The sequence below is a fragment of the Kribbella sp. NPDC048837 genome (genome assembly GCF_055586945.1).
In genome coordinates this window covers 237,737-349,275 of record NZ_JBVJHF010000002.1, presented here as the reverse complement: position 1 = coordinate 349,275, position 111,539 = coordinate 237,737, and the positions used below count along the sequence as shown (strand labels likewise).

Sequence of the window (111,539 nt, the reverse complement as noted above, 5' to 3'; positions counted from 1 at the left end):
GCTGCTCGAGCACCGCCTCGACGTTGCGGCACCGCAACGGTGGAAGCCGCACCCGGACGCCTATCGGTACGCCGCCGAGGTGTGCGGCGTGGACGTGGAACGGATGGGACTCGCCGCCGCGCACCCCTGGGACATCGACGGCGCTCGCCGGGCCGGGCTGCGGGGCTTCTACATCGACCGGCGGCGTACGCCGTACCCGAAGGCGTTCCTGCCACCGGATCTCGCGGTCGCGGATTTCCAGACGCTGGCCTCGGAGCTCGGCGCGTAGGATCATCGCAGGGTGTGCCGGGAAGTCTGGTCGGCATGTGTCCGACCGACCCCGAAGCGAAGGGCCGATCATGAGCCAGCACCCGCGGATCAGGCAGAAGAAGCGGGCGTTCCCCCGGATCCTCGGGCGCGAACGCGCGTTCCTCGCCGACACGTTGCGGGCCGAGACAACCGGTGGGCTGCTGCTGCTCGGCGCGGCCGTGGTCGCGCTGGCCTGGGCGAACTCTCCGTGGCAGGACGCTTACCACCACCTGCGCGACACCCAGCTCGGGCCGCTCACGCTCGAGGGCTGGGCCTCGGACGGCGCACTGACGTTGTTCTTCTACCTGGCCGGGGTCGAGCTGAAGCGTGAGCTCGTGGTCGGCACGTTGTCGAAGCTGACCGAGGCGGTCGTGCCGGTGGTCGCGGCGATCGCGGGAATGGTGCTCCCGGCAATCATCTACCTGGTGGTGAACCTGACCGCGGAGCACGGACGGCCGCACGGGTGGGCGGTGCCGACCGCGACCGACATCGCGTTCGCGCTCGCCGTCCTCGCGATCGTCGGGTCGTCGCTGCCGAGCGCGCTGCGGGCGTTCCTGCTCACGCTGGCCGTGGTCGACGACTTCGGTGCCATCCTGGTGATCGCGGTGTTCTTCTCGCACGGCTTCCACCCGCTCGCACTGCTCGCCGCGGCGGCCCTGATCGCGGTCTGGTACCTCCTGCAGCACCGCCGGATCCGTACGCCGTTCCTGTACGTCCCGGTAGCCATCGGCGCGTGGTGGTTCATGCACGAGTCGGGGATCCACCCGACGATCGCGGGTGTCGCGCTCGGCCTGGTGACCCGGGTGGTCCCGGATCCCGGTGAGGAGCACGCGCCGGCCGAGCGGATCGAGCACCGGCTCCGGCCGTGGTCCGCGGGTGTCGCCGTACCGCTGTTCGCGTTGTTCGCGGCGGGCGTGACGCTGAGCGGGAGCACCGTACGGACGATGCTGACCGACCCGGTCGCGATCGGCGTGGTCGCCGGGCTGCTGCTCGGCAAGTCGATCGGGGTCTTCGGCGGGTCGTGGCTGACCGCGCGCTTCACCCGGGCCGAGCTGAACTCCGACCTCGCCTGGCGCGATGTCGGCGCGGTGTCGGTGCTGGCCGGGATCGGATTCACGGTCGCGCTGCTGATCGCCCAGCTCGCGTTCGAGGGCGACGTCCCACAGGTGGAACGCGCGAAGGCCGCCGTCCTGATCGCCTCGGTGCTGGCCGCGCTGATCGCCACGGGACTGCTGGCCCGCCGGAACCGCGCGTACGCCGATTAACCGGAGGCATGGCGGTAGTGTCGGGGAGACGGACCTGTGGAAGGAGTGCCATGTCGATGGGGCAGAACGGGGACGGGCCCACGGTCGGCCAGCTCGTCGCGAACGCGAGCAAGGACCTGTCCAACCTGGTCCGCAGTGAGATCGAGCTGGCGAAGACCGAGCTCAAGAAGACGGCCGTGAAGGCCGGGACCGGCGCCGGCATGTTCGCCGCGGCCGCCTTCCTGGTCCTGCTGGTGATCGTCCTGCTGTCCATCGCCGCGGCGTACGGACTCACCGCGGCCGGGCTGCACCCGGCCGTCGCCTTCCTGATCGTTTCCGGGGTCTACCTGCTGATCGCGGCGGTGCTGGTGTTCATCGGGATGCGGACGCTGCGCAGCGCGAAGGGACCGCAGCGCGCGATCGAGACCTCGAAGGAGTCCGTCGAGGCGCTCAAGGCGATCGGCAAGGGCGACCAGGAGGACGCCATCGACGCCGGGCCCGCGTCGGGCGTACGGCGCTGAGCCCGGCAGGTGTCGTCGACCTGCTGGTCGACGGGCCCTGGTCACACTCGTTGGTCGCGGCCAACGGGGCACGCTTCCATGTCGCCGAGTGCGGCGCCGCGGACGATCCGCTGGTCCTCTTCCTGCACGGCTTCCCCGAGTTCTGGTGGGCCTGGCGTCATCAACTGCCGGTGGTCGCGGCGGCCGGCTACCGCGCCGTGGCGATGGACCTGCGCGGGTACGGCGCCAGCGACAAGACCCCGCGTGGGTACGACCCCTACACCGCGGCCGCTGATGTCTCTGGAGTGATCCGATCGCTGGGGGCCGCGGATGCGGTCGTGGTCGGGCACGGCTGGGGCGGCTTCATCGGCTGGTCGGCCGCCGTACTCGCGCCCCGGCAGATCCGCGGACTGGCGGCTGTCTCGGCGCCGCACCCGCTCCTGCTGGCGCGGTCCGGTCAGACCAAGGCACTGACCCGCACGGCGTGGTTCCAGCTGCCGATCCTCCCGGAGCGCCGGCTCCTCGCCCACGACGGGATCCACATCGAGGGTCTCCTCCGCGCGTGGTCTGCCCCGGGCGGCACGTTCCCGGACGCGGAGGCCTCTCGTCGCTACCGGGCGGCGCTCCAGGTGTGGCCGGCTCCGCACTGCGCACTCGAGTACCACCGCTGGTTCGCCCGCTCCCGACTCCGTCCCGACGGTCGCAAGTACTCGGCCAAGATGCGTACGCCGATCGCCGTACCCGTGCTGCAGATCCACGGCGCCCAGGACTCCGCCGTCTCCCCCACCGCGACCACCCCGCCGCACCTGGTCACGGCGCCGCTGCGCCACGAACTCATCACCCCGGCCGGCCACTTCCCCCACGAGGAGGCGCCGGATCTGTTCAACAACCTGGTGGTGGACTGGCTGAAGTCAGTCGGATCGTAGAACACTCGGCGCCGGCGCGGGACTCCGGCGCTTTGTTGCTGGAGGCAACTCGTCGACCAGGTTCTCCTTGCCCGCAAAGGTCTCCCGGACCTGCTGCATCACGTGCAGGACTGGGTGGAAACCTCTTGGGTGGCGGTGGTGCCGTCCCGGGCGTCGTCGGAGACCTGATCGGCGGTGAGGACGTAGCCGGTGCGGTTGTCCTCGACCGAGGCGGCGAAGACCACGCCGTACACGGTGCCCTTGGACGACAGCAGCGGGCCGCCGGAGTTGCCGGGGCGGACCGAGGCCCAGATCGAGAAGGCCTCCCGGGTGACCGTGCGGTCGCCGTAGATGTCCGGGCCGCGGAGACGTTCCTCGGACCGGATCCGGGCCGGCTCGGAGTCGAACGGGCCGTTCTCCGGGTAGCCGAGGACGACGGCCGGGTCGTCCGCCTTGCCGGTGAAGTCGAAGTCCAGCGGCTTCTCGGTCAGCTTCGGCACGTAGAGCACGGCGATGTCGACCTCGGGGTCGAAGAGGACGACGGTCGCGTCGTACTTCTTGCCGTTCACCTCGACCTGCGGCGAGCTCACGCCCGCGACCACGTGCGCGTTCGTCATCACCCGCTGCGGCGCGTAGACGAACCCGCTGCCCTCGAGACCGCGCGAGCAACTGGCCACCCCGGTGACCTTCGCGATCCGGGTGTACGCCGAGCGGACCAGCGGCTGCCGTGCGATCGCGCTGTCCGGCGGCTGCGTCTCGCGGATCCGCTCCGGCACGAACGGGTCGAGGAAGCGCGGGAACAGGTCGGTGTTGACCACGTCGTTGAACGACTGCAGCGCCCGGTCGGCGCTGCTCGGCAGCACCTCGTCGACCTTCGCCAGCACCTGCGAACCGCGCACCGCCGACGTCACGCTCGGGATCCGCGCGCCGCTCACCGCGACGCCGAGCACCCAGGACACGATGAGCACCGAGACCGCCGCCAGCGCGGCACCACCGAGGGCGTCGAGGAACTTCACCGGCCGCCAGGACAGCTTGTTCCGGACTCTGGACCCGACGACGGCGCCCAGCGTCCGGCCTATCGAGGCCAGCAGCACCACCAGCACCAGCGCGGCGAACGACACCGACACGCTCGGCGAGAAGTTGTCCAGCACCCGCGGCACGCCCCAGACGCCGATGGCGGCACCGCCGAGCAGACCGAGAGTGGCACAGGCGCCCAGTACGAACCCCTCGATGTACCCCGAGATCGCCACCAGCGCGGTGACGATCAGGAGCGCCCAGTCGAGCTTGCTCACTCCACACCTTCCGAACGTCCCAGGTCGTGCTCGATGGCGGTCAGCCTGCGCACGTCCTCCGGCCGCCGTCCCTCACTCCGCCAGGCCGCCTCGACCAGCCGGTCGGGCAACGGTACGACGACCGAGGGGTCCCAGTCGCGCGCCCACCCGCCGAGCAGGAGCAATTTGTCCAGCAGGCCCGCGGTGAAACCCCAGATGTAGAGGTTGCCGATGGTGAAGGCCGGCCCGGTGAATCCGGACGGGTGCAGGCAGCTGATCCGGTTCGCCGGGTCGGCCAGGGCGCGCACGGACACGGTGTGCACCGACGCGACCTCGGCCGGGTCGACCACCGCGACCGGTGACGGCTCCCGCCACCAGGCCAGCACCGGCGACACGCCGAAGTTGCTGACCGGCACCCACAGCGCGGGCCAGACCGCGAACGGTACGACGCCGGACGGAACCAGCCCGGTCTCCTCCTCGGCCTCGCGCAACGCGGTCCGCACCATGCCCTCGTCGCCGGTGCCGTCCTCCGGGTCGACGCCACCGCCGGGGAACGCCATCTGCCCGGCGTGCTTGCGCAACGTCCAGGCCCGCTCGGTCAGCAGCACCTCCGGGCCATCGTTGCCATCAGCAAGCAAAATCAGGACGGCGGACTTCCGCACGGACGGATCGTCGGGCGGCAGGAACCGCGACAGCTGGTTCGGGTCGACCTCCTCGGATGCCTTCGCCAGCTGCTTCAGCCACTCCGGGATCTCCACTCCGTCGAACGTCACAGGGTGACCCCCAGCTTGTCCTTCACCAGTTGGTCGAGCTGCGCCTGCGAGGTCAGCACACCGCGGTGCACGAAGACGGCACCGTCGGCGTCCACGAACGCCGTCAACGGCGGCCCTCCCACCTTCAACGGCCCCTGGATCGCCTTGTCCTGATCGACCAGGTGCGGGTAGGCGAGACCTTCGTCGGTCGCGAACCGCACCGCGAGCTCCGGCCGCGGGTCGGCGTAGTCGATGCCGAGCATCTTGACCTTGCCCGACTTCGCCAGCTTCGCCAGGTACGGCGCTTCGTCGCGGCAGGGCCCGCACCACTGGGCCCACACGTTGATCACGAGCGGACCACGCAGGTCAGCGAGCCGGATGTCCGGGCCGTTGCCCAGACAGGGCAGGCTGACATCGGGCAGGCCGTTGGTGACCGGCGGCTTCGACGGGGTCGACGGGCAGGCGGCCAGCTTGTCCGCCCCGGCCACCGTCGTCCCGGCGGTCGCGGTGGTCGCGCCGGGCTGTTCGGATCCACACGACGCCAGGACCAGTCCGGCGACGAGCCAGCTGATCGTGCACAGCGCCGTACGGAAGCTCACGCCGGGACCTTCACCAGCTTCGCCGCGGCCTCGGGGTCGGTCGGACCGGTGCCGAACGACGGGCACCACTGGGCCACCGGGCACGCGCCACACGCCGGCTTCTTGGCGTGGCAGCGGCGGCGGCCGTGGAAGATCAGCCGGTGCGACAGCATCGTCCAGTCCTTCTTCGGGAACAGGGCGCCGATGATGTGCTCGACCTTGACCGGGTCCTCCTCGGTGGTCCAGCCGAACCGGCGGACCAGCCGGCCGAAGTGCGTGTCGACCGTGATGCCGGGGACTCCGAAGGCGTTGCCGAGGACGACGTTCGCGGTCTTGCGGCCGGTGCCGGGGAGCTTGACCAGCTCCTCCAGCTTGCCGGGCACGACCCCGTCGTACTCGTCGACGAGGGCCTGGCCGAGCTTGATCACGCTGTTGGTCTTGGCCCGGAAGAAACCGGTCGGCTTGAGGATCGCCTCCATCTCCTCCCGGTCGGCCTCGGCGTACGCCTGGGCGGTCGGATACCTGGCGAACAGGGTCGGGGTCACCTTGTTCACCGTCACGTCGGTGGTCTGGGCCGAGAGGATGGTGGCCACCAGCAACTCGAGCGGGGTGGTGAAGTCCAGCTCGCAGTGAGCGTCCGGATACGCCTCGGTGAGCACCTTGTGCATCTTCCGGGCCCGGCGGACCAGCTGGGTGGGCGTCTCGTCGACGAAGACCGGGGCCTTGCGGGGCAGCTTCAGGGGCACCGTCAGGACGGGGCCGGGGAGAGGCCCTGAGGCGGGCCCGGAGGCGGGCACCGCGACACGCTGGGATGGCATGGAGGCAAGCCTACGTGGCGGCGCCGACACCGGAGGGGCTACGGTTTTGGGGCAACCGGGTGTGAACGACCCGGTGCCGGACGGGGTCGATCCCCCGCCCGCAGTCGTGGTCGAAGGTCCTAGGAGGCCCAAAGTGGATGCCGCAGTGCTCCGACAGGCACCGCTGTTCAGTCAGCTCGACGACGAGGCGGCCGACGCCCTGGCCGCGTCGATGACCGAGAGCCGGCTGCGCCGCGGTCAGGTGCTGTTCCACGAGGGCGATTCCGGTGATCGGCTGTTCATCGTGGTCGAGGGCAAGGTCAAACTCGGCCGGACCTCCGCCGACGGGCGGGAGAACCTGATCGCCGTGCTCGGCCCGGGACAGATGTTCGGCGAACTGTCGCTGTTCGACCCGGGACCGCGGTCCGCGACCGTCACCGCCGTCACCGACGCCTCGCTGATGTCGCTGACCCACGACGAGCTGCTCCGTTGGCTCGACGGCCGCCCCGCGGTGGCCCGTGGCCTGCTGCTCCAGCTGGCCTCCCGGCTGCGCAAGGTCTCCGACGTGGTCGCCGACCTGGTCTTCTCCGACGTGCCGGGCCGGGTCGCGAAGGCCCTGCTCGACCTGGCCAGCCGCTTCGGCCGGACCGCCGACGACGGTGTCCACGTCCACCACGACCTCACCCAGGAGGAGCTGGCCCAGCTGGTCGGCGCCTCCCGCGAGACCGTCAACAAGGCCCTGGCCGACTTCGCCTCCCGCGGCTGGGTCCGCCTCGAGCCCCGCTCCGTCGTCCTCCTCGACGTAGACCGCCTCCAGCGCCGCGCCCGCTAGGGCGTGTCTCCCGATCCCGCGCCGTAGCGAGCAGGTGCTCGGTGCGGTGCATCGGCGCGCTGGAGCGAAGGTCTCGATGCGGAGCATCGTGGCCTTTGCGCCAGTGCGGCGAGGTGCCGTGCCGAGTGCCGCGCAGTAGGCGCGGGATCGGGAGACACGCCCTAACTGTTCAGGTAGGCGAGTTGGGCCCGCACCGAGCGTTCGGCGGCGGGCCAGAGGGTGCGGTCGACGTCGGCGTAGACGTGTTCGACGACGGCCTGTGGGGTGGTGTGGCCGGCGGCTACCGCGGCGCGGACCTGGGCCAGGCGTTCCTGGCGGTGCTCGATGTAGAAGGTCAGGACGTCGGCGGGGTCCTCGATGACGGGGCCGTGGCCGGGGAGGAGTCGCTCGACCCCGGCGGGTGAGTTGGCGAAGGCCAGGAGGCGGTCGAGGGACTCCAGATAGGGGCCCAGGGCACCGTCCGGGTGGGCCACCACGGACGTCCCGCGGCCGAGGACCGTGTCGCCCGTGAGGAGCGAGCCGTCCTGCGGGAGCCAGAAGCAGACGGAGTCCAGGGTGTGGCCGGGGGTGGGCAGGACCTCGATGCGGAGGCCGCCCGCGGTGATCACGTCGCCTTCGGACAGGCCGTGGGCGTGGTCGGTGGGGATGCGGAACGCGGGATCGACCGCGCGTACCCCGCAGCCGGCCTGGTTGGCGAACCAGGCGGCGCCTTCGGAATGATCCGGGTGCTTGTGAGTGAGCAGGACGACGGCGACCTGGCCGGCCGCGGCGAGCACCTCGCGGAGGTGATCTTCGAGCATCGGGCCCGGGTCGACGACCACGGACTGCTCCGCGTCCGGGGCGCGGAGGATCCAGGTGTTGGTGCCCTCCAGAGTCATCGGGCCGGGGTTGTTCGCGAGCACGCGGCTCACGTAGTCGGTGACTCTCATGTGGTCTCCAGATAGGCCTGGTCGCCGTCGACCCGCACGGTCGGCAGGATGGTCCGGATCTCCCGTTCGCCGGCGGCGCCGAGGATCGCGGCCACGTCGTCGTACTGCGCGAGCTCGCGGCAGCACACGTACGTCGGGGGCAACATCAGCACCTCGCCTGCGTCGACAGCGGCCACCGCGTCCGCCGGGCGGATCCAGGTGACCTGGTCGGACTCGCTCGTCACGTCCCGGGTGATCTGCCCGGCCGGGAGCGCGGCGACGAAGAACGCGGTGTCGTATCGCTTGGGCTCGAACTCCGGCGTGATCCAGTGCGCCCACGCCCCCAGCAGGTCCGCCCGGAGCAGCAGGCCCCGGCGCCGCAGGAAGTCGGCGAACCGCAGCTCACCGGCTTCCATGGCAACCCGATCCGCCTCCCAGTCCGCGCCGGTCGTGTCCCCGACCACCGTGTCGGTGGACGGACCGGCAAGCAGTACGCCGGACTCCTCGAACGTCTCGCGGACCGCGGCGGCGACATAGGCGGCGGCCAGCTCCGCCGAGCACCCGAGCCGGGCGGCGAAGTCCGCCGGCGGCGGACCGGACCAGGAGCCGGCGATCGCCGAGTCGGCCGGGTCGACCCGGCCGCCCGGGAACACCGTCATCCCGGCGGCGAAGGCCATCGTCCGCTGCCGCCGGAGCAGATAGACCTCTGGTCCGGTGGCGGCGTCACGCAGCAGGATGACCGTCGACGCCGGCCGCGGCTCGACCGGCGTACGACGTCCGCGGGCGAACTCCAGCGCTGTCTCGGCCATCCGGCCGGTCATCAGCTCCGACGTCAGATCCCGCACGAGCGCGTCAGCCGACCTCGACGATCAACTCGACCTCGACTGGCGCGTCCAGCGGAAGCACCGGTACCCCGACCGCACTACGGGCGTGCTGGCCCGCCTCGCCGAAGACCTGGCCGAACAGCTCGGAGGCGCCGTTCGCCACCTGCGGCTGACCGGTGAAGTCGGGCGTGGACGCGATGAACGCGACCGCCTTGACGATCCGCGTGACCTTCGCCAGGTCGCCGATCTCGGACTTGACCGCGGCCAGCGCGTTCAGCGCGCACTGCTGGGCGCACTGGCTGGCGACCTCGGCGCTGACTGCGTCGCCGACCTTGCCGGTGGCGATCAGGGTGCCGTCCCGCAGCGGCAGCTGACCGGACGTGTAGACGAGGTTCCCGGTCCGGACGACCGGGATGTAGGCGGCGACCGGCTTGGCCACGTCGGGCAGCTTCAGGCCGAGCTCGGCCAGCTTCTCCTCGGGGTGGCTCATTTGTCCTCGATCTCCCGCTTGAAGTAGGCGACCAGGTTCTCCGGGTTCAGCCCCGGGACGACCTGGACGAGCTCCCAGCCGTCCTGGCCGAAGTTGTCCAGGATCTCCTTGGTCGAGTGGACCAGCAGCGGTGCGGTGAAGTACTCGAACTTCTTCATGAAGGGGACTCTAACGGGCTCGCAGACGGTGTGCTGTGGGCCACGTCCTACCCTTGACCGTATGGCGCGACTGCACGTGGTCACCGGTAAGGGGGGCACCGGGAAGACGACCGTTGCGGCTGCCATGGCACTCGCACTGGCCGAGCAGGGCCAACGCGTCCTGCTCGTCGAGGTCGAAGGACGGCAGGGGCTCGCCCAGCTCTTCGACGTACCGCCGCTGCCGTACGTCGAACGCCGGATCGCGCAGGGACCCGGTGGCGGCGAGGTGTTCGCGCTGGCCGTCGACGCCGAGGCCGCCCTGCTGGAGTACCTCGACATGTACTACCACCTCGGCCGGGCCGGGAAGGCGCTCGAGAAGGTCGGCGCGATCGACTTCGTCACCACGATCGCTCCGGGGCTGCGCGACGTACTGCTGACCGGCAAGGTCTACGAGGCGACGCGACGCAAGTCACACGGACGGCTCGCGTACGACGCTGTCGTGCTGGACGCACCGCCGACCGGGCGGATCGCCCCGTTCCTGAACGTGAACTCCGAGGTCGCCGGGCTGGCCAAGGTCGGGCCGGTCCGCAACCAGGCGGACGCGATCATGGGCATGCTGCGGTCGGACGTGACCCGGATCCACCTGGTCACGCTGCTCGAGGAGATGCCGGTCCAGGAGACGCTGGACGCGGTCGCCCACCTCGAGGCGCTCGATCTGCGGATCGGGTCGATCGTGGTGAACATGGTCCGCAACAGCCCGCTCGACGACGACGCGCTCGCCCTGGCGGTGAAGGAGAAACTGCCGGTCACCGAGCTCACCAAGGGTCTGCGGGCGGCCGGTCTGACGGCCGGCGCCGAGCTGGTGAGGACGCTGGCGACCGAGGCGCGCGACCACGCCATCCGGGTCGGGCTGGAACGCGAGAACCGCGACCGGATAGATGCCTTGGGCAAGAAGGTGACCGAGCTGGCGCTGCAGCCCGAAGGGATCGACCACGGCGCCCTGGTCGACCTGGCCGAGGAGTTCCGAGCGTGACCGATCTCGATCTCGACGCGCTGATCGACGATCCGTCGACGCGGATCGTCGTCACCTGTGGTGCGGGTGGCGTCGGCAAGACGACGACCGCGGCGGCGCTGGGGCTGCGCGCGGCCGAGCGCGGGCGGAAGGTCGTCGTACTGACCATCGACCCGGCCCGGCGGCTGGCGCAGTCGCTCGGGCTGACCGAGCTGGACAACACCCCGCGGGCGGTGGCCGAGGTCGACACCGCGAACGGCGGCCGGCTGGACGCGATGATGCTGGACATGAAGCGCACCTTCGACGACGTCGTCCTCGCGCATGCGACGCCGGAGAAGGCCGAGCAGATCCTGGCGAACCCGTTCTACGTCGCGCTGTCGTCGTCGTTCGCGGGGACGCAGGAGTACATGGCGATGGAGAAGCTCGGCCAGTTGCACAGGCAGGCCGAGCGGACCGGCGACTGGGACCTGATCGTGGTCGACACCCCGCCGTCGCGGTCGGCGCTGGACTTCCTGGACGCGCCGGAGCGGCTGGCGTCCTTGCTGGAGGGGCGGTTCCTCCGCCTGCTGCTGGCGCCGGCTCGCGGGCCGTTCAAGTTGATGTCCGCCGGCGTGAACATGGCGATGTCCGTGCTCAACAAGGTCCTCGGCGCTCAGGTGCTGACCGACGTCCAGACCTTCGTCGCGGCGTTCGACACGTTGTTCGGCGGCTTCCGGGCGCGGGCCGAGCAGACGGTGGCGCTGCTGCGTGAGCCGCACACGGCGTTCCTCATCGTGGCCGCGCCGCAGAACGACGCGTTGCGGGAGGCGTCGTACTTCGCCGAGCGGTTGCGGGCCGAGGGCATGCCGCTGGCCGGCGTCGTCCTGAACCGGGTCATGAACACGGACGTGCCGGACCTGTCGGCGGAGCGCTCACTGGGTGCGGCGGAGCGGCTGGAGGAGGCGGACAAGTCGCCGCTGACGGCCGCCGTCCTGCGGTTGCACGCGGACAAGATGCAGCAGGTCGTCGGCGACCACAAACGGGCCGACCGGTTCCGCCGGGGCCACCGGACGACGCCGACCGTCGAGGTGCCGGCCCTCGCCGACGACGTGCACGACCTCACCGGTCTGCGCCAGATCGGCGACCTGCTGACCGCCTAAGTGGTCAATTTCACCCACAGCGAACGCCGGGAATGACCTGGTGGGGTGCGTGGTTGAGCCTGTCAGACTCAATCTTGAAAAGGGTGTGACAGCGTGACCGATACGTTGAATCTTCCTGTTCTTCCGCTGGACGACGTGGTGGTCCTGCCGGGGATGGTCGTGCCGGTCCGACTGGCCGACCCCGAGGCCCGCGCGGCGATCGACGCCGCGCAGGCCTCCGGCCAGGACCAGGTGCTGCTCGTGCCGCGGCTGGACGGGAAATATGCCAAGGCCGGGACGCTCGGTGAGATCGAGCAGATCGGCCGGCTGCCGGGCGGAGCCCAGGCGGCCGTGATCCGCGGGACCTCACGGGTCCTGATCGGCGCCGGGACCACCGGTCCGGGTGCCGCGCTCTGGGTCAGCGCGACCCAGTTGCACGAGATCACCGACTCGCGGTCAGCCGAGCTGGCCCGGGAGTACAAGAGCCTCACGACCTCGGTGCTCGAGCGTCGTGGTGCCTGGCAGGTCATCGACTCCGTGAAGCAGGTGAACGACCCCGCGGAGCTGTCCGACCTGGCCGGCTACGCGTCGTACCTGAGCAACGAGCAGAAGTCCGAGCTGCTGGAGAACGCGAACGTCAGCGAGCGGCTGGAGAAGCTGGTCGGCTGGGTGAAGGACCACCTGGCCGAGCTCGAGGTCTCCGAGACGATCCAGAAGGACGTCCAGGAGGGCATGGAGAAGCAGCAGCGGGAGTTCCTGCTGCGCCAGCAGATGGCCGCGATCCGCAAGGAACTGGCCGAGCTGGACGGTAAGGCCGAGTCCGAGGAAGAGGACTACCGGGCCCGCGTCGAGGCGGCCGACCTGCCCGAGCACGTCAAGAAGGCGGCGCTCGCCGAGGTCGACAAGCTGGAGCGGACCTCCGAGCAGTCCCCCGAGGTCGGCTGGATCCGGACCTGGCTGGACACCGTCCTCGAGCTGCCGTGGAACGAGCGCAGCGAGGACAGCTACGACATCCGTGAGGCGAGGGCCGTGCTGGACGCGGACCACGCCGGACTGGATGACGTGAAGGAGCGCATCACCGAGTACCTGGCCGTACGGCGCCGCCGCGCGGACCGTGGTCTGGGTGTGGTCGGTGGACGCCGCAGTGGCGCCGTACTGGCCCTGGTCGGTCCGCCTGGTGTGGGTAAGACCTCGCTGGGTGAGTCCGTGGCGCGGGCGATGGGACGGAAGTTCGTCCGGGTCGCACTGGGCGGTGTGCGGGACGAGGCCGAGATCCGCGGTCACCGGCGGACGTACGTCGGTGCGCTGCCGGGCCGGATCGTCCGGGCGATCACCGAGGCCGGGTCGATGAACCCGGTGGTGCTGCTGGACGAGATCGACAAGGTCGGTGCGGACTACCGGGGTGACCCGACGGCCGCGCTGCTCGAGGTGCTCGACCCGGCCCAGAACCACACCTTCCGGGACCACTACCTGGAGGTCGAGCTGGACCTGTCCGACGTGGTCTTCCTGGCCACGGCGAACGTGCTGGACTCCATCCCGGCGCCTCTGCTGGACCGGATGGAACTGGTGCAACTGGACGGGTACACCGAGGACGAGAAGGTCGTCATCGCCCGTGACCACCTGCTCCCGCGTCAGCTGGAGCGGGCGGGCCTGACTGCGGACGAGGTGACCGTCGACGACTCGGCGCTGCGCCTGCTGGCGGGCGAGTACACGCGGGAGGCCGGCGTACGGCAGCTGGAGCGGTCGATCGCTCGGGTCCTGCGGAAGGTGACGGCGAAGCTCGCGCTTGGCGAGGACGTCGGCAACCTGACCGTCGGTGCGGATCAGCTGAAGGGCTACCTGGGCTCACCGAAGTTCACGCCGGAGTCGGCCGAGCGTACGGCGCTCCCCGGCGTGGCGACCGGGCTCGCGGTGACCGGTGCGGGTGGTGACGTGCTCTTCGTGGAGGCGTCGCTGGCCGACAAGGAGACCGGCCCGACCGGAGTCACGCTGACCGGGCAGTTGGGTGACGTGATGAAGGAGTCGGCGCAGATCGCCCTGTCGTACCTGCGCTCGCACGGCGCGGAGCTGGGGCTGCCGGTCGGCGATCTGGCCGAGCGGAACGCCCACATCCACGTGCCGGCCGGCGCGGTCCCGAAGGACGGACCATCGGCGGGTGTGACGATGACCACGGCGCTCGCGTCGCTGCTGTCCGGGCGGCCGGTCCGCTCGGAGGTCGCGATGACCGGTGAGGTGTCGCTGACCGGACGGGTCCTCCCGATCGGTGGGGTGAAGCAGAAGCTGCTCGCCGCACACCGGGCGGGGCTGACCACGATCCTGATCCCGAAGCGCAACGAGCCGGACCTGGAAGACGTGCCGGCGTCGGTGCTGAAGGAGCTGACCGTGCACCCGGTCAGCGATGTCCGCGAGGTGCTGGATCTGGCGCTCGTCCCGGCCCAGGTCGAGGCACACCAGTACGCCGCCTGACGCCGTACGAACCGGAGGGCCCGAGCAGCTTGCTCGGGCCCTCATCCTTTTGGATGAACTTTGTCCAGACAGGGTGACCGAACTCACATTCCCAGCGGTAACCCAAAGAAGCCGTCCCGTAGTCTCTATAACCATGCGCGTACGGGAGAAGGACGACCGGGGAGTCGTCCAATCGGTGGTTCTGTTCCTCGGGGTGAGCGTGCTGTCGGGGGCTCTGGCCGCCGGTCTCGCCATCCCGTTCGCCGGTCTCGCCGGCTTCACCACCGAGAAGACTTCCGACACTCTGCAGGACCTGCCGCAGCAGTTCGACGAGGTCCCGCTGAAGCAGAAGAGCACCATCCTGGCCGCCGACGGCACGGTGATCGCCACCCTGGCCGAGCAGAATCGGGTGCCGATCACGCTCAGCCAGGTCGCGCCGATCATGCAGAAGGCGATCGTCGCGATCGAGGACGACCGGTTCTACGAGCACGGCGCGCTGGACCTGAAGGGCACGCTGCGCGCGCTGGTGCAGAACAAGTCCTCGGGCGGGATCCAGCAGGGCGGCTCGAGCATCACCCAGCAGTACGTGAAGATCAGCCTGGTCGAGAAGGCGAAGACGCCCGAAGAGGTCGCCGACGCCACCGCCGACACGTACCAGCGCAAGGTCGCCGAGCTGCGGTACGCGATCGCGGTCGAGAAGGAGTACTCGAAGAACGAGATCCTGGAGAAGTACCTCAACCTGGCGAACTTCGGCGACGGCGCCTGGGGCATCCAGGCCGCCGCGCAGCACTACTTCTCGGTGAACGCCTCCCAGCTCAGCCTGCCGCAGGCCGCACTGCTGGCCGGCCTGGTGAAGAACCCGACCGGCTACGACCCGACCAACGACATGAAGCGCGCCAAGGACCGCCGCGACGTGGTCATCAAGCGGATGCTCGAGCTCAAGGTCATCTCGGTCGCCCAGGCCAACTCGGCCCTCAAGACCCCGGTCATCGACCCGGCCAAGGTCCGCCCGAACAAACTCGGCTGCGCCAACGGCCCGTACCCGTTCTACTGCGAGTACGTCGTCTCCCAGCTCGAGGCGAACCCGGCCTTCGGCAGGACCAAGGCCGAGCGCGAGAACTTCCTCAAGACCGCCGGCCTCACGGTCCGGACCTCGCTCGACCCGAAGATCCAGAAGGCCGCGCAGCACTCGATCGACGTCCACTCCAAGCCCACCGACTCCTCGATCGCCGCGATCACGATCGTCGAGCCCGGGACGGGCCTGGTGAAGGCGATGGTGCAGAGCAAGCCGTACGGCGGCAAGAAGAACCAGACGTCGTACAACTACAACGTCGAGAAGTCGTACCCCGGTGGGTACGGCGGCTTCCAGAACGGCTCGACGATGAAGGCCTTCACGATCGCGGCCGCGATCCAGAAGGGGTTCCCGCTCAACTACAAGATCAACGCGCCCAACCAGATCGACCTCAGCGGCAAGAAGTTCAGCACCTGCACCGGGACGACCTCCGACCCGGACTACACACCGAGCAACTCCACGCAGAACGTGCCCGAGCCGACGATGATCCAGGCCGCGCAGAAGTCGACCAACACCTACTTCCTGCTGCTGTCCCAGCAGACCGGCCTCTGCCCGATCGCCAAGATCGCCGCGTCGCTGGGGATGTACGACGCCCAGACCGGCGACGCCCAGACCGCCAAGCCGCTCGACCAGGTCGTGTCGATGACTCTCGGCGTCGGCTACGTGACCCCGCTGCAGCTGTCCAGCGCGTACGCCGCGTTCGCCGCCCGGGGCATGTACTGCACGCCGTGGCTGGTCACCTCGATCAAGAACGCCGCCGGCAAGTCGATCGCCACCCGGGGCGCCGACTGCAAGCAGGCGCTCGCCCCGGAGGTCGCCGACGGCGTGAACGCCGTCCTGCACCAGGTCATGCAGAAGGGCGGCACCGGCGCGAAGCTGAACTTCGGCAAGAGCGACCTGGCCGGCAAGACCGGAACGATCACCGAGAACAAGGCCGTGTGGTACGCCGGCTACTCCACCAAGCTCGCCGCCGCGTCGGTGGTGGCCGACGCCTCGCTGCCGTACCGGAACCTGATCGGTCAGACGCTCGGCGGCAAGAAGATGTACGACGCGTCCGGCTCCGGCACGGCCGGGCCGCTGTGGATGACCGCGATGCAGGGCGCCCTGCAGGGCTACCCGACCACGCGCTTCACCGCGCCGTCGGACACCATCTCCCGGGGCAACGTGAAGGACCTGCCGTTCGTGAACGGGATGAACCCCGACGACGCCGCCAACAAGCTCCGGCAGGCCGGCTTCGACGTCGAGATCGCCCCCGGCACGGTGAACTCCGAGGAGACCGCCGGCACGGTCGCCTACACCAGCCCGCGCCAGCGCGACGGTGCTCCCGAGGGCTCGAAGGTCACCATCTTCATCTCCAACGGCAGCCAGCAGAACCAGCCCAACCAGCCGACCAACACCACCAAGCCGCCGAACACCACCAAACCCAACCCCAACTGCCCACCGTGGAACCCGAAGTACCCGAACTGCGGCGGCGGCGGGCGCGGGCGTTAGACGCCGAGCTGGCGCTTGACCTCGGCGGAGACGACCGCGCCGTCGGCTTTGCCTTTGACCTTGGGCTGGAGGGCGCCCATGACCTTGCCGATGCCGCGGGGGCCGAGGTCGGCGGCACCGGTGGCGGCGATGGTCTCGGTGACCAGGGCGACGATCTCGTCCTCGGTCAGCTGCTCGGGGAGGTACTCGGCGAGGATGTCCGCCTCGGCCTGTTCCTTGTCGGCGAGCTCGGCGCGGCCGGCGTCGCGGTAGGCGACGACGGACTCGCGGCGCTTCTTCGCCTCCGAGCTGAGCACGTCGACGATCTCGGCGTCGCTGAGCTCGCGGGCCTCCTTACCGGCCACCTCCGCCTTGGTGACCGCGGTGAGCGCCATCCGCAGGGTCGACTTGCGGATCTCGTCGCGCGCCTTCAGGGCGGCGGTCATGTCGTCGTGCAGGCGCTGCTTCATTCCGGAGTTGGACATGACCATGATTGTGGCAGGCTGGTGAAATGACGTTGAGCGGGCTGGTCACCACCACTCTGAAGACCACGGCGGTCGTCGGTGCCGTGGGTGCCGCCTGTGTCGCGTACGCGGCGGCCGTCGAGGTGCGCTGGTTCACACTGCGCAGAGTGACGGTCCCGGTGCTGCCGGAAGGCTCCGACCCGCTCCGGGTGCTGCACCTGTCCGACCTGCATCTGATGCCGACCCAGGAGCGCAAGATCGGCTGGGTGAACGACCTGGCCGCGCTCCAGCCCGACCTGATCGTGAACACCGGCGACAACATCTCCCACGAGCGCGCTGTCCAGCCGCTGCTCCGCGCGTACGGCGATCTGCTCGACGTGCCGGGGGTGTTCGTGTTCGGCTCCAACGACTACTGGAAGCCGCACTTCAAGAACCCGGGCAAGTACCTGCTCCCCGCGCACAAGCAGCGGCACAAGCCGCACGGGCCGGACCTGCCGTACGAGGAGATGCGCCGCGCCTTCACCGCCGCCGGCTGGACCGACCTGAACAACGCCAAGGCGACCCTCAAGGTCAACCGCCTGCGCCTGGACTTCGCCGGCACCGACGACCCGCACATCAAGCGCGACCGGTACGACGAGGTCGCGGGCGAGGCGGACCCGTCGGCCGACCTGTCCATCGGCGTCACGCACGCCCCGTACCAACGGATCCTGAACGGCTTCGTCGGCGACGGGTACCCGCTCGTCCTGGCCGGCCACACCCACGGCGGCCAGCTGGCCGTGCCGTTCTACGGCGCCCTGGTGACCAACTGCGACCTGGACACCTCCCGGGTGAAGGGCCTGTCGACGTGGGGCCACAACGGGCGCCAGGCGGCTCTGCACGTGTCGGCCGGCCTCGGCACTTCGCCGTACGCACCGGTGCGTTTCGCGTGCCGGCCGGAGGCGACGCTGCTCACCCTGGTCCCCCGGATTAACCCGATTTCGTCCCTACGGTCGTCGCATGTAAGCTAACGGCGACTTCGGGCTGTGGCGCAGCTTGGTAGCGCGCTTCGTTCGGGACGAAGAGGTCGCAGGTTCAAATCCTGTCAGCCCGACCAACGACGAGAGGTCCCTCACTCGAGGGGCCTCTTTCGTTTTCAGTCCTCCATCGCCTCGGCGATCGAGTGGGGTGGGCGGACCTTGCCGAACTGCAGGTTGCCGGCCGGCATCATCCACGTCATCACCTCCGCCGCGAGGCGACCGGCCACCACGGCCGGGTCGGCTTCGACGTACGTCCGGGCGGTCTCCTGGTCCACCGACCAGACGGAGAATCCGCGGTAGCGCTCGTCGTCCTGCTCGGTCAGCGGTCCGCGCGCGAGGACCAGCCCGCGCTCCTGCAGGGCGGCGCCGTGCGCCAGGTGCCGGTCCTGCAGCTCGGCCGCCTCGTCGTCCGTCATCACGGGCGCGTCCGGGCGCAGCGTCAGCAGGACCACGGTGTAGCGATCGAAGCGCATGGTACGAAACGTACGCTGAATGGCATGCAGCGCGTGGATCTGGGCGAGGTCGAGTACGAGGTCGCGGCCAAGGAGATGGTCGACTGGGTCGAGGAGCGAGTGGCCGGGGAGGCCGAGGACCGGCTGTTCCTGCTGAGCCATCCGCCGGTGATCACCTACGGGCCGCGGACCGTGCTCGACGAGTTGCCGGGCGAGACCGCGGGGATCCCGACCGTGGCGGTCGACCGCGGCGGGTTCGCGACGTACCACGGACCGGGGCAACTGGTCGGCTACCTGGTGATCGACCTGAAGCAGCGCGGACCGGTGGACATCGTGCGGTTCGTCGAGAACGGTCTGATCGATGCCCTCGGCACGCTCGGGTTCCCGCTCGTCCGGCGGGACACGCCGAAGGGCGCGAGCAGCCTGGTCGGGGTGTGGACCGAGGACGGCCGCAAGCTGTGCTCGATCGGGATGCGGATCCGGCGCGGCGTGACCAGCCACGGCTTCTCGGTGAACGTCGCGCCCGACATGACGGTGTTTCACACGTTCACGAGTTGCGGGCTGCACGACGTCACGATGGTCTCGCTGGCCGAACTCGCGGCCGAGCGTGGCATCGCGGCACCGACCGACACTGAGGTGCGGGATGCGATCGCGTACTCCCTGGGGGCCGCGTAATCCCGATAGCCTGCGGCAATGAGCCAGGAGGATGCGGACGAAGGACGGTACGACGCACCCCCGTTGCCACCGGCCTTGATCCTCGCCGTGGTCGGCTTGTTGTGCGGGTTCGCGACCATCGCACTGGTGTGGCTGAGTGAGCGCAGCTGCGAGCGGTTCCGTGACACCACGAACTGCGGCGCCCTCGGGCTGCCGCTGCTGGTGGTGATCGTCGCCGTGACGATGGTGCTCGGCGGACTCGCGCTCAGCCGGCTCGCAATGCCGAGCCCCCGGCTGATCGCCTTCCTCGGGGTGGCCTTCATGCTGGCCGTCGTCCTCGCGTTCCTGACCGGACAGCTGGACTCCCCGTGGATCCTGGCCGTCGTACCGGCCCTGACCGCGATCACCTTCCTGCTCGCCAATCTCGTCGCCCGACTGCTGGAGCGTGCCGATGCCTGACCTGCCCGTCTACGAGTGCCCGCGGACCCCGGCCACGCCGAACCTCGACGGCACCCTGACCGATCCGGCCTGGGAGGTGGCCCCCTGGACCACCGACTTCGTCCCGATCCACGACGGTCCGGCACCGCGGTTCCGGACCCGGGCGAAGCTGATGTACGACGACCAGTACCTGTACGTCGGCGGTGAGCTCGAGGAACCGCACGTCTGGTCGACGATGACCGAGAAGAACAGCAAGCTCTTCCACGAGAACAACTTCGAGGTGTTCCTCGACCCGGACGGCGACGGGCAGAACTACTACGAGTTCGAGATCAACCCGCTCGGCACGATCTGGGAGCTCACGCTGCCCAAGCCGTACGTCGACGGCGGCGTACCGATCGACCCGACCAACCTGCCCGGCCTGCGGACCGCGCTGCACGTCGACGGGACGGTCAACGACCCGTCCGACACCGACACCAAGTGGACCGTCGAGCTCGCCGTACCGTGGGCCGACCTGGCGTCGTACAACCAGGGCCGGGCGACCCCGCCGAACCCGGGCGACGAGTGGCGGATGAACCTGATGCGGTGCGAGTGGCCGCACGAGGTGGTCGACGGCGAGTACGTGAAGGGTGAGGGCATCGAGTTCTGGGTGTGGTCCCCGCAGTACATCGAGGACATGCACCGGCCGGACCGATGGGGTGTGCTCCGTTTCTGACCCGGTGACATGACGTTCCCATGACCGAGTAACAATGAGTTACGTGGACTTAGGGGGCTCAGGCGATCTGCACAGCCTGGAGGGGGATCAGGTCGTCAGCGCGATCGAGCGTGCGTGCGAGAGCGACCTGCGGACCGCTCTCCGGCTGGTCGCGCGCTACTCGGCGTACTGGTGGTCCCACGGACTCCAGGACGAGGCGGCGGCCGCGGCGGAGCGGGTGCTCAGCATGCTGGGCCGGACCGTCCCGGTCGGGCTGGACGAGGAGTACCTGCTGGCCGTGATCCACGGCGCCGCGTCGGCCGAGCAGGAGCAACTGGAGCTGGCCCAGCAGATCGTACTGACGTCGACCGGCCCGTTCCGGTACTCCGTGACCGTGCTGCTGTGGTCACTGGTGTTCGGACCGTTCGAGTCGGCCGGTGCGGTCGAGGAGGTACTGGAGCGGAACGAGACCGGTGACGCGTGGGCCCGTGCGGCCGTCGAGCTATGCCGAGGCTATCCAGGGCTGACGACGGTGCCGCCGGGAGAGGCCGCGCAGGCGCTGCGTACGGCGCTGGGCCGCTTCCGCATGCTCGAGGACCCGTGGGGCACGTTCCTGGCACTCAACGCGCTCAGACAGACCGTGGACGAGCCCCTGGACCTCACCACGGAGGCGCTGGCCTTGGCCGAGCAACTCGGGTTGGACGAGGAGGCCGGCGTACTGCTCTGCCAGCGTGGCGACCTCTACCGTGCCCTGGGCAAGCTCGAGGACGCCCGCGAGGACTACAGCCAGGCGCTGGACGTGAGTGAGCGTGCCGACCTTCCGGAGACGGCTGCCGCCGCACGCATCGGACTGGCCCGGACCGCGCGGCACTGCGGCAATCTCCCGGCGGCCCGCGCGCACCTCTCGGCCGTGCTGGCGTTCCCTGAGCTCGAAGACGCCCACTTCGAGGCTGTGCACGAGCTGGCCGCGCTGAACGCGTCGGAAGCCTCGGCATAGCACCTGACCACATAGCGCGGTGGTACGCCGCCACACGTGTGGTCGTGGCCACATCGCGGGAGTCGCACCTGGCTGGTTAGAGTCGGGACCTAACCGGCACAGAGACTGCAACGGAGCAGCTGATGGACAAGACGTACGACTCGCCGCGGGCCGCGGTCGACGACATCGGCGACGGCGCGAGCCTCGCGGTCGGCGGCTTCGGGCTGTGCGGCAATCCGATGGAGCTGATCACCGCCCTGCACGAGAAGGGGGTGAGCGGGCTCAGCGTGGTGTCGAACAACTGCGGCGTCGACGACTGGGGCCTGGGCATCCTGCTCGCGGACAAGCGGATCGCCAAGATGACCTCGTCGTACGTCGGGGAGAACAAGGAGTTCGCCCGCCAGTTCCTGTCCGGTGAGCTGGAGGTCGAGCTGACCCCGCAGGGCACGCTGGCCGAGAAGCTGCGGGCCGGCGGCTGCGGGATCGCCGCGTTCTACACGCTGGCCGGGGTCGGCACCCAGGTCGCGGACGGCGGGCTGCCGCAGAAGTACAACACCGACGGCACCGTCGCGAAGGCCTCGGCGCCGAAGGAGACCCGGGAGATCAACGGCACGACGTACGTGCTGGAGGAGTCGATCACCACCGACTTCGGCCTGGTGCACGCGCTCAAGGGCGACACCCACGGGAACCTGGTGTTCGACCGGAGCGCGCGGAACTTCAACCCGCTGGCCGCGATGGCCGGCCGGGTCACGATCGCGACCGTCGAGGAGCTGGTCCAGCCCGGTGAGCTGGACCCGGACGAGATCCACCTGCCCGGCGTCTACGTCCAGCGAGTGGTTGCTGTTGGCAAGGACATCGAGAAGCGGATCGAGAAGCGCACCGTCCAGAAGCAGGAGGCCTGAGATGCCACTCACCCGTGAGCAGATGGCCGCCCGGGCCGCCGCCGAGCTGGACGACGGCTCGTACGTGAACCTCGGCATCGGCCTGCCGACCCTGGTCCCGAACTACATCCCCGACGGCGTCACGGTCGTCCTGCAGAGCGAGAACGGCATCCTCGGCGTCGGCCCGTACCCGGTCGAGGGCGAGGAGGACCCGGACCTGATCAACGCCGGCAAGGAGACCGTCACGACCCTGCCGGGGGCCTCGTTCTTCGACTCCGCGCTGTCCTTCGGGATGATCCGCGGCGGCGCCATCGACGCGGCCATCCTCGGCGCCATGCAGGTGTCGGCCACCGGCGACCTGTCCAACTGGATGATCCCCGGCAAGATGGTCAAGGGCATGGGCGGCGCGATGGACCTCGTGCACGGCGCCAAGAAGGTGATCGTGCTGATGGAGCACGTCGCCAAGGACGGCTCGCACAAGATCCTCGAGGAGTGCGACCTGCCCTACACCGGCCGCGGTGTGGTGAACCGCATCATCACCGACCTGGCCGTGCTCGACGTCACCGCGGACGGCCTGCAGCTGGTCGAGCTCGCCGACGGCGTCAGCTTCGACGAACTACAGCAGAAGACCGGCGCCCCGATCAAGCAGTAGGCCGTCCGGTTTGGCACAGGTTGCGTTCAGCTCCCGGAAGAAACCTGTCATCCCCGCCGAAAGTCGGGTATGACGGGACGGGTGGAGCTGGATGTGCTGGTGATCGGTGGAGTGGGGATCGACACGATCGTGCGGGTGCCGAGCCTGCCGCTGAAGGACGTCGACACGATCGGCGTGGGCCCGATCGAGTCGTACCTGGGCCACACCGGGCACGGCGTCACGCTCGGCTGCCACCTGCTCGGGCTGCGCGCCGGCCTGGTGGACGTGATCGGCGAGGACGCCGAGGGCGACCGGATCCGCTGGACGTACGACGAGCTCCGGCTCCCGCTGCACGTCGCCCTCCACCCCAGCGGCACCCGCCGGTCGGTCAACCTGGTCGCCCCGGACGGCCGGCGGCTCTCCTTGTACGACGGGCGGCACCCGGCCGGCCTCCGCGTCGACCCGGATCTCTGGCGGGCGAACGTCGTACACGCCCAGCATGTGCACGTCTCGATCATGGATTTCGCCCGGTACGCGCTCGGTGACGCGATCGCGGCCGGCTGCACGGTCTCGACCGACCTGCACGACTGGGACGGGCGGAACGACTTCCACAAGGACTTCGCGACCGCGGCCGACATCGTCTTCGTCTCCACCAGCGCGCTGCCGCTCGACGCGGTGGACTGGATCTTCGCGAACGGGCGCGCCGAGGTCGTCGTCGCGATGTCGGGCGCCCAGGGCAGCTACCTGCACGTCCGCAACCAGCCCGCGCGCCACCTCCCGGCGGTCCACCTCCCCGACCGCCCGGTCGTCGACACGAACGGCGCCGGCGACGCCTATGTCGCCGCCTTCCTGGCTCGCTACCTCGACGGCGTCGACTGGTACGACGCCGCCCTGGCCGGCTCGATCGCCGGCGCCTGGGCCTGCGGCTCCCCCGGCACCCATACCGACCTGATCACCGCCGAGAACCTCGCCCTGCGGACCAGGCAGCAGCTCTGAGGTCAGCCCCGGGTCATCGGGGGGTGCAGCGTGGTGGCGGTGCCGCGGCGGAAGAGCTGGGCCGGGCGACCGCCGTCGCGGGTGGTCGTGGTGCCGACCGGTTCGACGAAGCCGGGGGTCTTGGTGACCTTGCGATGGAAGTTGCGGGGGTCGAGAGGCGTGCCCCAGACGGCCTCGTAGACCCCGCGCAGCTCGGAGATGGTGAACTCGGGCGGGCAGAAGGCCGCGGCGAGGGGTGAGTACTCGAGCTTGGCCCGGGCCCGCTCGACCCCGTCGGTCAGGATCCGGTGATGGTCGAACGCGAGCCGCGCTGGGTCGTCCAGCACCTCCGCCACATCGACCCAGCCCGCCGACGCCGCGTCCGACCCCGCGACCGGCGCGGGCAGGTCCGGGACCAGGGCCAGGTAGGCGACGCTGACCACCCGTCCCCGCGGGTCCCGATCGGGAGCGCCGTACGTCGCCACCTGCTCGAGATGGATGCGGTCCGAGGACAGGCCGGTCTCCTCCGCGAGCTCGCGGCGCGCGGTCGACTCCAGATCCTCGTCCGGCCGGACGAACCCACCCGGCAGCGCCCGGCGGCCCCGGTACGGCGCGATGCCGCGGCGGATCAGCAGCACCTGGAGCCGGCCGTCGCGGACGGTCAGGATGACCAGATCGGTGGCCAGGCCGAGCGGCTCGAAGTCCATGGACCCACTCTAATCGTCATCTTGACGAGAAGTCACTCGACCCTTATCGTCAAAGTGACGACAAAGAGGAGAACGATCGATGGCAGACATCACCCGGTTCCGCTTCATCAGCCACCTGCGGGCCAATCCGACCACCCACGTGCGGCACCTGCGCAACGGCAAGGTCGCCCACGACGGCGCCGGCCAGGCGTTCTGGTTCCGCGCGCTGAACTCGTCGCTCAGCGAGATCCCGATCGACGACCGCGAGCAGCCGCTGCTGTTCCACGGCCGGACGCAGGACTTCCAGGACGTGGCCGTGCAGGCGACCGTGACCTACCGCGTCACCGACCCGGCGCTGGCCTCGAGCCGGCTCGACTTCGGGATCGACCCGGAGACCGGGCTCTGGCGCGCCACTCCGCTGGAGCAGCTCGGCGGCCTGCTGACCGAGCTGGCGCAGCAGACGGCGCTGGACCTGCTGGCCCGGATGTCGCTGACCGAGGCGCTGTCGGAGGGTATGACCGCGCTGCGGCAGGCGGTCGGCACCGGCCTGCGGACGGATCAGCGGCTGACCGGTCTGGGGATCGGGGTCGAGGACGTTCGCGTGGTCGCCGTACGGGCCGAGCGGGATGTCGAGAAGGCGTTGCAGACCCCGACCCGGGAGATGGTGCAGCAGGCCGCGGACAAGGCGACGTACGAGCGGCGCGCGATGGCGGTCGAGCGGGAGCGGTCGATCGCGGAGAACGAGCTGCAGAACCAGATCGAGCTGGCCCGGCGCGAGGAGCAGCTGGTCAACCAGCGCGGTCAGAACGAGCGGCTCCGCGCCACGGAGGCCGCTGCCGCCGGGCAGATCGAGACCGCCGCGGCTGCGGGTCGGCAACGCGCGATGGCCGAGGCGGAGGCCGACGCCAAGCGGGTCATCGGCTCCGCCGCGGCCGCGGCCGAGAAGGCGATGCTCGACGCGTACGCCGAGCTCGACCAGGCGACCATCCTGGCGATGGCGATCAAGGAAGGCGCGTTGCCGGAGATCGGCACGCTGAACCTGACGCCGGATCTCATCACCCCGCTGCTGGCCAAGCTGACGGCCGGGCAGCCGGCATGAGCCTCCCACCGCGGGCGGTGATCGTGCATCGGGCGACAGAGCTGACCGAGCTGGTCGCCCGGCACGGGACCCGGCAGCAGGCCGGCTTCTTCCTGGCCGGGCGCGGGCGGGACCTGGCCGAGCTCGACGCGCGGCACCAGGCCCAGCAGGACGCGCTCGCCACCGTCTCGGCCGCGATCCCGCTGGACTGGCGCCGGGCGGTTGCCGAGCGCAACGATCTGGACCGGTTCGGGTTCGGGCCGGAGGACGTGGTGATCGCGGTCGGGCAGGACGGGCTGGTCGCCAACGTGGCCAAGTACCTGGACGGGCAGCCGGTGATCGGGATCAATCCCGAGCCGTCCCGGAATCCCGGCGTACTGGTGCCGCACGAACCGGGCGCGATCACCGAGCTGCTGGCCGTTCCGCGGGTGGTGTCCCGCACGATGGTTGCCGCGAGTACCGATGACGGGCAGCAGCTGATCGCGCTGAACGAGGTCTACATCGGCCACCATTCGCACCAGTCCGCGCGCTACCGGCTCAGCTCGCCGGACGGGTTGCCGGAACGGCAGTCGTCGTCGGGGATCCTGGTCGGCACCGGCACCGGGTCGACGGGCTGGTGCCGGTCGGCGTGGCAGGAACGGCGTAGTCCGCTGGCTCTGCCGACACCGACCGACCCGGCCCTGTGCTGGTTCGTCCGCGAGGCCTGGCCGTCACCGGCGACCGGGACCGACAACACCGAGGGACTGCTGAAATCCCCGGATACGTTGACGATCACGGCCGAATCCGACCTGGTCGTCTTCGGCGACGGGATGGAGTCCGACACCCTGACGGTCAGTTGGGGCCAGCGCGTCGAGATCGGCGTCGCGCCGATCACGCTGCAACTCGTGGTCTAGAGCTCCCGCGACGGCTGGATGAGCAGGGTGGGCAGGTTGACCTCACGTGGTCGGCTGACGACGTACGCGATCAGGTCGGCGACCTCGGCGGCCGGTACCGCGGGGAGAGTGGTGCGGAGGTCGTCGACCATCGACTGGAGCTCGGGCGGGAAGTCGTCGGCGAGTTCGGTCCCGTCGACCATGCCCGGCTCGAGGTTGGTGACCCGGATGCCTTCCCCGGCGAGCTCGGTCCGCAGGGCGCGCGTGAGGTGGCTGACTCCGGCCTTCGAGGCGCCGTACGCCGCCATCCCCGGCTGGAACCGGTCCGCGGCGATCGACGAAACGTTGATCAGGTCGGTCGTCCTGGTGGTCGCCGACCGCTTCAACGCCGGCAGGAACGCGTGGGTGACGGTGATGACGCCGGACAGATTGACGTCGACCGTACGCCGCCAGTCCGCGGCCGGCGCGTCCCCGAACGGGACCACCTTCATCAGGCCGGCGTTGTTGACCAGGAGATCCAGGTCGCCGAAGCGTTCCTGTACCTCCGCGGCGGCCCGAGCCACCGAGCCCTCGTCGGTGACATCGGCCGGTACGACGAGCGCCGTACCGCCGGACTCGGCGATCTGGCCGGCGACCTTCTCCAGGCGGTCGCGACGGCGGGCCAGGAGGGCGACCGAGGCGCCGTCCGCGGCGAGACGAGTGGCGATGGCGGCGCCGATTCCGCTGGCGGCGCCGGTGACAAGTGCGATGCGATTCATGCCTCCACGGTCCGGCGGACGGGCGGCCCGGAGAAGATCCGCTTCCACCGTAGGTCTGGCAGTACCACCCAGGTCATTGAAGGGCTGGGGATACTGGTCGGGTGAGTGCGCTGGGATCGTTCCTCCAGACTCGCCGGGCCCAGGTGCGTCCGCAGGACGTCGGGCTGCAGCCCGGTCGCGATCGGCGTGTCTCGGGGCTGCGCCGGGAAGAGGTCGCGCTGCTGGCCAATGTCAGCGTCGACTACTACATCCGGCTCGAACAGGGCCGCGCCGGGAACCCGTCTGTCGCGGTGCTGACCGCGGTCGCCGATGCGCTCCGGATGGACCAGGCCGAGCGGGACCACCTTCGTTCGTTGGCTTGCGCGGCTCCACCGGCCGTTCCGCCGCGAGCCGCCGTACGCCCGGAGTTGAAGGCGATGATCGACGCGATGCGCGACATCCCGGCGATCGTGGTCGACCGGCTGAGCAACGTTCTGGCCTGGAACCATGCCGCTCTCCAGGTCATCGCCGACTTCTCGGATCCGGAGAACCGGAACCTCGCCCGCCACTACTTCCTGGATCCCGCGGCCCGTGAGTTCTACGCCGACTGGGAGACAGTCGCCCAGGACGCCGTCGCCCTCCTCCACCGCGCCTCAGCCGAGTACGCCGACGACGCGGAGCTGGCGGCGCTCGTCAACGACCTCCGCACCGCCAGCCCCGACTTCGACCGCTTCTGGACCACCCAGAACGTCCAGAACCGCACCCACTGCCCGAAGCACCTCAACCACCCGGCAGCCGGCCGCCTGACCTTCACCCTCGAGTCCCTCCAACTCCCAGACCCCGGCCACCACGTCATCACCTACACCCCAGCCGACCCAGCAACGCAGGCCGCCCTGGAAGCCCTGCTGGCGATCAGTCACCGTTGAGAATGTCGGACTGGGCAGGCGGTGCCCAGCGGAAGTAGACCGGGTCCGCGAAGGTGCCGGTGACCTTGCCGAGCCCTTTGATCACCGTCGCCGGGCCGTTCGCGTGCCCGACGGCGTACAGGTAGCCGGCCTTCGTGTCCCGGTCGATGCCCAGCAGGAGAGTGCTGTACTGGCCGCACTTCGCAGTGACCAGGCTCTCGAAGACCTGCCAGGTCGCCGAACGGAGCCTCGTCATGACGGGCTTCGCCTGCACTGCAACGGGAACGCGGATGGTGTACAGCGCGCCACCGCGGGTGTTGGCCAGGAACGTGTCGTACGTCGGGGTCTTGCTGATCAGAGCCATCGACTTGACCGCTGAGAACCCGGGGTACGAGCCGGACACCCGCCAAACCAGGTCTCCGCTGTTCCAGCGGAAGAGCACGCCGTCGTTGCGGAGGGCGAAGGTGGTGATCCTCTGCACACCACCCTGGTAGTAGTTGGCGGTCTCCAGGATCGTGAACGGCGACCACCCGCCACCGATGGGATGGAGCAGTTCCCTCGGGTGGGTGAGGTCGATCTCGCCGGTCGCCGTGGTGTCGTAGTAGGTCACGTACAGGACGTTCCCAGCGACCACCGTGCCGGCGAATCGATACAGGCCACCGCCGACGATCGACTGGACCGCGAAGCGGCTGCTGAGACGCACCTGCCCAGGGCTGTACACACCCGGCGTCGTCAGTGGTGCCTGAACCGACGGTGGCGCGGTGGCCACCACTTTGCTCGACGTGTGAGCGCCCGCGGCGTTCACCGATCCGAGCCAGACCTCACACGCGGCGGTGGCACCTGTCCCGGTTGCCCGGGTCGCCTCCGCGGTGGGACTCAGCATCGCCAGAGCCAGGACGACCCCAGATCCTGCGCTGATTGTTCGTCGCCACATGTCTCGCTCCCCTCACTTGGCCGGCGTTGCGCGTCAGTCGATCCCCCACTCAGTTCGATGCCTGAGCGGAGGCGAGAGTTGCGCAACGCCGGCCAGTGGGAGAGTCAGGCGCCGGTGAGGGGATCGAAGGCTGGGGCGAAGCGGAAGTAGTAGAACTCGCCGGCGGGGAGTGGGACCCGGCCGAGGTTCTTGATGACTATGCTCGTGCCGTTGGCGTGGCCTACGGCGTAGAGGTAGTGGTTGCCGGTGTCCCGGTCCAGGGCGAGGACGAGGGAGCCGGTCCTGCCGCAGGGGGCGGCGATGAGCTGCTCGAAGATCTGCCAGCTCGAGGTGCGGACGGGCGTGATGATCGGCTTGAGCGGGACACTCGTCGGGATCTTGACCGTGTAGAGCCCGCCGGCTCGGTTGTTGGCCAGGAAGGTGTCGTACGTCGGGGTCGTGGCGATCAGCGCGAACGACTTCATCGTGCTCATCCCGGTGACGTGGCCGGTGTTGCGGAAGCCCTGGCCGACATCGGTCCACCGCCCGAACAGGCCGTACATGTCCTGGGAGTACAGCGTCGTCCGGGTCGGCGCGCTGGTGGCGGAGGCGCGGTACTGCGACTGGACGAGGAAGCGCCCGCCCCAGCCGCTGCCGTACTTCTTCAGCGTCGACGAGCCGGACACGAGCGAGCCGTCGGACCGGACGATGTACGAGCTGTCGTACAGGTACCCGTTGATCGAGACCTTGCCGACCCGGTTCGTCCGGCCGCCCGTCATCGGGATGGCCGCGAACGTGGTGGGGGTGTTCACGCTGACCGGCGGTTTGTAGACGTTGGACGTGCGCAGCGCCGGCCCGACGGTCGGAGGTGAGGTGGCGGTGATGACCCGGCTGGTGTGACCCCAGTCCTGGTTGAACGAGCCGAGACCGAGGGCACAGGCCGCGGTCGCCGCCGCGGGCTCTGCCTGGGCCGGCTGAAGGGCTGGGCCGAGCGTCAGCGCCAGTCCGGCGGCGCCGGTCAGGCCGATGGCCTTACGGAGCATCAGCTGATCCTTTCAGTCGCCGTTGGCGACGTCGTAGACGGGAATCGTGACCCAGCGGAAGTCGACCGGGTCGTCGAACGTGCCCGGGACCTCGCCGCGGGACTGGATCACCGTGGACAGGCCGTTCGCGTGGCCGACGGCGTACAGGTAGCCCTTCTTGGTGTCCTTGTCGATGCCGAGCAGCAGTGAGCCGTACTGGCCGCAGCCCATCGCCGACAGCGTCTCGAAGCCCTGCCAGGTGCGGGTGCGGACCTGCTTGACGATCGGCTTCAACGGCGACGTCAGCGGGATCCTGATCGTGTAGAGCGCACCGCCGCGGGTGTTCGCCAGGAACGTGTCATAGGTCCTGGTCTTCGCGATCAGCGTCATCGTCTTCACTGCCGCGAACCCGGCGTACGAGCCGGTGGCCTTCCAGCCGGCACCGTCCAGGTTCCAGCGGAACAGCACGCCGTCGTTGCGCAGGGCGTAGGAGTTGGAGTGGTAGACCTTCGGCTTCTGGCCGTCCGGGCTCTCGTAGTACGAGGTCTCCAGGAAGGTGAACTTGCTCCAGCCACCGCCGACCCGGGTCAGCGCGGGCGGGTTCGACGGGTCGATGTCGCCGACCCCGTCGACCGAGTAGCTGCTGTAGTACAGGCTGTCCCCGGCCACGACGTACCCGTAGCGGTCGGTGCCGGCGATGTTCGGCTCGATCGTGGTCCGTGCGCTGAGCCGGATCTGGCCGGGCGGGAACACGCCGTCCGTCGCCCACTGGTTCGGCATCGTCGGCGGCGTGGTCGCGGTCGGGTCCGCGAAGCCGTGCTGCCCGGTGGCCGTCACCGAGCCCTGCCAGACGAAGCACGCCGCGGCCGCCGCGGCGGTGATCTTCTTGTTCGTCCCCGGCACCGTGGCCCCCGGGCCCGTCGGGTTCGGTCCTTGTGCGTACGCCGCCGTCGGCGCCAGCGCTGCCACCGCCAGCACCGCGCTCCCGGCCCAGGCCGCCATCCGTAGGTTCATATCCCCAGTCCCCTCCGAGTCGTGGTCGTCTCCACAGAACTCGATACGGGCCGGACACAGAAAGTTGCGGACGGGTCGGCGTCAACCAGTGAGCTCGGAGTAGGCGGCCACCAGGGTGGCGGAATCCCTTTCCCAGTTGAGGTCTGCGGCTGCCGCGCGGACGCCGTCGGCGTAGACGGTGTAGTTCTCGATCAAGGAACGGACGGCTGCGGTGAGGGACCGGGGGTTGCCGGGCTCGTACAGCGTGCCGAGTTTGTGCTGGGTGACTACCGCGCGCATCTCGGGGAGGTCGGCGGCGACCACCGGGACCCCGGCGCGGACGGCGTGGAAGAGCTTGTTGGGGAGCGCCAGGCGGTGGTTCTCGCAGGTGTTCGTCAGCGTGACGAGCGAGATGCCGTACGAGCGGAGTGTGTCGTCGACCTCGTCGATCGAGCGTTCGGCGACGGTCTCGACCGGGCCCAGGTCCAGCCGGTAGTTCGGGTCCACCGAGCCCATCAGCACTGTGCGGAACGGTGCCAACTGACGGGCGGCCTCGACCACGGTCGGCAGGTCCCGGCCGGCGCCCACGCGACCGGCGTACAGGAGACCTTCCGGCCGATCCGGCGCAGGCGGTACGGCGGTAGGCCGCGGGAACGTGTTGCGTACGACGCGCACGTCCGGCAACCCCCGTGACCGCAACCGGGCCGCGATCCCGTCAGACACCGTGATCACGAACCGCGCCTTCGACGCCAGCGACACCTCGAACCGACGCCCGCGCACCCGCCACAACGGCGTCGGCCGCCCCGGCAGCGCACGGTCGAACCACAGCTCATGGGTGTCGTACACCAGGGCCGCCGACCACTTCCCGGCGTACTCCGCGGCGAGCTCCAACGTGTTGAAGTCATGCGCGTGCACGACGTCGAACGGCCCCGCGGCGGCCACCCGGGGCGCCGCCGCGATCCGCCACAGCTTCTCGGTCCGGTTGCGGTGCTCCGGCAGCAGCAGCCACCGGCCGAACCGCTGGACCAGCACCTTCGGCCCGTTCCGGCCGTGCCCGACCGCGAGTCCACCGTTGCCCGTCCGCAGCCCGGCCGAGCGGGAGACCGACTCGACCGTGACGCCCGGACCGACCTCGAAGCCGTCCGGGACGTCCCGGCCGATCACGTGAATCGTGTGACCGGCCGCGGTCAGAGCCGTCGCCTCCCGCAGGATCCGCGAGTCCCCGGCGATCGGGGACTGCGCGATCATCAGAATCCGCACTACCTGCCGCCGAGCTCGTTGTTGATAAAGGGAACCAGCACCTCGACCGACCGGCGCCCGTCATGCAGGTCCCGGACGTACGACGGTCCCGCGTCGGCGATCTTGCGGGCCGTGTCGCGCTCGGCGACCAGCCGCTCGATCACCTCGGACAGGTCGTCCGGCGTCGCCTCCGCGATCGGCAGGTCGGTCGGGAGCAGGTCGCGGACCGGGTCCGCGATGTGCCCGACGGTGACCCGGCCGGCCGCCATCGCCTCGCAGGCGAAGACGCCGTACGAGCCGAGCAGCAGCTGGTCGACCACGATGTCCGCGCTCTTCACCATCTCGGCGAGCTCGGAGTGCGGGACGCCCTGGACCCGCTGGTACTCGATCAGGCCCCGCGCGTCCAGGTCCGTCAGCACGGGATCGACGTACGCCGAACCCTTCAGAGCGCTCGCCGACGGTGCGTGCAGCACCACCGGGATCTCCCGCTCGAGCACCGGCTGGGTCGACCCGAACTCCGCGACGTCCACGGTCAGCGGCAGCCAGATGCCGTTGTCGACGAACTCCAGCAGATCCGGCGTGGTGACGAAGATCGGGCCTTCGTAGTCCTCCAGGTGCTTGCGCATCAGGTCGTTCGCGGACTGCAGCCGGGACGTCAGCTCGTCGTCCTGGTTGCGGAACGGCGACCACTGGTACCGCGCCCGGTGCACCGCCGGGTCGCGGATCTCCGAACCGTGGAAGACCAGGCCGTGCCTGATCCCCGCCGAGTCCAGCATCGGTACGTCGTTGGTCCACATCTGCCCGCGCTGCTGGCCGAACATCGGCCGGCCGGCCTCGAACAGCACATGGGTGACCTCGCGCAACGCGTACGCCGTCAGCTCCAGCTGCCAGCGCAGGTCCGACCGGTACTGCCGGTAGGTCCCGGTGCGGTGCACGCGGAAGTCGAACGCACCGCTGCCCGTGGTCAGCGACTCGGCCTTGAGATCCGGGACCTCACGCTCGAGCGCGGTCGCCCACAGCCAGGCCTGGCCGGCGCTGTTGACCGGACCGAGCAGCAACCGGCGCTGCTTCTTGATCGCGCGGCCACCTGGCTGGACGATCTCGAGCTGCCGGCCGACCAGTTCGCCGTACAGGCCGCGAAGCTTCTCGGCCTGGCCGGACCAGGACACTTCCTGCTGGTACCCGGGGTCCGCGACCCGCTCGCGATAGGTGTCGAGGTCACCGAGGACCGTGCGCACCTTCGACGCGAGGTCGTGCGCGTCCGCGGCGACGAACACCTCGCCGATCCGGGTCCGGTCGACGAACTCCTTCATGCTCGGCATGTCGGAGACCACCACCGGCAGCCCGGCGAACGCGTACTCGAACAGCTTGTTGGGCAGGGACATCTCGTGGCTCGGGTACCGCAGGATCGGGATCAGCCCGACGTCCGCGGTCCGCAGGAACGCGACCACCTCGTTCGGCTTCACCGGGTCCAGGCAGTGCAACCGGTCCTGCACCTCGAGCGCCGAGGCCTGCTCCTGCAGCTCCCGGACGGCGTCCGTACCGATTCCCGGCACGCACACGACGGCCAGGTGCGCGTCCGGCAGGTCGACCAGCGCCTGCACGGCGGTGTGGATGCCACGCGCCCGCGTCACACCACCGCTGTAGACCAGCAGCGGTACGCCGGCGGCCAGGCGGAGCCGGCTGCGGATGTCGGCCACCTCGACCGACACGTCCGCCGGGTTCGGCGTGTTCATGATCACGACGGGCTCGTGGTCGAGCTTGTGCTCGCGCCGCAGCCGCTGCGCGATCGCCGGGCTGACGGTGATCACCCGGTCCGCGTCATTGATGTACTCGGCCTCGTGGTTGGCCCAGGCCGCGATCGAGCGCCGGGTGCGCGCGCCGTACCGGGACAGGCCGGCGACGTACTCGTGCGCGTCGTACACGACCTTGAGGTCCTTGCCGCGCAGCTTCGCCCGGCCGGCGGCGCGGGTGGCGACGCCGATCACGTGCATGTCGTGCGCGTGCACGACATCGGGCTCGAGGCGGTCGATCAGGTCGCCGAAGGCGATCTCGAGGTCCAGCGCCTCCGGGTGCAGCTTGCGCCACGGGGCCGGCCAGCCCAGCCGGTGGATCACCCCGTCGTACGCGCGCCAGCCGAACTTGAACGGTCCGTCGGCCTTGTTGCCGACGCCCTTGCGCACCCAGGTCGCCTTCTTCGCGGCCTGCCAGCGCGACCGGCGCAGCAGCCGGGTGGCGACGCCGAGCTTGAACTTGAGCGGATTGCCCTGGCCGGCCTTGGCGCGCACGATGGCGTGCCCGGAGTCGGCCTTCAGCTCCTTGAGCTCGGCCTGGATCCGCTGGCTGCGGGCGACGTACGTGGACCTGTGCTTGAACCCCACCAACGGCGGCCGCCAGTCCCGGCGGGCCGTGCGGCTGCGCTTCCGCTCCTCCCGGAGGGCGAACGGCACCGCCACCCTCACGATCAGCGCACCGTCGAGCATCTCCCTCGACGGCAGGCCGCTGGCCGAGACCCCGAGCACAGTGACCTCTGCTCCGGTCTCGGCCAGTGCGGCGGCCTCTTTGCGGACCCTACTGTCGTTGGTGACGTCGTTCGCGACCATCATCACGACCCGCAGGTCGGCATGTGTCACTGGCTGACCGACCTTCCGATCACAATCCGGCGCACGCCCGCCCAGCGAGCCGGGTCGGTGCGGTCACGGCCGTCGACGAGCACCTGCACACCCGGCAGCTCGGCCGGGCTCAGCTGCGCGTACTCCGGGTGGTCCGCCTGCAGCACGGCCGCGTCCACCGGCGTGCCCAGCGCGTACGGCGTGAAGCCGAGCTGCTGGAGCTCCTCGTCGGTGTACAGCGGGTCGTGCACGGACACCTCCGCACCACGGGCCTTCAGCGCCTCCACGGCCGGGAAGACCCCGGAGAACGCCGTCTCCTTGACGCCACCACGGTACGCCGCGCCGAGCACGACCACCTTGGCTCCGGTCAGCTCGCCGTACGCGCCCTCGAGCAGGCCGACGGTGTAGTCCGGCATGCCCAGGTTCGCCTCGCGGGCGGCCCGGACGACGGTGGCCTCCGGGTCGGTCCACAGGTAGAGCCGCGGGTAGACCGGGATGCAGTGCCCGCCGACCGCGATACCGGGCCGGTGGATGTGGCTGTAGGGCTGCGAGTTCGAGGCCTCGATGACCTGGTGGACGTCGATGCCGTTCTGGCCGGCGAACCGGGCGAACTGGTTCGCCAGGCCGATGTTGACGTCGCGGTAGGTGGTCTCGGCAAGCTTCGCCAGCTCGGCCGCCTCGGCCGAGCCCAGGTCCCAGACGCCGTTGCCGCGCTCCAGGTCCGGGCGCTCGTCGAAGTCGAGCACGGCCTCGTAGAACGCGGTGGCGCGCTTGGCGCCCTCCTCGGACAGACCGCCGACCAGCTTCGGGTACTTGCGCAGGTCCGCGAAGACGCGGCCGGTGAGCACCCGCTCCGGCGAGAACACCAGGTGGAAGTCCTGGCCCTCGGTCAGCCCGGAGATCTCCTCGATCATCGGCTTCCACCGGTTCCGGGTGGTGCCGACCGGCAGGGTGGTCTCGTAGCTGACCAGGGTGCCGGGGCTGAGGTGCTCGGCCAGCGAACGGGTCGCGTTCTCCATCCAGCCGAACTCGGGCTCGCCGGTCGTCTCGTCGACGAACAGCGGCACGACCACGACGACCGCGTCGCTGCCGGGGATGGCGTCGGCGTAGTCCGTGGTCGCCCGCAGCCGGCCGTCGCCGACGGTCTCGGCGAGCAGCTCGCCCAGGTGGGCCTCACCCGGGAACGGCTCCTGGCCGGCGTTGACCAGCTCGACGAACTTCTCGTTGATGTCGACACCGACGACCTGATGACCCTTGGCCGCGAACTGGACCGCCAACGGCAGTCCGATCTTGCCTAAGGCAACAACACTGACACGCACAGGAACTCCACTAGGTAGTGATTCTTCATCGGGGGCCTCGGAGCTTCCGTTCCAGCGGGTGCTCGACGAACTTGTAGAGCAGCCACGAGGCGAAGATCGAGATGAGCAGGACACCGGCGTACCAGGTCAGGTTGGACCAGCCGATCGGCCCGGCCACACCGTGGTACTCCTTGATCGCATACAGGATGGTCGCGTGGATCAGGTAGAACGCGTACGACCACTGGCCGAGGGCGACCAACGGCTTGCTGCGCAGCAGCGAGCGGCCGCCGCGGGTGTCGCGGGCCGCGACCGCCAGGATCAGGAAGCCGTACAGCAGCGTGAGGACTTCCTTCTGGCACAGGCCCATGGTGATCGCGAACGGCACCTTGGCCGGGTGCGCGCCGGAGTACCACAGCAGCAGCAGACCGCCGATGGTGACCAGGAACGCGAACGACACCGGGATCCGCGGCTTCCAGCCGGTCCGCAGCGCGATCGCCAGGCCGATCCCGAACAGGAACGCGACCGAGTGCAGGATCGGTTGTGGTAGCACCGGCACGACGTCCTTGTAATGGAACAAGGCCAGTCGATAAGCCGAGCCGAGCACGATCACCGCGACACACAGGATCAGGCCACCGGCCGTCTTCAGCCTCCGCGTGGCCCGCCAGACGAACGGGAAGTACGCGTAGAAGAACGCTTCCACCGACAGCGTCCAGCCCGCCGGGTTGCCGCCGTACAGAACGGTCGGGTTGTTCGACCAGCCGTGCAGCAGGAACAGCGACAGCACCAGCACGGTGACCGAGATCGGCTTGATCCAGGACATCCCGGCCGGCGGGTCGACCCGGTAGAAGACGAAGAACGCCGCGACCAGGGTCAGGAAGTACAGCGGGAAGATCCGGGCGAACCGGCGCCGGTAGAAGGTGCGGATCTTGGTCCCCGGCTGCGCCGACCAGGTCAGCACGAACCCGGACAGCACGAAGAAGAACGTCACCCCGGAGGTGCCGTACTTCAGGAAGTCGTAGATCGGCAGCGGCGCCAGGTTGGTCATGTGGTGGCAGAACACGAAGAAGGCCGCCCACCAGCGCAGGCCGGTGAGCGACTCCACCCGAGGCAGCCGCTTGCGCGAGTCCGCCGGTGGCGGCCCCGAATTGCCCGGGAACGCACTGACCGGCGCGCCTGGCGGCGGAGTGTCCGTCGCCGTCGGCGCGGCGACCGCCGACCCAGGGGCTTCCTGGGTCGGCGGCTGCGTCTGGTCTTCTTCGGCGGCCTTCGTCATGTGGTTACTCCGCTAGGGCGGCGACGACGCGGCCGGCGGCCTGGCCATCGCCATAGGGCATCGGGCGGTCCCCCGCGGGAGCCGGCCGGGCGGCCAGCTCGGGCAGCTTGCTCACATCGGACGTGAGGACGTTCCAGCCGTCCTCCAGCGTCTCCACCCACTCGGTCTCGGTGCGCAGCGTCGTGCACACCCGGCCGAGCAGGAAGGCTTCCTTCTGCAGACCACCGGAGTCGGTCACCACACCGGCCGAGCCGAGCACGGCCGCGACCATCTCCGGGTAGGCCAGCGGCTCGCGAACGTGCAGCGAACCGTCCGGACGCTCCAGCTTGATGCCGTGCTGGGCGCACTTGGCGACCAGTCGCGGGTGCGCCAGCAGCAGGACCGGCGAACCGGCCGCGGCCAGCCCTTCGACGATTCCGGCCAGCCGCTCCGGGTCGTCGGTGTTCTCTGCCCGGTGGATCGTCGAGACGACGTACTCACCCTGCTTGAACGGGAGGTCCAGCGGCTTGTCCTCGACCGCGTCGCGGACCCGGAAGCAGACGTCGGTCATGACGTCGCCGACCAGCCGGGACTTGTCCGTCAGGCCCTCGTTGGCCAGGTGGTCCATCGCCACCTGGGTGGGGGCCAGCAGCAGGTCGGCCGCGTGGTCGGTCAGGACCCGGTTGTGCTCCTCCGGCATCCGCCGGTTGAACGACCGCAGCCCGGCCTCCAGGTGCGCCACCGGCAGGTGCATCTTCACCGCCGACAGCGTCCCGGCCAGCGTCGAGTTGGTGTCGCCGTACACGAGCACCCAGTCTGGCTGGTGCTCGTCCAGGACGGCGTCCATCGCGGCCAGCATCGCGCCGGTCTGGACCCCGTGGCTGCCGGACCCGACGCCCAGGTGGACGTCCGGGTCCGGGATGCGCAGGTCGGCGAAGAACACGTCGGACATGTTCTTGTCGTAGTGCTGGCCGGTGTGCACGATCACGTGCTGGTGCTCGGTGGCGGCGAACGCCTCCGCCACCGGCGCCAGCTTCACGAACTGCGGACGTGCCCCGACGACACTCAGGACCTTCATGACTGCGCGGACTCCCCGCTCGCGACCTTGATGGTGCGATCCTCGGCCGCCGACTGGATCACGGCCTCGGCCACCGCGACGGTGGTCAGGCCCTGCTGCAGCGTGACGATGTCGGCTTCCTTGCCCAGCACGGCGTCACGGAACGCCTCGTGCTCGGTGCGGAGCGGCTCCGGCTTGCTGATCGCGTACCGGATCATGTCACCCTCGCTGACGCCGCGGAAGTGCGCGACGTCGTCCCAGGCGGTGGCGACCGTGCCATTGGCGTGGAAGGACAGGTCGGCCGTCAGCGTGTCGGCGATGAAGGCGCCCTTCTCACCGGTGACGACGGTGAGCCGCTCCTTCATCGGGGACAGCCAGTTGACCAGGTGGCTGGTCACGGTGCCGTCGGCCAGCTTGCCGGTGACGGCGATCAGGTCCTCGTACTGGCGACCGGACTTGTGCGCGCTCTGCGCGGAGACCGAGACGAACGGCGACTGGGTCACCCAGGCGGTCAGGTCGATGTCGTGGGTGGCCAGGTCGAGCACCACGCCGACGTCGGCGATCCGGGCCGGGAACGGGCCCTGGCGACGCGTGGTGATCTGGTAGATGTCGCCCAGCTCGCCGGCCTCGAGGCGCACCCGCAGCGCCTGCAGCGCCGGGTTGTACCGCTCGATGTGACCGACCGCGCCGACCAGCCCGGCCGCCTCGAACGCCTTGGCGATCTCGGTCGCCTCGGACGAGGAACCGGCCAGCGGCTTCTCGATCATCGCGTGGACGCCGGCCTCGGCCAGCGTCTTCGCGATCTCGGCGTGGTACTGGGTCGGGACCGCGACCATGCAGTAGTCGATGCCCTCGGCGATCAGCTGCTCGATGGTCTCGTGCACCGGGCGACCGCCGGCCACACCGAACTTGTCACCGCCCGGGTCGGCGACGGCGACCAGGTCGACGCCGTCGAGGGAGGCCAGCACGCGGGCGTGGTGACGGCCCATCATGCCGAGGCCGATCAGGCCCGCCTTCAGGTTCGCCATCTCACGCACCAGCCTTCGCCACGGTGTTCACCGCGGCCACGATCCGGTTCAGGTCGTCCTCGGACAGCGAGGGGTGGACCGGCAGCGAGAGCACCTCGGCCGCGGCCTTCTCGGTCTCCGGCAGGTCCAGCTCGCGCTGGAACGAGGGCAGCCGGTGGTTCGGGATCGGGTAGTACACGCCGCAGCCGACGCCGTACTCGGTCCGCAGCGCGTTCGCGAAGCCGTCGCGGTCGTCGGTCACGCGGATCGTGTACTGGTGGTACACGTGGGTCGCCTCGGCGGCCACCGCCGGGACTCCGACACCCTGCAGGTTCGCGTCCAGGAAGGCCGCGTTCTCCTGCCGCTGCTTGGTCCAGCCGCCGACCTTGGTCAGCTGCACCCGGCCGATGGCGGCGTGCAGGTCGGTCATCCGGTTGTTCAGGCCGACGACCTCGTTCTCGTACTGCTTGAGCATGCCCTGGTTGCGGAACAGCCGCATCCGGCGCTCGAGGTCGGCGTTGGCGACCGAGTTCATGCCGCCCTCGCCGGACGTCATGTTCTTGGTCGGGTAGAGGCTGAACATGGCGAAGTCGCCGAAGGTGCCGACCGGGGCGCCGTTCCAGGTCGCGCCGTGCGCCTGGGCCGCGTCCTCGTAGATCGCGATGCCGTGCTTGTCGGCGATCGCCTGCAGGGCGGTCATGTTGGCCGGGTGACCGAACAGGTGCACCGGCATGACGGCCTTGGTCTTCTCGGTGATCGCGGCCTCGACCGCGGCCGGGTCCAGGCAGAAGTACGTCGGCTCGATGTCGGCGAACACCGGGGTGGCGCCGGTCAGCGCGACGCTGTTGGCGGTCGCGGCGAAGGTGAAGGACGGGACGATGACCTCGTCACCCGGTCCGACGCCCGCGGCCAGCAGGCCGAGGTGGAGACCCGACGTGCCCGAGTTCGTCGCGACGCACGCCCGGCCGGAGACCAGCGCTGCGCCGAACTCCTGCTCGAACGCCGCCACCTCGGGGCCCTGGGCCAGCATCCCGGACTGCATCACCCGGTCGACGGCCTCGCGCTCCTCCTTCCCGATGATCGGCTTCGCGGCCGGAATCGGCTGCACCATCAGTTCTCCTCCATGTCTTCACCGGCCGGCCGCAGCCGTCCGTCGGTTTCGATGTACGTCTCGCCCGTGTTCGGGCACTTCCACTCGCCGTTCCCGACGTCGAGCAACGGGACTCCGGCCTTGCCGACCCACTTGAGCCGACGAGCCGGGACCCCGGCGACCAGCGCGAAGTCTGGCACGTCCTTGGTCACCACGGCACCCGCGGCGACGGTGGCCCAGCGGCCGATGGTGACCGGTGCCACGCAGACGCTGCGCGCACCCAGCGAGCAGCCTTCCTTCATGGTCACCCCGACCGGTTCCCAGTCGTGGCCGCTCTTCGGCGTCCCGTCCGGGTTGACCGCGCGGGGGAAGTAGTCGTTGGTGAGCACCACGGCCGGGCCGATGAACACGCCGTCCTCGAGCGACGCGGGCTCGTAGACCAGCGCGTAGTTCTGGATCTTGCAGTTGTTGCCCATCCGGACCCCGGTCCCGACATAGGCGCCGCGACCGACGATGCAGTTCTCGCCGAGGACCGCGTTCTCGCGGATCTGGGCCAGGTGCCAGACCGACGAACCGTCGCCGATCTGGGCGCTGTCGTCGACGTCGGCGGAGGGCGCGATGCGGGCCGTCACAAGATCTCCTTCGAAATGAGCCAGCTGGTGAGTGCTTCGGCCGAGCGGCGTCCGTCGTGCAGCTCCGCCACGTAGCCGGGGCCGGCGGCCGCCCGCTCGGCGGCGGCGTCACGATCGGCGATCAGGCCGGTGACGACATCACCCAGGGTGTCGGGATCCGCCTCCACGATCGGCACCTCTCGCCCCGTCAGACTACGCACCCGGTGGCGCACGCCGTCACCGACGTATGAAACGACGATCCGCCCGGCGGCCAGTGCTTCGGCCGCCGCCACGCCGTACAGGCCGATCCGGAGTTGGTCGACAACGATGTCGGCGTCCCCGATCACCCTCGGCATCTGGTGATTGGGTACGCCGGTGATCCGCCGGTACTCGATCTCGCCACTCTGGTGCAGACCGGTCAGGACGACGTCGATCTCCTCCGTGCCCTTGAGTTTCGCGTTCGACGGGACATGCGCGACGACGGGCTTCTCGCCGGCGAACAGCGGACGCGCGGCCTGCTGCCAGGGGGCCGGGTCGATCGCGACCGGCAGCCACTGTGCGTTCGGTACGTCGTCCAGCAGATCGACCGTGGACACGAAGACCGGCAGGCCGAGGCTGTCGACCAGCTCGGCGTGCCGGCGGGCCTGCTTCTCCAGGCGCTCGGTCAGCTCGTCACCCGGGGTGAACGGCGACCAGCGCTCGCGCTTCGCGTGCCGGCTGGGCAGGCGGATGTCGGAACCGTGGAAGAGCAGCGACACGTTGATGCCGGCATCGCGCAGGGTGGCGATGTCGGCCTCGGCGTCGGGGTAGCCGCGGGCGCCGAACAGCGGGCGCAGCGACTCGACCATCACGTGGGAGTACGAGCCCAGGACGTACTGCTCCTGGGCGCGCTGCCAGCGGGGCTGGCCGAACCAGGCCAGGTCGACGCCGTAGTCGTCGGTGAACTGGAACTGGCCCTTGCGGTGCAGGGCGAACGAGACGGCGCTGACCCCGTCGATCGTGCGGGCCGCCCGGGACCAGGCGTGGCCCTGACCGGCGGAGTTGGTCGGGCCGACCAGCATCCGCACCGGGGTCGTCGCTGCCGGCGGGAACGCCGGCAGTTGCGCGTACGAGTACCGCAAGCCGCGCAGACGCCGCCGGACCGCTCCCGCGGTCCGGGCCAACGGCGCCGGCAGGTGCTCGCGGATCGAACGCGTCACCGTCATCGTGTCACCCATTACCTGCCGGGACCTTCAGCATGTCCAGCTCCCGGCGGGCCGCCGGAATCCCCAGCACGACGGGCGTACTCGCCTTGCGCTGCCCCAGGTTCCACCCGGCCCAGATCGCGCCGGCGTCCAGCGCCACCACGACATCGGCCTGCTCGATCGTGCTCATCACGTCCCGACGGCTGAGAACCCGGCCCCAGTACGTCTTCCCCAGGTCCTTGCTGGCCCGGTTCCCCCGCAGGAACTTCACCGGCGCGGAGGTCTTAATTGCCTTAGGCAACATCCGCCCGGCGATCTTCCGCCCCTTCCGGTACCGCCAAGCCACCGCCTTCCGCACCCGGTTGATCCCGGTAGCCCGCGGCTTCGCCGCGGGAGGTGGGGTGGTGGTAGAAGCACCTGCGGGCTTCTCCTCGGCGGGAGCGGCGGTGGTGGAAGCGGCCTCGTCCGCCGCATCGGCGGGGACCTCAGCCGCAGCGGGTGCGACTTCAGCTGAACCGACGACGGACTCGGGCTCGGCGACAGCTTCCGGGGCGATGACCGCGTCCGGAGAGTCGTCGGTCGGATCGGCGACCGGCTCCGGGGCGGGTGCTACCGGCATGCGGCCGGGGCCGATGAGGGTGAAGGTGTGGACCTTGTCGGCGACGGGGCCGGCGGGGGCTACCCAGCCGACGACGTCCAGCGTGACGTCCGGGTCGCCGAGGTCCTCGCGGACGGTGTCGAAGTACGCGGGCGGAAGCCGGCGCGTGCTCAGCAGGACGACGTTGGTCATGCCGCCACCCCCTTCACGGCCGCGGCCAGTGACTCGATCCGCGGATCCAGCTGCAGATCCCGCCGGTACGACGCACCGAACTCGCGCGCCTTCGCCCGGATCCCCTCGTCCGCGGTCCGGGCGGCGTGCGCGGCCTCGGTCAGCGCGGCCGCGATCGCCTCCGGTGTCACGTCGGCGACGGGGAACCACAACGGATGCCCCCGCAGTACGTCGGACGCCGCGTTCTCCGGGTCGTGCACGGACACGATCGGCAACCCGGTCGCCAGGTACTCGAACACCTTGCCGCTGGTCACGTACCGCCCCTTGCCGAGCATCAGCAGCTGGACGTCGAACTCGTCGTACGCCTTGGCGATCTCCGCCTTGCCGACCGGTCCCTCGTACGAGACGCCGTCCTCGGAGGCGTTGTTGATCGTCGCGAGCATGTCCGCCCGCGGCTGCGCGTAGTACCCGAGGTAGCCGTGGATCTTGGCCTTCGCGCCGGCCAGCTCCTCCGACGACGACCGGGCGAGCTTCCAGCCCTCGACGAACTCGGCCAGCGGCACCTTCGGCGACACGGTGCCGACGTAGCCGAAGACCAGCGGGCGGTCGGTGACCGGCCCGCGGTCGTGGGTGTCCGGCACCAGGTCCGCGTCGAACCCGTTGGCGACGGTGTGCATCCTGCCGGCCTGGGCCGGGTAGAGCTTCTCGTGCCACTCCTTGATCGGGTCGTTCACGAACCAGACCTCGTGAGCGGACTCGACCAGCTTCTTCTCCCACTTGGCAGCCCGGCTGTTCGGCTCGTGCAGCCGGTCACCGGTGAACACATCCAGCAGCCAGGCGTCGCGGTAGTCCATCACGTACCGCACGCCGAACTTCTTGTGCAGGTGGTACGCCGCGGTGAACGCGACGTGCGGGTTGGCGGTGGCGACCGTGAGGTCGACCTTGTGCGCCTGGTGGATCTTCTCGGCGGCCTTCTCGATCACCGAGCGCCACGGCCCGTACCCGGTCTCCGGGAACGGGATCTGGTCCTGCTTGGTGCGCCACTTGCTCCACAGCTTCGGGTTGGACGCCCGGCGCTTGGACCACTTGCGCAGATCGGCTTCGAGAATCGGCCACTCGAAGGGGACCCGGACGACCTCGACGGACGGGTCGACCCGTTCCTCCAGGGTCAGGTCGGCACCGGTGAACCGGTGGAAGGTCTCGCGGTCGGCCGTCAGCACGGTCACCTTCCAGCCGAGCGCGGCGAACCGGTTGGCCGTGGCCAGGGCCCGGTAGACACCGCCACCTCGGCAGGGCGGGAAGCCCCAGGCGACGTACAGCATGTGTGGGCGGTCGGTCATGCACGTCCTCTTAGTAAGTCGATGATCGCGTCGGCCAGGTCGTCGTACGGCGTGGTCGCGGACAGGTGGTCCGCGGCCCACTCAAGCGCGTGGTCGCGCAGTTTCTCCAGCTCGCCGGGATCCGCGGACCAGCGCCGCAGGGTCTCCGACGCCTCCGCCACCGAATCCACCAGGACTCCGCCACCGGACTCCTCGATCACCCTGGTCTGCCGGGGCAGGCGGGTGGAGAGCACGGGAAGACCGCTGGCGAGGTACTCGTAGATCTTGGACGGCATCGCTTCCACGAACGCCGGTGTCGGCTGGAGCATGGCGAGGCTCGCCCAGGCACCCTGGGCGATCCGCCAGGACTCGGCGGGTGGCTGGCGCCCGTGCAGCCGGACGCGGCCGGCCAGGTCGGGCTCCTCGATCCGTGCCTCGAGCCGGTCCCGGTCCGACGGTGCGACCGGGCCGACCAGGTCGAGGGACCACTCCGGCGCCGCGGCGACGGTCTCGACCATGTCGAACAGACCACGGCTCGTCCGCAGGTCCCCGACGTACACCGCGCGGGGTGCGCCGGCCGGCGGGGACGGGGCGAGGAAGCCGTGGTCGGGAAGGTTCTGCACCACCAGGCGGCGCTTGGCGTGGTGCGGTGCCAGGTGCGAGTCGGCGACCACGGTGAGATCGGCACCCGCGGCGAGCTTCGACCCGGCGCGCACGATCAGCCGCGCGGGCAGGCCGGCGGCTCCTTTGGCCCACGCCCGGTCGGCCAGCAACCGCTCGTAGTCCTCGTGGACGTCGACCACCAGCTTGCGACGCCGGACGGTGGTGACGAACCAGGTGACCGGGATCATGTCCGGGTCGACCGTCATCACCACCTTCGCGTTGGTCCGCCACGGCAGCACGGCGGTCCGCGCCAGCCGCTGGACCAGGTTGCCGCGCGGGCCGGCGTGCACAGTCGCCCCCGCGGGCCCGCCGTCGGGCTCACCGAGACCCCAGAGCTCGACGCTCAGATCTCGGTGCCGCAGCGCCGCGGTGATCTTGTGCAGGCGTGCGTCAGCGACGTCGTGACCGGTCGTGATGATCCCCACGTCCGGCGCCGCGCTACGTGCCATGGGTCAGAGATCCTCGAGAGAAACGGCTTCTGCCTCGCCGACCTGCAGGAACTTCGTGTAGGCCTGGATCACCTCGTCCGGCTCGCCCCGCATCATCAGCTTGCCCTTGTGCAACCAGATGCAGTCGTTGCACATCTCGCGGACACTGCTCATCGCGTGGCTGACCAGGAACATGGTCCGGCTGTTCGTGACCAGCTCGGACATCTTGGCCGCGGCCTTGGTCTTGAACGACGCGTCACCGGCGGACAGCGCCTCGTCGATCAGCAGGATGTCCGGGTCCATGTGCACGGCGACGGAGAACGCGAGCCGGCTGAACATGCCGGACGAGTACGTCCGCATCGGCATCTCCATGAAGTCGCCGAGCTCGGCGAACTCGGCGATCTCCTCGTACCGGGCCTCGATCTCCTTGCGGCTCAGACCGGCCGCGAGTCCACCCAGGACGACGTTCTCCTTGCCGGACAGCGCCGCGTTGAAACCGACGCCCAGTGACAGCAGGGTGGAGACCCGGCCGTGCACCTCGATCCGGCCCGACGTCGGCGGCAGGATGCCGGCGACCGCGCGCATCAGCGTCGACTTGCCGGCGCCGTTGGCGCCGATGATGCCGATCGTGGTGCCGTGGTTGACGTCGAAGGAGACGTTCTGGACGGCCTTGACCTCGCGGACCGCGCGCTCGCCACGGCCGAACCGGACGATCGCGCTCTTGAACGTCGGCACCCGCTCGAACGTGGTCCGGTAGGTGATGGACACGTCCTGCACCTTGACGGCCGGGACGTCCGACGGAGTCTTCTGCATCGGCTTCTTCTCGGTCTCAGAGACGGACAACGAACTCACGCTCCCTCGACATGAAGAACAACGAGCCGATCACGAAGGCCGCGACCGCGAAGAACGCGGCGCCGGCCCACATCTGCCACTCCGGGATGTGGCCCTTGACCAGCAGATCGGTCCAGCCGCCGAGCAGCGAGTACAGCGGGTTGTACTGGATGAAGCCCTTGAACTTGGCCGGGGCCTGCTCGGCGAACCACAACACCGGGGACATGTAGAGCCAGATCCGGACGAAGTACGGCAGGAAGCTGGTGGTGTCGCGGAAGTACACCTGCAGGGCGGCGAAGATCATCCCCATGCCGGCGGCGAAGACCGTCAGCATGATCAGGAACGCCGGGGCCAGCAGCATCGGCCAGCGCAGCGGCTGACGCATCACCAGGTGGATACCGAAGTACACGACCAGGGTCGGCAGGAAGCGGTGGAACGCCGTCCGCACCGCGGACAGCGGCAGCAGCATCCGCGGGAACGACTGGTTCATCAGCAGCTTGCCGCCGCCGACCACGCTGGCCGCACCCGCGGTCATCGCACCGGAGAAGTAATAGAAGGCGAACAGGCCGCCACACATGTGGGCGAACCGCTCCGCCGCACCGACCTTCGAGCTACCGCCCGCGATGATGTCGGTCAGCAGGTAGTAGACCAGGGCCAGCAGCAGCGGGTTCAGGACCAGCCACACCTGTCCGAAGAAGGTGTTGGTGTTGGCCGCCCGGATGTTCGTCCGGGACATCTCCGCCGCGAACTCCCGGCGCTGCCACAGTGCCTTGAAGTAGGGACGCAGCGCCGGCAGGCCGACCTTGTGCGGTTCGTACACATGCACCGACGGGTTGAACTCCTCGTCGACGCTAGTCGCGTTCATTCAGGCGACGCCTCTCTCTGCCGGAAGTCGTGTCCATGTGGCCGATCACCTGGGTTTCGGCGGTAGCCGCCCGGACGACGGCGGGCCACGCAGACCGGGAAGCAGAGTAGCGGATCGGCATCAGGGCCGACGACACAGTGGTCCTCCATAGTGAGCAACGACGTACAGACGGCTACCAAACGTCGCACCCGACTGTGTCAGCAACACCAGAGTCGTCCTTCGCCGATCGTTACCCGGAATATACATTTGACAGCCAGCGACGACCAAAACGCCTTACGGCGCACGAAAAGCGTGCTAACAGGTCGCGGGCGGCGCAGAGACCATGCTCACTGCACGTTCGGGTGAACAACAGTGGACAAGATCAAATCGCGGTCAATTCATCAGTACGACGCTCACCGCGGCGGCGAAGTTCGCCGAGCCGGCGTGATGTGTCCCACCGGCCTTGTGGCTGCGGTGGACGGTGCGAGGCGTGCGTACCGGTGTTACCGGTGGGGCCCCAGGAGGTGCTTCCTGGCCGGGGCGAGCCGGGCGGCGGACATCCTGTCCGCGCTCCCCATGGACAGCCTCACCATCCACGGAGCGCCGCTCAGCACCTCCCGGGGCCTCACTCGCGATCCGGACGGCCGGCCACGCTGGGCGGAGACGGGCCGGGCACAGGCCGGATCAGCCGGCACGATGACCAGGGCGGCGGTCATCGCGCCACGGGCCAGGGCGGCTCTCCCGGTCCCCTGCCGTCGCGAGCAGGTGCTCGGCGGAGTGCCTCGGTGTGCTGGAGCGGAGGGCTCGATGCGGATCCATCGTGCCCTTCGCTCCAGTGCAGCGAGGTGCCCGCCGAGTGCCGCGCAGCAGGCAGGGGACCGGGAGAGCCGCCCTCGTCCCCAGACGTGCTGCGATCGCCGGCAGGTGCGCGCAGCAGATGTGGGGACGGGCCCGAGGCCGGTGGGAGGCAGCGCGACCCGGGATCCCTGCAAAGATGCCCGGGCGGCCCGGATTCCCTGCGAAAATGCCGGGAGCGGTGCGCTGGGGACGGCAGTACCGAAGCGAACCACGGAACAGGGCGGAACCGGTCGCATCGGACTCTCCTCCTCATCGGCCTCACGATGGAGATGCACAGTTTGTACACCCTCCGGCACAGCCGGTGATGGCACGGGAGTGCGAGGGCACCGATGCGCCGGGATCGAGACCCAACCGAAACGGGCTCCGCTGACGTGGCAGCGAACTCGGGCCAGAATTGGAACAGCAGCCCGGCGGCGCTCAGGTGGTCCGTCGCCGGGCTGCTGGACCTCAATTCTCGCTCACACCTGCGCGGAAATGGTGGCCAGATGGTGACACGGCACAAGAATGCTGACAGGACAACAAATATCGCTAGGCGCATTCACGGCGACACGGACAGTGCGATCGGCGCTGGATCGGCCGTCTTATTCTGGAGGGACGGTAGCGGACGGTGACAGCACTCGGAAGGGAGGGGAGAGTTGTGAGCACAACGGACACGGAGCGTGCCGACCATCTCAAGGTGCTCGGACTCAGTGACGACGAGATCAAGGTCTACCAGCACCTGCTGCGGACCGGTCCGTCGTCGATCACCGAACTGGACGAGGCGGTCCCCGACCGGGCGGCCAGCATCGACTCGACACTCGGTGGGCTGGTCCAGGCGGGCCTGGCCCGGCGGTCCGGATCGGACCACTCCCGATACCTCCCGGTGCCCCCGGACGCCGGCCTGGAGGCGATGACGCTGCGCCGCGAGTCCGAGCTGAAACAGGCCCGGATCGAGGTCCTGAACGCGTACGACGAGTTCCGCCGGACCGTGCACAACGAGTCGACCACGCACCTGATCGAGGTGGTCACCGGGAGCGCGATCATCGAGCGGATCCACCAGATCAAGGGTGGAGCGCAGCGGGAGATCCTCGCCATCGACTCCCCGCCGTACTACATCGGCGGCCCGAACCAGGAGGAGATCGAGCATCTCAAGCGCGGCGTCTCGTACCGGGTGGTCTACTCGCCCGAGTCCGTCGAGGTGCCCGGCTACCTGACCGAGAACATCCTCCCGTGCGTGGAGGCCGGTGAGCAGGCCCGGGTGCTGCCCGACGTACCGGCGAAGCTGACGATCATCGACGGCTCGATCGCGTTCGTGTCGATGTCGGTGCGCGACACCGATGTGAACCGATCGCTGCTGATCATCCGGCCGAGCAGTCTGCTCACCGCCCTGATCGGGATGTTCGAGCTCTGCTGGCGCAACGCGCTGCCGCTGCACGCCTCGGTCGGCACGGAGGACGACCGGCTCGAGCCGATCGAGCGCCGGCTGCTCGCCCTGCTCGCGACCGGCGCCGCCGACGACACCATCGCCCGCACGCTCGGCATCAGCCGCCGGACGTTCTTCCGCTACCTCGAGCGCCTGATGAACCGCACCGGCGCCAGCACCCGCTTCCAGCTCGCCCTGCACGCGGCGCGGGAGAACTGGCTGTAAAGGTTGCCTTGAACAACAAAGGGCTCCCGGTGTCCGGGAGCCCTTTGTTCGTTGGGGATTCAGGCCTTGGCGGCGGCGAACTCCTTCGCGACGACCTCGGCGATCTGCGCGGTGTTCAGCGCGGCGCCCTTGCGCAGGTTGTCGCCGCAGACGAACAGCTCGAGCGCGTTCGGGTCGTCCAGCGACTTGCGGACCCGGCCGACCCAGGTCGGGTCGGTGCCGACCACGTCGGCCGGCGTCGGGAACTCACCCTCGGCCGGGTTGTCGAACAGCAGCACGCCGGGCGCGTCCCGCAGTACCTCGCGGGCGCCGTCGGCGTCGACCTCCTGGACGAACCGCGCGTGCACCGACAACGAGTGCGTGGTGACGACCGGGACGCGGACACAGGTCGCGGACACCTTGAGGCCGGGCAGCCCGAGGATCTTGCGCGACTCGTTGCGAACCTTGAGCTCCTCCGACGACCAGCCGTCGTCCTTCAGCGAGCCGGCCCACGGCACGACGTTCAGCGCCAGCGGGGCCGGGAACGGGCCGAGCCCGTTGCCGATCACCCGCCGTACGTCGCCCGGCGTGGTGCCCAGCTCGCGGTTGCCGGCCACCTTGGTGAGCTGGTCGTACAGCGCGTCGATACCCTCCTGCCCGGCGCCCGAAGCCGCCTGGTACGACGCGACGACGAGCTGCTCGAGCTCGTAGCGGTGGTGCAGCGCACCCATCGCGACGATCATCGACAGCGTCGTGCAGTTGGGGTTGGAGATGATGCCCTTCGGCCGGTTCCGGGCCGCCTCGGCGTTCACCTCCGGCACCACCAGCGGGACGTCCGGGTCCATCCGGAACGCGCCGGAGTTGTCCACCACGACGGCACCCTTGGCGGCCGCGATCGGCGCCCAGTGCGCGGACACCTCGTCCGGTACGTCGAACATCGCCACGTCGATGCCGTCGAAGGCGCCCTCGCTGATCGCGACGACCTCGACCTCCTCGCCACGGACCTTCAGACGCTTACCCGCGGAGCGCTCGGACGCGATCAGCCGGATCTCTCCCCAGACGTTCTCCCGGGTCGAGAGCAGGGCCAGCATCACCGACCCGACGGCGCCGGTCGCACCGACCACCGCCAGCGAGGGCAGGCCCGTCCGGTCTTCGGTCTCGTTGTCCAATGCGCTCACAGGGGTCACCGTCCAGTTCCTCCGTACACGACAGCCTGGGTGTGCTCGTCGTCCAGGTCGAATGCGGTGTGCGCCGCGGTCACGGCGGCATCCACCAGGTTCTCGTCCACGACCACCGAGATCCGGATCTCCGAGGTGGAGATCATCTCGATGTTCACGCCGGCATCGGCGAGCGCGGAGAAGAATTTCGCGGACACGCCCGGGTGCGAGCGCATTCCGACACCGACCACCGACACTTTGCCGATCTGGTCGTCGTACAGCAACTGCTCGTAGCCCACTTCGTCCTTCGTCCGGGCCAGCGCGGACATCGCCCGGGCGCCGTCGGCGCGGGGCAGCGTGAAGGAGATGTCGGTGCGGTTGGTGGCGACCGCGGAGACGTTCTGCACGATCATGTCGATGTTGGTCTCGGCGCCGGCGACCGTCTCGAAGATCCGGGCCGCCTCGCCCGGCTTGTCCGGCACGCCGACCACGGTGATCTTGGCCTCGCCGCGATCGTGGGCCACGCCGGAGATGATCGCCTGTTCCATCTGATCCAGTTCCTTCGCATCGACGACCCAGGTGCCTTCCTTCTGCGAGAAGGAGGAGCGCACATGGACAGGGACGTTGTAGCGCCGCGCGTACTCGACGCAACGCAGGTGCAGCACCTTGGCGCCGCAGGCAGCCATCTCGAGCATCTCCTCGTAGGAGATCTTCGGGATCTGCTTCGCGGCCGGCACGATCCGCGGGTCCGCGGTGAAGATGCCGTCCACGTCGGTGTAGATCTCGCAGTAGTCCGCCTCCAGCGCCGCGGCCAGTGCGACCGCGGTGGTGTCGGACGCGCCGCGGCCCATCGTGGTGATGTCCTTGGTGTCCTGGGCGACGCCCTGGAAACCGGCGACGATCGCGATGTGGCCCTCGCCGAGGGCCCCCTCGATCCGGCCCGGCGTGATGTCGATGATGCGCGCGTTGCCGTGTGCGGACGTGGTGATGACGCCGGCCTGCGAGCCGGTGAAGCTGCGCGCCTCGTAGCCCAGGTTGGCGATCGCCATCGCCAGCAGCGCGGCGGAGATCCGCTCACCCGAGGTGAGCAGCATGTCCAGCTCGCGCGGCGGGGGCAGCGGGGAGACCTGCTGGGCCAGGTCCATCAATTCGTCGGTGGTGTCGCCCATGGCGGAAATGACCACCACGACGTCGTTCCCGGCCTTCTTTGTCGCGACGATCCGTTGGGCCACGCGCTTGATGCAATCGGCGTCGGCGACCGAAGAACCGCCGTACTTGTGTACGACGCGTCCCACAGCTGTGTCTCCTCAAACCACTGGTTGCGGTACGCCGTGCGGCGTTGCACCAGGCGTAGTCGTTTCGGGGTCATTCTAGCCGTGACCCGCTCGTTGCCTACCGGCTGACCAGCACCTGGGCGGCTCGTCCGGCCGATCCCGACCCGGCCGGAAGGTTCCACGGCCGGGGTCGCGGCACACCGGAAGGCCTCCCGCCGGACAAGACCCTTGTTCATATAAGTCATCACTGAAATACTGGCGTCGTGCACGCGTTCGACATTCTCGGCGACCCGGTCCGGCGCCGGATCCTGGAGCTGCTCGCCGACGGCGAGCTGCCGGCCGGCAGCATCGCCGCCTCGATCGGCGCCGAGTTCGGGATCAGCCAGCCGGCCGTCTCCCAGCATCTGCGGGTGCTGCGCGACAACGGGTTCGCGACCGTCACCGTCGACGGCACCCGGCGGCTGTACGCCGTGGAGCCCGGACCACTGCGCGAGATCGACAGCTGGCTCGATCGGTACCGCAAGTTCTGGATCAATCGCTTGGATGCGCTCGAGACCGAGATCCACCGCGGCCGCCGGCAGACGCCCTGAAAACCTTCTGCGGGTGCGGTGCATCTGGGTAAGTAGTAGACCCAGAGGAGTTCGTCGCATGCGCACCATCGTCGCCAGACTCTGTATGTCGGAAGACGGCATCGTCGGCAAGCCGGACCAGTGGCTTCCCGCTACCGGTCCCGCCCTGGACCAACTGCTGACCGGCACCGAGACGGTCGTGCTCGGCCGGAAGACGTTCGAGCGGTACGCCGGTTCCGTCACCGGACTGGACCAGGCCCGCAAGCTCGTGATCGCCTCCCGCCCGGTGAGCGCCCGCCCGGACACCGAAGTACTGCAGGGTGATGCGCGGCGGGTGCTGACGGCCCTGAAGGAGGTGCCGGGTGCGGACCTGCACGTCTTCGGGAGCCTGACGTTGATCCGGTCGATGCTGCGGTGGCGGTTGATCGACGAGGTGTCGCTGCTCATCCATCCGGTCGCCGCGGGACGTGGCACGTTGCTGGATCGCCGTACCTTGCGGCTGATCTCGATGTGCGCGCGCGACGGCGGCGTACTGGAGGCGAGCTACCGCGTGCTCTACGCGACGACCGCGGCATCTTCGAGGTCGATGGATTCGGCCGGCCGGTGGGGCGGCACCCTCAGCAAGGACAGCGTCGCGAGGATGCCGAGACCGGCCGTCAGGACCCACGCGTAGCGGACGCCGAACGCCTCGACCACCGCGCCGGCCACAGCGGAGCCGGCCGCGGATCCGATCATCGCGCCGCTCTGCATCCAGCCGAAGATCTCGGTGTGCGCCGGGGTGGGCGTCAGCGTGCCCACCCGCTCGTAGAGGGCCGCGATCGTCGGAGCGATCAGGCAGCCCGCCGCGAACATCATCACCGCCAGCCCGACCACCGACGAGGTCACGAAGACACACCCCACGACCAGGACGGTCAGGGCGAGCATCCGTCGCCACGCGTAGGAGTTGCGCCGGCCCGGCAACGCTCCGCCGACCAGACCACCGGTCACGCTGCCGATCGCGGCCACCATCTCCAGCACACCGGCGATCAGCCGGTTGCCGTGCTCGTCGGCGACGGCGACCATGCCGAGCGACATCGCCGCGAAGCCCACCGCCAGGCAGAACCAGGACAGCATGATTGCGAGCCGGTACCGGTGCAGCAGCAACTGCCGTACGGTCGGCCTCGGTCCGGTGGACTCGTCGTGCGGGATCGGTGGCTGCTGCTTCAGACCGAACCACCAGATGGCCGCGGCCGCCGTGACGGCGCACACCAGCAGACCGACTCGCGGACTGGCGAAGCTGACCATCAGCGCGCCGGTCATGGGACCGATGACGAAGAGCAACTCCTGCGCTGTCGCGTCGAGTGAGTAGATCGCGCGCAACCGCGACCCCTGCACGAGCCGCGGCCAGTTGGCACGCAGGGCCGAGGTGACCGGCGCGACGAAGATGCCCGCCACCGCGGCGGCGATCGGCAGCAGCCGGAACCAGCTGTACGGCAGCAGTGCGACCACGGCCATCGACGCACCCCAGGCCATCCCGGTGCCGATCACGACCTTGCGCGCACCCCGGCGATCCGCCAGCCGCGACCACACCACGCTGGCGACCGCCGTACCGACGGAGTAGGCGCCCGCGACGACGCCGGCCCAGCCGAAGTTGCCCGCGGCATCCTTGGCCAGGAACGCCAGCGGGACCATCGTCGCCATCACCGGCATCCGCGCGACCAGAGCCGAGGCCAGCAGCGCCACCACACCGTGGGTCTTCCAGAGATCGCGGTACGCCGTCAGGTCCATGGGCTGCATTCTGTCCTGACAAACCCGGCGACCGCGTCGGGAATTCTCCCTATCTCAATTGTCGGCGGCGTATGCGAACATGTGTTCGTGTCGGATTCCCGCGCGGCGAACATCCTGCATGCCGACCTGGACGCGTTCTACGCGTCGGTCGAGCAGCGGGACGACCCACGCCTGCGCGGCCGCCCGGTGATCGTCGGCGCCGGCGTCGTCCTGGCCTGCAGCTACGAGGCCAAGGCGTACGGCGTCCGGACGGCGATGAACGGTGGACAGGCGTTGCGCCGCTGCCCCGGCGCGATCGTGGTCGACCCGCGGATGTCGGCGTACTCGGAGGCCAGCAAGGCGGTGTTCAAGGTGTTCGAGGACACCACGCCGCTGGTCGAAGGGCTGTCGATCGACGAGGCGTTCCTGGACGTGGGTGGGTTGCGGAAGATCCGCGGGACGCCGCTGGAGATCGCCCAGCGGCTGCGGGCCGAGGTGCTGTCGAGGGTCGGGCTGCCGATCACGGTCGGGGTGGCGCGGACGAAGTTCCTGGCCAAGGTGGCCAGCGGGGTCGCGAAGCCGAACGGTCTGCTCGAGGTCGCGCCGGACCGGGAGCTGGAGTTCCTGCATCCGCTGGATGTCGAGCGGCTGTGGGGTGTGGGCCAGGTGACCGCGGAGAAGCTGCGGAACCGCGGGCTCACCAAGGTCGGCGATGTCGCGATGCTGCCCGAGGCGGCGCTGGTCGCGATGCTCGGGCGGGCGTCCGGGCGGCATCTGCACGCGCTCGCGCACAACCGCGATCCCCGGCCGATCGAGGTCGGGCGGCGCCGGCGGTCGATCGGCTCGCAGCGGGCGCTCGGCGGCTCACCCAAGTCACCGGCCACGCTCGACGCCGTGCTGGCCGGCCTGGTCGACCGGGTCACCCGCCGGATGCGGACGGCGGGGCGCTCCGGGCGGACTGTCACGCTGCGCCTGCGGTTCGACGACTTCAGCCGGGCGACCCGGTCCCACACGTTGCCTCAGGCAACGGATCAGACGCGGGCGATCCTGATCACCGCGCGGGCGCTGCTGGCCGCGGCACGGCCGTTGATCGCGTCCCAGGGCATCACGATGATCGGCATCTCGGTCGGCAACCTGGAGAACGAGGCGGCGCTGCAGCTCGCGTTGCCGTTCGACAAGGCGGCGAACGACGAGCTCGACAACGCGCTCGATCAGGTGAAGGACAAGTTCGGCACCAACGCGATCACCCGGGGCATCCTGCTCGGCCGGGACCAAGGGCTCACGGTGCCGATGCTGCCGGACTGACTCGGCGTTGCTCCTAGTCGAGCCGCAGCTCCAGCGTCAACTCGTCGTGCAGCGGGATGCCGTAGGCGCCGGTCGGCGGGATCGAGGGCTTGATCGTGCGCGACACGTCGACCGCCCCCGGGCTGACCCCGACGATCCGCATCCCGCGGCGCTGATAGAACCGCAAGGCGTCCAGATTGTCGTTGGTGGTGATCAGCCACAGCCTGTTGACCGCGGCCTGTCGGGCGAGGTCGGTCGCCGCGGACAACAGCTCAGTGCCTACACCGTGATGCCTTCCCAAGGCGTCAATCGTGACGACCTCCAGCTCGTCGTCCGCGATCGTGTAGGTGAGCAGGCCGACGAGCCGGCCGTCCTGCTCCGCCACCAGCGCCGGAAGCGTCGAGGCGTCGTAGGCGACTCCGTGCGCGACGGCGATCGTCCCACCCCACGCGGCGGTCAGGAGTTCGACGATGGCTGCGTGATCCGCATCCGTGGCAACTCGCACCTTCATGCCGGCCACGTTAGTACGAGTTGTCGTGGAGGTGCGGCGCGTACCAGTTGAGGGCGGCGCGGAGCTCGTCGACCTGGCGGATGCGGCGGTTGACGGTGGCGCCGTGGGCGATCGGGTAGAGGCGCACGCCGCCGTGGTGGCGTCGCTTCGGGGCCGGCAGCGTGTCTTGGTACGGCGGGTTCAGCCAGGCGATCAGCCACGGGCGGCGGACGTCGCCGCCGACGCGGAGGCGCGTGACGCCGGTCCAGGGGATGGAGCCTTGTTTGTAGCCGCGTTCGATGGTCAATCCCTGGGGAGACAGGCGGAGGACGACTCGGCGTCGGAGGACGAGGCGCCAACTGCGGATGGCGAAGTAGAGGAACACGAGGTCTACGAGGCCGAGGACGGTGGTGACCGCTGGGTGCTGGGCTTGCATCTGGGGATCGTGCTGGATGAAGGCGAGGAAGAGGAGGGTGGTGATCGCTGCCATGACCGCGGGCCGCGTCCTGCTGGTCGTGAAGGCGGCGCCGGTTTGTTGTGCTGGTTGTGATTGTGCTGGTAGCAGCTTTGTGGGTGGTGGCGGGAAGGCGACCGTGGCTGCAGTTGGCGGGAGGACTGCGGTGTTCGCCGGCGATCCGAGGATGTGCAGGAGGTCCGCCGGGGTCGGGCGCTGCGCGGGATCTCTTGCCAGGCAACGGCGTACGACGTCCTGCAGCGGACTGGGCAGCGGCGGGAGCTGTGGTTGCTCGTGGACGATCCGATGCAGCAAGGACGCCGGGTTCCCGTGGGCGAACGGACCGCGGCCGGACGCGGCGAAGACCAGGACCGCCCCCAGCGCGAACACGTCACTCGGCGGGCCGATCGCCGTACCGGTGATCTGCTCCGGCGACAGGTAGCCCGGCGTACCGACGACCACGCCGGTCGCGGTCAGGCTCACTTCCTCGAGCGCACGGGCGATGCCGAAGTCGATCACCCGCGGGCCGTTGTCGGTCAGCACGATGTTGGACGGTTTCAGATCGCGGTGGACCAGACCGCCGGCGTGGATCGCCATCAGTGCCTCGGCCAGCCCGCCCGCGAGCGACTGCACGCCGCCCGGCGTCAGCGGCCCAGACGTCTCGATCGCCTTCTGCAGTGTGGGTCCGGGCAGGTACTCCGTGGCCAGCCACGGCCGTTCCGCATCCGGATCCGCGTCGACGACGGCGGCCGTGAACGCGCCGCTGACCTTGCGTGCGGCCTCGATCTCGCGGGCGAACCGGGCCCGGAAGGCCGCGTCACCGGCCAGTTCGTCGCGGACCACCTTCACCGCGACCAGGCGGCCGCCCGGCGAGCGCGCCAGGTAGACGGCACCCATCGCACCACGGCCGAGCCGGCCCTGGATCGTGAACGACCCGATCGCCGCCGGATCCTGCGGATGCGTTCTCATCGGGCGTCACGGTAACGCGCTTCAGGACCGCGGGTAACCGATCTCGGCGATCCCTTCGGCCAGATCGCTCAGCCGGCGCTGCCGGTTCAGCGACGTCACGACGTACTCGGTCAGGGGCATCAGCGCGTACACGTGCCGGATCGGCTCGAGGTCGAGCGCCACTTCGTAGTAGTCCTCGGCGAACGTCAGGTAGGCCTCGGGGCGCCCGTCGGCGATGACCTCGAACAGCCAGTCGGCTCCGTCGTTCTTCACATCGTCGACCGGACCACATCGCCATTCGGTGTCATCCGTCGTACGCCAGAAGCACACTGTCGCCCTCGGCGCTCCGTCCCGGAACGCGGGCTCGTCCCGCGCACCGTGGAACACCTCCGGCACACCGTCGAGCAGCCCGGGCCAAGTCTTGTTGTCATTCACGTACGGCGACATCGGCGACTCGTGGTCGAACCCGTACGCGAACGCACCGTCGGGCGAGAACACGATCGAGTACTCGTTCCCCGAGCCGTCCCGCATCAGCGCGGCCTCTTCGGTCTCCGACCATCGCGCATCGAACGCGAAGTACGGCAGCGTGTCCTGGTTGTCGTCGAGGATCAGATCCAGGACCGCCAGCGCACGACTGACCCGCCGCACGGTCGGCACATCGGGCATCCGCTGAATCAGCTCGTAGACAGACATCGCCCTATTCAACCCGCCGTCAGGTGCCGAGGTACCGACGGCCGTACCCCGTGATCGCCCCACGCACATCCTTCAACTGCGCCATCCGCACCTTCATCGGCCGCCCGTGCGCCACCGGAAAGAGCTTGTAGGCGCCGTCCGCCCTCCGCGACGCGGGCACGTCCTCCGCCCTCAGCGCCGGATCGAGCCAAGCCACCACCCACGGCCGCCGCTCGTCCCCATCGATCCGAATCTGACCGACCGCAGCCCACGCGACGCTCAACTCACGCCCGTCCTGGCGGACAGTGATCCCGGCCGGGGTCAGCCGAAGCTCCGCGGGGCGCGTGAGAATAACCCGCCAGTTGCGCACAGCGACAACCAGGAACAGCAACCACAGAATCGTGGTGAAGGCGATCCCGATCAGGTACTCCCGCAGGTAGTCGAGATCGGCGTAGGACCCGGGATCATGCGGCAGCAGCGCGAGGACGAGCACGGTCGAGATCACCGCGACGATGAGCGGCCGCCTTCGCGAGGTGGTGAAAACGGCACCCACACCAACATCCAACTGCTCCTGCACCGACGCCTCCTCATCCGACCGAGCCCTCACCGTAGTAGCTGAGGGCCCCCTCGCGTGGCCGGTCGGAGTGCGGCTGTGGATAACTTCAGCGGCGCTGGACGACTTCCTCGGCGACCTCGACCAGCTCGCGGTCGGTGGCCTCGGTCTCGGCGTCGTGGGCCGGCTCCAGCCGGTCGTGCGCGATCAGCGACTGGATCGCCCGCAGTACGGCACTCGCCGCGGCACCCCACGTGGACACGTAGGAGAACTGCCACCACCACAGCGCCTCGACGATCCGGCCCTCCTCGTAGTGCGCGAGACCGTGCACGAGGTCGGTCGCGATCGCGGTGAGGTCGTCGGACAGCCGGTTGACGGTGATCTCCGGCGGAGCGGCGTACGGGTCGAAGACCTCGGCGTACTCGTCCAGGCCCTCGAACAGCACCGCGAGCCGGTCCCGCATCGCGTCCAGATCCGGATCCGGTCCGGCGTCGCTCTCGAACCGCTCCTCCGGGACGAAGTCCTCGAACGCCCCGAGCCGGCCGCCGGCGAGCAGCAGCTGGCTCACCTCGAGCAGCAGGTACGGCAGCGAGGCGAGACCTTCGTCGACGCCGTCCTCGTCCGGCTGCGCCGCGATGTCACGCACCGAGATCAGGAAGCTCCGCACCTGGTCGGCGATCTGCTCGGCGAACTCGGTCAGGTCCTCGTTGTCGGTCTGCAAAGCGCGTTCCGCAATATCCGTTGGTTCAGTCATCGATCGATCGTCGCCCTTCAAACGCCCGTCCGAGGGTCACCTCGTCGGCGTACTCGAGGTCACCGCCTACTGGAAGTCCACTAGCCAATCGGGTGACGCGCAAGCCCATAGGCCGCAGCAAGCGGCTCAGGTACGTCGCCGTCGCCTCACCTTCGAGGTTCGGGTCGGTGGCCAGGATGATCTCTTGCACTTCGTCGCCGGCCAGCCGCTGGAGCAGTTCTTTGATCCGCAGTTCGTCCGGGCCGATCCCCTCGATCGGCGAGATCGCCCCGCCGAGCACGTGGTACCGGCCGCGGAACTCACGGGTCCGCTCGATCGCCACGACGTCCTTGGCCTCCTCGACCACGCAGATCAGACTCAGGTCGCGACGCGGGTCACGGCAGATCCGGCACTGCTCCTCCTCGGCGACATTGCCGCAGATCTCGCAGAACTTGACCCTCTCCTTGACCTGCACGAGCACGTGCGCCAGCCGGCGTACGTCGGTCTCGTCCGCGGCGAGCAGATGGAACGCGATCCGCTGCGCGGACTTCGGCCCCACACCGGGCAACCGCCCCAGCTCGTCGATGAGATCCTGAACGGCCCCCTCGTACACGTCAGCCCGGGTTCCGACCGGGAGCCCCGGTCCCCTTGCCGGGGTTGGTGAACCCGATGCCCGGGTTGTTCACCGACCCGGTGCCACCCGATCCACTCGCGCCGGCCCCAGTCCCGCTCGCGCCAGGCCCGGCCGCACCAGTCCCGCTCGCTCCGGTCCCGGTCCCGGCCGCGCCGGTCCCGCCGGCACCGCTCGTACCCGTGCCAGTTCCGCTCGCACCGGTTCCGGTCCCGGCCGCGCCGGTCCCGCCGGCACCGCTCTGACCCGTGCCAATCCCGCCGGCGCTCTCGTCGTCGTCGGCCGGGCTCTCCGCCGGGATCGCCGGGCGCTCAGCCGGGACGCTCGGGGCGCCGGGCAGGCTGAAGCCCGCCGGAGCCGAAGACCCGCCGCCGAACCCGGGCCCCTCGGACCCGAACCCCGGGATGCCACCGGCCAGCGGACCCATCGCCCGCGCCGCGGCTTCCTTCGCGTTCTCCGAGGCGTCACGCACCGCGGCGACCACCAAATCGGCCAGCGTCTCAGTGTCGTCCGGATCCACAGCCTCCGGCTTGATGCTCAGACTGAGCAGCTCACCCGTCCCCGACACCAGCGCGGTCACCAGCCCACCACCGGCGGAGCCCTCGATCTCCTGGCTCTCCAGGTCGGCCTGGGCCTCCATCAACTGGTTCTGCATCGCCTGCGCCTGCGCGAGCAGGTTGGACATGTCGAAGCCCCCAGCACCGCCACCGTCGAACACCGCGATCTCCTCGTCCCAACCGCTCCGTGACTAGCCCGAGCCTCAACACTAGCCGGTCCCCCCGACAACCCCACCCTCCCCCAGAAACCGACCTGTCTCCCCAACTTGTCCACACCCCTGTGGACACCCCCGTCCACACCCTGTGGATCATGTGGACACCCACCGCAACCGCCCACACCCCCACCCACCCCCTGTGGACCACCTGTGGACGCCGACCCCCTCCTCTGCCATGCGGATGAGGACCGGCCAGCGCACCGACGAGCCCTTCATCCACCCCCGAGCTGTCTCGCCGCGACGCCCAGCGGGGCCTTCGGTCATAGGCGCAGGATCAACCGGGTTCCCGGTCCTGGGCCGGCGAGCAAGGCAGGTTGCTCGGTCACGGGGACGAGGACGGGCCGAAGCGCACCGAGCTCTTCACCCTCCCGCGCTCGTGCCGCCTCTCCGGCGGGTTCATCGGGGCTCGGCCGAGGATCGGCCGGTTCCGGGCATGGGCGAGGACCAGCCGCCCTCCTGGGGTACCGGCCGAGGATCAGCCAGGTTTCCTCGGTCCTGGGCGAGGATCAGCCGGGCTCGCGGCGGATAACGAGGTCAGTTGGGTTCTTCGGTGATGATTTGGGCGCCGAGGGTCTCTCGTAGGAGGTCCGTGTGTGAGCGCGAGTCGTCTTCGAGGACCATGTCGTCCTCGCCGATCGCGTCCGCTTCCTCCTCCGGGGTCAGCGGCACCTCAGGAGCTGCCGGAGCCGCAGCTGCGCGTCGAGCCTGCTCCGCGGCAACTGCCGCCTCTGCCGCTCGCCGCTTGCTCGCGGCCTGCTCGCGCCGATCAGCTCCGGCCGACCCCGTCGAGCGTGCCGACTGAGCCCCTCCGGCCGTCCGCCCACCACCGGCCCGTCCAGCCCGTGGCGCCGATCGCTCCACCGGGCCGTCCTCCCACGGGTCCTCCGGCGGTACGTCGTACTCCGGGTCCGGCGGCTCCTGCAAAGCAACCGCGGCCCCACCACCGTCGCCCCACTGCCCCGCGCTACCAGCTCCACCCGAGCCGGCACCTCCGCCAGCGTTCCCCGCCGATGGACCGCCGACCGACTGCTCTCCACCCGCACGAGACCCGCCGCCCACACCGGCGCCGGTCTCACCGGCTCCCCAGCTCCCGGACCGCGCGTCGGCGCCAGCCGACGCCGCAGCCCCAACACCACCCGCCGCGCCACCGGCACCCGAGCCACCGCCCGCAGCCCCGCCCGCGGCTGCTCCGCTGGCACTCAGCCCTGCGCCTGCGTTCGCACTTGCTCCTGCGCCAGATCCGTCAGCGCCCAATCCAGCGGCCGATCCACCGGCGCTCGACGCCACGCCTGGTCCGGAACTGCCTACCGTGCCCTCACCGGCGGCGCCCAGGCCACTCGCTCCTGCACCTCCGGCGGCGGACCCGCCTGCGCCTGCTCCGCCGGCTGCTCCACCTGCACCCGATCCACCGGCTGCCGGACCAGCGCCTGGACCGCCGGCCGCGGAACCACCTGCGGCGGGACCGCCCGCACCTGAACCAGCCGACCCCGCTCCACCGGACCCCGCTGCACCGGACCCTGCTCCCCCGGACCCTGCTCCGCCGAAGCCTGGACCACCTGAGGCCAGACCGCCTGAGGCTGGACCACCTGGGGCTGGGCTGCCGGACTGTGGTCCACCGGGTCGGGGACCCCCTGCCTGGTGTCCACCGCCACCACCGGGGTCCGTCGACGGATCGACGACTGCTTCGACCCGGCGGTTCAACCCGATGGTGTCGATCATCGCCTGGCGAAGAATCTCGTCGCTCCCGGAACGGGCGAAGCTCTCCCGCGCGCCCGCGTTCACCAATCCCAACGTCAATGTCTGCTCGTCGATCCCGATGACCTGCGCGTTCTGGCTCAGCATGATCCATGCGAACCGTCGCTTGCTCTTCACCGCCTCGAGCACCTCAGGCCACAACCGGCGAATATCCGCCAGCCCCACACCGCCAACACCACCGGCGCCAGACAGGGCCCCTGCACTCCCGGCGCCCGCCGCAGCGGCCGTCCCGGACGCCGCCGAGGCCGACCCCGACGCATCAGCTGTCACCGCGCCGGCGCCGCCACCCGACGCCTGGCCAGTTCCAGTCGCGCCCGGCGAACCGGCGGAAGCAGACTCGTCACCCCACGCTCCAGTACGCCCCGCGCCAGCACCAACTGAGCCCGCACCAGAAGCGCCAGCACCAGCACCAGGCGCGGCGTCTCCCGGTCCGCCGTGGCTCCCCGCCGTACCCGCACCGGCCGCCGCGCCACCACCGGCACCAGCGCCCGCAGTACGGGCTGCCCTGCCACTACCGGCAGTCGGTCCACCGTCCACCGCAGCAGCGCGTTGGCCTGCGTCAGCGCCGCCAGATCCATCAGCGGCGACGGCAGCACCGCTCGACGCCACGTCAGCACTAGCTGCCGCACCGCCCACACCGCCCGCGCCAGCCTCGCCTCCCGACGCACCACCAGTTGCTCCAGTGGGGGACGCACCGCGGGCCGCGCCACCGGAATCGTCCGCGAGACCACCGGCCGGCTCCGGGGCGCCACCGGGACTGCCTGCGACACCACCGCCTGCTCCTGCGGCGCCACCAGGACCGCCCGCGGCTCCGCTTCCGGCTCCACCCGTGGCGGCTGCTCGGGCTGCGGCTCGGCTTGTGGCTGCGTCCTGGCCCGGGGCGGCTGCGGGATCGGCCGGGGAGGCCGCCGGTGCGGGCATCGGCTGCGTGGGCGGGGTGTCCGGCGTACTGGCGGGGACTCCGATGGTCAGGCGGCGTTCCATGCGGTCGAGGCGTGCCTGGATGCCGTTGGTGGAGTCGTCGGCGCCGGGTAGGAGGACCTTGGCGCAGATGAGTTCGAGTTGGAGCCGCGGGGCTGTCGCACCACGCATCTCCAGTAGACCGGCCGCGACGATGTCGGCCGCTCGCGTGAGCTCCGCCGGACCGATTCCAGCGGCCTGCGTTTGCAGGCGTTCGCCCTGGTCCTCGGCCGCCTCGATCAGACCGGATGCAACGGCGTTCGGTACGGCCGAGAGCACCACGAGGTCCCGCAGTCGGCGCAGCAGGTCCTCCGCGAACCGCTTCGGGTCCTGCCCGGTCTCGATGACTTTCTCGATCGTCTCGAACACGGCTGCACTGTCATGCGCGGCAAACCCGTCCACGCACGCGTCGAGCAACGAGTCCGGGGTGAACCCGAGCAGGGCGACGGCCAGCTCGTACGTCACACCCTCGGGACCTGCCCCGCCGATCAGCTGGTCGAGGACGCTCAGGGAGTCACGGACCGAGCCTGCACCCGCGCGTACGACGAGGGGCAAGGCGGCCGACTCGATCGAGACGCCTTCGGACTCGCAGAGTGAGGCCATGTAGTCGCCGAGCACCTTCGGCGGCACCAGGCGGAACGGGTAGTGGTGGGTCCGGGAACGGATCGTCCCGATCACCTTGTCGGGCTCGGTGGTGGCGAAGATGAACTTGAGGTGCGGCGGCGGCTCCTCGACCAGCTTCAGCAGGGCGTTGAAGCCCTGCGTGGTCACCATGTGCGCCTCGTCGATGATGTAGATCTTGTAGCGGCTCTCGACCGGCGCGAAGAACGCGCGCTCGCGCAGATCCCGCGCGTCGTCCACACCACCGTGCGACGCGGCGTCGATCTCGATCACGTCGATGCTGCCGGGACCACCGCGAGCCAGGTCGGTACACGACTTGCACACCCCGCACGGCTCGGCGATCGGGCCCTTCTCGCAGTTGATCGCGCGCGCCAGGATCCGGGCGCTGGTGGTCTTCCCACACCCGCGTGGACCGGAGAACAAATAGGCGTGGTTCACCCGGTTGTTGCTCAACGCGTTCCGCAGCGGCGCCGTGACATGGTCCTGCCCGATCACCTCGGTGAACGTGTCCGGGCGATACCGGCGGTACAACGCAAGGGGTGCTTCCACGCCCGCAACCCTAGCGCCGCGCCCCGACAAAACCACCCACGTGCCCACCACCCTGTGGAAGCCGGTCGGACACGCCGTGAGCCGAGGCCGCGGTAGGGACACGGCGCCGGTGGGTTGGATGGGCGCAGGCGGAGCCCGTGTGGGCTGGCGATGTCCGTGGGTTGGCGCGGGTGGGGGTGCAGGACGCGGGGTCGTGCGTGGGTCGGCGGGATGTGGGGTGAGTGAAGGTGTGGCGGGTGGGACCGCCTAGCGTGGGGTGGGTGGTCACTGGGGATGAGCGGCAGCTTGGGGTTATCGAGCGGGCTCGGGAGGTCTTGCCTGGGGATGGGCGGGTGCTCGCGGTCTATCTGATCGGGAGTTATGGGACCGGGGAGGCTGACCGGTTCAGTGATGTGGATGTGCATCTCGTCGTGACGGACGAGAGCGTGGGGTGGTTCGAGGAGCACTGGGACGACGTACTGCGGGAGCTCGCGGGGCCGACGGTGTGGGCGGATCGGTTGCCGGGGCTGGTCGGTGGGCTCGGGATCACGGCTGACTGGCTGCATGTCGATCTGATCGTGCATCCGCTCAAGGCGTTCGATCGGATGCAGTACGACGGGGTGCGGGTACTGTTCGACCGGGACGGAACGCTGTTCCCGGACGGCGATATCCCGAAGCAGGGCGGGCGGCCGGGCGAGCCGTACTGGCCGGGCGGCGCGGTGAACCTCTTCTTCTACTTCCTCGGGAATCTCGTCACGGTCCTCGGCCGCGACGAACGCGTCGTCGCGAACCAAGGTGTCGGCGTGGTCCGCGACCAACTCATCACACTCATGCTCGCCGAGCGCGGCGTACGGCGTACTAGCGGAGCCAAGCGACTCAACGCCTTGCTCTCCGGCGAACAACGCGCCGCCCTGGAAGCGATCCCGGCAGCGGGCAGCGAGCCGGCCGACATCATCACGGCGAATCAGTACATCTGCCGCGAGTTCATCCGCCGTGGCACCGCGCTGGCCGAGCAGACCGGCGAGCCCTGGCCGACCGACTTCGTCGACGCAACGCTCGCCCACCTCCGCAACCACTTCGGCATCGACTTCGCCTGACCGCAGCCGCAAGGCGCCCGGGCTAGCTAGGGGTCGTCCCGCAGTACGCCGTGACGAGGACGTTGCGCATGGCCGCAGGCACCGGGTGGTCGTGGGGGAAGCCGTCCATGTTGACGACCACGACGATCTGACGGGTGCCGTCCTTGCTGTTCCAGGCCGCGGTCGTGTACCCGGGGATCTCCGAGTCATGCCCCCAGGCGTCACCGCAGGGGAAGGTCTCTCTGAGCAGCCCCAGACCCCAGCCGCCACCGGGGAATCCCGCGTCGATGGCCCCCGGTGGATCGGTGGCGACCGGGTCGACGGTCTGCATGGCCTTCAATACACCGGGTTTCAGCAGTTGGCCGCGGAGCAACGCGCGATAGAAGCGGGCGACGTCGTCGGCGCTGGCCAGGATTGCTCCGGCCGCGCCGAGCAGGGTCGGGCTGAGCGGTGTGAAGTCGGTTGGCTCGGGTCTGAAGATCGTCCAGTAGCCGTGGATGTACGAGCCACGGATCTCTGACGTGGTGGCGTAACTGGTGTGGTCGAGCCCGAGTGGCTTGAAGATGCGGTTGCGAAGCTCGGACCCGATCGACTTGCCGGTGGCTGCCTCGACGATCATCGCGAGCAGGAGATAGTTGGTGTTCGAGTACGACCAGCCTGTTCCCGGTGCGAAGAGCGGGTCGTGTTCGGCGGCGATTCTGATTCCCTCGTTGGGATCGAAGGGCAGGGTCAGGTCCCCACCGAGGTACGGCGCGAAGACCCTGTCGTCCTGGACGTAGTCGAAGATCCCGCTGGTGTGGTTGAGCAGTTGGCGGATCGTGATCCCGTCTCCGTTGGGGAAGACTCCCGGGAGCCACTTCTCGACCGTGTCGTTGAGCCCGAGCACTCGCTTGCCGACCAACTGCAGGACCACGGTGGCCGTGTACGACTTCGTCACGCCACCGATCCGGGATCGGTCGCCGGCGCGGATCGGCGTCAGCGGCGCGAGGTTGCCGTACCCACTGGAGAAGCGGTACGTACGATCGCCCACTCGTACCAACGCGATAGCGCCGGGCGCACCGGCCGCGACGACCTGATCGAGCGCGGCCTGGACTCCTGCCGGCGGATGACCGGCCGAGGACCGTGCAGCCACGGAGGCCGGCTCGGCCGACGCCGAGATGGCCGGTGCCGCGGCCAGGCTCGCCGCGGCGGCAAGCGCGACGACAACCGTCCACCGACCGCGCCGCGGCCTGGCTGAATTGTCCGATAAGGACGTCATAGCTGGGTTCCTAACTTCTGGCGACCTACACGGCCGGGCCCGGTGGCGGGGTTTGCACCGGTTGGCTGACGGTGGGGCGGCTTGCGATGGTCACCACGATGATCACGATGCCGATGATCAGCAGCAGGCCACCCACGACGAGCGCGGCGATGGACGCGGGCAGGAGGACCGGCAGCGTGCCTCCGAGGCTGATGTCGGCGTCGACTCCGGCCGATCCGTCGGCGTTCATGACCACGACCGCCCAGTTGCCATCAGCAACGTTCCAGGTGAGGGTGCGGGTTCCGGTTCCGCTGTCGGACGCGGCCCAGAAGTCCTGCTCGGTGGGATCTGCGGCGGGTTGGCCGCCGTCCCGTTGCACATAGGTGACCGTGAACGGGTCGGCGTCGAAGTCCGCGACCTCGCTGCGTCGGACGCCGGCGAGATACTTGGCGACGTCGTCGGCCGGACCGATACCGACGAACACGGGAGTGTCCCCCTTCGTCGACTCGACCGTGATCCGTACGTCGCCGAGCAGGTCGCCGGCGTAGATCGCGTCCGGACCGGTGATGCCGACATCGAGTGACGGAGCGGTCAACGCGAAGCCGTCGGTGGTGAGGCGCTCGGGGCCGGCGGTGTGGTAGCCGTCGGAGTCGCGCTGTGCGTGGGCCCAGAGTCCGATCCCGCCGCCGATGAGCGAAGCACCGCCGATCAGGACGAGCAAGCTGCCGAGAATCACCCACATCGTGCGCCAGCCGCTCCAGGAACGGCGTACCGGCGCGGTGGGGCTCGAGGCAGGTCCGGTCATGGTCATGAAACCGTCTCGATCACGCCGGCCCGTGCGCGCGTTCTGATCATCCAGATGCCCAGCCAGGCCATCGCGATCCCGAGCGGGATACCGAACGGCGGCAGCAGCGACTGGAAGCCGATCAGGCCGCCGATGACGATGGCCACGCAGATGGCACGGGGGAAGACGCCGGCTCGCAGGCTCGCGATGCCGAACAGCGCCCAGCCGATCGCGAACAACAGATAGCTCGACACGGCGCCGATCACGATCAGACCCGCCGGATCGGCGTCGAGAACCTCGGGTGCGGTGTCGGCGAGGTAGGTGACGTAGAACGTCTCGAACCACAGATCACCGCCGAGGAACATCGTCCCGACCACCGCGGCGATCACACCGACAACGCCGAGCTTGCCCGCCTGGCGCGCCTCCCACTCGTACGCCGCAACCACGGCGAGCAACAGCAGGCAGAAGGCCACGAAGTACACGACGCCGCTCACCCGGTACACGGTGTTCGTCGACGTACCCACATGATCGTCGCGATCGACGATCGGGAAGATCACGATCTCGACCACGATCATCAACAGGCCGGCCGCCAGGGCGAGCGGACCCGCCAGCCGTGCAAGTGGTGAGCGAGAAACAGTGAGATTGCTGTCGGAAGATGATGTCTGCGATGCGTCCAGTTTGGTCATGCTGGACAGTCCCCTCAGCGCGTGGGACCGGCGTTTCCCCACCAGGTCCCCAGGACGAACGGGCCTCCGGTGGCCCAGCCCCGTCCCCGACTGCCAAAGGTGAGACCCGGCTCACCGGGTCTTTTGGTACTTCGTCCCTGTATGGACGGTGTACAGACACAAGTCAAGGGCGGGGGCCCGGAGTCGGGTAATCCGGGATAGCTGGAACTTGCGGATCCCGGCGAAGGGTTGACTGGCGACCCTGGGGCGACGATCGGATTGTTGCCCCAGGCCACGAATGGGGTCGCGGAGTTACTCCAGGTGGTAGTTGGCGAAGCGGGTGCGGAGGTCCTTCTTGGAGAACTTGCCGACCGAGGTCTTGGGGACCTCTTCGATGAATTCGACGGCGTCGGGGAGCCACCACTTGGCCACCTGGGGACGGAGGTAGTCGAGAATCTCCTCGCCGGTCACGGTCTCGCCTTCCTGGATCACGATGCAGGCGAGGGGCCGCTCGTCCCACTTCGGGTGCGGTACGCCGATGACGGCGGCCTCCTTGACCGCGGGGTGGGCCATCAGGAGGTTCTCGAGCTCGACCGAGCTGATCCATTCGCCGCCGGACTTGACCAGGTCCTTGGTGCGGTCGACCAGGCGGACCGAGCCGAACCGGTCGATCGCGGCGACGTCGCCGGTCTTCATCCAGCCGTCCTCGGTGCTCAGCTGGACGCCCTCGTCGGGCCGGTAGTACTCGGCGGCGATCCACGGGCCGCGGACCTGCAGCTCACCGGTGGCCTCGTCGTCCCACGGCAGCGGCGTGATCGAACCAGGCTCGACGATCCGCACCTCGACACCAGGGAGCGGGAGACCCTGCCGCGCGCGGAGTCGTGCCTTCTCGTCCTCGGGCAGCTCCTCGAACCGGGCCGGGACGTGCGCGGCGGTCGCCACCGGACTGGTCTCCGTCATGCCCCACGCCTGCAGGATCGGCCGGCCGAGCTTCGCCCGGAACGCCTCCGACAGCGCCAGCGGTACGGCGGAACCGCCGCACGGGATCCGCCGGAGCTTGGGCAACTCGACCCCGTCCAGCAACGGCAGCAGCCCCTGCCAGATCGTCGGCACGCCGGCCGCCAGCGTCACCTCCTGCTCCTGGAGCAGCTTGAGAATCCCCTGCGGACTCATATCCGGACCCGGGAATACCAGCGAGGCGCCGGCCATCGGGGCCGCGTGTGCCAAACCCCAGGCATTCGCATGGAACATCGGCACGACCGGCATCACGGTGTCCGTCTCGGCCAGCCCGATCCCCGCGTTCGTCAGTACGCCGATCGAGTGCAGCCAGGTGGAGCGGTGGGAGTACACCACGCCTTTGGGATTGCCCGTCGTACCGCTCGTGTAGCACATCGCGGCGGCCTGGTTCTCGTCGTCGACGTGGAAGTCGACCGGCTCCGCCGCGGCCAGTAGCTCCTCGTAGTCGTGGAACCGTGGATCGTCCGGGACCTCCGCGCCGGGCGCACCCGGTGGCAGATCGTTCATCACGACGACATGGCGGATCAACGGCAGCCGCTCGAGCAGCGGCAGGAACAGCCCGAGGAGCGACTTGTCGACGAACACGACCTCGTCCTCGGCGTGGTTCGCGATGTAGACGACCTGGTCGGGGAAGAGCCGGATGTTGAGTGTGTGCAGGACCCGGCCGGTGCACGGGGCGGCGAAGTACAGCTCGAGGTGGCGGCCCGAGTTCCACGCGAAGGTGGCGACGCGGCCGTCCGGACTGATGCCGAGCGTGTCCAGGACGCCGCCCAGGCGTCTGGTCCGCGCGGCCCACTCGCCGTACGTCATGCTCGTCCGCGCCGGCCCGCCGGTGTGGACCGTCTTGTCCGGATAGAACTGCTCGGCCCGGAAGAAGATGGTGTCCAGGGACAGCTGGTAGCTCTGCATCAGACCCTTCATGCACACACTGTGCCAGTCGCGATGTCACCTTGACCATGACCCTCGCCGGACTTTCTCCGGCACTCTTCCCGCACCCAGACGCACCGAGGAGACGCAGCACAAACAGATGACATGACATACGTGTCGTGTAACATTTCGGGCATGAAGGTGGTCGAGGAGCTGCGGTATCTCGTGCTGGCGATCCAGCGCGAAGGCAACCGCCTGCTCGCCGCCGAGCTGCGCCCGCTCGGCATCACGCCGTCGCAGGCCGAAGTCCTCCGGGTCCTGCGGGATCACGGACCGCTGACACTCAACGCCCTCGGCGGCCTGCTCGTCTGCGAGACCGGCAACAGCCCGAGCCGTCTGGTCGATCGCCTGGTCGCGCAGGGACTGGTGAAACGCGGCATCGACAAGATCGACCGGCGCTACCTCGCGCTGAGCCTGACCACGCAGGGCCGCGCGCTGCACCGCCGCATCATCACCGCGGAGAACCGCCTGCACCGGACCATGCACGACCTGGTCGCCGGCCAGGCGCTCGACGAGACCATCACCACGCTGCGCGCCGTCGCGGACGCGTTCCCCGCCGGAGCCGCCCTGGCCCGCCGGCGCGACCCGGAGTACGACCACCACCTCGCCCAGGAGAGATAGTCATGGAGCAAGCCACCGACAGCATCCCCGCCGGCCCGATGGCGATCCGTCATGTCCTGCTGGACGCGCTCGCGCTGCCGGAGTGGAACGAGGCGTTCCTGGCCATCGACGGGCCGGTCGAGGCGGACCTCGGCACGCGGTACGCGCTGCGCGTCCGCCCAGGTTTCGCGGGCGAGCTGCAGTACACGGTGGTCGAGCCGGACCGGATCGAGATCACCTGGCAGGTGCCGGGGTTCCGTGAGGTCGGCAGCTGGACGATCTCGCCGGACAGCCAGGTCACGCACACGTTCGAGCAGTCCGGGCCGTTGGCAACCGTCCTGCGCCCCGCCTATCGCAACGTCGCCACCATCCGGCTGGCCCGCCTCGCCAACCGGGTCCGGCAGCTCGCCCACTCAGCCTGAGTCAGACCGCCAGCGGGACGGCTCGCTTGTGAGCGGTCCGGCGGTGGGTGGCGATGATCGTGGCCGCGGCCTTCTCGTCGATCTCGCGGCCCTCGAGGAAGTCGTCGATCTCGTCGTACGTGACCCCCAGGACGGCCTCGTCCGGCACGCCCGGGTTGTTCGACTCCAGATCGGCGGTCGGGACCTTGCCGGTGATCTCCGGGCCTGCCCCGAGGCGGGCACCGACCTCGCGGACCCGGCGCTTGGTCAGACCTGACAACGGGGTGAGGTCACAGGCGCCGTCGCCGTACTTGGTGAAGAAGCCCATCACCGCCTCCGCCGCGTGGTCCGTGCCGACGACGAGCCCGCCGCGGGCCCCGGCGACGACGTACTGCGCGATCATCCGCTGGCGCGCCTTGATGTTGCCGGTGTGGAAGTCCTCACGATCGCCCAGGCCAGCGTGCCGGACGGACTCGACCATGGCGTCCGTGGCCGGCTTCACGTCGACCACGAGCGTCTCGTCCGGCTTGATGAACTCCAGCGACCGCTGTGCGTCCGCCTCGTCGGCCTGAACGCCGTACGGCAGCCGCATCGCGATGAACGTCGCCTCACGACCCTCGGACCGGACCCGCTCGACCGCGAGCTGACACAGGCGCCCCGCCGTACCGGAGTCGACCCCGCCGCTGATGCCGAGCACGTACGACGTCGCGCCGGTCCGCCGGAGCTGGTCGGCCAGGAACTCGACCCGGCGCTCGATCTCGGCGTCCGGGTCGAACGATGCGGACACGCCGAGCTCGGCGATGATCAGTTCCTGCAGGTAGCGGCGCTCGGCGCTCATCGGGCTCCCTCACGGTGGTGGGTACAGACCCCACCAAGCCTAGACAGCCCGGACATGAGGATTCCCCGCGCACCCGGAAGAGCTCACTTACCCTTGCTGCCTTCCGGCCCTGGGGGAGTTGGGCGAGATACCGCCACGCGGGGAACCAGAGAAGAGTGTACGGGATGCCGTGAGCGGCGCCGAAATCGGACGTACTCTGTTTGGATGACGGATCACCAATTCGGCCCGTTCGGGATCGGCACGGGCCTGGACAGCAGCGAGCACTCGATGGACGCCGCCCGGGCGGCCGAGGAGCTCGGATATCCCACGCTCTGGCTCTCCGGCGGTCCGCTGCCGGGACTCCAGACCATCGTCGACCTCATCGGCGCGACCAACTCGATCACGATCGCCAGCGGCATCCTCGCTGTCTCCAAGTACAGTGCGGCCGACGTCAGTACGACGTACGCCGCACTGGAAGCGTCCGCACCGGGGCGGTTCATCGTCGGACTCGGTGGGGCACACGGGGCCAAACCGGTCGCCACGCTCAACGCGTACCTTGACGAGGTCGACGTACCAGTGGAGCGCCGGGTGCTCGCAGCGCTCGGTCCGCGGATGCTGGAGCTCGCTCGCGACCGTTCCGCCGGCGGCTACCCGTTCCTGGTCACTGCGGCGTACTCCGCGGAGGCACGCAAGGTGCTCGGGCCGGACAAGCTCCTCGCGGTCAACCACCTCGTCGTACTGGAGTCGGACGCGGACCGGGCCCGGGCGATCGCACGGGACACGATCGGCTTCTTCCCGCGGATCCCGGCGTACGCCGCCTCCCTCAAACGGATGGGGTTCACTGAGGAGGACCAGACGGAGCTCCCGGATCACATGGTCGACGCGCTGGCCGCATGGGGTACGCCGGCTGACATCAAGGCCAAGCTGAGTGAGCACCTGGACGCCGGAGCCGACCATGTCGCCGTCAACGTGATCACCGGCATCACCGGGCCGCAGCCGATCGAGCAGTGGAGAGCTCTAGCCCCCACGCTGCTTGCGTAGCAGCGCGGGGATCCAGTGGTCGCCGTACCGGCTCTGGAGCTCCGGGCTCTTCCAGTCCTCACCTGTGACGACCCCTCGGCAGAGTGGTGAGCCGCAGGTACAGGACATCTCGAAGTCCACACCGGTCGACGTCCCGTAGTCGCTCGTCACCTCGTCGCCCGCCTGGACGTCCCGGCGGGCCTCGAGGGTGACGGCGTCGATCCACCACATGTTCGGGTCGCAGCTGTGGTTGCCGTAGGCAATGACGGGACCGGGGTCGTTGCTCAGCACCAGGTGCTCGTCGTCGTCGATCGTGATCGTGTCGACGGGCGGGTGCTTCAGGAGCTCTAGGAGTTCCGCCGTACTGACCCTGCGGCCGGACAATTGGCCGACGATCGTGCCTTTGGTGATGGCTGCGGTCGCGAACAGGCCCTGCCCCGCGACGGGCGACTCGCGGACCTCCAGGGCGGGGTGTGCCCAAGTGAGCAGCTTCTCGTAGAGGCGGACGGTGGACTCCAGCTTGTCGTAGCGGTACGGGCGCTCCTCGCCGGTCGGCGTGAAGCCCTGACGCAGCCAGAACGGGGTGGCTGTCTGCGCGTTCGTGTCCACGATCGCCAGTCGGATCGTCCGTACCTCGGGCCACGAGGTCTCGACGTACCGCTGGATCTCTTCGTCCGTCGCTGTGCCGTAGCCGCGGCCTTGGTGGCTCCCGTGGACCTCGAGGAGGCCGATGAAGGCGGTGTGGTCGTTCGGGTAGCCCCGGAGCAGGTCGACGACGGCAACCAGCTCGTTGTCGGCAAAGGCCCCCAGGACGAGCTTCGCCTCCTCTGGCAGGCTCTCCGGGCGCATCATCAACAGGCTCTGCGCGTCCGCGGGACCGGGCGGGTAGCCGGTGATCCGCTCGGTGTAGCCGGGATCGGACTCGATCAGCTCCTGCAGCGCATCAACGTCGTCCGGCTCGATCGGGCGCAGTACGAGAGTCATAGCTCCAGATCCTCGATTCGGCCGGCCATGATCGCTCGGACGTTGGCAGTGACCCGCTCCACGGGCCAGTCCCACCACGCTGCCTTCAGCAGGCGGTCCACGTCCTCATCGGCGAAGCGCCGGCGGATCAGCTTGGCCGGATTCCCACCGACGATCCCGTACGACGGTACGTCGTCCACCACGACCGCACCGGACGCGATGATCGCACCGTCCCCGATCGTCACTCCGGGCATGATCAGACTGTGGTACCCGAACCACACGTCGTTCCCGACCACGGTGTCGCCGCGACCCGGCAGCCCCGTGATCAGGTCGAAGTGCTCGGCCCAGGCGCCACCACCCATGATCGGGAACGGGAACGTCGACGGCCCGTCCATCCGGTGGTTGGCGCCGTTCATGATGAACGTGGTGCCTTCGCCGAGAGCGCAGTACTTGCCGATCCGCAGGCGCTCCGGACCGTAGTGGTAGAGCACGTTGTTCGTCTCGAACGCCGTCGGCTCCCGCGGGTCGTCGTAGTACGAGTAGTCGCCCACCTCGATCAACGGCGAGGTCACCACCGCCTTCAGCAGCACCACGCGTTCGGCGGCAGGCATCGGGTGTACGACGTTCGGATCCGGCGCACCGTGCATACGGCCGACCCTAGATGAGCAGCCCCGCCACCAGCAGCCCGATTTCACCTTCGTCCGCCCCCTCGCGTATCCTCTCCGCTTGGAGGATTCGCCTAGAGGCCTAGGGCGCACGCTTGGAAAGCGTGTTGGGGGCAACCCCTCACGAGTTCGAATCTCGTATCCTCCGCCAGTCTCCCCGGAGTAGAGAAACTGCAGGTCAGAGCGTGGTTTCAGCCGTCTGAGGGACGAACAGAAGGTGGGCCGGTCGCCAGCGCGACCGGCCCGACTTCATGGAGGCCCGGAGCAGGCCGCCGATGCGGGTGGCTAGGTGGCCGGCGCCTGGCGACGCCGGTACAGCCACATCGCACCGAGGGCGATGCCCGCGCCGCCGACCGCGGACGCGCCGGCCTGCAGAATCTCAACACCGTTGTCGTCGGATGCACTGCCGACCGTCGCAGCCTCGACGCGAGGCACCTCGTAAGCAGGGTCGTAGTTCGGATAGTTGTACTCCGGGCTCTTGGTCTGGGATCCCGGGTAACCGGTCCCTTCGTCGGGCCAGTCGGGTGGAGGGTCCGGCGCAGCTTGAGAGACGGAGCCGGACCCGAGATCTTTCGTCATCGCCGATGCTTCGGTCGCGGTCAGCCCGATTGCGCCTAGCGCGAGTGCCGATACGGCCAACGTTGTGTGCGTGCGGTTCATGAGTCCTCCCCTGTGGGTCGTAGCGGCGGGGTTGCCGCTCTGGCTTCAGATTCGGCTCGATGCCGCAACGGCCACATCGGGCACGAGTCCTTAGAAGCGGCGGGCGAACCCTTAAATTCGCGGCACGGCCGGCCCGCGGTGGTGCAGACATCTGATTCGTTTCGGCGGAGACTGCTCAAATGGGTGGGGTTGCAGTCCCGCCGCTGCCGGGTATCGCAGGCCGCGTCGAGGAGGGGAAGGTCCTCGCGGGGGCGATCAGCGCTGCGGTCCGGCGACAACCGGGTGCGGTGTTCGTGCACGGAGAGGCAGGCGTGGGTAAGACGCGCCTGGTACGCGCTGTGTGTGACAACGCTGCGGCAAGTGGCGCAGCGGTCTTATGGGGTCGTGGCGTTCGATTTGGTGCCGTCGACGCGCCGTACGTCGCGCTGATCAGTGCGCTGGAGGGCTGGATGGCTTCGGCCGAGCCATCGGAGCGGTCCAGGGCGCTCGCGGCCGTCCCAGCAGCAGCCGAACTTTTGCCCTCATTGGGTGGGCAGCCGACGCGAAGCACGGTCCGGCTGCTTCCAGTGATCGACGGCCTGCTGCAGGCGCTGGTTTCGGAGCGGCCGGCGGTGCTGGTCGTGGACGACGTCCAGTGGGCCGACCTGGCCTCGCGAGACGCGATCACCTATCTGGTAGCCGGGTTCCGCAGCCAGCGGCTGGGCGTACTGACGACGTACCGCGACGAGGAAATTGCGGCCGGGGATCCGCTGAATGTCTGGCTGGCCGATCTGATCCGGCTGCCCTCGGTGTCCTCGCTGCGCCTGGCAAGAATGAGCCGCGACGAGACCGAGCAGCAGATGTCGCTGTTGCTCGGCAGCCAGCCCGATCCGGACCTCGTGGCAGCGGTGATGGGTCGCTCCGACGGCAACCCCTACTTCACAGAGCTGCTGGTCCAGGGGCTGACGGCCGCGGACCAGAACCTGCCCGCCGATCTGCCCGACCAGCTGACCGGCGCGCTGCTGGCCGCCTGGCACCGATTGGATGCCCCGTCCCGAGAGGTGGTGAGACTACTGGCGGTCTGCGGGCGCCCGGTTTCGGTGGACGATCTGGTCGAGGTGGCCGCGGCCCGCGGCATCGACGCCGACACGGTGACCGTTGCGCTGGTCGACGCAACAGAGAACGGGATCTGCGTGGCACATGGAGCTGAGATGTGCTGGTTCCGCCATCCGCTGCTCGCCGAGGTCCTGAACGCCACCTTCGTGCCGGGCGAGGCGGTGCCCATCCATTCCGCGTGGGCCCAGGCGCTTGAGAGCCGAACCGGCACAGCTATCGATGAGCTGCGCCGGGTCGGCGAGCTCGCGAGTCACTACGAAGGGGCCCACCGTCCAGCGGCGAGCCTGGCGGCGTCGCTGCGCGCCGCAGATCTCGCCAGGCAGCTGAAGGCCCTGCCCGAGGAGGCGGTTCACCTGCGCCGGGCGGCGCGCCTGTGGCCAACCGTCCGTGCAGCTGCGCAACCGCCGGATGGTGAACTCGATCTGCTCGAGCGCCTGGCCTCCGTGTCGGATCTGGTGGGAGACGGCGAGGAGACGTTGGCTGCGTGGAGTCGTTCGCTGGAGCTCGTCGACGAACGCCGAGATCCTCTTCGGGCCAGCCGGATCGTGAGAGAAGTGGCTTTGGCGGAGTGGTGGTCGGGCCGGCGCGACAGCCAGCCGACCGCAGCCTTCGAGCATGCCATCAGGCTTTCGGAGCCGTTCCCGGACAGCGCAGAGTATGCCGCCGCGCTTGCTGAGCTCAGCGTTGCCCACAACTGGACCGAGTCGTTCGGGCCTGCCCGGATGTACGCCGACGAAGCCGCCCGGGCCGCCCATCGCTCAGGATCGCCGGATGCGTTGTCACGGGCCTACCGGGCTCTGGCCGAAGCGTACGACCAGGACGAGCGCGCTGATGCCGACTCCGCGGAAGCCCTTCGGAACGCACGGCTCACGGGCGACCCGGGCAGCATGCTGCTCGCCCGGTGGGCCAGAATGGCCTACCTCGGCCCGCGACGCCGCCTGGCCGACATCGTGCAACTGGATGCCGACGGGCTGCGCGAGACGCTCGACGAGGGGGCCACGAACGTGGCGGCCTTCCATGCCGGCGACCTCGCCCGCTTTCTCCTCCTGCTTGGACGCCACACAGAGGCCGACCAAGCCATCCGTGAAGGACTCACCCTCGCCAGGGATGCGACCATGCGTGCTGTCGTCCGGCTGGCCGCGGTGGTGCTGACCGTACGCCGCGGTGACCTCGACCAGGCCCGCTTGCACGTCCGGCGCGTACACGAGCTGATACCGGACCTCGAGCATCGCGCGGGATTGTGGGCGCCCCCGACGCTCGCGGAACACCTGCTCGCCGAGAACCGGCCGGAGCGAGCCCTAGAGCTGCTGGCGGACACAATGGTCGCCCAGATCGTCCGCCCGCGAGTTGCCGACGAGATGCACATGTTGAGCGCACGCGCGGCCGCCGACCTCGCCGACAAGGCGCGAGACCGTCGAGACCGCGACGGCGTCACGCGCGCCCAACGATCGCTCGACGACCTCGTCGAGCGACGCCGGGAGCTCCAACCGCCCCCGTTCGCTCGGATCACGAACGACGATCTGATCACCCCGGCCGTTGAAGCACTCCACGCCGCGGAGACCGCACGATGCCTGGCCCCATCAGACACCTCTCCTCTCTGGGAGGAGGCGGCACATCGCTGCGCCGCTGCCGATCTGCGCTGGGACGAGGCGATCGCCTCCCGCCGCTGGGCACAGGCCCTGCTCACCGAGGGCGCGAACCAACGCGCCATCGCGGTGCCGCTGCGATCGGCGTACCGCCTCGCCGACGAGATGACTGCCGGCCCGCTCCGACATGAGGTGGAGAAACTCGCGACGGTTGCCAAGATCTCCCTCGATGAGCCGCACACCTCGTCAGCCGACACGCTCGACGACGCCCCGCGAGCCTTCAGTTCCCTGACTCGACGGGAGCGCGAGATCCTCGCCCATCTGGTCGCCGGCAGGACGTACGCCGAGATCGCAGCTGCCTTGTTCATCAGCGAGAAAACCGTCAGCGCGCACGTCTCGAACCTGCTTCGCAAGACCGGTACCTCGGCCGCACTGGCCGGCAGACTCGGCTACCCGTCACCTCACTGAGGCTGTCAGGACCCGGACGACCCACTCGCCGTCCTCGACGGTGTAGACCCTGCGGTCAGCGGGTCAGCTCAGGAATTGGAAAGCGTGTTGGGGGCAACCTCTCACGAGTTCGAATCTCGTATCCTCCGCCACTCGCCGGGAGTAGAGAGACCGCAGGTCAGAAGGGCGGTTTCGGGTTCTCGGGGGATAGAACATGCCGGGGCGGCTCCCTAGTCTGGGAGCCGCCCCGGAGTCGTTCCGTCTCAGTTGGGCCTGTCAGCACGATCCAAGTGGCTAGCCGTTGATGAACACGTAGTCGGCCTGGTACGGGACGTTGACGATCGGCGTGGCCTGCGGGTCGCAGGTGCCGGTCGGGGCGACGCCGCCGACTGTGTTGAGGCGAAGCACCTCGACGGCCTTCGACAGCAGCCCGGAGGAGTCGCCGATCTGGGTGGCGTCGAGGTCCAGTTCGGCGATGTTGCCCGCGCCGTTGGCGTTCTTGGTGACGACCTTGCCGGTGACAGCGCTGCCGTCGGCTGCCTGCCACTGCGGCGGGCCGGCGGCCGGCTGGACGAAGGTGTGGTGGATGCCGCCGGTGAGGCGCGCCTCGACGTTGTTCTGGGTGAAGGCGAACGAGCCGTCCTGTTGCACGGTGCAGGCGTAGATCTGGCTGCCGAAGATCACCGACTCCTGCACTGCGGCAACTCCGGTCGTGCTGACCGCGTGACTGAGCAGGTGCAGCTGGGCACGTACGGCGCCGTTCGGGAAGTCTTTGTTGCGCAGGTCGGTGTAGAAACCGCCCGGGTCTGAGCGCAACGCATCGAGCACGGTCGGGTCGGTGACGGTGACGCTGCCGGAGGCGGAAGTACCCGTTCGGCTCTGCGTGGTGAACAGGGGTACGACGACGGGCCCGTCCGCTCCTCGACCGGCGGCGTGGATGGCTGCCTCGGTCGGGGCGCTGATGCCGCGCCAAGTCACCGAGTAGCTGAGCGTGTTGCCACGGATGCCGATGAGTTCCAGCGCCTGCCCGTCCGGATCGCCGGCCGCGACCTCGTTGCGGCCCTCCAGGCTGGCGACGAGGACGGCGGGCGCTGCGGTCGGGTCACCCGGCACGGTGATTCCCGCCGGCGGTGTCCCCTGGGTGCTCGCTCCCGCCGCGCCGACGGCAAGGGTGGCGGAAGCGGCGGACGCGGCGAGGGCGGCGCCGATGCCGCGGGCCAGGCGGCGTCTGGTGCGGTGAGACATGGTGATTGTCCTTCCGGATCTGCGGCCGACGCTTGTGCCCGGCCCGCATCAGGTAGTACGTCGACCAGCCGGCCGGCGGCCCAACCGGATGGTGCGACAAAACTCACCGGCGGCCGGCTGAACCGAATCAACTCCGCCTACGTGTCGCGCGCGACCGATCGTGGCGGCTCGTCTCCACCGGCGGGTCCCCGCAGGCTGTCGATCTGGCGGTGGGGTGATCGTCAGGTAGGTAACAGAGGCAGCCGAGCTTGAGGAGTCACCATGTCTCATCCAGTTGTGCACGCCGAGATCCGGTCCGAGGATCCGGACGCGACGCGGGCGTTCTTCGGGGAGTTGTTCGGGTGGAAGGTCGCGTCCGAGGGGGCGTTCCCGGGGTACACGTTCATCGATACGGGCGCCGAGGGTGGGCCGTATGTGGCGATCGGGCCGCGGCAGGGGGCGGAGGACGAGGTTCTGTTCTTCGTCAGCGTCGAGGACGTGAGCGCGACGTTGGAGAGGGCCGAGGAGTTGGGCGGGAAGATCATTCAGCCGGCGCAGCAGGTGCCGGGGACCAGCTTCGGCGTGTTCACCGACGTTCACGGTCACAAGGTCGGCGTCGCGGCGAACGGTTAGGTATCGCCAAAGGGAATCGCGGCCAGTAGCGTGCGGAAGCGGGGGTGGTGGCCGTGGCGGACAAGCGCGCGATCCCGGACGAGGTGGTCATCCGTGTGAACCCGCGGGAGCCGGTCACCGATCCGACGCTCGGGATCGCGGTGGCGCCGAAAGGTGCCAAGGCGGCCAAGCACCGGCTCGTGACGATCGGGGACTCGCTGACGCACGGGTTCATGAGTGCGGCGGTGTTCCGCACGGACCTGTCCTGGCCGGCCATCACGGCGTACGAACTCGGGCTGAGTGTCGACGAGTTCCAGTTCCCGGTCTACGAGTGGCCCACCGGACCCGGTGGGCTGCCCTTGGACCTCGAACGGTTCGTGCGTGCGTTCGAGAAGCGGTACGGCGACCGGCTCGACTTCTGGGAGATCATCGGTGCCGGACTGTGGATCCGCGAGTACATGGATCGTGTCGAGGACTACTGGGAGACAGGCCCCGGTTCTGGTACGCCGAAGTCGGGGCCGGCGTTCCACAACATGGCGGTCTACGGCTGGGACGTCCTGGACCCACAGCTGACCACGGCCGCCACCGTGGCCGAGCGACTCAAGGCGCCGCCGAAGGACGACCTCGTCAAGCAACTCGTCGACCGCCACCAGTTGCGGGCAGCCTGGCCTGTCCTGCAGAGAGCCCGCAAGGGTAACCGTCCGCAGACCGTCCTCGAGGCCGCCGCGACCATGAGCAGCGCCAAGGAGGGTGTGGAGACGCTGGTGGTCATCCTCGGGGCCAACAACGTGCTCGGCTCGGTCGTCAGCCTCAGTCCGGCCTGGACACCTGAGGAGTATGCGACGCTGCCACCGGATGAGCGGATGGTCGTCAAGCGTGGGTACAACGTGTTCCGGCCCAGTGCGTTCGATGCGGACTGGGCGCTGCTGGTTGAGAAGCTCCGCGCCATCGACGCCCAGCACGTGCTGATCGCCACCGTGCCGTCGGTCACGATCGCACCCATTGCCCGAGGGACTCACAAGAAGGTGGCGCGACAGTCGCGCTACTTCCCGCACTACACGCGGCCGTGGGTCACGGACGACGACTTCGACCCGCGTCGTGACCCGAACATCACCGAGGACGAGGCCCGCGCCATCGACTCGGCCATCGACGCCTACAACGAGACGATCATCGAATCGGTCAGGGCCGCACGGAACGACGGCCTGGACTGGTACCTCTTCGACATGGGCGCGATCCTGGACCGGCTCGCCACCCGGCGCTACATCGAGAGCCCGTGGGCGCGGCCGCCGTGGTGGACGCCGTACGAGCTTCCGCCTCAGCTGGCCGCACTCGATCCGGTGCCGAGTACGCGGTTCTTCCGCGCCGGACCGCAAGGGCGGACCGAAGGCGGTCTGTTCTCGCTCGACGGGGCGCATCCGACGACGATCGGGTACGGGATCGTGGCGCAGGAGGTCATCAAGATCATGGAGCTGGCCGGGGTCCAGTTCCTCGGCCGGGACGGCCAGCCGCGGACGTCTCCCGTGGTGGTCGACTTCGACAGGTTGCTGCTGGTCGACACGCTGATCAGCCGGCCGCCCGCTGCCATCAGCAACACGCTCAGCCTGCTCGGCTGGCTTGATGAGCGGCTCGACTGGGTCAACACGTTCCTGCCGTTCACACCGAACCCGCTCTGAGGCGCCGGCGTGGCGGACGTGCTGACTGTGCTGGCCGCCCGTGCGCTCGGTCCGGATCCCGTCCAACCAGTAAGGCCCGGGTCACCTCATTCGCCGTTGTAGGCGGCCAGCACGCGCATGGAGCCGCTGGTGACGCGGATCTTGCGGTTCCGCAGGAAACGAAGCCGTTCGACCGGCGGGACGAGCCGGGAGACCGGATGGAGGAGTTCCCGGACGCGGGTGCTGACGAAGGGCAGGGCGTAGTACTGGTACGCGCTGTCGATGGCGCGGACCGTGTAGCCGGTGCGGTTCAGCAGCGTGGTGATGGTCGCCGGGTCGTAGTAGCTCACGTGCTCGGGGATCTTGAACGACACCCACCGCGAGCCGGAGACGCGGGACAGCAGGCTCTTGATGTTCGGGGTGACCATGACCACCAGGCCACCGGGCCGGAGCAGGCGGCTCGCCTGCCGGAGGAACTCGGCCGGCTCGGTCAGGTGCTCGATCAGGTGCGACCCGAAGATCACGTCGTACTTCTGGTCCTGGATCTCGGGCACTTCCTCGAGCAGGCCGCAGAACACGCGGCCGGGGTGACGCGTCTGGGCCCACTTAACGGCCGCCGGTGACAGGTCGATGCCGTAGGCGTCGTACCCGGCATCGAGCGCGCACTGCAGGAAGTAGCCGTACCCGCAGCCGACCTCGAGGATCCGGCCGCTGGGGACGAACTCACGGATCCGGCGGACGTCCTCGCGGAACGTCGCCAGGTACTCCTGCTCCTGCTCCTCGTACTCCGAGTACCCGGTCGCGGCCTCACCGCCGAAGTACGAGTCGCCCTCGTACAGCGCCCGCAGGGTCTCCGGGGTCGGCGTCGGGACGAGCTGCACGAGGCCGCAGGACGGGCACTCCTCGATCCCGTAGCCGTCCTTCGCGCCACGCGAGCGGAACGACCCGGTCTCCGCACACAGAATGCACGTCGCCATGTACACGCTCTCCCTGATCCGCGAGTTGCCGAAATCTAATTGATGCGACAGGCAACGGGCAATGGTAGAGCCGTCAGCGGTCACCCGGTGAGACCAGGCCGGTCTCGTACGCGAGGACAACGGCCTGCGCGCGATCGCGCAGGCTCAGCTTGGCGAAGATCCGGGCGACGTGGGTCTTGACCGTCGCCTCGCTCAGAGTCAGCTCCGTGGCCAGCTCGGCGTTCGACAACCCATGACCCATCAGCGTCAGGACTTCGAGCTCCCGTGGCGTCAGTGCGGCGAGGTCGCGATGGACCGCGGGCTGCTCCGGAGCAGGTACGGCGAACCGCTCGACCAGGCGGCGTGTGATCGACGGGGCGAGCAGTGCGTCGCCGGTGGTGACCAGCCGGACCGCCGCGGCCAGGTGCTCGGGCGTGACGTCCTTCAGCAGGAACCCGCTGGCTCCGGCGGACAGAGCGGCGTACACGTAGCGGTCCAGGTCGAACGTGGTGAGCATCAGGACCCTGCAGTCCGTGGGCTCGGCGAGGATGCGCCGGGTCGCCTCCAGACCGTCCATGGTGGGCATCCGGATGTCCATGAGTACCACGTCAGGTCGCAGCCGGCTGACCGCGTCGACAGCCTCGACCCCGTCGGCCGCCTCACCCACTACGTCGATGCCGCGGGCGTTCAGGATCATCCGGAAGCCGGTCCGCACGAGGGCCTGATCATCTGCGATGACGACTCGGGTCATGGTCGCTCCAGCGGGATTTTCGCGCGTACCCGGAACCCACCGCCCAATCGACGCCGCGCATCGAGATCACCGCCGTACACGGCCACCCGCTGCCGCAAACCGAGCAGTCCGCGCCCTTCACCGCCGGCGACCGGTGTACGCCCGCCGGTGAGGACGCTCGGGCCGGTGTTCAGGATCTCCACCCGGAGCGCGTGGTCGGCGTACCGGACTGTCACCTCGGCCTTCACACCGTCGCCGTGCTTGAGCGCGTTGGTCAGTGCCTCCTGAATGATCCGGTACGCCGTGACGTCGACGCCGGCCGGAAGCGGCCGGGGCTCCCCCGAGATCCGCACCTCCACGGGCAACCCGGCGAACGCGATCCGGTCGATCAGCGGGCTGAGCCTCCGCAGACTGGGTTGTGGGGACAGCTCCTCATCCTCTTCACCATCGGCCTGCGGTGCGAGCAGGCCGAGCAGATGGCGCAGTTCAGCCATCGTGTCCCGACCGGCCGCCTCCACTGCCAGCAGTGCGGCCTCGGCCTGGTCCGGCTCGGTCTCCAGCACGTGTCGCGCGGCCCCGGCCTGGATCACCATCACGCTGACGTTGTGGCTGACGATGTCGTGCAGATCGTGGGCGATCCGGGCTCGCTCGGCGTCGACGGCGTTCCGTGCGGCGCTCTCCCGCTCACGCTCGAGCAACCAGCCACGTTCCTCCAATGCGCGGGCGTGCGCGCGTCGCGCCCGGACGAGGGCCACTGCGAGCGCCGCGGCGGCCAGGCAGGCCAGCACGGCGACGAGCAGCCAGATGGTGGTCACAAGACCCACTGTCCCAAAGGCGTTCCCGATTCCGCATCATCCGCCGGTGGCACGCCGTACATCTCCAGGATGACCGGGCGCGGACATTACGCCGGCAGGCTGACGTCCGGGGCGCACCACCGGCCCTAGCGTGAACGCATGACGGATGACGAAGGCAACGGACAGGCGGTCGTACGGCTCACCGCCGTACGCAAGGAGTACGGCGAATCCGTCGCACTGGACGGAGTGTCGCTGGAGATCCGAGCCGGTGAGGCGGTCGCGGTGATGGGGCCGTCCGGCAGCGGCAAGTCCACTCTGCTCAGCATGGTGGCCGGACTGGACCGGCCGACGTCCGGCACGATCGTGGTGCATGGCGACGACCTGGGCACGCTGGACGAGAAGGGCCTGGCGCTGTACCGGCGCCGCCGGATCGGCATGATCTTCCAGTTCTTCAACCTGCTCGACGACTTGTCGGCCATCGACAACGTCGCACTGGCCGCCCAGCTGACCGGTACGTCGGCCTCCCACGCGCGCAAGCGTGCCCTCGAGCTCTTCGACGAACTCGGCATCGCCGGGCGCCGGAACACGTACCCGGCCCAGCTCAGTGGCGGCGAGCGGCAACGGGTCGCCGTCGCCCGCGCACTGATGAACCGCCCCGCGGTTCTGCTGGCCGACGAGCCCACTGGCGCGTTGGACACCAGGGCCGGCGAGCAGGTGATGGATCTGCTGCTGGACCTCAACCAGATCGGCCAGACGCTGCTCCTGGTCACCCACGACCAGCAACTGGCGACCCGCTGCGCCAGCCGCGTGATCGACTTCGTTGACGGCCAGATCGCCGGTGAGCGCAGTCTGGAGCGGACGCCGTGAGCGCGGTGTGGCCGGTGTCGCGGGCAGCGGTACGACGACGCCGGATGCAGACCGTGGTCATCGGAGTGGTCGTTCTGCTCTCCACCACGATGATCGTCGTTGCCCTGGGACTACTGGCGGCATCGAGCGGACCTTTCGACCAGGCGTACTCGCGGCAGAGCGGTGCGCACCTGGTGGCGTCGTACGACCGGAACAAGGTCAGCGATGACCAGCTCACGCAGGCAGCCCAGAGTGCAGCGGCTGTGGCCGGACCCTTCGGCCAGGCGACGCTCGGCCTGAGCTCGTCGCGGATGATGGGGATCCCGACGTCCCTGGTCGCAGTCGGACGTGCGGACCCCAACGGGGCGGTCGACCGCCTCAACGTGTGGAAGGGACGCTGGGCGGACAAGCCGGGCGAGATCGTGCTGAACCGGAACCCGACCGAGTCCAGTGGTCGTGGTACGCCGACGCTGAACTCGACCATCACCGTGACCGGCGGCCAGGAGCTGACCATCGTCGGGTTCGCGTACAGCGTGAGTCAGTCGGCCGATGCGTGGGTGACACCTGCGCAGATGGCTGCGTTCAAGCCGACGTCGACACAGATGCTCTACCGGTTCGCCCAGGCCGCGACCAACGCGCAGGTCTCTGCCGGACAGTCCGCAGTGACGAGCGGTCTGCCCTCCAGTGCGCTGCTGGGCACGCAGTCCTATCTCGCACTGCGGGCGCTGGCCTCTGGTGAGCCGAACACGTTTGTGCCGTTCCTGATGGTGTTCGGGTGGCTCGGGCTGGCGGTCGCCGTACTGATCGTGGCCAACGTGGTCAGTGGGGCTGTGGTGGCCGGCTTCAAGCACATCGGCGTACTCAAGGCGCTGGGGTTCACTCCTACACAGGTGATGACGGTCTATCTGGCGATGGTGTCCATCCCGGCGATCGTGGGATGCGCTATCGGGATCGTGCTGGGCAATGTGCTCGCAACGTCCTTGCTGACAAGGGCTTTCGAGAACTACGGCGCTGGTGGGGTCGGCGTACCGATCTGGGTGGATGTGGCCGCGCTGCTCGGCGTACCTGCGCTAGTGGCGCTATCTGCTCTGTTGCCGGCGTTGCGGGCCCGGAGTCTGTCGGCGGCCGAGGCGATCAGTGCGGGGAGCGCGCCGCGGGCCGGGCGTGGGCTGCGCGTGCAGCGGTGGCTCAGTGGGACTCGGTTGCCGCGGTCGGTGAGTCTTGGGCTCGGACTGCCATTTGCTCGACCCGCACGTACGGCGTTGACGCTGGCGGCCGTCGTACTGGGTGTCACGAGCGTGACGCTGGCGGTGGGGCTCGGGAAATCGTTGACGACGTACCAGACTGCTGCGAGCCGGGTCGGTGCGGTCGATCTGGCGATCTTCGCGGGCATGACGGAAGGCGGGCCTGCGCCGAACGATCCTGATGCGCCACCGGTGGCCAAACTGAGCGATGCGGAGGATGAGGCGCTCCTGCGCTCGACTCCCGGGGCGGCGTCGGTGACGGCGAGCGCGGACCTCGACATGCGGCTGGCCGGTACCAAGACGGATCTGCGGGTCTCGTTCTATCGCGGGGACTTCACGGAGCTCGGGTATCGCATCCTCGCCGGGAAGTGGTTCGACGGTCCGGGGCAAGTGGTGGTGTCGGAGCGGTTCCTGCGTCAGCGTGGGCTGGCGGTCGGCGACACGATCACCCTGCAGTCGCAGGGCAAGAGCGTACGGGCGCAGATCGTCGGAAAGGCGCTCTACAACTCAGGTGACGAGGTGCTGTCGAACTGGCAGACGCTGGCGCTGGTGGCACCCGATCGGCGGGCCAACCTGTACGAGGTCAACGTCAAGCCGGGCACGGATCTGAATGCCTACATGAAGGCAGTGCAGGCCAAGGACTCAGGACTGCAGGAGACACCGGGTCAGGACGCGGGGACCTTCGTTGCGATCGTGCTGGCGACGGTCATCCTGCTCACGCTGATGCTGGGGACGGTGGCGGCGCTCGGGGTCTTCAACACCGTCGTACTCAACACCCGGGAACGCCGCCGCGACCTCGGCATGCTCAAGTCGATCGGCATGACCCCCGGCCAGGTCACCACCATGGTCGTCACCTCGATGGCCGCCCTGGGCGCCATCGGCGGCCTCCTCGGCATCCCACTGGGCATCCTCGCCCACCGCCTGGTGGTCCCCGCCATGGCCAACGGAGCCCAGGTGGAGATCCCGCCCTTCATGCTCCACGTCTATCCCCTCTACCTCCTGGCCCTCCTGGTCCTCGCCGGCATCCTCATCTCCGCCATCGGCGCCTACCTCCCAGCCCGCTCCGCCGCCCACACCACCATCGCCAAGGTCCTCCACAACGAGTGAGCTGCTCGGGATCTGTTCACAGATCGTGGGCGGCCCTACTCTGAGTGAGGGGGTGGGGGGTCGTGAGTGGTGCGCGGGTGGCGGCTGAAATCGAGATGCTGGGTGAGTTGTCCCGGATTGCCTCGGCCGATGATCGGGAGCTGTACGTGTGGCGGCATCCGTGGTTGCTCGAGGCGGGGGTGGCCGAGCGTCTGGCGGAAGCTGCCAATGGCGAGCGTGGTGCGATGGCTGCCGCGCTCGACTCGGTGTGGGGCGCCCGGCGACGGTACGAGGAGCAGGACCGCGGATATCCGATCTTCCTCGGGCCGATCGAAGCTGTCTGGCAGCTGGTCGCCAATGGTGAGATCTCCCCGGCGGAGGGAGAGCGGAGGGTCGCGGCGCCCGCGTTCACGGCGACTTTGTCCGCGCGGTACTTGTTCGCGGTCGCGGGCTGGGCCGGCCGAGAAGGGATTCGCGGCAACTGGACTCCGGCGTTGCAGATGCTGCGACTGGTGCATGCTGCCGCGCAGGCGTCTGACGACACAGCGATCGACGTCCGTGCGCGGATCGCGGTCGCTTGGTCGGATGTGAGCAAGACGGCACTGGCCGACATCCCGGATGCCGCGCTGCTGGCCCAGACCCGAGCCATCTGCGAGGCAGCCCTGGCGGACCTCGGTCCCGATGGCGACCCGGCGGCCCGGGCCTCGCTGTTGTTTGCCCTCGGCACCTTGTTCCTGGATCCCTACTTCGCCCGCGCCACCAGTAGCCGGGCCGAGGAACGCGTCGGGGAGTGGCTCCGGCGCGGCGTGCTCGCACAGGATCAGGGCATCGACGACGACAGCCCGTCGATGCCCGAGCCGCTGGAGGCGCTGCACGTCGCCGAGGACTATCTCCGGCAAGCCGTCGACCTCGAGTCCGGCGGGCACCGCGCGTACAGTCTCAAGGCTCTCGCCGACACCCTCGGCTGGCGCCGCGAGCTCGGGGAGGAGGTCGACACCGGTGAGATCGTGGAGATCTGCCGCCGGGCCTTGGAGGATCTCGCGGCCGAGGACAACCCGCGTTTGCGGGTCTTCCTGCTCAACCACTTGCAGGTCCTCGGCGAGCCGATCGATCCCGCCGCGGTCGCGCCACTGCTGGAGACCGCCCCCGACGACCTCTTCGAGTACTACGGCGTCGAGAACGCGACCACGATGCTGCTGACCGTCGTACGGCTGCTCCTGCCGACGGAACCGCGCGCCGCGCTCGACGAGATCAAACGCCTCCGGCCCTACTTCGCCGCCGGGACCGACGATCTCCGGGTCATGGTCTTCGAGGCCGAGCTGACCGCTCTGGCCGACACCTTGGTCGGCGAGATTCCGGCGTACGAGTCGCTGGAGGTCGCGGTCGGAGCGATCGAGCAGCGAGCTGTGCAGGAGAACTGGAACGGCGCCCGGCGGGCGGCAGCGCTGCTGCGCCTGATGGGCAGGTCGAGTGCGACCGATGAGGAAGAGCTGGCGCTCACCTTGCTGGCCCAGGTGCCCGAGCTCAGCCCGATCGTCGCCGCCGAGCACTGGGACCTTCTCCGCTGGCGCGGCGCGACCCTTCAGCTGAACATGGCCGTGAACGCCTACAACGCGCGGCAGTGGGCCGACTGCGCCGGCTGGTACGCACAAGCGCTGTCGGGCCACCTGGATCTCGGGCTCGACGACAAGGGACTGCAGATCCTGCTGCGGATCGGTGACATCGTCCGGAAAGCCGACACCCCGATCGAGGTGCAGTTCCTGCAGGCCCTCGCGCCCAACGCGGCCCGCATCGAGACACGACTGGGTGAGGGCGCGACGGCGGTCCTCCAGGACATGGTCCGCGAGGCGGTGGCGGCGATGGGCGCCCACCCGACCAGTGGCGAGGCGCTGAATCTCCTGTGGCAGATCGCCAAGGGAGCCCGGCTGGCTCCGGTCCTGGCGGCGGGCACCGGCTACGACCCGGCGTCCGACGAGCGCGCCGGCCGGCTCCTCGAGCGGATCGACCAGCTCCGCGCCGCCGTGGCCGCCGAGCCCGGAACCGCGGACGTGGACGCGGAGGTGCTGCTGGACGAGGAGGCGGTGCTGGGGACCTACGCCCGCAGGCGAACCGTGGCCGGCGGCGAGACCGAGAAGGAGCAGCTCGCCAACCTGGAGTACTCCTTCGACGAGCACGTCAATCGCAAGATGCTGCTCGGGCCGGGCACCGCGACGTCGGCGTACCTGACCCTCGACGAGGTGCAGGCGGCGCTCGGTCCGCGGACCGTCCTGATCAGCCTGTACCTCGGCGCCGTGATCGACGGCCGGATGGCGGTCTACGTTCTCTACATCACCGACGACGACGTCGGTGTGAGCGTCATCCCGCATGACTTCCCGTCCAGCATGATCGAGATGGGCGGCCTGCTGACGAACCCGTTCGGCCTGGTCGTCGAGCAGCTACGGCGCGAGGTCCTCGACCCACCACTCGGCCGCCGGGTGGTGTCCCGTGCGGCGGAACAAAGTCTTGCGGACTATCTGCCCGGCTTGTTCGGTCACGTCAGCGAGCGTCTCCAGGACTTCCTCGACGCCGGGCGCGACCACCTCTGCATCGTGCCGCACGGCCCGCTCCACTTCTTCCCGTTCCACCTGCTCGGCTCACCGGCCCGGCCGTTGTCGCAGGACTTCGTGGTCACCTACCTGCCCCACCTGTACCTGCTGGCCAACGGACGCGATCGCGGAGAGAGCCGAGGGCCTGGTACGGCGATAGGGCTGAGTTTCGCGCACGACACACGGCCGGGCCTGCACCCGCTACCCGAAGCGGTCCCGGAGGCCGAGGAGATCGCGAACCTGTTCGGACAGCAGGCGGTCGTCGACGAGCAGGCCACCGAACGGGCCGCAGTGACCGCGCTCTCCGGCGCGTCCGTGGTCCACCTGGCCACTCACGGCCGGCACAACGTCGACGCACCGGCGTTCCAGACGCTCTACCTGCACCCGACCGCCGAGACGGATGGCCGGCTGCACGCCTACGAGTTGCTCGGCCTGGACCTGACCGGACTGCATCTGCTGACGCTCAGCGCGTGCGAGACGGCGCTGGGCCGGTTCGACCGGGGCGACAACATTCGTGGCCTTCCGGCCAGCTTCTTCATCTGTGGGGTGGGCGCGCTGATCGGAACCTTGTGGAAGGTTCGCGACCCGGTCTCCCGCTACTTCTTCACGACTTTCCACCGGATCCGTGTCGGTGGAGCGTCCTTGCTCGACGCGTTCATGACCGCGCAACGCGACACCAGGACACAGTTCCCGCAGTACCGCGACTGGGGAGCTTTCTACTTCGCCGGCGACTGGGTAGATCGCCGCGTACCTTCCGGGGAGGAACCATGATCGCCGTCGAGTTGCCCGATCCGCCGACGCAGGACGTCGTTCTCGAGGCCAAGGAGGAGTACGTCCAGCGCGGCGACTCCGACCCGGCGTCGACCGAACCGGTCCGGCACCGGATCTCCGTCGGAGGGCCGGTCCACCGCCGGATCGACGCCGACTCCACCGACGACGCGGAACTGCGGCACTTCCTGAAGGACGAAGCCGCCGACTCGGACTTCTACCTGCTGCATCTGACCTGCACGCTGAAGCACGCCGATGACGAACCGTTCACCGAGGCGCTGCTGGAGCTCGACCTGACCGCCGCCGGTACCACGACGCCACCGATCGCGTGGTCGATGCAGCCGGACCGGATGACCCACCCCATCGAGGTATCACGAACCGTGAGTCTCACGCCGACCATGAAGATCCTCGGCGTGGGCGTCGAGGCGACGGGCGAGGTGGGTCGGACGGTCACCAAGCAGGAAGCGTTCCTGGAGGCGATGTACGAGCTAGAGTCCACGCCGAGCTGGGCGCTGTACCGCACGAGCTCCACCGAACTGCGGGGGCTGTATCGCTTCCACCTCGTCGTCCGCACCCCGAAGGACACGAGCGTGACCGGCACGACGACGATCGAGGCGAAGGTTCGGCGCCGGCGTTTCGGCATCATCCCCTATCGCGCCGTCCTCACCGAGGTGCCGAACACGTTGTCGTTCCAACTGGATGGCAGGAACGCATGAGCACGCCGGTCGACCCGTACGCCGTTCCGGACCACCTCGCCACACGCTTCCTCGAAGTACGCGCGATGGCCGAGGCACTGCAGTCCGCGACCCCACCGGAGTTCTTCGTCCTGCTCACGCAATACTTCATCGAAGGTACGCCGTACGCCGCTTCGGGCCTGACCGTCTCGGCAACAGCCACCCCGAACCTGGTTCAGACGCAGTCCGGTTTCGTCTGCGACGCAACGTTCCCCACCGAGTTGCTCGCCCCGGACGCGCTCCGCGGCAAGACGATCCACGACGGGATGGCCACCGTCACCCTCGAGGCACACCTGGACGACATCATTCAGATCATCGGACTTTCCGACTGAGCTTCTGGCCCCTGATCACGAGGTACTCCGCTGGGAGTTGTACGCCCTCGGTGGTGGTGTAGTGGGTGAAGAGGGTTAGGAGGTCGGCGTGGAGGGCGGGCCAGTGGTCGGCCAGGGCTTCGCGGGCTCGGACTACGGGGCCGAAGAGGTTTGCGTAGCAGTCGACGGCGGACTCGGGGGACGCGTGGTGGATGACGGACTCCTCGCGGGTGAAGTCGAGGGTGATGCCGGTGCCTTCGAAGAGTTCTCGGACGGGCTTCTCGGATCCCCAGGCCAGGGGCGGATCGACGTACTCGGGGCTCGGCGGCAGGTGGGCGCCGACGATGCGGAAGAAGTCTCCGATCGTGCCCTCCGGCGTCCACGCAGCGATCCCTAGGCGACCACCGGGGCGCAGGACCCGGGCGATCTCGTCGGCGACGACCTCGTGGCGGGGCGCGAACATGCAGCCGAAGGACGAGAGGACCACGTCGAAGCTCGCGGGCGGGAAGGGCAGGTCTTCGGCGTCGCCCTCGACCCACTCGATCGGCAAGCCATCGGCGCGCTCGCGAGCTCGGGCGAGCATCGCCGGGGTGAGGTCGAGACCGCTGACCCGGGCGCCGGTCCGGGCGGCCGGGATGGTCGCGTTCCCCGTCCCGCAGGCCACGTCCAGCACGTCCTCGTCGGGCTGGACGGCCACGGCCTGCACCAACCGCGGACCGACCTCGTACAGCCCTTCCTGGCGCATCATCGCGTCGTAGTCCCCTGTGGCCCAGGTCGTCCGCACTGAGTCCTTGTACTCCTCCAACACGTCCATGACCGCCAGCATCAACCGGACGACGCCCGCCCCGCATCGCCTGAACAGGCCATCCCTACAGCAGCCCCAATTGGGTCGCCCGGGCCACTGCCGCCGCCCGTGTCGAACAATCCAACCGCGTATAGATGTTGGCGACATGCCGGTGCACGGTGTGCTCGCTGATCACCAGCCGGCCGGCGATCTCCCGGTCCCCGAGTCCGCTCGCGATCAACCGCAGTACGTCGATCTGCCGCGCGCTGAGCACCGAGCTGAACAGACCGAGCGTGGTCAGCAACGCCACCTCGTCCCGGCTCGGCACGGGAATCGCCGCGAGCGCCGTACGGGCCTCCCGCCGCGCGGCGTCAGTGCGACCCAGCGCGAGCAAACTCCCGGCGAGCTCCAACCGCGTGCGCGCGGCCTCGTACGGCGCCAGACCGTCGTACATCTCGACCGCATCCTCGAAGCACTCGATCGCGTCCTCATGCTCACCACCGGCCGCCGCATGGACGCCCTCCGCGGACCGCGCCGCCGCCTGCAGCGGTCGGGTCCGCAGCCCCGCGGCGATCGAACAGAACTCGGCCAGGTGGACCGCAGCCGCCTCGTCGTCACCCAGGGCCGCATCCGCCCGCACCAGGAGCTCGAGCGGCCAGGCCCGGCTGACCGAACCGGTAGGGATCCGTCGCAGCATCCGTTCCAGTACGTCGCGAGCCGCAGCCGGATCACCCCGGTCAAGGTGCAGCTCGGCCAGACCACGCTTCGCCAGCGAATGCCACGGCGCCTCGTTGAAGAGCGCCTCCGCCTCATCGGACCGCCCTTGCCGCCGGCGCAGTTCACCCAGGCGTACGACGGCTTCGGCACGCCAGTACGGCCGGTTCGCGGTGAGGTCCTCCTGCGCCCCGGTCAGCTCCAGCTCCGCCCCACTCCAGTCGCCATGCCACCCGAGAATCGCCGCATAGTGCGCCCGGCACACACCGGTGACGAACCGCGCCTCCATCCGCCGGCTGAACTCCTGGACCTGCCGGCACCACTGCGCACCGCGTTCGTAGTCGCGGATCTCCTCGCACGCCGAGATCAACCGGCAGCACGTCCACGCCGCCGGTGCGAGGTTCTCGTACTCTCCGCTGAGCGCAGCCGCCGACGCCTCGTCCAGACACCGCATCCCCTGCTCGACGTCGCCCTCCTCCACCAGGGCAAGGCCCTCGGTGGCCAGGCTGAACATCTCCAGATCGACGGCCTGATGCAGGCGACCGAGGTCCTGAGCCTGTACGGCGAGCTCCCGCGCGCGACCGGTGTCGTGGCGACCGAGCGCGGCATGCGCGTCGAACACCCGGAGCCACCCGAGTTCCGGGCTGGGCTCCAGTCCGTCGAGCAATCGGGTCGCCCGGTTGAACCAGCCCTCGGCCACCGCTCCGGCACCCCGGAACTCGTTGTGGTCGTCACCAAGCCACAGCGCCATCCTGGCCGCGGACCGTCGGTCGTCTGCCAGCCGGTACAGGCGATACGACCGTTCACGCGCTTCCAGGCACGCCGTGACGTCCTCGAGCCACCACGTGGCCCAGCTCAGTCCCTCCAGGGCCTCAGGGGTCGTCGCGAGATCGACCGCCCGCTCGAACTGGGTGCGGGCGGCCGACCAGGCTCCGCGTGTCAGCGCAGCCCGGCCGGCCGCCAGGAACTCGTCGTACGACCGCACTGTTGCTTCCAAGGCTTCGACCTCACCGGTGCTGGTGGCGGGATCATGTTCCCGCCATCCGGCCCGGCGCAAGACCTCACTCAGAGGTGCGGCAGCAGCTCGGCCTCCTCGCGGTCCAGGTGGGCGGTCAGAAGTGCGATCAGCCGGTCGACCTTGGGTAGCAGGTCGGGCGCCGGGGTCGCGACCAACTGTTCGAGCTCCTTCAGCAGTACGGCGATCCGCTCGTGCTCGGCGTCCAGTGCGGCGATGAGCTCGGCCAGCTCGGGGTGCTGCGCGACAATCCCCGGAAACAGGCCGGATGACTCGCCGGTGTGGTGATAGTGCAGGCCTTGGCACATGGTCAGGCAGTTGACCCGGAGCTGAGCGCCGAGAGTGCCAGAGGCCGCCACCTCCTTGCGGATCAACGCGAGCTCACGGCGGAAGCTCCGATGGATGCGGATGAGCAGATCCCCGAGCGAGCCGCCTCCGGGGAGGCCCGGCTGCGCGACGAGTGCGACGACGGGGATGGTTCGGGTGGTGCGGGTTTGGTAGTCGCCCCAGCCCGGGTCTGCCTCGACGAGTCGCGCGAACACCTCGTCACGTTCGGAACCGCGCAGTACGACGGCCGTGGCCGGATAGGTGAAGAGACCGGTCTCGACGGTGGCCTCCGGATGGGCGACCAGGTTGTGGTACCAGTCCGGGTGCCTCGGGCTACCACCGGCCGAGCCGACGACGAGCGTACGGTCGCCGTCCGGGTAGTACCCGAGGACGGTGGTGTGCGGCCGGCCCGAGCGGGCGCCGGTGGTTGTCAACAGCAACAACCTGGCATCCTCGAAGGGCCCGCCCACCCGGCCGTCGTTCGCCCGGAACTCCTTGATGATCTGTTCGGTGAAATCGTTCAGTGTTCGCTTCTCTCGTCAGTCGTGGCTGGAAAATCCTGCAGACAAAGAGAAACGAAGGCGGGCCCCGAACGGCCCTCCCGGCGCTCAGAAGGCGCCCGGGCACCCAACTCGTGCATGGCCCAAGGCCGACCCGGCAGTCACGGAAAGCATCTTAGCCAACCCGCCGGGCCATCCCGCCTGCTGTGAAAGCGGGCTGTGGGCGCAGACAATGTCTACGTGACTGCATTGCGCGATCGGCTCGTCCAGGCCGGGGTCGATCTGCTCGAGGAGGACGGCCTCGGGAACCTCACGCTGCGCGCCATCGCCCGGCGCACCGGGGTGTCCCATGGCGCGCCGCGGCGGTACTTCCCGACGCACAACGCCCTGCTGGCCGCGATCGCCGCGACCGGGCTCGCCGACCTCGCCGGCCGGCTCGAGCAAGCCGAGGACGGGCGAGCTGAGGACGGGCCAGCCGCGGACGGGCGAGCTGAGGAGCAGCCGATCGGGGCAGGGCAGGCTGAGGAGCAGCTGGTCGGGGCCGCGTTGCGCTACCTCGAGTTCGCCGCGGAGCGGCCGGGGATGTTCGAGCTGCTGTTCCGGCACGATCTGCTGGCGGGTGCCGGCGGCAACCTCCGCGCGACCTCACTCCCGCTCTTCCAGGCCTTCACCGATCTCGTCGCCCGGGCCCATCCGGACGACGCCCACGAGCGCGCGATCGCCCTCTGGACCAACATCCACGGCCTCGCCACCCTCCGCGCGACCAACGCCCTCGAACTCCTCAGCACCACGGACCTGACCCCGATGGTCGAGCACGTCGTACACATCCACCTCGACTAGTGGCTGATTGTCTACCGAGTGTCGTCCGGCGGGTGCGGGAAGTAGCCAGGATCGGGTAATTCGGCAAGGTCTTGGAGAAATCATTTCGGGAACGCGCGAAAAAACCTCACGAATGCTGTAACGGCGGGCGCACTGTGCCGATAAATGGGTGAGCGACCCAGCGGGGGGCCGAGGGGGAAGCTCCGGTGTTTCTTCGGGACCACCGCATGTTGTGGGGGGCCTCGCAGGTGCTCACCCGGGGCGGGGTGAGCACCTGATCGAGGTTTCAGGGCCGTTCAGCCCTTGATGCCCACGTTCGCCATTCCTTCGACGAACCGCTTCTGGGCGAACACGAACAGCACGATCATCGGCAGCGTCGCGAGCGCCGTGCCGGCCATCAGGTAGGGCCACTGGATCTCGGCCGGGTTCTGGGCGAAGATCGCCAGCCCCAGCTGCAGCGGCCGCATCTCGTCCGAGGTGGTGATCATCAGCGGCCAGAGGAACCCGTTCCAGGCGGCCTCGATCTGGAACACCGCGATCGTGATCAGGGCCGGCTTGATCAGCGGCGTCATGATCCGCCAGAAGATGCCGAACTCGCCGAGCCCGTCCACCCGGGCGGCCTGCGCCAGCTCGTCCGGCAGCGACACGTAGAACTGCCGGGCCAGGAACGTGAACAGCGGCGCCGCGCCGAGCGGGATGATCAGGCCCCACCACGAGTTCAGCCAGCCGATACCGCCCTGCCCGAGGATGTTGTTGCCGCCGAACAGCGGGATCGACTTCACGATCATGAACAGCGGCACCAGGATGATCTGGAACGGCACCAGCAGCAGCACGATGAAATAGTTCAGCAGCAGCTTGCCACCGCGCAGCGGCATCTTCGCCAGTGCGTATCCGGCGGTCGTGCAGACCGCGAGCGTGAACGCGGTCTCGCCGATCGCGATCAGCGCACTGTTGCGGAAGTACCGCAGGAACGGCGCGGTCTGCATCGCCTCGGTGAAGTTGCGCCAGCGCAGCTCCCCCGGCAGCCAGGAGAACTTCAGGATCTCCAGGTCGCTCTTGAACGCGGTCAGCACCATCCAGAGGAACGGCGTGATCATCAGGAGCGCGCCGACGGTGAGCACGACGTACAGCAGGATCCGGCCGGGCCGGACCGCCGAGGGCTTGGCCGAGGGCTTCGCCGGGGTCTTGGCCGGGGCGACCGCCGGCAGCGTTGCGCTAGTCATTGGCATCCGCCTTCTGGAGCAGGCGTCCGGCGCCGATGAAGATCGCGATCACGACCATCATGATCACGGTCTCGGCGGACGCGTAGCCGAGTTTCAGGTCCTGGAACGCGTTCTGGTAGATGTCCAGCACCAGCACGCGGGTGTCACTGCCGGGCCCGCCCCGCGTCATCACGTACACCAGGTCGAACACCTGGAAGGTCCCGACGATCGACGTGATCAGGACGAAGAACTGGACCGGACCGAGCGCCGGCCAGGTGACGTTGACGAACCGCTGCCAGCGGCTCGCACCGTCCAGGTCGGCCGACTCCAGCAGGTCGCGGGAGACGCCCTGCAGCGCGGCCAGGTAGATGATGATCTTGGTCCCGAGGCCCTGCCAGATCCCGACCACCATCAGCGACGGCAGCGCGGTCGCCGGGTCGGCCAGCCAGCGGTTCGGCGCGAACCCGAACAGGTTCAGGAACCCGTTCGCCAGGCCGGAGCCCGGGTTGTAGATCCACAGCCAGATGGTCGCGATCGCCACGGTCGCGGTCACCGTCGGGATGTAGAACGCGGTCCGGAAGAACCCGAGTCCCCTGATCTTCTGGTTCAGCCCGACCGCGACCGCCAGCGCGATCGCCATCGAGATCGGGATCACCACGATCGCGTAGAGCACGGTGTGCCACAGCGACGCCTGGAAGTCGACGTCGCGGAACAGGTCGGCGTAGTTGCCGAACCCGACCCACGACCAGGTGTCGCCGAAGCTGTAGTCGGTGAGGCTGAGGACGAGGACGGCGACCACCGGGATCACGATGAAGATCGCCGAGTGCAGCAGGGCCGGCGTCAGCAGGGCCCAGCCGGCCCGGACCTGACCGCGGAGCAACGTGCCGCTGTCCTTGGCCGGGGCCACCTTGCGCGGAGTGTCCAGTGCTGGACGTTCAAGAGTTGTGCTCATCGGGACTGTCCTGCCAGGTTGTGCAGCACCGTGGCGGGGTCCTTCTGTCCGAGGACCGCCTGGGTGAGCTGGATGTCGAAGTTGCCACGCATCTCGAGCCAGTTGGACGGCACCTCGTTCTCGTTGGCCGCGTAGACCAGACCGTCGGCGACGAACTTGCTCAACGGGTTGGACTTCGCCTGCGGCGAGTTGCCGGCGTCCTTGTAGGCCGGGATCTTCTTGTTCAGCTTCGCGATCGCGTCGAGCGTCGTGGGCTTGGTCAGCGACTGGATGAACGACCAGGCCGCTTCCTTGTGCCGGCTGCGCGACCCGATCGACGCCAGGTCGCCGCCGACGTACTCGATCTGCTTCCCGCTGTTGAAGCGGAAGAACTCCAGGTCGTCGCAGTTCTTCTTGCCGATGCCCTTGTCGGAGCAGTCGACCGCACCGCCGACGATGCCCATCGCGGCCTCACCGGAGTACACCAGCGGCTGCTGGGCGGCGTTCGTCTGGCCGTACGGCTGGACGTTGTTGATCATCGACTTGATCCACAGCAGCGTGTCCAGGCCGGCCTTGTTGTCGAAGTTCGGCTCGCCGCCGACGTAGAGCGGCGTACCGGTCGAGGCCAGGAAGGTGGTGAACGACTGCCGGAACCCGGTCGCGGAGGCGAGGTCGAAACCGCTGCGGGTGATGTTGCCGTCCTTGTCCCGCTTGGTCAGCTTCTCCGCCGCGATCTTGATCTCGGCCAGCGAGGTCGGCGGCTTGGACGGGTCCAGGCCGGCCTCGACGAACGCGCTCTTGCGGAGTGCGACGGCCCGGGTGTCGGCGACCAGGGGGTAGGCGTACAGCTTGCCGTCGTACGTCGCCGCCGGGATCAGCGCCGCGACGCTCTTCTCCTTGATCACGTCCGGCGTCACGCCGTACTTGCCGAGGTCGTCGAAGATCCGCTTCGACGCGAACGGCTGGACCCAGCCGACACCGGTGACCATCACGTCGTACGGGATACCCGCCGCGATCGAGGTCGACAGTTTCTCGTTGAGGTTGTTGTACGTCGCGAAGTCCGGCTCGACCTTCATCTTCGGATAGGTCTTGTGGAAGTCGTCGACGACCTTCTGGAACTCCTCCCGGCCCTTCGTACTGGGCGGGAAGGACGGGAGCAGCACCCGCAGGGTCCCGGTCGCCTCGGCGGGCGGGACCCCGTCCGTGCTCTTGTCGATCACCCCGTTGCCACAACTGCTGACCACCACGCTGACCGCGGCGGCCAGCAAGGTCAGTCCCACACCACGTCTCACTGGGGAACTCCTTCGCTGCCGGACCTTGGGGGTTGCCCAAGTGCAGCGAAAGTATGGGAAAGGGCTTTCCTCGTCAATACCTCACCGCTCGAATGATCACAATCGATCAGTTCCGCAACTACAACGACCAGGATTGCCTGGTCACGTGGGGGTGAGGGCTGATTGGAGGGCGCCGCAGGAGGTGCGGATGTTGAGGTCGGGGAGGAGGCTGAGGTGCTGGATGGGGGCGGGGCCGGACTGGAGTTTGCGGAGGAGGAGTTCGCAGGCGGTCTCGCCGAGGGCGTACTTGGGCGGGCAGACGGCGGTGAGCGGGACGACGGCCAGCGCGGCGGTGACGTCGTTGTAGGCGATGACGGCCAGGTCGTCGGGGACGCGGAGGCCGCGTTCCATGGCGCGTTCGACGAGGCGGGCGCCGTGTTCGTCGGAGTGGACCAGGACCGCGCGGCTGCCGAAGGACTCGCACTCGGCCAGGAACGCGTCGAGCTGGGCCAGCGCGGCCGGGTCCTCGCCGTGGGCGGGCAGGTCGACGGGTGACAGGAAGAGATCGACGTCCAGAGCGGACGCGGCCGTCTCGATCCCCCGCCGCAGCCAGTGCGCCGTCACGGTGGCCTGCAGGTTGATCGCGATCCGCCGGTGACCGAGCGCCGCGAAGTGCCGCAGCGCCAGCATCGCGCCGTACGCGTGATCGGTACGGACGTGGTCGTACTCGCGTGCCACCTGGGGGAACCCGAACGCCCGCTCCATCAGCACCACGGGTACGTCGATGTCGTCGAGCCGCGAGTCGAGCTGGTCCACGTCGCCGTCGCCGAGCGCGGTGCTGATCAGCAACCCGGCCACGCCGACCCCGAGCACCTTGTCGATCCGCTCCCGCTCCATCGCGACGTCGTACCCGGACACGCCGAGCACCAGGCGTGCGCCGTACCGGCCGGCCATCGCCTCGGCGCCGCGGATCACGTCGGAGTAGTACGACGCGGCGCTCGGTACGACGATCCCGATCGTGAGCTGACTGCCCTGCGTCCCGGCGCCGGCCGGACTGGTCCCGATGGCGCCGCCGTGCACCCGGCGGAGCAGGCCGGCCGAGTCCAGCTCGGCCAGGTCCCGGCGTACTGTGATCGCGGAGACGCCGAGCTCGGCGACCAGCTCGGCCACCCGGAGCCGGCCGTGCCGCCGCAGGCTCCGCAGGATCAGCTCGTGGCGCTCCGGTGCAAGCATGCGGCCCCCTGCGCGGTGTCGGCTGATGAGTGGCGTGTGATTGTTCGTGATCATACGATCAACGCAGCCTCGGTGGAATGAGGCGGAACGAGGAGGCGATCGGTGACTGTCCCCCAGCGTGATGGCGGCGCCAGCCGGACGAACACCGTGCTGGCGAAGCTGTCGGTCGTCGGCGACCTGCTGATGCTGCAGCTGGTCTTCGTGGTGCTCAGCCTCGGGATCATCACGCTGTTCCCCGCGGCCTTCGCCCTGCAGCGGGTGCTGCCGGACGCGATCAGCCAGGAACGGCCCGCGTTGCTGCGGCGGTACTTCAAGCAGTTCGGCTGGGCCATGCGCCGGTTCTGGCTGTCCGGGTTCGGTCTGTACGCCGGTGGCGTGATGCTCGCGTTCGGCCTCTCGTTCTGGGCGTACTCCGGCGGCCCGGTGCGCGTTTTCGCGCTGGCGATCCTGATCCCGCTGACCGGGATGATCCTCGGCCTGTATCTGAGCGGACTCGCGGTCCTCGCGGAGGCGGACGACACCGCGACCATGAAGACCGTCTTCCGGTCCGCGAACCTGTTCCTGCTCCGCCGGCCGCTCCCGGTCGCCGGCGGGGTCGTCGTACTGCTCACCTGGTTCGCTCTGGCATCGCAGGTGCCGACGCTGCTGGTGATCGGATCCGGCCTGGTCCCGGCGCTGACGGCGTACTGGCTGTCCCGGGTACGCCGGGCTCCGGAAAAAAGTTCTGAGGACGTGTCAATCTGAGGTCTCCCGGTTCGACGTAAGGGTGTAAGGCCCCTCAACGACGGACCTCAAGGAGAACCCCGAGATGTACGCGACGACCGAAACCCTGGCGACTTCGCCGGCCGCGCAGGGCGGCCGCTCGCGCTGGCTGGCCCTCTACACGCTGTGCGCGGGCATGTTGATGATCGTGCTCGACGTCACCGTGGTGAACGTGGCCCTGCCGGCCATTCAGGACGACCTCGGCTTCACCAGCGCCTCGCTGGCCTGGGTCGTCAACGCCTACCTGATCGCCTTCGGCGGTCTGCTGTTGCTGGCCGGTCGCCTCGGTGACCTCCTGGGCCGGCGGAACATCTTCGTGGCCGGACTGGTCGTTTTCACCGCCGCCTCCGTGCTGTGCGGTCTGGCTGGTTCCCAGGAAGTCCTGGTGATCGCCCGGTTCGTCCAGGGGGTCGGCGGCGCGCTGACCTCCGCGGTGATCCTGGGCATGATCGTGACGCTGTTCCCCGAGCCGCGGGAGCAGGCCAAGGCGATCGGCGTCTACGCGTTCGTGGCGTCGGCCGGCGGATCGATCGGTCTGCTCGCCGGTGGCGTCCTGACCCAGGCGATCAGCTGGCACTGGATCTTCTTCGTCAACCTGCCGATCGGCGTGCTGACCGCCGTACTGGCCGTCAAGGTGATCGAGAAGGACAAGGGCCTCGGGATGGGCCGCGGCACCGACGTACCGGGTGCTGTGCTGATCACCGCGGCGCTGATGGTCGGCGTGTACACGATCGTCAAGCCGGCGGCTGAGCTGGGCTGGACCGCTGGGCAGACTGTGGTGCTGGCCGTTGTGACGCTGGTCCTGCTGGCCGGGTTCATCGTCCGCGAGGCGACCGCCGCCAACCCGCTGGTGCCGCTGCGGATCTTCCGCTCCCGGACGCTGACCGGTGCGAACCTGATCCAGGCGCTGTCCGCGTCCGGCATGTTCGGCATCTTCTTCCTCGGGTCGCTGTACCTGCAGCGAGTGCTCGGGTACGACGCTCTGGAGATCGGACTGGCGTTCCTGCCGACCACTGTGGTGATGGGGCTGCTGTCGGTGAGGTACTCCGAGAAGCTGGTGATGCGGTTCGGCCCGCGGCGCCCGCTGATCGCCGGACTGGTGCTGATCGTGGTCGGACTGGTCCTGTTCACCCAGGCTCCGGTCAACGGCAACTACTTCGTCCACGTCCTGCCTGTGCTGGCCCTGCTGGGTCTCGGTGGCGGCATCTGCTTCCCCGCACTGATGGGCCTGTCGATGTCCGACGTGAAGCCCGAGGACGCCGGCCTGGCGTCCGGCCTGATCGGCACCATGGGCGAGGTCGGCGCCGCGCTCGGCCTGGCCGTCCTCGCCACCCTGTCCGCGACCCGCACTGCCGCGGTCTCCGACACCAAGCCGGCCCTGGAGGCCCTGACCGACGGCTACCACCTCTCCTTCTGGATCGCCGCCGCCATCGTCGCCGCCGCGGTAGCCATCGCCTGCACGGTGATGCGCCCCGCCAAGCAGCCCACCGAGGCCGAGTCCCCCGAAGACCTCGTCCTCGACGCCGCCTGACCTCTTCCGTACGGCGAACTCCCCGGGACCACCCAGGCCCGGGGAGTTCGCCGTACCAGCATCAACTCCGGTGCCGAGCCGCCTCGGTGTACCACTGCCACCAGGCCAGCCCCCGACGCCGCGCGCCACCAGTCAGCAACACCATGGCCAGCAGGACGAACACCGATCCGCCGCCGATCAACCCCCATCCGATCCGCGGCGTCCGCTTGTCAGCGCTCCACTCCCGCGCATCGACGGCAGCCAGCGCGACCGAGGGATCCGATCGTTGGTAGATGATCTGGAGCGGCATCGCATAGCGGGTGCCGGGCGCAGGTGTCTGAACCCCTTCCGGCATCCCCTGCCGATCGTCCTCGCAGTTGTCCAGAGTGGTTCGGATCTGCCGTGCGTCTTCGGTGGCGAAGGCGACCCGCACCTCACCGATGAGCGGGCTGCCCTTCCCGGGGAACACCTCGACCTGGACCGCGTCCGCCACGGTCGTCACGCCATTGGCGAGCAGCTCACGGCTCAGGTCTTGCCGACCAAAGAGCTCGACCAGCATGAGTACGCCGACCATCACCGCGACCAGCGCGGGAACACCGATCCACGTCGCCCCCCGCCCGGCCCACTCGACGTTCCCGCTCATCCGCTCGACTGGGTTCGCGCGCGGCGGCGGAGCAGGCCGAGGAGGGTGAGGACCAGAGCGAGCGGGAGAGCGATGAGGGCGCTTTCGGGACGGTCCAGGAACAACCTGAGGAGGACGAAAGCGGCGACGGACAGCAGCGGGAACATGAGGACAGGGCCGAGGACCGGACGTGCGTCCAGGGCCGCTGCGCGAGCGCGGAACGCCGTCGGCGCGATGCCCGACGGCAGGATCAGGACGACGAAGAAGACTGCCGTCAGGATGTCCTCCAGGCGGCGCGTGGCGACGGCCTGGACGACCATGCCGACCGGCACCACCAAGCTGAACACCCGCAGCGCCGTCGGCGGCGGCTCGAGTGTGCGTTCGACGAATCGGTCGATCTGCCCCATGTGGTTCCTCCCCGGAGTGATGATCGCATGGGGTTGTCCACAGGGGGTGGGATGCGGGTTTCGGGGGTGGGGGTGGGATGGGGAAGGATATGGGGCCTGGCCGGGGCAGAATGCTCGGCGGTGTTGTTGGGCGTAGAGGGGATCGGACAGTGGTGGTGCAGTCGGTCGAGCAGCGGATCGCCGAGGAGCTGGAAGTCGGCGAGAACCAGGTCCGGGCAGCGGTGGCGCTGCTGGACGAAGGGTCGACGGTCCCGTTCATCGCGCGGTACCGCAAAGAGGTCACCGGGATGCTCGACGACGCGCAGCTGCGCACGCTCGAGGAACGCCTGCGGTATCTGCGCGAGCTGGAGGAACGCCGCCGGACCGTGCTCGAGTCGATCGAGAGCCAGGGCAAGCTGGACGACGCCCTGAAGGCCTCGATCCTCGCCGCGGACACGAAGTCGCGGCTCGAGGACATCTATCTCCCGTTCAAGCCGAAGCGGCGGACGAAGGCGATGATCGCCCGGGAGAACGGTCTCGAGCCGCTCGCCGACGGGCTGATGGCGGATCCGGACGTCGAGCCGATCGCGGCCGCGGCCGTGTTCGTCAACGCGGAGGTCCCGGACCCGCAGGCCGCGCTGGACGGCGCGCGGGCGATCCTGGTCGAGCGGTTCGCCGAGGACGCCGACCTGATCGGTGAGCTGCGCGAGCGGCTGTGGACGCAGGGCCGGCTCGCGTCCGCGGTGCGGGAGGGCAAGGAGACCGACGGCGCCAAGTTCTCGGACTACTTCGACTTCGACGAGCCGTTCACGAAGATGCCGTCGCACCGGATCCTCGCGATGTTCCGCGGCGAGAAGGAGGACGTGCTCACGCTGACCGTCGAGCCGCTCCCGGCCGGGGTCGAGGCCGACGGACCGACGGAGTACGAATCGACCATCGCCCGCAAGGTCGGCGTGGAGAACCAGGGCCGCCCGGCCGACAAGTGGCTGGTCGAGACGGTCCGCTGGGCCTGGCGGACGAAGATCCTGGTGCACCTCGGCATCGACCTGCGGATGCGGCTGCGCCAGGTCGCCGAGGACGAGGCGATCCGGGTGTTCGCGGCCAACCTGCGCGACCTGCTGCTGGCCGCCCCGGCCGGCACCCGCGCGACGATGGGCCTCGACCCGGGCTTCCGGACCGGCGTGAAGGTCGCCGTCGTGGACGCGACCGGCAAGGTGGTCAACACCGGCGTCATCTACCCGCACGTCCCGCAGAACCAGTGGGACAAGTCGATCGCCACGCTGGCCGCGCTGGCCGCCGCGCACAACGTCGAGCTGATTGCCATCGGCAACGGTACGGCGTCGCGCGAGACCGACAAGCTGGCCGCGGAGCTGATCAGCAAGCACCCGGAGCTCAAGCTCACCAAGGCGGTCGTGTCGGAGGCCGGCGCGTCGGTGTACTCCGCGTCCGCGTTCGCGTCGCAGGAGCTGCCCGGGATGGACGTGTCGCTGCGGGGCGCGGTCTCGATCGCGCGCCGGCTGCAGGACCCGCTGGCCGAGCTGGTGAAGATCGACCCGAAGTCGATCGGCGTCGGGCAGTACCAGCACGACCTCGCCGAGAACTCGCTGTCCCGCTCGCTCGACGCGGTGGTCGAGGACTGTGTGAACGCGGTCGGCGTCGACCTCAACACCGCGTCCGCGCCGCTGCTGACCCGGGTCTCCGGGATCACTCCCGGCCTGGCCGACAACATCGTCCTGCACCGCGACCAAAACGGTCCGTTCAAGTCGCGCAGCGCGTTGAAGGACGTGACGCGGCTCGGCCCGAAGGCGTTCGAGCAGGCGGCCGGGTTCCTCCGGATCCCCGACGGCGACGACCCGCTCGACGCGTCCAGCGTGCACCCGGAGGCGTATCCCGTCGTACGCCGGATCCTCGACGCGACCGGCACCGACGTGAAGTCGCTGATCGGGTCGGCGGACCTGAAGCGGCTGAAGGCGGCGGACTTCGTCGACGACATGTTCGGTCTGCCGACGGTGACCGACATCCTGGCCGAGCTCGAGAAACCGGGCCGGGACCCGCGGCCGGCGTTCAAGACCGCGGTGTTCGCCGAGGGCGTCGACAAGATCGCCGACCTCAAGCCGGGGATGAAGCTGGAGGGCCAGGTCACCAACGTGGCCGCGTTCGGCGCGTTCATCGACATCGGCGTGCACCAGGACGGGCTCGCGCACGTGTCCGCGCTGTCGAAGAACTTCGTCAAGGACCCGCGCGAGGTGGTCAAGCCGGGCGACATCGTCACGGTCAAGGTCCTCGAGGTCGACATCCCCCGCAACCGCATCTCCCTCACCCTCCGCCTCGACGACGAGATCGGCAGCAACTCCCGTACGGCGGGCGCCCAAGGCAACCGGGGAGCCGGGGGCCAGGGCGGCCGCGGCCCGGGCGGCGGTCAGGGCGGACGCGGTCAAGGCGGTCAGGGTGGCCGCGGTCCCGGCGGTCAAGGCGGCCAGGGCGGACGCGGTCCGGGCGGTCAGGGCGGTGGCGGTGGCCGTGGAACCGGTGGCCGCGGTCAGGGTGGGCAAGGTGGGCAGGGTGGCCGCGGCGGTCAGAGCCGCGGTTCCAACCCCCCGGCCGACACCCCGATGGACGAGACCTCGCTCGCCGACGCCTTCCGCAAGGCCGGCTTCACCGTCCGCTGACGTCGATGGGTGACGATCGGATCCGACGTACCAGCTGAGTCCACCCAGGAGGAGAGCTGATGCGCGACCTGATCGTCACCCAGAACATCACCGTCGACGGCGTGATCGAGGCCGGCGACTGGTTCGGCCCGGCCGACGGCGGTCCGGAGGTGCTGGACGCCGTCCGCGAGCAGATGTCCCGCGCGGACGCCTTCCTCACCGGCCGCGTGACGTTCGAGGAGATGCGCGGCTACTGGCCGGCCCAGACGGACGACACCACTGGCATCGCGGCGTACCTGAACCAGGTGCGGAAGTACGTCGTCAGCTCCACCCTGCAGGCCCCGGGCTGGGAGCCCACCACGATCCTCCGCACCCTGGACGGCGTCCGCGGCCTGAAGCAATCCCAGGGCGGAGACATCGTCTGCACCGGAAGCATCCAGCTCACCCACCAGCTGATCGCGGCCGGCCTCGTGGACGAGTACCGCCTGTTCGTCTACCCGACCGTGGCCGCAGCCGGTCGTCGCATGTTCGAGGAGAGCCCGGCTCGCCACCTGAGACTGGCGGCGAGCCGCGCGTTCCCGAGCGGAGTGGTGCTGCTGACCTACGGCGCCGATGACAGGTAGGCGCCTCCCTCTCAGCTGTGGACGGACGGCCGGTCAGCGGTCGGCACTTCCCGGCGCCAGGGGCGCGGGCCGCTGTCCAGGGCCGCACTGACGACGACCCGGCGGGCGTACGCGAGCGGGTTGCCGCCGCGACCCACTCGCCGCCTCGACGAACTCGACGTACGCCTGATCGCGGTCGACCATCGCCCCTCCACTCTTCCTTGTGCCCTCAATACGAAGGCGGGATCGGGACGGGTTGCATCGCTCAGCGGAGATCGTCGAGATGGCCACCGGGGTCGCCGAGGTGGACGGCGGTCGCCTTCGGCTCATACCCGAGCCGGCGGTACACGCGATCGGCGCCATCGTCGCCCGGCGTCAGCCAGGCCAGCGTGGCACCGCCGAGCTCGAAGGCCTGCTGGGTCGCGTACGCCGTCGCGAGCCCGCCGAGTCCGCGGCGCCGGTGACTGTGGACCGTCCCGACCCCCGCGACTTCGGTGACGCCGTCGGCGACCGCGGTCCAGGAGGCCGAGGCAACCGGTACGCCGTCGACCCGGATGAGCACGCAGCCGCCGTCCGCGGGATCCGGCTTGAGCGCGAAGCCGGCGCCGTCGATCTCGAAAGCGTCCGCGGACACGGCGTTCGCCTCCGTCTGCTGCTCTTCCGAGGTGACCACCTCCGTCGTGACGCCGGCGGGCAGCTCGGGGAACATCAGACCATCGGGCTCGACGACGAGCAGCGGCGGGTGGGAGACGATCGTCATGCCGTTGGCCTCGAGCGCCTCGGCCAGGCCGGGGTTGGCCTCCTCGACGAGTTCGGCGCTCAGCCAGCGCCCTTCGGCGCCGAACGCCTGGCGAATGGTGTCGATCGCCCACGGGATCTCGTCCGGATCGAACGGCTGGCCGGGGTCGGCCGCGAGCATGCCGGACAGGTACCAGGTGTCGTCGTCGTGCAACAGCCCGACCAGGGGCCCGGCGATCACCTGCCGCTTCGATCGCGCCGACCCGGCCAACTGCGCCGCGGCGATCCGTGCACCAATCTCCATGCCTCGGACCCTACGGCCCTCCGATCACGCAGTGCGACCGGTTATCGGTCGGCGAGTTGGAGGAGATCGAGAAGACGATTCAGGTCGGCGGAATTCGGCGGTCGACCCAGCACGGTGGCGAGCGAATCGAGCGTGGCGACCAATTGCCGCCGGGTGGAGGCCCGGTTCCTGTTGCCGGAAAGGCCGGAAAGGGCGGCGACAACCTCGGTGGCCCGGTCAGAGGTGGCGAGCAGTTCGGCCCCGACCGACGGTGGCGGAGGCGGTGGCTCGTCGGCGATGCGCACCTCGAGGCGCGCGCCGAGGGCCGTGGCCAGGCGATCGAGGGCGGCCAGCGTCGGGTTGCCGCGGCCGTTCTCCAGGTTGGCGATGTACGGGACGGACAGGCCGGCGTCGACGGCGACCGACGCGATGGTCCGGCCGGCCGCCTTGCGTCGGTCGCGGAGGATCTCACCCAGTTCCACAAATGACAGCCTATTCTCACAGAACACTCTTGCCAAGATCTATCTCAGCAAGATAGCTTCCCGGATCGTGAGGACGCTCCGGAACCGCGACTTCCGCCGGCTGTGGATCAGCGGCGGGATCTCCGGGATCGGCTCGTGGTTGCTGGTCGTCGCGATCCCGTTCTACGTGTTCGACCTGACCGGGTCGACGGTGGCGACCGGGCTCGCGCTCGCTCTCGAGGCGTTGCCGGCTCTGGTGCTCGGGCCATGGGCCGGGGTGCTGCTGGATCGGTGGGATCTCAGCCGGGCGATGTGGATCGCGGATCTGGTGAGTGCCGCGGCGGTCGCGCTGATCCTGTTCGCGGACGTCGATCGGGTGTGGCCGATCTATCTGGCGATCCTGGTCGAGAACGTCGCGACGATGGTGTTCCGGCCGGCCGCACGCGCGTTGCTGCCCGCGGTCGTTGGCACGGGCAACGAACTCGCCGCGGCGAATGCCCTGAACGCCTTCAGTAGCAGTGCGATCCGGCTCGCCGCGCCACCACTCGGCGCCCTCCTGCTGGCCGGACCGGGCATCACCTTCGTCCTCGCGGTCGACATCGTCAGCTACTTGTTGTCGGCGGCAATCATCTCGACAGTCCGGCGCCCGGCTCCACGAGGAGACCGCGAGAAGGCCGATGGTGCGTTGGCGGGCTTTCGGTTCGTGGCCCGGCATCGAGCCTTGCGGGGGATCCTGGTCGGGCAGACGATCTTTCTCACGGCGAACGCCGGGCTGACCGCGTTGCTCGTCCCGTTCACCGTCGGCCGGCTGCACGCTCCCGGGTACGTCCTCGGCTACCTGATCTCCGGCCTCGGCGCCGGCTACCTGATCGGCGCCGCTCTGAGCACGAAGGCGGCCACCTGGCTGGGAACTCGCGACCTGCTCGCCCTCACCCAGCTCGCCACCGCCGCGGCATTCTTCGCGCTCTTCAACGCCCCGAACATTCCCACCGCGATTGTCGCCGCCGCGCTCATCGGCCTGCCCGGCAGCGTCCTCCTGATCACCGCGGAGACGGCAATCCAGCGGACCGCACCGACCGCCATGCTCGGCCGTGTCGGTGCCCTCTTCTTCGCGGCCGACTCCCTCGCCCTCCTGATCGGCGCCCTCGCCGCCCCAGCCGTCACGCTGGCCCTCGAACTCCCCGTGACGCTCAACCTCCTGGCCGCCTTCGCCGTCCTCGCGGCACCTTTCACGCTGATCGCCGTACCATCACATCCGGCGGTATTCACGAGAACTTCTGCCGGTGCGTGAGCGCCTGAATGCAAACGGTTAGCAGGACATCCACATATTCGGCCCCGGTCGAAATTCCACAGTGGCCGAATCGTTATTGGCACATTGCTGCAAACATTCTTGACACGGCTTTCCGAGCCTCCGGAGGGCCCGCGAGGAAGGCCCTGACCAGCGGATTCGTAGGGTTTCCCTACTCTGCGTTAGGGCTCTGTAAAGGTCCCTTCTGAACTATTCCGGAGGGCCGTGCCGGTGAGGTGTCCTTTTCTCAGCGCCGGACAAAGCCGTCCGGGGCGCCACCCCTCACCGCCGAAGGACCGCTGATGCCCGAGACGCTCGAAACCCCCGCCATGCACCGCCGGGTGCGGGTCTGGTTCGGCGCTCACCCGATCGCGGACCACACGGCCGGTGCGGAGCAGGCAGCGCAGTACGAGGAAGCCATGCGCCGGCGGTTCGCGTCCCTCCGGGTGACGAGCGAGCCGGTGCTGGTGGACAGCACCGCGGGCTCGGGTCAATGACGACCCGGCCGACCGTACTCGGTTATGTCCGGGCCGACGCGCTGAGCTGCGCGGAGGAGCTGGCCGCGGCGACGGATTCCCTCGTCGCCTTCGCCAGCGCCGCGGGGTTCACCCTCGGCACCGTGTACACCGAGCGCGACGCGGCCGAGTCCGCCGCCTTCCACGCACTGCTCGAGGAGGTCAAGCGGTCCGACGTCCGTGCGGTCGTCGTCCCCGGGATGAACCACCTCGGGCCGGTCGGGACACCGGCCGAGATGCGGCAGCACCTCGAGTTCCACCAGGCGCACGTCTGGGCGGTCGACTCGAGATAACTCCACACAGGCAAGCGGAGCTGACGTCTTGACCCCTGCATCGGCGTCGGTTCCGCTCTCCACCTCCACAGCTGCACCGGGGATGCCCGGGCGGTAGTGGACCACCAAGGCCCCACCGGCTGCTACCGGTGGGGCCTTGTCGTTGGTCCGGTGAAGGAAGAAAAGAAGAGAGAGATGATCAGGCCCACCGGCTGCTACCGGTGGGGCCTTGTCGTTGGTCCGGTGAAGGAAGAAAAGAAGAGAGAGATGATCAGGCCCACCGGCTGCTACCGGTGGGGCCTAGTCGTACGT

The 111,539-nt window shown here is 69.3% G+C and carries 106 protein-coding genes, 2 tRNA genes, 1 other RNA gene and 1 pseudogene (1 of these 110 cut by a window edge); 46 read left to right on the top strand and 64 right to left on the bottom strand.

The genetic code is table 11. The features are described from left to right. The 4 genes from ACZ6O0_RS09635 to ACZ6O0_RS09620 all read left to right on the top strand — a co-directional run. A protein-coding gene (locus ACZ6O0_RS09635) for a haloacid dehalogenase type II (protein WP_465764410.1) crosses the window boundary here: on the top strand, positions 1-268 show its final stretch. The gene continues 395 nt to the left of window position 1, outside the view; 268 of the gene's 663 nt are visible here — the last part of the coding sequence; its start codon lies beyond the left edge, outside the window; its stop codon occupies positions 266-268. A gap of 70 nt (positions 269-338) precedes the next feature. Further along, positions 339-1,553: a Na+/H+ antiporter NhaA gene (nhaA, locus tag ACZ6O0_RS09630; RefSeq protein WP_465764409.1), complete on the top strand. Its 1,215-nt coding sequence runs from the start codon at positions 339-341 to the stop codon at positions 1,551-1,553. Positions 1,554-1,609: 56 nt separating this feature from the next. Further along, the gene (locus ACZ6O0_RS09625) at positions 1,610-2,053 is read left to right on the top strand and encodes a phage holin family protein (protein WP_465764408.1); all 444 of its coding nucleotides are present in this window, start codon (positions 1,610-1,612) and stop codon (positions 2,051-2,053) included. Between the two features lie 50 nt (positions 2,054-2,103). Further along, positions 2,104-2,958, top strand: coding sequence for an alpha/beta fold hydrolase (locus ACZ6O0_RS09620; protein WP_465764407.1), 855 nt, complete (start codon positions 2,104-2,106; stop codon positions 2,956-2,958). Positions 2,959-3,056: 98 nt separating this feature from the next. On the opposite strand, the gene ACZ6O0_RS09615 is transcribed toward ACZ6O0_RS09620, so the two are convergent. Genes ACZ6O0_RS09615 through nth form a run of 4 tightly spaced genes read right to left on the bottom strand, consistent with a single transcriptional unit; the run spans position 3,057 to position 6,356 of the window. Further along, the gene (locus ACZ6O0_RS09615) at positions 3,057-4,229 is read right to left on the bottom strand and encodes a MarP family serine protease (RefSeq protein WP_465764406.1); all 1,173 of its coding nucleotides are present in this window, start codon (positions 4,227-4,229) and stop codon (positions 3,057-3,059) included. Further along, on the bottom strand, positions 4,226-4,981 hold the full coding sequence (locus ACZ6O0_RS09610; RefSeq protein WP_465764405.1) for an NUDIX hydrolase: 756 nt from the start codon (positions 4,979-4,981) through the stop codon (positions 4,226-4,228). The genes ACZ6O0_RS09615 and ACZ6O0_RS09610 overlap by 4 nt, the downstream gene beginning before the upstream one ends. Further along, positions 4,978-5,559 carry a TlpA family protein disulfide reductase gene (locus tag ACZ6O0_RS09605; RefSeq protein ID WP_465764404.1) on the bottom strand — a complete coding sequence of 194 codons (582 nt, stop codon included), beginning with the start codon at positions 5,557-5,559 and terminating at the stop codon, positions 4,978-4,980. The genes ACZ6O0_RS09610 and ACZ6O0_RS09605 overlap by 4 nt, the downstream gene beginning before the upstream one ends. After that, positions 5,556-6,356, bottom strand: a complete 801-nt coding sequence (gene nth / locus ACZ6O0_RS09600) for an endonuclease III (protein WP_465764403.1) — start codon at positions 6,354-6,356, stop codon at positions 5,556-5,558. The genes ACZ6O0_RS09605 and nth overlap by 4 nt, the downstream gene beginning before the upstream one ends. Before the next feature lie 133 nt (positions 6,357-6,489). Between nth and ACZ6O0_RS09595 the strand changes: the two genes are divergently transcribed. Continuing rightward, positions 6,490-7,167 carry a cyclic nucleotide-binding domain-containing protein gene (locus tag ACZ6O0_RS09595; protein WP_167203704.1) on the top strand — a complete coding sequence of 226 codons (678 nt, stop codon included), beginning with the start codon at positions 6,490-6,492 and terminating at the stop codon, positions 7,165-7,167. A gap of 161 nt (positions 7,168-7,328) precedes the next feature. On the opposite strand, the gene ACZ6O0_RS09590 is transcribed toward ACZ6O0_RS09595, so the two are convergent. From ACZ6O0_RS09590 to ACZ6O0_RS09575, 4 genes are read right to left on the bottom strand one after another with little or no spacing between them, the layout of a single operon-like run. Continuing rightward, entirely contained in the window at positions 7,329-8,096 is a 768-nt protein-coding gene (locus tag ACZ6O0_RS09590) for an MBL fold metallo-hydrolase (RefSeq protein ID WP_465764402.1), read from the bottom strand. After that, entirely contained in the window at positions 8,093-8,920 is an 828-nt protein-coding gene (locus tag ACZ6O0_RS09585) for an NUDIX hydrolase (protein WP_465764401.1), read from the bottom strand. The genes ACZ6O0_RS09590 and ACZ6O0_RS09585 overlap by 4 nt, the downstream gene beginning before the upstream one ends. A 7-nt stretch (positions 8,921-8,927) precedes the next feature. Next, on the bottom strand, positions 8,928-9,389 hold the full coding sequence (locus ACZ6O0_RS09580) for a RidA family protein (protein WP_465764400.1): 462 nt from the start codon (positions 9,387-9,389) through the stop codon (positions 8,928-8,930). Then, complete coding sequence (locus ACZ6O0_RS09575) at positions 9,386-9,547, bottom strand: DUF4177 domain-containing protein (protein ID WP_165553378.1); 162 nt, start codon at positions 9,545-9,547, stop codon at positions 9,386-9,388. Before ACZ6O0_RS09575 ends, ACZ6O0_RS09580 begins: the two co-directional genes overlap by 4 nt. Positions 9,548-9,608: 61 nt before the next feature. Between ACZ6O0_RS09575 and bagA the strand changes: the two genes are divergently transcribed. The 4 genes from bagA to ACZ6O0_RS09555 all read left to right on the top strand — a co-directional run bounded on the left by bagA (position 9,609) and on the right by ACZ6O0_RS09555 (position 16,664). Beyond that, positions 9,609-10,559 (top strand): ATPase BagA, encoded by a 951-nt coding sequence (gene bagA, locus ACZ6O0_RS09570; protein WP_465764399.1) that lies wholly within the window; start codon positions 9,609-9,611, stop codon positions 10,557-10,559. After that, complete coding sequence (gene bagB, locus ACZ6O0_RS09565) at positions 10,556-11,677, top strand: ATPase BagB (RefSeq protein WP_465764398.1); 1,122 nt, start codon at positions 10,556-10,558, stop codon at positions 11,675-11,677. Before bagA ends, bagB begins: the two co-directional genes overlap by 4 nt. 93 nt (positions 11,678-11,770) lie before the next feature. After that, complete coding sequence (gene lon / locus ACZ6O0_RS09560) at positions 11,771-14,122, top strand: endopeptidase La (RefSeq protein WP_465764397.1); 2,352 nt, start codon at positions 11,771-11,773, stop codon at positions 14,120-14,122. Positions 14,123-14,255: 133 nt separating this feature from the next. After that, positions 14,256-16,664 (top strand): transglycosylase domain-containing protein, encoded by a 2,409-nt coding sequence (locus tag ACZ6O0_RS09555; protein WP_465764396.1) that lies wholly within the window; start codon positions 14,256-14,258, stop codon positions 16,662-16,664. Here ACZ6O0_RS09555 and ACZ6O0_RS09550 read toward each other — a convergent pair. After that, positions 16,661-17,128, bottom strand: a complete 468-nt coding sequence (locus ACZ6O0_RS09550; protein ID WP_465764395.1) for a GatB/YqeY domain-containing protein — start codon at positions 17,126-17,128, stop codon at positions 16,661-16,663. The genes ACZ6O0_RS09555 and ACZ6O0_RS09550 overlap by 4 nt on opposite strands. 26 nt (positions 17,129-17,154) lie before the next feature. Here ACZ6O0_RS09550 and ACZ6O0_RS09545 point away from each other — a divergent pair, with 26 nt between their 5' ends. Continuing rightward, the gene (locus ACZ6O0_RS09545) at positions 17,155-18,114 is read left to right on the top strand and encodes a metallophosphoesterase (RefSeq protein WP_465764394.1); all 960 of its coding nucleotides are present in this window, start codon (positions 17,155-17,157) and stop codon (positions 18,112-18,114) included. Between the two features lie 9 nt (positions 18,115-18,123). Next, a tRNA-Pro gene (locus ACZ6O0_RS09540) sits at positions 18,124-18,200 on the top strand. A gap of 39 nt (positions 18,201-18,239) precedes the next feature. Here ACZ6O0_RS09540 and ACZ6O0_RS09535 read toward each other — a convergent pair. Further along, positions 18,240-18,596, bottom strand: coding sequence for a YciI family protein (locus ACZ6O0_RS09535; protein WP_465764393.1), 357 nt, complete (start codon positions 18,594-18,596; stop codon positions 18,240-18,242). 24 nt (positions 18,597-18,620) lie between these two features. Here ACZ6O0_RS09535 and lipB point away from each other — a divergent pair, with 24 nt between their 5' ends. The 7 genes from lipB (at position 18,621) to ACZ6O0_RS09500 (ending at position 23,842) form a co-directional block, all read left to right on the top strand. Further along, a complete protein-coding gene (gene lipB / locus ACZ6O0_RS09530) occupies positions 18,621-19,250 on the top strand; it encodes a lipoyl(octanoyl) transferase LipB (protein ID WP_465764392.1) in 630 nt (209 codons plus the stop codon). Positions 19,251-19,268: 18 nt separating this feature from the next. Continuing rightward, positions 19,269-19,688: a hypothetical protein gene (locus ACZ6O0_RS09525; RefSeq protein ID WP_465764391.1), complete on the top strand. Its 420-nt coding sequence runs from the start codon at positions 19,269-19,271 to the stop codon at positions 19,686-19,688. Beyond that, positions 19,681-20,379 (top strand): carbohydrate-binding family 9-like protein, encoded by a 699-nt coding sequence (locus tag ACZ6O0_RS09520; RefSeq protein ID WP_465764390.1) that lies wholly within the window; start codon positions 19,681-19,683, stop codon positions 20,377-20,379. Before ACZ6O0_RS09525 ends, ACZ6O0_RS09520 begins: the two co-directional genes overlap by 8 nt. Positions 20,380-20,422: 43 nt before the next feature. Next, on the top strand, positions 20,423-21,355 hold the full coding sequence (locus tag ACZ6O0_RS09515) for a tetratricopeptide repeat protein (protein WP_465764389.1): 933 nt from the start codon (positions 20,423-20,425) through the stop codon (positions 21,353-21,355). 122 nt (positions 21,356-21,477) lie between these two features. Then, on the top strand, positions 21,478-22,236 hold the full coding sequence (locus tag ACZ6O0_RS09510) for a CoA transferase subunit A (RefSeq protein WP_465764388.1): 759 nt from the start codon (positions 21,478-21,480) through the stop codon (positions 22,234-22,236). Position 22,237: 1 nt separating this feature from the next. After that, positions 22,238-22,867, top strand: coding sequence for a CoA transferase subunit B (locus ACZ6O0_RS09505; protein WP_465764387.1), 630 nt, complete (start codon positions 22,238-22,240; stop codon positions 22,865-22,867). 69 nt (positions 22,868-22,936) lie between these two features. Beyond that, positions 22,937-23,842, top strand: coding sequence for a carbohydrate kinase family protein (locus tag ACZ6O0_RS09500; protein ID WP_465764386.1), 906 nt, complete (start codon positions 22,937-22,939; stop codon positions 23,840-23,842). Between the two features lie 2 nt (positions 23,843-23,844). On the opposite strand, the gene ACZ6O0_RS09495 is transcribed toward ACZ6O0_RS09500, so the two are convergent. After that, the gene (locus tag ACZ6O0_RS09495; RefSeq protein WP_465764385.1) at positions 23,845-24,528 is read right to left on the bottom strand and encodes an NUDIX hydrolase; all 684 of its coding nucleotides are present in this window, start codon (positions 24,526-24,528) and stop codon (positions 23,845-23,847) included. Positions 24,529-24,607: 79 nt separating this feature from the next. On the opposite strand from ACZ6O0_RS09495, the gene ACZ6O0_RS09490 reads away from it, so the two are divergent. Both ACZ6O0_RS09490 and ACZ6O0_RS09485 read left to right on the top strand, forming a co-directional pair. Next, positions 24,608-25,606 carry an SPFH domain-containing protein gene (locus ACZ6O0_RS09490; RefSeq protein WP_465764384.1) on the top strand — a complete coding sequence of 333 codons (999 nt, stop codon included), beginning with the start codon at positions 24,608-24,610 and terminating at the stop codon, positions 25,604-25,606. Beyond that, positions 25,603-26,478 carry an NAD(+)/NADH kinase gene (locus ACZ6O0_RS09485; protein WP_465764383.1) on the top strand — a complete coding sequence of 292 codons (876 nt, stop codon included), beginning with the start codon at positions 25,603-25,605 and terminating at the stop codon, positions 26,476-26,478. The genes ACZ6O0_RS09490 and ACZ6O0_RS09485 overlap by 4 nt, the downstream gene beginning before the upstream one ends. On the opposite strand, the gene ACZ6O0_RS09480 is transcribed toward ACZ6O0_RS09485, so the two are convergent. Further along, on the bottom strand, positions 26,475-27,215 hold the full coding sequence (locus ACZ6O0_RS09480; protein ID WP_465764382.1) for an SDR family oxidoreductase: 741 nt from the start codon (positions 27,213-27,215) through the stop codon (positions 26,475-26,477). The genes ACZ6O0_RS09485 and ACZ6O0_RS09480 overlap by 4 nt on opposite strands. Before the next feature lie 101 nt (positions 27,216-27,316). On the opposite strand from ACZ6O0_RS09480, the gene ACZ6O0_RS09475 reads away from it, so the two are divergent. Beyond that, entirely contained in the window at positions 27,317-28,120 is an 804-nt protein-coding gene (locus ACZ6O0_RS09475; protein ID WP_465764381.1) for a helix-turn-helix transcriptional regulator, read from the top strand. Here the strand turns inward: ACZ6O0_RS09475 and ACZ6O0_RS09470 are convergent. From ACZ6O0_RS09470 to ACZ6O0_RS09390, 17 genes are all read right to left on the bottom strand, one after another. Beyond that, complete coding sequence (locus tag ACZ6O0_RS09470; RefSeq protein WP_465764380.1) at positions 28,107-28,982, bottom strand: hypothetical protein; 876 nt, start codon at positions 28,980-28,982, stop codon at positions 28,107-28,109. The genes ACZ6O0_RS09475 and ACZ6O0_RS09470 overlap by 14 nt on opposite strands. A gap of 155 nt (positions 28,983-29,137) precedes the next feature. Next, positions 29,138-30,055 (bottom strand): hypothetical protein, encoded by a 918-nt coding sequence (locus ACZ6O0_RS09465; protein ID WP_465764379.1) that lies wholly within the window; start codon positions 30,053-30,055, stop codon positions 29,138-29,140. Between the two features lie 12 nt (positions 30,056-30,067). Further along, positions 30,068-31,048: a hypothetical protein gene (locus ACZ6O0_RS09460; protein WP_465764378.1), complete on the bottom strand. Its 981-nt coding sequence runs from the start codon at positions 31,046-31,048 to the stop codon at positions 30,068-30,070. An 81-nt stretch (positions 31,049-31,129) separates the two neighbouring features. Continuing rightward, complete coding sequence (locus ACZ6O0_RS09455) at positions 31,130-32,275, bottom strand: glycosyltransferase (protein ID WP_465764377.1); 1,146 nt, start codon at positions 32,273-32,275, stop codon at positions 31,130-31,132. Positions 32,276-32,286: 11 nt separating this feature from the next. Further along, positions 32,287-34,899, bottom strand: coding sequence for a glycosyltransferase family 4 protein (locus ACZ6O0_RS09450; protein WP_465764376.1), 2,613 nt, complete (start codon positions 34,897-34,899; stop codon positions 32,287-32,289). Beyond that, on the bottom strand, positions 34,896-36,197 hold the full coding sequence (locus tag ACZ6O0_RS09445) for a nucleotide sugar dehydrogenase (RefSeq protein ID WP_465764375.1): 1,302 nt from the start codon (positions 36,195-36,197) through the stop codon (positions 34,896-34,898). Before ACZ6O0_RS09445 ends, ACZ6O0_RS09450 begins: the two co-directional genes overlap by 4 nt. 25 nt (positions 36,198-36,222) lie before the next feature. Further along, the gene (locus ACZ6O0_RS09440; protein ID WP_465764374.1) at positions 36,223-37,449 is read right to left on the bottom strand and encodes an acyltransferase family protein; all 1,227 of its coding nucleotides are present in this window, start codon (positions 37,447-37,449) and stop codon (positions 36,223-36,225) included. 4 nt (positions 37,450-37,453) lie between these two features. Further along, entirely contained in the window at positions 37,454-38,506 is a 1,053-nt protein-coding gene (gene wecB, locus ACZ6O0_RS09435) for a non-hydrolyzing UDP-N-acetylglucosamine 2-epimerase (RefSeq protein ID WP_465764373.1), read from the bottom strand. Next, complete coding sequence (locus tag ACZ6O0_RS09430; RefSeq protein ID WP_465764372.1) at positions 38,503-39,513, bottom strand: Gfo/Idh/MocA family protein; 1,011 nt, start codon at positions 39,511-39,513, stop codon at positions 38,503-38,505. Before ACZ6O0_RS09430 ends, wecB begins: the two co-directional genes overlap by 4 nt. 1 nt (position 39,514) lies before the next feature. Continuing rightward, positions 39,515-40,606: a DegT/DnrJ/EryC1/StrS family aminotransferase gene (locus tag ACZ6O0_RS09425; RefSeq protein ID WP_465765574.1), complete on the bottom strand. Its 1,092-nt coding sequence runs from the start codon at positions 40,604-40,606 to the stop codon at positions 39,515-39,517. Beyond that, a complete protein-coding gene (locus ACZ6O0_RS09420) occupies positions 40,603-41,214 on the bottom strand; it encodes an acyltransferase (protein ID WP_465764371.1) in 612 nt (203 codons plus the stop codon). Before ACZ6O0_RS09420 ends, ACZ6O0_RS09425 begins: the two co-directional genes overlap by 4 nt. After that, positions 41,211-42,398 carry a hypothetical protein gene (locus tag ACZ6O0_RS09415; RefSeq protein ID WP_465764370.1) on the bottom strand — a complete coding sequence of 396 codons (1,188 nt, stop codon included), beginning with the start codon at positions 42,396-42,398 and terminating at the stop codon, positions 41,211-41,213. Before ACZ6O0_RS09415 ends, ACZ6O0_RS09420 begins: the two co-directional genes overlap by 4 nt. A 4-nt stretch (positions 42,399-42,402) precedes the next feature. Then, positions 42,403-43,167 (bottom strand): hypothetical protein, encoded by a 765-nt coding sequence (locus ACZ6O0_RS09410; protein WP_465764369.1) that lies wholly within the window; start codon positions 43,165-43,167, stop codon positions 42,403-42,405. Further along, entirely contained in the window at positions 43,164-44,486 is a 1,323-nt protein-coding gene (locus ACZ6O0_RS09405) for a glycosyltransferase (protein ID WP_465764368.1), read from the bottom strand. The genes ACZ6O0_RS09410 and ACZ6O0_RS09405 overlap by 4 nt, the downstream gene beginning before the upstream one ends. Continuing rightward, positions 44,483-45,577 (bottom strand): glycosyltransferase, encoded by a 1,095-nt coding sequence (locus ACZ6O0_RS09400; RefSeq protein ID WP_465764367.1) that lies wholly within the window; start codon positions 45,575-45,577, stop codon positions 44,483-44,485. The genes ACZ6O0_RS09405 and ACZ6O0_RS09400 overlap by 4 nt, the downstream gene beginning before the upstream one ends. 3 nt (positions 45,578-45,580) lie before the next feature. Beyond that, a complete protein-coding gene (locus ACZ6O0_RS09395; RefSeq protein WP_465764366.1) occupies positions 45,581-46,369 on the bottom strand; it encodes an ABC transporter ATP-binding protein in 789 nt (262 codons plus the stop codon). Between the two features lie 16 nt (positions 46,370-46,385). Then, entirely contained in the window at positions 46,386-47,252 is an 867-nt protein-coding gene (locus ACZ6O0_RS09390) for an ABC transporter permease (RefSeq protein WP_465764365.1), read from the bottom strand. A gap of 1,474 nt (positions 47,253-48,726) precedes the next feature. On the opposite strand from ACZ6O0_RS09390, the gene ACZ6O0_RS09385 reads away from it, so the two are divergent. Then, a complete protein-coding gene (locus tag ACZ6O0_RS09385) occupies positions 48,727-49,716 on the top strand; it encodes a helix-turn-helix domain-containing protein (protein WP_465764364.1) in 990 nt (329 codons plus the stop codon). Between the two features lie 59 nt (positions 49,717-49,775). Here ACZ6O0_RS09385 and ACZ6O0_RS09380 read toward each other — a convergent pair whose 3' ends face one another. Together ACZ6O0_RS09380 and ACZ6O0_RS09375 are read right to left on the bottom strand one after the other, a co-directional pair. Next, positions 49,776-50,873 carry an aspartate-semialdehyde dehydrogenase gene (locus ACZ6O0_RS09380; RefSeq protein ID WP_465764363.1) on the bottom strand — a complete coding sequence of 366 codons (1,098 nt, stop codon included), beginning with the start codon at positions 50,871-50,873 and terminating at the stop codon, positions 49,776-49,778. A gap of 5 nt (positions 50,874-50,878) precedes the next feature. Then, positions 50,879-52,147 (bottom strand): aspartate kinase, encoded by a 1,269-nt coding sequence (locus tag ACZ6O0_RS09375; protein WP_465764362.1) that lies wholly within the window; start codon positions 52,145-52,147, stop codon positions 50,879-50,881. 242 nt (positions 52,148-52,389) lie between these two features. Here ACZ6O0_RS09375 and ACZ6O0_RS09370 point away from each other — a divergent pair, with 242 nt between their 5' ends. After that, positions 52,390-52,716: an ArsR/SmtB family transcription factor gene (locus ACZ6O0_RS09370; RefSeq protein WP_465764361.1), complete on the top strand. Its 327-nt coding sequence runs from the start codon at positions 52,390-52,392 to the stop codon at positions 52,714-52,716. Between the two features lie 58 nt (positions 52,717-52,774). Further along, positions 52,775-53,368, top strand: coding sequence for a dihydrofolate reductase family protein (locus ACZ6O0_RS09365; RefSeq protein ID WP_465764360.1), 594 nt, complete (start codon positions 52,775-52,777; stop codon positions 53,366-53,368). Here the strand turns inward: ACZ6O0_RS09365 and ACZ6O0_RS09360 are convergent. After that, a complete protein-coding gene (locus tag ACZ6O0_RS09360; protein WP_465764359.1) occupies positions 53,251-54,462 on the bottom strand; it encodes an MFS transporter in 1,212 nt (403 codons plus the stop codon). The genes ACZ6O0_RS09365 and ACZ6O0_RS09360 overlap by 118 nt on opposite strands. Before the next feature lie 87 nt (positions 54,463-54,549). Here ACZ6O0_RS09360 and dinB point away from each other — a divergent pair, with 87 nt between their 5' ends. Then, positions 54,550-55,746, top strand: coding sequence for a DNA polymerase IV (dinB, locus tag ACZ6O0_RS09355; protein ID WP_465764358.1), 1,197 nt, complete (start codon positions 54,550-54,552; stop codon positions 55,744-55,746). A 13-nt stretch (positions 55,747-55,759) separates the two neighbouring features. On the opposite strand, the gene ACZ6O0_RS09350 is transcribed toward dinB, so the two are convergent. The 8 genes and pseudogenes from ACZ6O0_RS09350 to ACZ6O0_RS09315 all read right to left on the bottom strand — a co-directional run bounded on the left by ACZ6O0_RS09350 (position 55,760) and on the right by ACZ6O0_RS09315 (position 64,863). After that, positions 55,760-56,236, bottom strand: a complete 477-nt coding sequence (locus ACZ6O0_RS09350) for a GNAT family N-acetyltransferase (protein WP_465764357.1) — start codon at positions 56,234-56,236, stop codon at positions 55,760-55,762. Positions 56,237-56,246: 10 nt separating this feature from the next. Continuing rightward, a complete protein-coding gene (locus ACZ6O0_RS09345; protein WP_465764356.1) occupies positions 56,247-57,638 on the bottom strand; it encodes a serine/threonine-protein kinase in 1,392 nt (463 codons plus the stop codon). 21 nt (positions 57,639-57,659) lie between these two features. Further along, complete coding sequence (locus ACZ6O0_RS09340; protein WP_465764355.1) at positions 57,660-58,310, bottom strand: hypothetical protein; 651 nt, start codon at positions 58,308-58,310, stop codon at positions 57,660-57,662. Between the two features lie 19 nt (positions 58,311-58,329). Then, a complete protein-coding gene (locus ACZ6O0_RS09335) occupies positions 58,330-58,866 on the bottom strand; it encodes a hypothetical protein (protein WP_465764354.1) in 537 nt (178 codons plus the stop codon). A gap of 85 nt (positions 58,867-58,951) precedes the next feature. Continuing rightward, on the bottom strand, positions 58,952-59,596 hold the full coding sequence (locus tag ACZ6O0_RS09330) for a DUF5063 domain-containing protein (protein ID WP_465764353.1): 645 nt from the start codon (positions 59,594-59,596) through the stop codon (positions 58,952-58,954). Beyond that, on the bottom strand, positions 59,589-60,188 hold the full coding sequence (gene recR, locus ACZ6O0_RS09325) for a recombination mediator RecR (RefSeq protein ID WP_465764352.1): 600 nt from the start codon (positions 60,186-60,188) through the stop codon (positions 59,589-59,591). Before recR ends, ACZ6O0_RS09330 begins: the two co-directional genes overlap by 8 nt. Positions 60,189-60,651: 463 nt before the next feature. Further along, positions 60,652-60,891: pseudogene (locus ACZ6O0_RS09320) on the bottom strand (YbaB/EbfC family nucleoid-associated protein); the annotation flags it as partial. Positions 60,892-61,512: 621 nt separating this feature from the next. Continuing rightward, the gene (locus ACZ6O0_RS09315; protein ID WP_465764351.1) at positions 61,513-64,863 is read right to left on the bottom strand and encodes a DNA polymerase III subunit gamma and tau; all 3,351 of its coding nucleotides are present in this window, start codon (positions 64,861-64,863) and stop codon (positions 61,513-61,515) included. A 221-nt stretch (positions 64,864-65,084) separates the two neighbouring features. On the opposite strand from ACZ6O0_RS09315, the gene ACZ6O0_RS09310 reads away from it, so the two are divergent. Continuing rightward, the gene (locus ACZ6O0_RS09310) at positions 65,085-65,939 is read left to right on the top strand and encodes a nucleotidyltransferase domain-containing protein (RefSeq protein ID WP_465764350.1); all 855 of its coding nucleotides are present in this window, start codon (positions 65,085-65,087) and stop codon (positions 65,937-65,939) included. 22 nt (positions 65,940-65,961) lie between these two features. Here ACZ6O0_RS09310 and ACZ6O0_RS09305 read toward each other — a convergent pair whose 3' ends face one another. The 4 genes from ACZ6O0_RS09305 to ACZ6O0_RS09290 form a co-directional block, all read right to left on the bottom strand. After that, positions 65,962-67,176, bottom strand: coding sequence for a serine hydrolase domain-containing protein (locus tag ACZ6O0_RS09305; protein WP_465764349.1), 1,215 nt, complete (start codon positions 67,174-67,176; stop codon positions 65,962-65,964). A gap of 25 nt (positions 67,177-67,201) precedes the next feature. Beyond that, on the bottom strand, positions 67,202-67,960 hold the full coding sequence (locus ACZ6O0_RS09300; protein ID WP_465764348.1) for a hypothetical protein: 759 nt from the start codon (positions 67,958-67,960) through the stop codon (positions 67,202-67,204). 2 nt (positions 67,961-67,962) lie between these two features. Continuing rightward, positions 67,963-68,625 carry a hypothetical protein gene (locus tag ACZ6O0_RS09295; RefSeq protein ID WP_465764347.1) on the bottom strand — a complete coding sequence of 221 codons (663 nt, stop codon included), beginning with the start codon at positions 68,623-68,625 and terminating at the stop codon, positions 67,963-67,965. A 291-nt stretch (positions 68,626-68,916) separates the two neighbouring features. Beyond that, a complete protein-coding gene (locus ACZ6O0_RS09290; RefSeq protein WP_465764346.1) occupies positions 68,917-70,542 on the bottom strand; it encodes a long-chain fatty acid--CoA ligase in 1,626 nt (541 codons plus the stop codon). 141 nt (positions 70,543-70,683) lie between these two features. On the opposite strand from ACZ6O0_RS09290, the gene ACZ6O0_RS09285 reads away from it, so the two are divergent. Both ACZ6O0_RS09285 and ACZ6O0_RS09280 read left to right on the top strand, forming a co-directional pair. Further along, positions 70,684-71,169 (top strand): MarR family winged helix-turn-helix transcriptional regulator, encoded by a 486-nt coding sequence (locus ACZ6O0_RS09285; RefSeq protein ID WP_465764345.1) that lies wholly within the window; start codon positions 70,684-70,686, stop codon positions 71,167-71,169. A 2-nt stretch (positions 71,170-71,171) separates the two neighbouring features. Beyond that, the gene (locus ACZ6O0_RS09280) at positions 71,172-71,570 is read left to right on the top strand and encodes an SRPBCC family protein (protein ID WP_465764344.1); all 399 of its coding nucleotides are present in this window, start codon (positions 71,172-71,174) and stop codon (positions 71,568-71,570) included. Between the two features lies 1 nt (position 71,571). Here the strand turns inward: ACZ6O0_RS09280 and nadE are convergent, their stop codons facing one another. Continuing rightward, positions 71,572-72,387 (bottom strand): ammonia-dependent NAD(+) synthetase, encoded by an 816-nt coding sequence (gene nadE, locus ACZ6O0_RS09275; protein WP_465764343.1) that lies wholly within the window; start codon positions 72,385-72,387, stop codon positions 71,572-71,574. A 53-nt stretch (positions 72,388-72,440) separates the two neighbouring features. Continuing rightward, positions 72,441-72,537: signal recognition particle sRNA small type (ffs, locus tag ACZ6O0_RS09270), an RNA gene on the bottom strand. Between the two features lie 54 nt (positions 72,538-72,591). Here ffs and ACZ6O0_RS09265 point away from each other — a divergent pair. Continuing rightward, complete coding sequence (locus ACZ6O0_RS09265) at positions 72,592-73,407, top strand: TIGR03620 family F420-dependent LLM class oxidoreductase (RefSeq protein ID WP_465764342.1); 816 nt, start codon at positions 72,592-72,594, stop codon at positions 73,405-73,407. Here the strand turns inward: ACZ6O0_RS09265 and ACZ6O0_RS09260 are convergent. After that, on the bottom strand, positions 73,384-74,370 hold the full coding sequence (locus ACZ6O0_RS09260; protein ID WP_465764341.1) for a GNAT family N-acetyltransferase: 987 nt from the start codon (positions 74,368-74,370) through the stop codon (positions 73,384-73,386). The genes ACZ6O0_RS09265 and ACZ6O0_RS09260 overlap by 24 nt on opposite strands. Continuing rightward, the gene (locus ACZ6O0_RS09255) at positions 74,367-74,996 is read right to left on the bottom strand and encodes a CatB-related O-acetyltransferase (protein WP_465764340.1); all 630 of its coding nucleotides are present in this window, start codon (positions 74,994-74,996) and stop codon (positions 74,367-74,369) included. The genes ACZ6O0_RS09260 and ACZ6O0_RS09255 overlap by 4 nt, the downstream gene beginning before the upstream one ends. A gap of 81 nt (positions 74,997-75,077) precedes the next feature. Here ACZ6O0_RS09255 and ACZ6O0_RS09250 point away from each other — a divergent pair. Further along, positions 75,078-75,165: transfer RNA gene (locus ACZ6O0_RS09250), tRNA-Ser, on the top strand. A gap of 134 nt (positions 75,166-75,299) precedes the next feature. Here ACZ6O0_RS09250 and ACZ6O0_RS09245 read toward each other — a convergent pair. Beyond that, positions 75,300-75,593, bottom strand: coding sequence for a hypothetical protein (locus ACZ6O0_RS09245; protein ID WP_465764339.1), 294 nt, complete (start codon positions 75,591-75,593; stop codon positions 75,300-75,302). A gap of 260 nt (positions 75,594-75,853) precedes the next feature. Between ACZ6O0_RS09245 and ACZ6O0_RS09240 the strand changes: the two genes are divergently transcribed. Beyond that, positions 75,854-78,823, top strand: coding sequence for a helix-turn-helix transcriptional regulator (locus ACZ6O0_RS09240; RefSeq protein ID WP_465764338.1), 2,970 nt, complete (start codon positions 75,854-75,856; stop codon positions 78,821-78,823). Positions 78,824-79,096: 273 nt separating this feature from the next. Here ACZ6O0_RS09240 and ACZ6O0_RS09235 read toward each other — a convergent pair whose 3' ends face one another. Then, a complete protein-coding gene (locus ACZ6O0_RS09235) occupies positions 79,097-80,047 on the bottom strand; it encodes a CHRD domain-containing protein (RefSeq protein WP_465764337.1) in 951 nt (316 codons plus the stop codon). A gap of 261 nt (positions 80,048-80,308) precedes the next feature. Between ACZ6O0_RS09235 and ACZ6O0_RS09230 the strand changes: the two genes are divergently transcribed. Both ACZ6O0_RS09230 and ACZ6O0_RS09225 read left to right on the top strand, forming a co-directional pair. Then, on the top strand, positions 80,309-80,659 hold the full coding sequence (locus ACZ6O0_RS09230) for a VOC family protein (RefSeq protein ID WP_465764336.1): 351 nt from the start codon (positions 80,309-80,311) through the stop codon (positions 80,657-80,659). Between the two features lie 53 nt (positions 80,660-80,712). After that, positions 80,713-82,311, top strand: a complete 1,599-nt coding sequence (locus tag ACZ6O0_RS09225; RefSeq protein ID WP_465764335.1) for a hypothetical protein — start codon at positions 80,713-80,715, stop codon at positions 82,309-82,311. 86 nt (positions 82,312-82,397) lie between these two features. On the opposite strand, the gene ACZ6O0_RS09220 is transcribed toward ACZ6O0_RS09225, so the two are convergent. The 3 genes from ACZ6O0_RS09220 to ACZ6O0_RS09210 all read right to left on the bottom strand — a co-directional run bounded on the left by ACZ6O0_RS09220 (position 82,398) and on the right by ACZ6O0_RS09210 (position 84,791). Continuing rightward, entirely contained in the window at positions 82,398-83,267 is an 870-nt protein-coding gene (locus ACZ6O0_RS09220; protein ID WP_465764334.1) for a class I SAM-dependent methyltransferase, read from the bottom strand. A 73-nt stretch (positions 83,268-83,340) separates the two neighbouring features. Next, positions 83,341-83,997 (bottom strand): response regulator, encoded by a 657-nt coding sequence (locus ACZ6O0_RS09215; RefSeq protein ID WP_465764333.1) that lies wholly within the window; start codon positions 83,995-83,997, stop codon positions 83,341-83,343. After that, positions 83,994-84,791, bottom strand: a complete 798-nt coding sequence (locus ACZ6O0_RS09210; RefSeq protein ID WP_465764332.1) for a sensor histidine kinase — start codon at positions 84,789-84,791, stop codon at positions 83,994-83,996. Before ACZ6O0_RS09210 ends, ACZ6O0_RS09215 begins: the two co-directional genes overlap by 4 nt. A 138-nt stretch (positions 84,792-84,929) precedes the next feature. Here ACZ6O0_RS09210 and ACZ6O0_RS09205 point away from each other — a divergent pair, with 138 nt between their 5' ends. The 5 genes from ACZ6O0_RS09205 to ACZ6O0_RS09185 all read left to right on the top strand — a co-directional run bounded on the left by ACZ6O0_RS09205 (position 84,930) and on the right by ACZ6O0_RS09185 (position 92,365). Further along, positions 84,930-85,637 carry an ABC transporter ATP-binding protein gene (locus ACZ6O0_RS09205; protein WP_465764331.1) on the top strand — a complete coding sequence of 236 codons (708 nt, stop codon included), beginning with the start codon at positions 84,930-84,932 and terminating at the stop codon, positions 85,635-85,637. Then, positions 85,634-87,967: an ABC transporter permease gene (locus ACZ6O0_RS09200; RefSeq protein ID WP_465764330.1), complete on the top strand. Its 2,334-nt coding sequence runs from the start codon at positions 85,634-85,636 to the stop codon at positions 87,965-87,967. The genes ACZ6O0_RS09205 and ACZ6O0_RS09200 overlap by 4 nt, the downstream gene beginning before the upstream one ends. A gap of 77 nt (positions 87,968-88,044) precedes the next feature. Continuing rightward, complete coding sequence (locus tag ACZ6O0_RS09195; RefSeq protein WP_465764329.1) at positions 88,045-91,302, top strand: CHAT domain-containing protein; 3,258 nt, start codon at positions 88,045-88,047, stop codon at positions 91,300-91,302. After that, a complete protein-coding gene (locus ACZ6O0_RS09190) occupies positions 91,299-92,015 on the top strand; it encodes a hypothetical protein (RefSeq protein WP_465764328.1) in 717 nt (238 codons plus the stop codon). The genes ACZ6O0_RS09195 and ACZ6O0_RS09190 overlap by 4 nt, the downstream gene beginning before the upstream one ends. Further along, on the top strand, positions 92,012-92,365 hold the full coding sequence (locus ACZ6O0_RS09185) for a hypothetical protein (protein WP_465764327.1): 354 nt from the start codon (positions 92,012-92,014) through the stop codon (positions 92,363-92,365). The genes ACZ6O0_RS09190 and ACZ6O0_RS09185 overlap by 4 nt, the downstream gene beginning before the upstream one ends. Here ACZ6O0_RS09185 and ACZ6O0_RS09180 read toward each other — a convergent pair. The 3 genes from ACZ6O0_RS09180 to ACZ6O0_RS09170 form a co-directional block, all read right to left on the bottom strand. Further along, on the bottom strand, positions 92,346-93,158 hold the full coding sequence (locus ACZ6O0_RS09180) for a class I SAM-dependent methyltransferase (RefSeq protein ID WP_465764326.1): 813 nt from the start codon (positions 93,156-93,158) through the stop codon (positions 92,346-92,348). The genes ACZ6O0_RS09185 and ACZ6O0_RS09180 overlap by 20 nt on opposite strands. Before the next feature lie 55 nt (positions 93,159-93,213). Further along, positions 93,214-94,839, bottom strand: a complete 1,626-nt coding sequence (locus ACZ6O0_RS09175) for a LuxR C-terminal-related transcriptional regulator (RefSeq protein WP_465764325.1) — start codon at positions 94,837-94,839, stop codon at positions 93,214-93,216. A 68-nt stretch (positions 94,840-94,907) separates the two neighbouring features. Then, a complete protein-coding gene (locus ACZ6O0_RS09170; protein ID WP_465765573.1) occupies positions 94,908-95,684 on the bottom strand; it encodes a nitroreductase/quinone reductase family protein in 777 nt (258 codons plus the stop codon). 240 nt (positions 95,685-95,924) lie between these two features. Between ACZ6O0_RS09170 and ACZ6O0_RS09165 the strand changes: the two genes are divergently transcribed. Beyond that, positions 95,925-96,524, top strand: coding sequence for a TetR/AcrR family transcriptional regulator (locus tag ACZ6O0_RS09165; RefSeq protein WP_465764324.1), 600 nt, complete (start codon positions 95,925-95,927; stop codon positions 96,522-96,524). Between the two features lie 275 nt (positions 96,525-96,799). Here the strand turns inward: ACZ6O0_RS09165 and ACZ6O0_RS09160 are convergent, their stop codons facing one another. From ACZ6O0_RS09160 to ACZ6O0_RS09145, 4 genes are all read right to left on the bottom strand, one after another. After that, positions 96,800-97,726 carry a carbohydrate ABC transporter permease gene (locus tag ACZ6O0_RS09160; protein WP_465764323.1) on the bottom strand — a complete coding sequence of 309 codons (927 nt, stop codon included), beginning with the start codon at positions 97,724-97,726 and terminating at the stop codon, positions 96,800-96,802. After that, positions 97,719-98,657, bottom strand: coding sequence for a carbohydrate ABC transporter permease (locus ACZ6O0_RS09155; RefSeq protein ID WP_465764322.1), 939 nt, complete (start codon positions 98,655-98,657; stop codon positions 97,719-97,721). Before ACZ6O0_RS09155 ends, ACZ6O0_RS09160 begins: the two co-directional genes overlap by 8 nt. After that, positions 98,654-99,928 carry an extracellular solute-binding protein gene (locus ACZ6O0_RS09150; RefSeq protein ID WP_465764321.1) on the bottom strand — a complete coding sequence of 425 codons (1,275 nt, stop codon included), beginning with the start codon at positions 99,926-99,928 and terminating at the stop codon, positions 98,654-98,656. The genes ACZ6O0_RS09155 and ACZ6O0_RS09150 overlap by 4 nt, the downstream gene beginning before the upstream one ends. A gap of 141 nt (positions 99,929-100,069) precedes the next feature. Continuing rightward, entirely contained in the window at positions 100,070-101,140 is a 1,071-nt protein-coding gene (locus tag ACZ6O0_RS09145; protein ID WP_465764320.1) for a LacI family DNA-binding transcriptional regulator, read from the bottom strand. A 102-nt stretch (positions 101,141-101,242) separates the two neighbouring features. On the opposite strand from ACZ6O0_RS09145, the gene ACZ6O0_RS09140 reads away from it, so the two are divergent. Both ACZ6O0_RS09140 and ACZ6O0_RS09135 read left to right on the top strand, forming a co-directional pair. Then, the gene (locus ACZ6O0_RS09140) at positions 101,243-101,884 is read left to right on the top strand and encodes a DUF624 domain-containing protein (protein WP_465764319.1); all 642 of its coding nucleotides are present in this window, start codon (positions 101,243-101,245) and stop codon (positions 101,882-101,884) included. Between the two features lie 64 nt (positions 101,885-101,948). Continuing rightward, positions 101,949-103,433, top strand: coding sequence for a DHA2 family efflux MFS transporter permease subunit (locus ACZ6O0_RS09135; protein WP_465764318.1), 1,485 nt, complete (start codon positions 101,949-101,951; stop codon positions 103,431-103,433). A gap of 61 nt (positions 103,434-103,494) precedes the next feature. Here ACZ6O0_RS09135 and ACZ6O0_RS09130 read toward each other — a convergent pair whose 3' ends face one another. Next, positions 103,495-104,055, bottom strand: coding sequence for a hypothetical protein (locus tag ACZ6O0_RS09130; protein ID WP_465764317.1), 561 nt, complete (start codon positions 104,053-104,055; stop codon positions 103,495-103,497). Then, on the bottom strand, positions 104,052-104,441 hold the full coding sequence (locus tag ACZ6O0_RS09125) for a hypothetical protein (protein WP_465764316.1): 390 nt from the start codon (positions 104,439-104,441) through the stop codon (positions 104,052-104,054). Before ACZ6O0_RS09125 ends, ACZ6O0_RS09130 begins: the two co-directional genes overlap by 4 nt. 149 nt (positions 104,442-104,590) lie before the next feature. On the opposite strand from ACZ6O0_RS09125, the gene ACZ6O0_RS09120 reads away from it, so the two are divergent. Next, positions 104,591-107,089 carry a Tex family protein gene (locus ACZ6O0_RS09120; protein WP_465764315.1) on the top strand — a complete coding sequence of 833 codons (2,499 nt, stop codon included), beginning with the start codon at positions 104,591-104,593 and terminating at the stop codon, positions 107,087-107,089. A gap of 59 nt (positions 107,090-107,148) precedes the next feature. After that, positions 107,149-107,691, top strand: a complete 543-nt coding sequence (locus tag ACZ6O0_RS09115; RefSeq protein WP_465764314.1) for a dihydrofolate reductase family protein — start codon at positions 107,149-107,151, stop codon at positions 107,689-107,691. 244 nt (positions 107,692-107,935) lie between these two features. On the opposite strand, the gene ACZ6O0_RS09110 is transcribed toward ACZ6O0_RS09115, so the two are convergent. Next, complete coding sequence (locus tag ACZ6O0_RS09110; protein WP_465764313.1) at positions 107,936-108,712, bottom strand: GNAT family N-acetyltransferase; 777 nt, start codon at positions 108,710-108,712, stop codon at positions 107,936-107,938. 41 nt (positions 108,713-108,753) lie between these two features. Further along, a complete protein-coding gene (locus tag ACZ6O0_RS09105) occupies positions 108,754-109,173 on the bottom strand; it encodes a helix-turn-helix domain-containing protein (RefSeq protein WP_465764312.1) in 420 nt (139 codons plus the stop codon). A 67-nt stretch (positions 109,174-109,240) separates the two neighbouring features. Here ACZ6O0_RS09105 and ACZ6O0_RS09100 point away from each other — a divergent pair, with 67 nt between their 5' ends. The 3 genes from ACZ6O0_RS09100 (at position 109,241) to ACZ6O0_RS09090 (ending at position 111,248) form a co-directional block, all read left to right on the top strand. Beyond that, on the top strand, positions 109,241-110,443 hold the full coding sequence (locus ACZ6O0_RS09100) for an MFS transporter (RefSeq protein ID WP_465764311.1): 1,203 nt from the start codon (positions 109,241-109,243) through the stop codon (positions 110,441-110,443). 299 nt (positions 110,444-110,742) lie between these two features. Beyond that, positions 110,743-110,937 carry a hypothetical protein gene (locus ACZ6O0_RS09095; RefSeq protein ID WP_465764310.1) on the top strand — a complete coding sequence of 65 codons (195 nt, stop codon included), beginning with the start codon at positions 110,743-110,745 and terminating at the stop codon, positions 110,935-110,937. Then, on the top strand, positions 110,934-111,248 hold the full coding sequence (locus ACZ6O0_RS09090; protein WP_465764309.1) for a hypothetical protein: 315 nt from the start codon (positions 110,934-110,936) through the stop codon (positions 111,246-111,248). Before ACZ6O0_RS09095 ends, ACZ6O0_RS09090 begins: the two co-directional genes overlap by 4 nt. Positions 111,249-111,539 lie beyond the last annotated feature (291 nt).

What these genes read in the sequence shown, in the direction of transcription:
- nhaA (WP_465764409.1), top strand. Translation starts at nt 339, where the DNA reads ATGAGCCAGCACCCGCGGATCAGGCAGAAGAAGCGGGCGTTCCCCCGG.
- ACZ6O0_RS09625 (WP_465764408.1), top strand. Translation starts at nt 1,610, where the DNA reads ATGGGGCAGAACGGGGACGGGCCCACGGTCGGCCAGCTCGTCGCGAAC.
- nth (WP_465764403.1), bottom strand. Translation starts at nt 6,356, where the DNA reads ATGCCATCCCAGCGTGTCGCGGTGCCCGCCTCCGGGCCCGCCTCAGGG.
- ACZ6O0_RS09590 (WP_465764402.1), bottom strand. Translation starts at nt 8,096, where the DNA reads ATGAGAGTCACCGACTACGTGAGCCGCGTGCTCGCGAACAACCCCGGC.
- ACZ6O0_RS09580 (WP_465764400.1), bottom strand. Translation starts at nt 9,389, where the DNA reads ATGAGCCACCCCGAGGAGAAGCTGGCCGAGCTCGGCCTGAAGCTGCCC.
- ACZ6O0_RS09575 (WP_165553378.1), bottom strand. Translation starts at nt 9,547, where the DNA reads ATGAAGAAGTTCGAGTACTTCACCGCACCGCTGCTGGTCCACTCGACC.
- bagA (WP_465764399.1), top strand. Translation starts at nt 9,609, where the DNA reads ATGGCGCGACTGCACGTGGTCACCGGTAAGGGGGGCACCGGGAAGACG.
- ACZ6O0_RS09555 (WP_465764396.1), top strand. Translation starts at nt 14,256, where the DNA reads ATGCGCGTACGGGAGAAGGACGACCGGGGAGTCGTCCAATCGGTGGTT.
- ACZ6O0_RS09550 (WP_465764395.1), bottom strand. Translation starts at nt 17,128, where the DNA reads ATGTCCAACTCCGGAATGAAGCAGCGCCTGCACGACGACATGACCGCC.
- ACZ6O0_RS09545 (WP_465764394.1), top strand. Translation starts at nt 17,155, where the DNA reads ATGACGTTGAGCGGGCTGGTCACCACCACTCTGAAGACCACGGCGGTC.
- ACZ6O0_RS09535 (WP_465764393.1), bottom strand. Translation starts at nt 18,596, where the DNA reads ATGCGCTTCGATCGCTACACCGTGGTCCTGCTGACGCTGCGCCCGGAC.
- lipB (WP_465764392.1), top strand. Translation starts at nt 18,621, where the DNA reads ATGCAGCGCGTGGATCTGGGCGAGGTCGAGTACGAGGTCGCGGCCAAG.
- ACZ6O0_RS09525 (WP_465764391.1), top strand. Translation starts at nt 19,269, where the DNA reads ATGAGCCAGGAGGATGCGGACGAAGGACGGTACGACGCACCCCCGTTG.
- ACZ6O0_RS09520 (WP_465764390.1), top strand. Translation starts at nt 19,681, where the DNA reads ATGCCTGACCTGCCCGTCTACGAGTGCCCGCGGACCCCGGCCACGCCG.
- ACZ6O0_RS09510 (WP_465764388.1), top strand. Translation starts at nt 21,478, where the DNA reads ATGGACAAGACGTACGACTCGCCGCGGGCCGCGGTCGACGACATCGGC.
- ACZ6O0_RS09505 (WP_465764387.1), top strand. Translation starts at nt 22,238, where the DNA reads ATGCCACTCACCCGTGAGCAGATGGCCGCCCGGGCCGCCGCCGAGCTG.
- ACZ6O0_RS09500 (WP_465764386.1), top strand. Translation starts at nt 22,937, where the DNA reads ATGACGGGACGGGTGGAGCTGGATGTGCTGGTGATCGGTGGAGTGGGG.
- ACZ6O0_RS09495 (WP_465764385.1), bottom strand. Translation starts at nt 24,528, where the DNA reads ATGGACTTCGAGCCGCTCGGCCTGGCCACCGATCTGGTCATCCTGACC.
- ACZ6O0_RS09490 (WP_465764384.1), top strand. Translation starts at nt 24,608, where the DNA reads ATGGCAGACATCACCCGGTTCCGCTTCATCAGCCACCTGCGGGCCAAT.
- ACZ6O0_RS09485 (WP_465764383.1), top strand. Translation starts at nt 25,603, where the DNA reads ATGAGCCTCCCACCGCGGGCGGTGATCGTGCATCGGGCGACAGAGCTG.
- ACZ6O0_RS09480 (WP_465764382.1), bottom strand. Translation starts at nt 27,215, where the DNA reads ATGAATCGCATCGCACTTGTCACCGGCGCCGCCAGCGGAATCGGCGCC.
- ACZ6O0_RS09470 (WP_465764380.1), bottom strand. Translation starts at nt 28,982, where the DNA reads ATGCTGAGTCCCACCGCGGAGGCGACCCGGGCAACCGGGACAGGTGCC.
- ACZ6O0_RS09465 (WP_465764379.1), bottom strand. Translation starts at nt 30,055, where the DNA reads ATGCTCCGTAAGGCCATCGGCCTGACCGGCGCCGCCGGACTGGCGCTG.
- ACZ6O0_RS09460 (WP_465764378.1), bottom strand. Translation starts at nt 31,048, where the DNA reads ATGAACCTACGGATGGCGGCCTGGGCCGGGAGCGCGGTGCTGGCGGTG.
- ACZ6O0_RS09455 (WP_465764377.1), bottom strand. Translation starts at nt 32,275, where the DNA reads ATGATCGCGCAGTCCCCGATCGCCGGGGACTCGCGGATCCTGCGGGAG.
- ACZ6O0_RS09440 (WP_465764374.1), bottom strand. Translation starts at nt 37,449, where the DNA reads ATGACGAAGGCCGCCGAAGAAGACCAGACGCAGCCGCCGACCCAGGAA.
- wecB (WP_465764373.1), bottom strand. Translation starts at nt 38,506, where the DNA reads ATGAAGGTCCTGAGTGTCGTCGGGGCACGTCCGCAGTTCGTGAAGCTG.
- ACZ6O0_RS09430 (WP_465764372.1), bottom strand. Translation starts at nt 39,513, where the DNA reads ATGGCGAACCTGAAGGCGGGCCTGATCGGCCTCGGCATGATGGGCCGT.
- ACZ6O0_RS09415 (WP_465764370.1), bottom strand. Translation starts at nt 42,398, where the DNA reads ATGACGGTGACGCGTTCGATCCGCGAGCACCTGCCGGCGCCGTTGGCC.
- ACZ6O0_RS09410 (WP_465764369.1), bottom strand. Translation starts at nt 43,167, where the DNA reads ATGACCAACGTCGTCCTGCTGAGCACGCGCCGGCTTCCGCCCGCGTAC.
- ACZ6O0_RS09405 (WP_465764368.1), bottom strand. Translation starts at nt 44,486, where the DNA reads ATGACCGACCGCCCACACATGCTGTACGTCGCCTGGGGCTTCCCGCCC.
- ACZ6O0_RS09400 (WP_465764367.1), bottom strand. Translation starts at nt 45,577, where the DNA reads ATGGCACGTAGCGCGGCGCCGGACGTGGGGATCATCACGACCGGTCAC.
- ACZ6O0_RS09395 (WP_465764366.1), bottom strand. Translation starts at nt 46,369, where the DNA reads ATGCAGAAGACTCCGTCGGACGTCCCGGCCGTCAAGGTGCAGGACGTG.
- ACZ6O0_RS09390 (WP_465764365.1), bottom strand. Translation starts at nt 47,252, where the DNA reads ATGAACGCGACTAGCGTCGACGAGGAGTTCAACCCGTCGGTGCATGTG.
- ACZ6O0_RS09365 (WP_465764360.1), top strand. Translation starts at nt 52,775, where the DNA reads ATGCGCACCATCGTCGCCAGACTCTGTATGTCGGAAGACGGCATCGTC.
- ACZ6O0_RS09360 (WP_465764359.1), bottom strand. Translation starts at nt 54,462, where the DNA reads ATGGACCTGACGGCGTACCGCGATCTCTGGAAGACCCACGGTGTGGTG.
- ACZ6O0_RS09350 (WP_465764357.1), bottom strand. Translation starts at nt 56,236, where the DNA reads ATGAAGGTGCGAGTTGCCACGGATGCGGATCACGCAGCCATCGTCGAA.
- ACZ6O0_RS09345 (WP_465764356.1), bottom strand. Translation starts at nt 57,638, where the DNA reads ATGAGAACGCATCCGCAGGATCCGGCGGCGATCGGGTCGTTCACGATC.
- ACZ6O0_RS09340 (WP_465764355.1), bottom strand. Translation starts at nt 58,310, where the DNA reads ATGTCTGTCTACGAGCTGATTCAGCGGATGCCCGATGTGCCGACCGTG.
- ACZ6O0_RS09330 (WP_465764353.1), bottom strand. Translation starts at nt 59,596, where the DNA reads ATGACTGAACCAACGGATATTGCGGAACGCGCTTTGCAGACCGACAAC.
- ACZ6O0_RS09305 (WP_465764349.1), bottom strand. Translation starts at nt 67,176, where the DNA reads ATGACGTCCTTATCGGACAATTCAGCCAGGCCGCGGCGCGGTCGGTGG.
- ACZ6O0_RS09300 (WP_465764348.1), bottom strand. Translation starts at nt 67,960, where the DNA reads ATGACCGGACCTGCCTCGAGCCCCACCGCGCCGGTACGCCGTTCCTGG.
- ACZ6O0_RS09295 (WP_465764347.1), bottom strand. Translation starts at nt 68,625, where the DNA reads ATGACCAAACTGGACGCATCGCAGACATCATCTTCCGACAGCAATCTC.
- ACZ6O0_RS09290 (WP_465764346.1), bottom strand. Translation starts at nt 70,542, where the DNA reads ATGAAGGGTCTGATGCAGAGCTACCAGCTGTCCCTGGACACCATCTTC.
- ACZ6O0_RS09285 (WP_465764345.1), top strand. Translation starts at nt 70,684, where the DNA reads ATGAAGGTGGTCGAGGAGCTGCGGTATCTCGTGCTGGCGATCCAGCGC.
- ACZ6O0_RS09280 (WP_465764344.1), top strand. Translation starts at nt 71,172, where the DNA reads ATGGAGCAAGCCACCGACAGCATCCCCGCCGGCCCGATGGCGATCCGT.
- nadE (WP_465764343.1), bottom strand. Translation starts at nt 72,387, where the DNA reads ATGAGCGCCGAGCGCCGCTACCTGCAGGAACTGATCATCGCCGAGCTC.
- ACZ6O0_RS09265 (WP_465764342.1), top strand. Translation starts at nt 72,592, where the DNA reads ATGACGGATCACCAATTCGGCCCGTTCGGGATCGGCACGGGCCTGGAC.
- ACZ6O0_RS09260 (WP_465764341.1), bottom strand. Translation starts at nt 74,370, where the DNA reads ATGACTCTCGTACTGCGCCCGATCGAGCCGGACGACGTTGATGCGCTG.
- ACZ6O0_RS09255 (WP_465764340.1), bottom strand. Translation starts at nt 74,996, where the DNA reads ATGCACGGTGCGCCGGATCCGAACGTCGTACACCCGATGCCTGCCGCC.
- ACZ6O0_RS09245 (WP_465764339.1), bottom strand. Translation starts at nt 75,593, where the DNA reads ATGACGAAAGATCTCGGGTCCGGCTCCGTCTCTCAAGCTGCGCCGGAC.
- ACZ6O0_RS09240 (WP_465764338.1), top strand. Translation starts at nt 75,854, where the DNA reads ATGGGTGGGGTTGCAGTCCCGCCGCTGCCGGGTATCGCAGGCCGCGTC.
- ACZ6O0_RS09235 (WP_465764337.1), bottom strand. Translation starts at nt 80,047, where the DNA reads ATGTCTCACCGCACCAGACGCCGCCTGGCCCGCGGCATCGGCGCCGCC.
- ACZ6O0_RS09230 (WP_465764336.1), top strand. Translation starts at nt 80,309, where the DNA reads ATGTCTCATCCAGTTGTGCACGCCGAGATCCGGTCCGAGGATCCGGAC.
- ACZ6O0_RS09220 (WP_465764334.1), bottom strand. Translation starts at nt 83,267, where the DNA reads ATGGCGACGTGCATTCTGTGTGCGGAGACCGGGTCGTTCCGCTCGCGT.
- ACZ6O0_RS09215 (WP_465764333.1), bottom strand. Translation starts at nt 83,997, where the DNA reads ATGACCCGAGTCGTCATCGCAGATGATCAGGCCCTCGTGCGGACCGGC.
- ACZ6O0_RS09205 (WP_465764331.1), top strand. Translation starts at nt 84,930, where the DNA reads ATGACGGATGACGAAGGCAACGGACAGGCGGTCGTACGGCTCACCGCC.
- ACZ6O0_RS09190 (WP_465764328.1), top strand. Translation starts at nt 91,299, where the DNA reads ATGATCGCCGTCGAGTTGCCCGATCCGCCGACGCAGGACGTCGTTCTC.
- ACZ6O0_RS09185 (WP_465764327.1), top strand. Translation starts at nt 92,012, where the DNA reads ATGAGCACGCCGGTCGACCCGTACGCCGTTCCGGACCACCTCGCCACA.
- ACZ6O0_RS09180 (WP_465764326.1), bottom strand. Translation starts at nt 93,158, where the DNA reads ATGGACGTGTTGGAGGAGTACAAGGACTCAGTGCGGACGACCTGGGCC.
- ACZ6O0_RS09160 (WP_465764323.1), bottom strand. Translation starts at nt 97,726, where the DNA reads ATGACTAGCGCAACGCTGCCGGCGGTCGCCCCGGCCAAGACCCCGGCG.
- ACZ6O0_RS09155 (WP_465764322.1), bottom strand. Translation starts at nt 98,657, where the DNA reads ATGAGCACAACTCTTGAACGTCCAGCACTGGACACTCCGCGCAAGGTG.
- ACZ6O0_RS09145 (WP_465764320.1), bottom strand. Translation starts at nt 101,140, where the DNA reads ATGCTTGCACCGGAGCGCCACGAGCTGATCCTGCGGAGCCTGCGGCGG.
- ACZ6O0_RS09135 (WP_465764318.1), top strand. Translation starts at nt 101,949, where the DNA reads ATGTACGCGACGACCGAAACCCTGGCGACTTCGCCGGCCGCGCAGGGC.
- ACZ6O0_RS09130 (WP_465764317.1), bottom strand. Translation starts at nt 104,055, where the DNA reads ATGAGCGGGAACGTCGAGTGGGCCGGGCGGGGGGCGACGTGGATCGGT.
- ACZ6O0_RS09125 (WP_465764316.1), bottom strand. Translation starts at nt 104,441, where the DNA reads ATGGGGCAGATCGACCGATTCGTCGAACGCACACTCGAGCCGCCGCCG.
- ACZ6O0_RS09115 (WP_465764314.1), top strand. Translation starts at nt 107,149, where the DNA reads ATGCGCGACCTGATCGTCACCCAGAACATCACCGTCGACGGCGTGATC.
- ACZ6O0_RS09110 (WP_465764313.1), bottom strand. Translation starts at nt 108,712, where the DNA reads ATGGAGATTGGTGCACGGATCGCCGCGGCGCAGTTGGCCGGGTCGGCG.
- ACZ6O0_RS09095 (WP_465764310.1), top strand. Translation starts at nt 110,743, where the DNA reads ATGCCCGAGACGCTCGAAACCCCCGCCATGCACCGCCGGGTGCGGGTC.
- ACZ6O0_RS09090 (WP_465764309.1), top strand. Translation starts at nt 110,934, where the DNA reads ATGACGACCCGGCCGACCGTACTCGGTTATGTCCGGGCCGACGCGCTG.